At 48.9% G+C, this 115,343-nt stretch carries 101 protein-coding genes, 1 tRNA gene, 2 riboswitches and 1 other annotated feature (1 of these 105 cut by a window edge); of the genes, 35 read left to right on the top strand and 67 right to left on the bottom strand.

Annotated features, from left to right (window positions below):
• The 6 genes from mgtE to ehuA all read left to right on the top strand — a co-directional run.
• Positions 1-46: the end of a magnesium transporter gene (gene mgtE / locus ACFSUC_RS06825; protein WP_379928929.1), read on the top strand. 1,322 nt of this gene lie to the left of the window's left edge; the window shows 46 of its 1,368 coding nt (coding positions 1,323-1,368); the start codon falls outside the window, past its left edge; its stop codon occupies positions 44-46.
• A 328-nt stretch (positions 47-374) separates the two neighbouring features.
• Positions 375-1,313: a magnesium/cobalt transporter CorA gene (gene corA / locus ACFSUC_RS06820; protein ID WP_379928770.1), complete on the top strand. Its 939-nt coding sequence runs from the start codon at positions 375-377 to the stop codon at positions 1,311-1,313.
• A 1,292-nt stretch (positions 1,314-2,605) separates the two neighbouring features.
• Positions 2,606-3,490 (top strand): ectoine/hydroxyectoine ABC transporter substrate-binding protein EhuB, encoded by an 885-nt coding sequence (gene ehuB / locus ACFSUC_RS06815; RefSeq protein WP_379928769.1) that lies wholly within the window; start codon positions 2,606-2,608, stop codon positions 3,488-3,490.
• Between the two features lie 87 nt (positions 3,491-3,577).
• On the top strand, positions 3,578-4,252 hold the full coding sequence (gene ehuC / locus ACFSUC_RS06810; protein ID WP_379928768.1) for an ectoine/hydroxyectoine ABC transporter permease subunit EhuC: 675 nt from the start codon (positions 3,578-3,580) through the stop codon (positions 4,250-4,252).
• A 2-nt stretch (positions 4,253-4,254) separates the two neighbouring features.
• Positions 4,255-4,917 carry an ectoine/hydroxyectoine ABC transporter permease subunit EhuD gene (gene ehuD, locus ACFSUC_RS06805; RefSeq protein ID WP_379928767.1) on the top strand — a complete coding sequence of 221 codons (663 nt, stop codon included), beginning with the start codon at positions 4,255-4,257 and terminating at the stop codon, positions 4,915-4,917.
• A 324-nt stretch (positions 4,918-5,241) separates the two neighbouring features.
• A complete protein-coding gene (ehuA, locus tag ACFSUC_RS06800) occupies positions 5,242-6,039 on the top strand; it encodes an ectoine/hydroxyectoine ABC transporter ATP-binding protein EhuA (RefSeq protein WP_379928766.1) in 798 nt (265 codons plus the stop codon).
• Between the two features lie 107 nt (positions 6,040-6,146).
• Here ehuA and ACFSUC_RS06795 read toward each other — a convergent pair whose 3' ends face one another.
• Entirely contained in the window at positions 6,147-7,148 is a 1,002-nt protein-coding gene (locus ACFSUC_RS06795) for a ketoacyl-ACP synthase III (RefSeq protein ID WP_379928765.1), read from the bottom strand.
• A 125-nt stretch (positions 7,149-7,273) separates the two neighbouring features.
• On the opposite strand from ACFSUC_RS06795, the gene ACFSUC_RS06790 reads away from it, so the two are divergent.
• Both ACFSUC_RS06790 and ACFSUC_RS06785 read left to right on the top strand, forming a co-directional pair.
• Entirely contained in the window at positions 7,274-7,576 is a 303-nt protein-coding gene (locus ACFSUC_RS06790) for a DUF3055 domain-containing protein (RefSeq protein WP_379928764.1), read from the top strand.
• 313 nt (positions 7,577-7,889) lie between these two features.
• Positions 7,890-8,192, top strand: a complete 303-nt coding sequence (locus ACFSUC_RS06785; protein ID WP_379928763.1) for a hypothetical protein — start codon at positions 7,890-7,892, stop codon at positions 8,190-8,192.
• On the opposite strand, the gene ACFSUC_RS06780 is transcribed toward ACFSUC_RS06785, so the two are convergent.
• The 15 genes from ACFSUC_RS06780 to ACFSUC_RS06710 form a co-directional block, all read right to left on the bottom strand.
• Complete coding sequence (locus ACFSUC_RS06780) at positions 8,189-9,121, bottom strand: 5'-3' exonuclease (RefSeq protein WP_379928762.1); 933 nt, start codon at positions 9,119-9,121, stop codon at positions 8,189-8,191. The genes ACFSUC_RS06785 and ACFSUC_RS06780 overlap by 4 nt on opposite strands.
• A gap of 134 nt (positions 9,122-9,255) precedes the next feature.
• Complete coding sequence (locus ACFSUC_RS06775; RefSeq protein WP_379928761.1) at positions 9,256-10,503, bottom strand: ROK family protein; 1,248 nt, start codon at positions 10,501-10,503, stop codon at positions 9,256-9,258.
• Between the two features lie 88 nt (positions 10,504-10,591).
• Positions 10,592-11,788: an aminotransferase class I/II-fold pyridoxal phosphate-dependent enzyme gene (locus ACFSUC_RS06770; RefSeq protein ID WP_379928760.1), complete on the bottom strand. Its 1,197-nt coding sequence runs from the start codon at positions 11,786-11,788 to the stop codon at positions 10,592-10,594.
• Positions 11,789-11,855: 67 nt separating this feature from the next.
• Complete coding sequence (locus tag ACFSUC_RS06765) at positions 11,856-12,218, bottom strand: arsenate reductase family protein (RefSeq protein ID WP_379928759.1); 363 nt, start codon at positions 12,216-12,218, stop codon at positions 11,856-11,858.
• Positions 12,219-12,230: 12 nt separating this feature from the next.
• Positions 12,231-13,163 (bottom strand): RluA family pseudouridine synthase, encoded by a 933-nt coding sequence (locus ACFSUC_RS06760; RefSeq protein WP_379928758.1) that lies wholly within the window; start codon positions 13,161-13,163, stop codon positions 12,231-12,233.
• Positions 13,160-13,726 (bottom strand): cob(I)yrinic acid a,c-diamide adenosyltransferase, encoded by a 567-nt coding sequence (locus tag ACFSUC_RS06755; protein ID WP_379928756.1) that lies wholly within the window; start codon positions 13,724-13,726, stop codon positions 13,160-13,162. The genes ACFSUC_RS06760 and ACFSUC_RS06755 overlap by 4 nt, the downstream gene beginning before the upstream one ends.
• 2 nt (positions 13,727-13,728) lie before the next feature.
• Entirely contained in the window at positions 13,729-14,301 is a 573-nt protein-coding gene (locus ACFSUC_RS06750; protein ID WP_379928755.1) for a hypothetical protein, read from the bottom strand.
• 150 nt (positions 14,302-14,451) lie between these two features.
• Entirely contained in the window at positions 14,452-14,733 is a 282-nt protein-coding gene (locus ACFSUC_RS06745) for a Spo0E family sporulation regulatory protein-aspartic acid phosphatase (RefSeq protein WP_379928753.1), read from the bottom strand.
• Positions 14,734-14,934: 201 nt separating this feature from the next.
• Positions 14,935-16,134, bottom strand: a complete 1,200-nt coding sequence (locus ACFSUC_RS06740) for an aminotransferase class I/II-fold pyridoxal phosphate-dependent enzyme (RefSeq protein WP_379928752.1) — start codon at positions 16,132-16,134, stop codon at positions 14,935-14,937.
• A 14-nt stretch (positions 16,135-16,148) separates the two neighbouring features.
• Positions 16,149-16,640, bottom strand: a complete 492-nt coding sequence (locus ACFSUC_RS06735; RefSeq protein ID WP_379928751.1) for an Lrp/AsnC family transcriptional regulator — start codon at positions 16,638-16,640, stop codon at positions 16,149-16,151.
• A gap of 244 nt (positions 16,641-16,884) precedes the next feature.
• On the bottom strand, positions 16,885-17,160 hold the full coding sequence (locus tag ACFSUC_RS06730) for a hypothetical protein (protein WP_379928750.1): 276 nt from the start codon (positions 17,158-17,160) through the stop codon (positions 16,885-16,887).
• A 76-nt stretch (positions 17,161-17,236) separates the two neighbouring features.
• On the bottom strand, positions 17,237-18,544 hold the full coding sequence (locus ACFSUC_RS06725) for an MFS transporter (RefSeq protein WP_379928928.1): 1,308 nt from the start codon (positions 18,542-18,544) through the stop codon (positions 17,237-17,239).
• Positions 18,545-18,734: 190 nt separating this feature from the next.
• The gene (locus ACFSUC_RS06720; protein ID WP_379928749.1) at positions 18,735-19,253 is read right to left on the bottom strand and encodes a hypothetical protein; all 519 of its coding nucleotides are present in this window, start codon (positions 19,251-19,253) and stop codon (positions 18,735-18,737) included.
• A 127-nt stretch (positions 19,254-19,380) separates the two neighbouring features.
• A complete protein-coding gene (locus ACFSUC_RS06715) occupies positions 19,381-19,818 on the bottom strand; it encodes a DUF350 domain-containing protein (RefSeq protein ID WP_379928747.1) in 438 nt (145 codons plus the stop codon).
• A gap of 50 nt (positions 19,819-19,868) precedes the next feature.
• The gene (locus ACFSUC_RS06710) at positions 19,869-22,229 is read right to left on the bottom strand and encodes an endonuclease MutS2 (protein WP_379928746.1); all 2,361 of its coding nucleotides are present in this window, start codon (positions 22,227-22,229) and stop codon (positions 19,869-19,871) included.
• Between the two features lie 88 nt (positions 22,230-22,317).
• On the opposite strand from ACFSUC_RS06710, the gene ACFSUC_RS06705 reads away from it, so the two are divergent.
• Positions 22,318-22,683: a phage holin family protein gene (locus ACFSUC_RS06705; protein ID WP_379928745.1), complete on the top strand. Its 366-nt coding sequence runs from the start codon at positions 22,318-22,320 to the stop codon at positions 22,681-22,683.
• A 113-nt stretch (positions 22,684-22,796) separates the two neighbouring features.
• Here the strand turns inward: ACFSUC_RS06705 and ACFSUC_RS06700 are convergent, their stop codons facing one another.
• Positions 22,797-23,744 carry a hypothetical protein gene (locus ACFSUC_RS06700; RefSeq protein WP_379928744.1) on the bottom strand — a complete coding sequence of 316 codons (948 nt, stop codon included), beginning with the start codon at positions 23,742-23,744 and terminating at the stop codon, positions 22,797-22,799.
• 263 nt (positions 23,745-24,007) lie between these two features.
• Between ACFSUC_RS06700 and ACFSUC_RS06695 the strand changes: the two genes are divergently transcribed.
• Both ACFSUC_RS06695 and ACFSUC_RS06690 read left to right on the top strand, forming a co-directional pair.
• Positions 24,008-24,379: a cytochrome C oxidase subunit II gene (locus ACFSUC_RS06695; RefSeq protein ID WP_379928743.1), complete on the top strand. Its 372-nt coding sequence runs from the start codon at positions 24,008-24,010 to the stop codon at positions 24,377-24,379.
• A 308-nt stretch (positions 24,380-24,687) separates the two neighbouring features.
• Positions 24,688-25,365 carry an SDR family NAD(P)-dependent oxidoreductase gene (locus ACFSUC_RS06690; protein WP_379928742.1) on the top strand — a complete coding sequence of 226 codons (678 nt, stop codon included), beginning with the start codon at positions 24,688-24,690 and terminating at the stop codon, positions 25,363-25,365.
• A gap of 25 nt (positions 25,366-25,390) precedes the next feature.
• Here ACFSUC_RS06690 and ACFSUC_RS06685 read toward each other — a convergent pair whose 3' ends face one another.
• The 12 genes from ACFSUC_RS06685 to ACFSUC_RS06630 all read right to left on the bottom strand — a co-directional run bounded on the left by ACFSUC_RS06685 (position 25,391) and on the right by ACFSUC_RS06630 (position 40,801).
• Positions 25,391-26,809, bottom strand: a complete 1,419-nt coding sequence (locus ACFSUC_RS06685) for a hypothetical protein (RefSeq protein WP_379928741.1) — start codon at positions 26,807-26,809, stop codon at positions 25,391-25,393.
• 139 nt (positions 26,810-26,948) lie between these two features.
• Positions 26,949-29,393 carry a phenylalanine--tRNA ligase subunit beta gene (gene pheT, locus ACFSUC_RS06680; protein ID WP_379928740.1) on the bottom strand — a complete coding sequence of 815 codons (2,445 nt, stop codon included), beginning with the start codon at positions 29,391-29,393 and terminating at the stop codon, positions 26,949-26,951.
• 33 nt (positions 29,394-29,426) lie between these two features.
• On the bottom strand, positions 29,427-30,461 hold the full coding sequence (gene pheS, locus ACFSUC_RS06675; protein ID WP_379928739.1) for a phenylalanine--tRNA ligase subunit alpha: 1,035 nt from the start codon (positions 30,459-30,461) through the stop codon (positions 29,427-29,429).
• Positions 30,462-30,519: 58 nt separating this feature from the next.
• Positions 30,520-30,778, bottom strand: a binding site (T-box leader).
• Positions 30,779-30,980: 202 nt separating this feature from the next.
• Positions 30,981-31,514 (bottom strand): general stress protein, encoded by a 534-nt coding sequence (locus ACFSUC_RS06670; protein ID WP_379928738.1) that lies wholly within the window; start codon positions 31,512-31,514, stop codon positions 30,981-30,983.
• Positions 31,515-31,608: 94 nt separating this feature from the next.
• The gene (locus tag ACFSUC_RS06665) at positions 31,609-32,133 is read right to left on the bottom strand and encodes a hypothetical protein (RefSeq protein WP_379928737.1); all 525 of its coding nucleotides are present in this window, start codon (positions 32,131-32,133) and stop codon (positions 31,609-31,611) included.
• Positions 32,134-32,203: 70 nt separating this feature from the next.
• A complete protein-coding gene (locus ACFSUC_RS06660; RefSeq protein WP_379928736.1) occupies positions 32,204-33,568 on the bottom strand; it encodes a hypothetical protein in 1,365 nt (454 codons plus the stop codon).
• A 642-nt stretch (positions 33,569-34,210) separates the two neighbouring features.
• Positions 34,211-34,444, bottom strand: coding sequence for a group II intron maturase-specific domain-containing protein (locus ACFSUC_RS06655; protein ID WP_379928735.1), 234 nt, complete (start codon positions 34,442-34,444; stop codon positions 34,211-34,213).
• Positions 34,445-34,477: 33 nt separating this feature from the next.
• Positions 34,478-34,708 (bottom strand): reverse transcriptase domain-containing protein, encoded by a 231-nt coding sequence (locus ACFSUC_RS06650; RefSeq protein WP_379928734.1) that lies wholly within the window; start codon positions 34,706-34,708, stop codon positions 34,478-34,480.
• 571 nt (positions 34,709-35,279) lie between these two features.
• Positions 35,280-35,999: a hypothetical protein gene (locus ACFSUC_RS06645; RefSeq protein WP_379928733.1), complete on the bottom strand. Its 720-nt coding sequence runs from the start codon at positions 35,997-35,999 to the stop codon at positions 35,280-35,282.
• Between the two features lie 91 nt (positions 36,000-36,090).
• Positions 36,091-38,667, bottom strand: coding sequence for an Ig-like domain-containing protein (locus ACFSUC_RS06640; RefSeq protein ID WP_379928731.1), 2,577 nt, complete (start codon positions 38,665-38,667; stop codon positions 36,091-36,093).
• Between the two features lie 133 nt (positions 38,668-38,800).
• Positions 38,801-40,435, bottom strand: a complete 1,635-nt coding sequence (locus ACFSUC_RS06635) for a helix-turn-helix transcriptional regulator (RefSeq protein ID WP_379928729.1) — start codon at positions 40,433-40,435, stop codon at positions 38,801-38,803.
• Between the two features lie 295 nt (positions 40,436-40,730).
• A tRNA-Gly gene (locus ACFSUC_RS06630) sits at positions 40,731-40,801 on the bottom strand.
• 147 nt (positions 40,802-40,948) lie between these two features.
• Between ACFSUC_RS06630 and ACFSUC_RS06625 the strand changes: the two genes are divergently transcribed.
• Positions 40,949-41,899, top strand: coding sequence for an aldo/keto reductase (locus ACFSUC_RS06625; RefSeq protein ID WP_379928728.1), 951 nt, complete (start codon positions 40,949-40,951; stop codon positions 41,897-41,899).
• Between the two features lie 187 nt (positions 41,900-42,086).
• On the opposite strand, the gene ACFSUC_RS06620 is transcribed toward ACFSUC_RS06625, so the two are convergent.
• The 4 genes from ACFSUC_RS06620 to ACFSUC_RS06605 all read right to left on the bottom strand — a co-directional run bounded on the left by ACFSUC_RS06620 (position 42,087) and on the right by ACFSUC_RS06605 (position 45,911).
• Positions 42,087-42,614, bottom strand: a complete 528-nt coding sequence (locus ACFSUC_RS06620) for a hypothetical protein (protein ID WP_379928727.1) — start codon at positions 42,612-42,614, stop codon at positions 42,087-42,089.
• Between the two features lie 45 nt (positions 42,615-42,659).
• Entirely contained in the window at positions 42,660-44,438 is a 1,779-nt protein-coding gene (locus ACFSUC_RS06615) for a hypothetical protein (protein WP_379928726.1), read from the bottom strand.
• Positions 44,439-44,722: 284 nt separating this feature from the next.
• Positions 44,723-45,367 (bottom strand): DNA-3-methyladenine glycosylase I, encoded by a 645-nt coding sequence (locus tag ACFSUC_RS06610; protein ID WP_379928725.1) that lies wholly within the window; start codon positions 45,365-45,367, stop codon positions 44,723-44,725.
• Positions 45,368-45,509: 142 nt separating this feature from the next.
• A complete protein-coding gene (locus ACFSUC_RS06605) occupies positions 45,510-45,911 on the bottom strand; it encodes a DUF2203 domain-containing protein (RefSeq protein ID WP_379928724.1) in 402 nt (133 codons plus the stop codon).
• 173 nt (positions 45,912-46,084) lie between these two features.
• Positions 46,085-46,361, top strand: a riboswitch (cobalamin riboswitch).
• A gap of 131 nt (positions 46,362-46,492) precedes the next feature.
• On the opposite strand from ACFSUC_RS06605, the gene ACFSUC_RS06600 reads away from it, so the two are divergent.
• From ACFSUC_RS06600 to nrdG, 4 genes are all read left to right on the top strand, one after another.
• Positions 46,493-48,718 carry a ribonucleoside-diphosphate reductase subunit alpha gene (locus ACFSUC_RS06600; RefSeq protein ID WP_379928723.1) on the top strand — a complete coding sequence of 742 codons (2,226 nt, stop codon included), beginning with the start codon at positions 46,493-46,495 and terminating at the stop codon, positions 48,716-48,718.
• 127 nt (positions 48,719-48,845) lie between these two features.
• Positions 48,846-49,883: a ribonucleotide-diphosphate reductase subunit beta gene (locus ACFSUC_RS06595; RefSeq protein ID WP_379928722.1), complete on the top strand. Its 1,038-nt coding sequence runs from the start codon at positions 48,846-48,848 to the stop codon at positions 49,881-49,883.
• Between the two features lie 104 nt (positions 49,884-49,987).
• Positions 49,988-51,922 (top strand): anaerobic ribonucleoside triphosphate reductase, encoded by a 1,935-nt coding sequence (locus ACFSUC_RS06590; protein ID WP_379928927.1) that lies wholly within the window; start codon positions 49,988-49,990, stop codon positions 51,920-51,922.
• Complete coding sequence (nrdG, locus tag ACFSUC_RS06585) at positions 51,919-52,404, top strand: anaerobic ribonucleoside-triphosphate reductase activating protein (RefSeq protein ID WP_379928721.1); 486 nt, start codon at positions 51,919-51,921, stop codon at positions 52,402-52,404. The genes ACFSUC_RS06590 and nrdG overlap by 4 nt, the downstream gene beginning before the upstream one ends.
• 235 nt (positions 52,405-52,639) lie before the next feature.
• Here the strand turns inward: nrdG and ACFSUC_RS06580 are convergent, their stop codons facing one another.
• Positions 52,640-58,636, bottom strand: a complete 5,997-nt coding sequence (locus ACFSUC_RS06580; RefSeq protein WP_379928720.1) for a GH32 C-terminal domain-containing protein — start codon at positions 58,634-58,636, stop codon at positions 52,640-52,642.
• 201 nt (positions 58,637-58,837) lie between these two features.
• Positions 58,838-59,455, bottom strand: a complete 618-nt coding sequence (locus tag ACFSUC_RS06575) for a TetR/AcrR family transcriptional regulator (RefSeq protein WP_379928719.1) — start codon at positions 59,453-59,455, stop codon at positions 58,838-58,840.
• A gap of 393 nt (positions 59,456-59,848) precedes the next feature.
• Between ACFSUC_RS06575 and ACFSUC_RS06570 the strand changes: the two genes are divergently transcribed.
• Positions 59,849-61,492, top strand: coding sequence for a glycogen-binding domain-containing protein (locus ACFSUC_RS06570; RefSeq protein WP_379928717.1), 1,644 nt, complete (start codon positions 59,849-59,851; stop codon positions 61,490-61,492).
• Positions 61,493-61,684: 192 nt separating this feature from the next.
• Here ACFSUC_RS06570 and ACFSUC_RS06565 read toward each other — a convergent pair whose 3' ends face one another.
• Positions 61,685-62,185, bottom strand: coding sequence for a hypothetical protein (locus ACFSUC_RS06565; RefSeq protein WP_379928715.1), 501 nt, complete (start codon positions 62,183-62,185; stop codon positions 61,685-61,687).
• A 281-nt stretch (positions 62,186-62,466) separates the two neighbouring features.
• Here ACFSUC_RS06565 and ACFSUC_RS06560 point away from each other — a divergent pair, with 281 nt between their 5' ends.
• Both ACFSUC_RS06560 and ACFSUC_RS06555 read left to right on the top strand, forming a co-directional pair.
• Entirely contained in the window at positions 62,467-62,760 is a 294-nt protein-coding gene (locus tag ACFSUC_RS06560; RefSeq protein WP_379928714.1) for an IS66 family transposase, read from the top strand.
• Positions 62,750-62,905, top strand: coding sequence for a transposase domain-containing protein (locus ACFSUC_RS06555; RefSeq protein WP_379928713.1), 156 nt, complete (start codon positions 62,750-62,752; stop codon positions 62,903-62,905). The genes ACFSUC_RS06560 and ACFSUC_RS06555 overlap by 11 nt, the downstream gene beginning before the upstream one ends.
• Before the next feature lie 160 nt (positions 62,906-63,065).
• On the opposite strand, the gene ACFSUC_RS06550 is transcribed toward ACFSUC_RS06555, so the two are convergent.
• Positions 63,066-63,326 carry a CPCC family cysteine-rich protein gene (locus tag ACFSUC_RS06550; RefSeq protein ID WP_379928711.1) on the bottom strand — a complete coding sequence of 87 codons (261 nt, stop codon included), beginning with the start codon at positions 63,324-63,326 and terminating at the stop codon, positions 63,066-63,068.
• Positions 63,327-63,342: 16 nt separating this feature from the next.
• Positions 63,343-66,285, bottom strand: coding sequence for a pre-toxin TG domain-containing protein (locus ACFSUC_RS06545; protein WP_379928709.1), 2,943 nt, complete (start codon positions 66,283-66,285; stop codon positions 63,343-63,345).
• Between the two features lie 114 nt (positions 66,286-66,399).
• Here ACFSUC_RS06545 and ACFSUC_RS06540 point away from each other — a divergent pair, with 114 nt between their 5' ends.
• Positions 66,400-66,639, top strand: a complete 240-nt coding sequence (locus ACFSUC_RS06540; protein WP_379928707.1) for a hypothetical protein — start codon at positions 66,400-66,402, stop codon at positions 66,637-66,639.
• Entirely contained in the window at positions 66,626-67,798 is a 1,173-nt protein-coding gene (locus ACFSUC_RS06535) for a glycosyltransferase family 4 protein (RefSeq protein ID WP_379928706.1), read from the top strand. Before ACFSUC_RS06540 ends, ACFSUC_RS06535 begins: the two co-directional genes overlap by 14 nt.
• A gap of 20 nt (positions 67,799-67,818) precedes the next feature.
• Here the strand turns inward: ACFSUC_RS06535 and ACFSUC_RS06530 are convergent, their stop codons facing one another.
• The 4 genes from ACFSUC_RS06530 to ACFSUC_RS06515 form a co-directional block, all read right to left on the bottom strand.
• Positions 67,819-68,052, bottom strand: coding sequence for a hypothetical protein (locus ACFSUC_RS06530; RefSeq protein ID WP_379928705.1), 234 nt, complete (start codon positions 68,050-68,052; stop codon positions 67,819-67,821).
• Positions 68,053-68,123: 71 nt separating this feature from the next.
• The gene (locus ACFSUC_RS06525; RefSeq protein WP_379928704.1) at positions 68,124-68,798 is read right to left on the bottom strand and encodes an oxidoreductase; all 675 of its coding nucleotides are present in this window, start codon (positions 68,796-68,798) and stop codon (positions 68,124-68,126) included.
• 42 nt (positions 68,799-68,840) lie between these two features.
• The gene (locus tag ACFSUC_RS06520) at positions 68,841-69,407 is read right to left on the bottom strand and encodes a gamma-glutamylcyclotransferase family protein (RefSeq protein ID WP_379928702.1); all 567 of its coding nucleotides are present in this window, start codon (positions 69,405-69,407) and stop codon (positions 68,841-68,843) included.
• 3 nt (positions 69,408-69,410) lie between these two features.
• Positions 69,411-70,172, bottom strand: a complete 762-nt coding sequence (locus ACFSUC_RS06515) for a 5-oxoprolinase subunit PxpA (RefSeq protein WP_379928700.1) — start codon at positions 70,170-70,172, stop codon at positions 69,411-69,413.
• A gap of 309 nt (positions 70,173-70,481) precedes the next feature.
• Positions 70,482-70,588, top strand: a riboswitch (TPP riboswitch).
• 122 nt (positions 70,589-70,710) lie between these two features.
• On the opposite strand from ACFSUC_RS06515, the gene ACFSUC_RS06510 reads away from it, so the two are divergent.
• On the top strand, positions 70,711-71,502 hold the full coding sequence (locus tag ACFSUC_RS06510) for a thiazole synthase (RefSeq protein WP_379928698.1): 792 nt from the start codon (positions 70,711-70,713) through the stop codon (positions 71,500-71,502).
• A 7-nt stretch (positions 71,503-71,509) separates the two neighbouring features.
• A complete protein-coding gene (gene thiH, locus ACFSUC_RS06505; protein WP_379928696.1) occupies positions 71,510-72,631 on the top strand; it encodes a 2-iminoacetate synthase ThiH in 1,122 nt (373 codons plus the stop codon).
• Here the strand turns inward: thiH and ACFSUC_RS06500 are convergent.
• The 7 genes from ACFSUC_RS06500 to urtA form a co-directional block, all read right to left on the bottom strand.
• Positions 72,588-73,709 (bottom strand): 5-oxoprolinase subunit C family protein, encoded by a 1,122-nt coding sequence (locus tag ACFSUC_RS06500; RefSeq protein WP_379928694.1) that lies wholly within the window; start codon positions 73,707-73,709, stop codon positions 72,588-72,590. The genes thiH and ACFSUC_RS06500 overlap by 44 nt on opposite strands.
• A 65-nt stretch (positions 73,710-73,774) precedes the next feature.
• A complete protein-coding gene (gene pxpB, locus ACFSUC_RS06495; protein WP_379928693.1) occupies positions 73,775-74,509 on the bottom strand; it encodes a 5-oxoprolinase subunit PxpB in 735 nt (244 codons plus the stop codon).
• Between the two features lie 216 nt (positions 74,510-74,725).
• Positions 74,726-75,358, bottom strand: a complete 633-nt coding sequence (gene urtE / locus ACFSUC_RS06490; RefSeq protein ID WP_449288687.1) for an urea ABC transporter ATP-binding subunit UrtE — start codon at positions 75,356-75,358, stop codon at positions 74,726-74,728.
• 66 nt (positions 75,359-75,424) lie between these two features.
• Positions 75,425-76,192, bottom strand: coding sequence for an urea ABC transporter ATP-binding protein UrtD (gene urtD / locus ACFSUC_RS06485; RefSeq protein WP_379928689.1), 768 nt, complete (start codon positions 76,190-76,192; stop codon positions 75,425-75,427).
• Positions 76,143-77,252, bottom strand: a complete 1,110-nt coding sequence (gene urtC / locus ACFSUC_RS06480; protein WP_379928687.1) for an urea ABC transporter permease subunit UrtC — start codon at positions 77,250-77,252, stop codon at positions 76,143-76,145. The genes urtD and urtC overlap by 50 nt, the downstream gene beginning before the upstream one ends.
• Before the next feature lie 12 nt (positions 77,253-77,264).
• The gene (urtB, locus tag ACFSUC_RS06475) at positions 77,265-78,173 is read right to left on the bottom strand and encodes an urea ABC transporter permease subunit UrtB (protein ID WP_379928685.1); all 909 of its coding nucleotides are present in this window, start codon (positions 78,171-78,173) and stop codon (positions 77,265-77,267) included.
• A 109-nt stretch (positions 78,174-78,282) separates the two neighbouring features.
• Positions 78,283-79,506, bottom strand: a complete 1,224-nt coding sequence (gene urtA, locus ACFSUC_RS06470) for an urea ABC transporter substrate-binding protein (protein WP_379928926.1) — start codon at positions 79,504-79,506, stop codon at positions 78,283-78,285.
• A 548-nt stretch (positions 79,507-80,054) separates the two neighbouring features.
• On the opposite strand from urtA, the gene ACFSUC_RS06465 reads away from it, so the two are divergent.
• The 7 genes from ACFSUC_RS06465 (at position 80,055) to ACFSUC_RS06435 (ending at position 85,525) form a co-directional block, all read left to right on the top strand.
• Complete coding sequence (locus ACFSUC_RS06465) at positions 80,055-80,357, top strand: urease subunit gamma (RefSeq protein WP_379928683.1); 303 nt, start codon at positions 80,055-80,057, stop codon at positions 80,355-80,357.
• Positions 80,358-80,573: 216 nt separating this feature from the next.
• Positions 80,574-81,002 carry an urease subunit beta gene (locus ACFSUC_RS06460; protein ID WP_379928682.1) on the top strand — a complete coding sequence of 143 codons (429 nt, stop codon included), beginning with the start codon at positions 80,574-80,576 and terminating at the stop codon, positions 81,000-81,002.
• A complete protein-coding gene (gene ureC, locus ACFSUC_RS06455) occupies positions 80,999-82,732 on the top strand; it encodes an urease subunit alpha (RefSeq protein ID WP_379928681.1) in 1,734 nt (577 codons plus the stop codon). Before ACFSUC_RS06460 ends, ureC begins: the two co-directional genes overlap by 4 nt.
• 26 nt (positions 82,733-82,758) lie before the next feature.
• Positions 82,759-83,448 carry an urease accessory protein UreF gene (locus tag ACFSUC_RS06450; RefSeq protein ID WP_379928680.1) on the top strand — a complete coding sequence of 230 codons (690 nt, stop codon included), beginning with the start codon at positions 82,759-82,761 and terminating at the stop codon, positions 83,446-83,448.
• Between the two features lie 64 nt (positions 83,449-83,512).
• Positions 83,513-84,265, top strand: a complete 753-nt coding sequence (gene ureG, locus ACFSUC_RS06445; RefSeq protein WP_379928679.1) for an urease accessory protein UreG — start codon at positions 83,513-83,515, stop codon at positions 84,263-84,265.
• On the top strand, positions 84,180-85,076 hold the full coding sequence (locus tag ACFSUC_RS06440) for an urease accessory protein UreD (protein WP_379928678.1): 897 nt from the start codon (positions 84,180-84,182) through the stop codon (positions 85,074-85,076). The genes ureG and ACFSUC_RS06440 overlap by 86 nt, the downstream gene beginning before the upstream one ends.
• 221 nt (positions 85,077-85,297) lie before the next feature.
• The gene (locus ACFSUC_RS06435; RefSeq protein ID WP_379928677.1) at positions 85,298-85,525 is read left to right on the top strand and encodes a helix-turn-helix domain-containing protein; all 228 of its coding nucleotides are present in this window, start codon (positions 85,298-85,300) and stop codon (positions 85,523-85,525) included.
• 72 nt (positions 85,526-85,597) lie between these two features.
• Here ACFSUC_RS06435 and ACFSUC_RS06430 read toward each other — a convergent pair whose 3' ends face one another.
• Positions 85,598-85,936, bottom strand: coding sequence for a helix-turn-helix domain-containing protein (locus ACFSUC_RS06430; protein ID WP_379928676.1), 339 nt, complete (start codon positions 85,934-85,936; stop codon positions 85,598-85,600).
• A gap of 427 nt (positions 85,937-86,363) precedes the next feature.
• Between ACFSUC_RS06430 and ACFSUC_RS06425 the strand changes: the two genes are divergently transcribed.
• Positions 86,364-86,537: an anti-repressor SinI family protein gene (locus ACFSUC_RS06425; RefSeq protein ID WP_379928675.1), complete on the top strand. Its 174-nt coding sequence runs from the start codon at positions 86,364-86,366 to the stop codon at positions 86,535-86,537.
• A 136-nt stretch (positions 86,538-86,673) separates the two neighbouring features.
• Positions 86,674-87,507 (top strand): protein-glutamine gamma-glutamyltransferase, encoded by an 834-nt coding sequence (locus ACFSUC_RS06420; protein ID WP_379928674.1) that lies wholly within the window; start codon positions 86,674-86,676, stop codon positions 87,505-87,507.
• A 128-nt stretch (positions 87,508-87,635) separates the two neighbouring features.
• On the opposite strand, the gene ACFSUC_RS06415 is transcribed toward ACFSUC_RS06420, so the two are convergent.
• The 4 genes from ACFSUC_RS06415 to ACFSUC_RS06400 all read right to left on the bottom strand — a co-directional run bounded on the left by ACFSUC_RS06415 (position 87,636) and on the right by ACFSUC_RS06400 (position 95,021).
• A complete protein-coding gene (locus tag ACFSUC_RS06415; protein WP_379928673.1) occupies positions 87,636-89,120 on the bottom strand; it encodes a glutamate synthase subunit beta in 1,485 nt (494 codons plus the stop codon).
• Positions 89,121-89,144: 24 nt separating this feature from the next.
• Positions 89,145-93,737 carry a glutamate synthase large subunit gene (gene gltB / locus ACFSUC_RS06410; protein ID WP_379928672.1) on the bottom strand — a complete coding sequence of 1,531 codons (4,593 nt, stop codon included), beginning with the start codon at positions 93,735-93,737 and terminating at the stop codon, positions 89,145-89,147.
• A gap of 827 nt (positions 93,738-94,564) precedes the next feature.
• Positions 94,565-94,798, bottom strand: a complete 234-nt coding sequence (locus ACFSUC_RS06405; protein ID WP_379928671.1) for a hypothetical protein — start codon at positions 94,796-94,798, stop codon at positions 94,565-94,567.
• Position 94,799: 1 nt separating this feature from the next.
• Positions 94,800-95,021, bottom strand: coding sequence for a hypothetical protein (locus tag ACFSUC_RS06400; protein WP_379928925.1), 222 nt, complete (start codon positions 95,019-95,021; stop codon positions 94,800-94,802).
• A gap of 150 nt (positions 95,022-95,171) precedes the next feature.
• Between ACFSUC_RS06400 and ACFSUC_RS06395 the strand changes: the two genes are divergently transcribed.
• Positions 95,172-95,681 (top strand): Hsp20/alpha crystallin family protein, encoded by a 510-nt coding sequence (locus ACFSUC_RS06395; RefSeq protein WP_379928670.1) that lies wholly within the window; start codon positions 95,172-95,174, stop codon positions 95,679-95,681.
• Between the two features lie 21 nt (positions 95,682-95,702).
• A complete protein-coding gene (locus ACFSUC_RS06390; RefSeq protein WP_379928669.1) occupies positions 95,703-96,107 on the top strand; it encodes a hypothetical protein in 405 nt (134 codons plus the stop codon).
• A gap of 23 nt (positions 96,108-96,130) precedes the next feature.
• Here ACFSUC_RS06390 and ACFSUC_RS06385 read toward each other — a convergent pair whose 3' ends face one another.
• The 4 genes from ACFSUC_RS06385 to ACFSUC_RS06370 all read right to left on the bottom strand — a co-directional run bounded on the left by ACFSUC_RS06385 (position 96,131) and on the right by ACFSUC_RS06370 (position 100,938).
• Positions 96,131-97,699 carry a leucyl aminopeptidase gene (locus ACFSUC_RS06385; RefSeq protein WP_379928668.1) on the bottom strand — a complete coding sequence of 523 codons (1,569 nt, stop codon included), beginning with the start codon at positions 97,697-97,699 and terminating at the stop codon, positions 96,131-96,133.
• A 150-nt stretch (positions 97,700-97,849) separates the two neighbouring features.
• Positions 97,850-99,499 (bottom strand): anti-sigma factor domain-containing protein, encoded by a 1,650-nt coding sequence (locus ACFSUC_RS06380; protein WP_379928667.1) that lies wholly within the window; start codon positions 99,497-99,499, stop codon positions 97,850-97,852.
• A 25-nt stretch (positions 99,500-99,524) separates the two neighbouring features.
• Entirely contained in the window at positions 99,525-100,331 is an 807-nt protein-coding gene (sigI, locus tag ACFSUC_RS06375; protein ID WP_379928666.1) for an RNA polymerase sigma factor SigI, read from the bottom strand.
• A gap of 184 nt (positions 100,332-100,515) precedes the next feature.
• A complete protein-coding gene (locus tag ACFSUC_RS06370; protein ID WP_379928665.1) occupies positions 100,516-100,938 on the bottom strand; it encodes a hypothetical protein in 423 nt (140 codons plus the stop codon).
• 316 nt (positions 100,939-101,254) lie between these two features.
• Here ACFSUC_RS06370 and ACFSUC_RS06365 point away from each other — a divergent pair, with 316 nt between their 5' ends.
• Positions 101,255-103,237, top strand: a complete 1,983-nt coding sequence (locus ACFSUC_RS06365) for a glycoside hydrolase family 15 protein (protein WP_379928664.1) — start codon at positions 101,255-101,257, stop codon at positions 103,235-103,237.
• Between the two features lie 110 nt (positions 103,238-103,347).
• Here the strand turns inward: ACFSUC_RS06365 and ACFSUC_RS06360 are convergent, their stop codons facing one another.
• From ACFSUC_RS06360 to ACFSUC_RS06320, 9 genes are all read right to left on the bottom strand, one after another.
• On the bottom strand, positions 103,348-104,031 hold the full coding sequence (locus ACFSUC_RS06360; protein WP_379928663.1) for a dihydrofolate reductase family protein: 684 nt from the start codon (positions 104,029-104,031) through the stop codon (positions 103,348-103,350).
• Between the two features lie 276 nt (positions 104,032-104,307).
• Positions 104,308-105,438, bottom strand: a complete 1,131-nt coding sequence (locus ACFSUC_RS06355; RefSeq protein WP_379928662.1) for a sugar ABC transporter substrate-binding protein — start codon at positions 105,436-105,438, stop codon at positions 104,308-104,310.
• The gene (locus tag ACFSUC_RS06350; protein WP_379928661.1) at positions 105,410-107,416 is read right to left on the bottom strand and encodes an alpha-amylase; all 2,007 of its coding nucleotides are present in this window, start codon (positions 107,414-107,416) and stop codon (positions 105,410-105,412) included. Before ACFSUC_RS06350 ends, ACFSUC_RS06355 begins: the two co-directional genes overlap by 29 nt.
• 222 nt (positions 107,417-107,638) lie before the next feature.
• A complete protein-coding gene (locus tag ACFSUC_RS06345) occupies positions 107,639-108,679 on the bottom strand; it encodes a zinc-dependent alcohol dehydrogenase (protein ID WP_379928660.1) in 1,041 nt (346 codons plus the stop codon).
• Positions 108,680-108,891: 212 nt separating this feature from the next.
• Positions 108,892-110,865 (bottom strand): type I pullulanase, encoded by a 1,974-nt coding sequence (pulA, locus tag ACFSUC_RS06340; RefSeq protein ID WP_379928658.1) that lies wholly within the window; start codon positions 110,863-110,865, stop codon positions 108,892-108,894.
• 22 nt (positions 110,866-110,887) lie between these two features.
• Entirely contained in the window at positions 110,888-111,025 is a 138-nt protein-coding gene (locus ACFSUC_RS06335) for a hypothetical protein (protein WP_379928657.1), read from the bottom strand.
• Positions 111,026-111,059: 34 nt separating this feature from the next.
• A complete protein-coding gene (locus tag ACFSUC_RS06330) occupies positions 111,060-112,421 on the bottom strand; it encodes an MATE family efflux transporter (protein ID WP_379928656.1) in 1,362 nt (453 codons plus the stop codon).
• A gap of 6 nt (positions 112,422-112,427) precedes the next feature.
• Entirely contained in the window at positions 112,428-113,123 is a 696-nt protein-coding gene (locus ACFSUC_RS06325; protein WP_379928655.1) for an HAD family hydrolase, read from the bottom strand.
• Positions 113,124-113,428: 305 nt separating this feature from the next.
• Positions 113,429-115,267, bottom strand: a complete 1,839-nt coding sequence (locus ACFSUC_RS06320) for a monovalent cation:proton antiporter family protein (RefSeq protein ID WP_379928654.1) — start codon at positions 115,265-115,267, stop codon at positions 113,429-113,431.
• Positions 115,268-115,343 lie beyond the last annotated feature (76 nt).

The following is a 115,343-nucleotide window of genomic DNA, read 5'->3' as shown; positions in this document are numbered from 1 at the left end:
AGTTTATTTCGGACTCGCGACGCTGCTGATTGCGTCCCTGACGTAAGTCGGCATTCACGCCTCATGTCTGCAACCCGGCCTCATTTGGGAGCAGCATGAGGTTTTTGATGTCCGTGACGGTTTTCTCTTGATGGATCAACAACAGTCAAGGTATACTAATTGAGGAATTGTCGAATGTCGACATTTTTGTTAGCAATGACTTCATAATTCGAGGTGAATCAGCGTATGGACGGGGACCGACCGAGGGACAACGTGCCGGTATGCAAACAAATGAATAGAATGGAAAGCATAGGTACTCCGTGCATGAGCTTCGATCCACTTCGTTAGGTCAGCAAGGTCGTACCTTGTTTTCCTGCTGAAAGGGCGTGAAAACGATGAGGGTTCGACTGGTGCAAAACGGAATTTTCACAGAGCATGAACATGCATCTATGGCGGTGACGCCGCCTGAAGAGGGCTTCTACTGGATTGATGCCTCGATCGAAGACCTGGAAGAGCTCCAGGAGTTGTTCCATCTCCATGATCTGGCGGTGGAAGACTGCATGAACGAGGAAGAACAGCGGCCCAAGCTGGAAATGTATGACTCTGACCATTATTTTATTGTGATTAACAGCATTCGTTTCGATGACGAAGAAATATTCTTGCGTGCGCTGAATATCTTTCTTGGGAAACACTATATCATCACGGTTACCCAGCAAAAAATCAATGAGCTGCGGCTGATTAAACCTTTGCTGCTGGAAGAGAAAGTGAACCGCGCGGATTATCTGCTCTACCACCTGATTGATCTGGTCATCGACAATTACTTCACGGTCATTGACCGGATTGAAGTGAAAATCGATAACCTGGAGGAAGACATTCTGATTCGCACCCGCAGATCCCACCTGAATGAAATTGTCGGACTGCGCAGTGAGATTTTATGGCTAAAGAAAGCACTCGGCCCGCAGAAAGATCTGATTGCCGTCCTCAATCGCAAGGAATTGAAGCTGATTGACGATGAGCTGCAAAAATATTTCAGCGATATTTATGAAAATGCCGTAAAAATATCGGAAACCTTTGATACGTTCCGTGATTTGATGGGAAACCTGCGTGAGGCGTATCAGTCCAGTGTCGCGAACCGAGCCAATGAGATCATGCGCGTATTTACGGCCATTACGACGATCTTTATGCCGCTCACAGTGATCACCGGCATCTACGGAATGAATTTTGATCATATTCCCGAGCTTCATATGAACAACGGCTATTTTTTCGTGCTGGGGACGATGGTGGTCATTGGCACTTGCATGTTTTTATTGTTTAAGAAGAAAGATTGGTTGTAGGGAAGAAGGAAAAAGCAGAGAATCAACGGGCGCCTATTGCACAGAACGCAAATGTTGCCCTTTTGGTTCTCTGCTTTTTCCTTGGGGGGGAAGTGCGGGAGATAGGACGAAACAACGGGCGTCTATTGCACAAACCGCAAATGTTGCCCTTTTGTTTCTCTGCTTTTTCCTTGGGGGGAAGTGCGGGAGATAGGACGAAACAACGGGCGTCTATTGCACAAACCGCAAATGTTGCCCTTTTGTTTCTCTGCTTTTTCCTTGTGGGAAGTGCGGGAGATAGGACGAAACAACGGGCGCCTATTGCACAAACCGCAAATGTTGCCCTTTTGGTTCTCTGCTTTTTCCTTGGGGGGGAAGTGCGGGAGATAGGACGAAACAACGGGCGTCTATTGCACAAACCGCAAATGTTGCCCTTTTGTTTCTCTGCTTTTTCCCTGTGGGAAGTGCGGGAGAAAGGACGAAACAACGGACGTCTATTGCACAAACCGCAAATGTTGCCCTTTTGTTTCTCTGCTTTTTCCTTGTGGGAAGTGCGGGAGAAAGGACGAAACATCGGGCGCCTATTGCATAAACCGCAAATGTTGCCCTTTTGTTTCTCTGCTTTTTCCTTGTGGAACAAGAGCGGGCCAAAGGGCGAAACAGCGGGCGCCTATTGCACAAACCGCAAATGTTGCCCTTTTGTTTCTCTGCTTTTTCGTTGTGGAAGAAGTGCGGGAGAAAGGACGAAACAACGGGCGCCTGTTGCACAAACCGCAAATGGTGCCCTTTTGTTTCTCTGCTTTTTCCTTGGGGGAAAGTGCGGGAGAAAGGGCGAAATATCGGGCGCCTATTGCACATACCTTAGATGATCACCTTTTTGGCTTGCTATGATAAGCAGGCCTTTTTGTGTTTCTACTTTATGCCTTTTGTGATTCTCTGTTTCTACTCCCCCACCCTGTCTTTCACTTGCCTGAATGTGGAAAAAAAGAGGTCTGATTGGGGAATTATTCAGGATATCGGAGGATGTGACCCAAATCGGCTGTTTCAATCCTCTAATTACGGTTTACATAAATGTAAGGGGACTGACGGAATCTCATCCTTGTATATACAAGGTGATCCTAGGTCTCGTTTCATGTTAGCATTAGTAACTGTAAGCCGTGAAAAAATCTAGTTTTTGTAAAAAACCTACCATTTTGCATCTATTTATTTGAGAGTATGTGAGGTAGGTTTTCATACTGGTTCATGATGAATGTTTAGGGTTAGGCTACATTCATTTTGAAGCAGTAAAAACAAAGGGGGAAGTTTTAAGGATTATGAAAACAAAGTTGGTATTGTTCACGTTCATTGTCGCATTGGTCGTAGTCGGAACAGCTTGCAGCAAAGACGGAAAAAAGGTGGTTCGTGTAGATGACTTCACGCAGCCCGTCATTGAAGGCGAAGATGTAAGAGGCTATGGGGCAGCGGCCTTCAGACAAGAGGATGTCGCGCTAAGAGATGCCTTTAACGAGGAACTGGCCAAACTCAAGGAATCCGGCGAGCTGCTGGAATTGCTTGAAGAGAATGGATTTACCGAGCAAGAACTGCCAGGAGATAAAACGATGAAAGCCCTTTGCGGTGAAAATGAATCGACCGGCAGCGGCGGCGATACATTAGAGGAAGCCAAGGCTTCCGGCAAAATTGTGGTTGGATTCGCCAATGAAGTGCCGTACGCCTACAAGGATGAGGACGGCAAGCTCAAGGGTGAAGCCATCAGCATTGCAACCAAAGTATTCAACAATTTGGGCATTGAAGAGGTAGAAGGACAGCTGGTGGATTGGGATTCCCTCATTCCAGGTCTGCAATCTGACCGTTTTGATGTCATTACCGCAGGGATGTATATTACACCAGAGCGCTGTGGTCAGGTCATATTTGCTGAGCCGGAATACAGTGTCGGGGAAGCACTCGGCGTACTGGAAGGCAATCCGAAGGATCTGCACAGCTATGAAGATATCGCAGCCGATCCGGATGCGAAAATAGCAGTTATGCAGGGAGCCATCGAAATTGAATACTTGACCAAAGTAGGCGTGAAAGATGATCAAATTGTAAAAGTCCCGGATCAGGCTGCTGCACTGAGTGCAGTTGAATCGGGTCGTGCGGATGCCGTGACCATGACGGCGATGTCTCTCGAATCTATTCTTGAATCTGCAAATGGAAAGTAATCCATCGCATCGCTTGTGATGGAAGGTAAGATTGACCCTATGCTGGTCCAACGACCACATAGGGTCATTATTTCTAGTTGAGAGGAGTTGGACACCATTTCCATTGACAAGTATTTACCGGATATTTTGCGAGGAACCTGGGTGACCGTAGAAGTCACGATTCTGTCTGCGATTCTCGCATTCATTGTTGCCTTCGTTTTTGGACTTGGCAGACTTTCAAATGTTTCTATTATTCGCTGGATCAGCTATATCTGCGTCGAATTCATTCGCGGCACTTCATTGCTTGTTCAATTATTTTGGCTCTACTATGTGCTGCCGATCGTGCTCAAGCAATTCAATATTGATTTGCAACTTGACGCCCTTTTTACAGGTGTATTGGCAATCGGGCTGAATTACGGTGCGTATGGATCAGAGATCGTGCGGAGCTCCATCAAGGCGGTTCCCGGCGGACAGCGTGAGGCTGGCATTGCCCTCAATTTCTCTCCGCTTCAGATTATGATGCGCATTATCATTCCACAGGCGCTCATGCGGATGATTCCACCATTCGGCAACTTGCTTATAGAGCTGTTAAAAGGGACTTCACTCGTCTCCTTTATTACGTTGGCAGATCTGACCTATGAAGCGAAGAACCTGCGCAACTTCTATTATTCGGAGTCAGATTTCATATTCTTGATCTTGTTGGTGATTTATTTTGTCCTGGCCTATTCCATGACATTTGCCATTCGTAAGCTAGAACGTCGGATAACCGCGGGGAGGATGTAAACATGTGGAGTTGGGAACATGCATTTGAAGTATTTCCGGAAATTTTTTCGGCGCTCAAGATCACGGTCAGCGTCACATTCATTTCTTTCTTCCTGGCACTGGTATTCGGTTTGGTGCTTACGTTGCTCAGAAGAAGCAAGAGCAAGCTGATCTCGTATCCTACCGCCTTTTTTATTGAGTTCATACGCAGCACACCGCTGCTGGTTCAGGCCTTCTTTATCTTTTATGTTCTGCCTCTCTATGGCATCCGCCTGTCCCCTTTTGTAGCCGGTTTTGTCGCACTTGGACTCCACTACAGCACCTATTTGTCCGAGGTGTATCGTTCCGGGATTGAAGGCGTGTCGAAAGGACAATGGGAGGCGGCCAGAGCGCTGAATTTCTCCCCGATCCAAACCTGGATACGCATCATTTTGCCTCAGGCCGTTCCACCTATTATTCCGGTGCTCGGCAATTATCTGATCGTGATGTTCAAGGAAACACCGATACTGGCTGCCATTACCTTGCTGGAGATCTTCGGGACTGCCCGGGAAATCGCATCGGTAGACTGGCGTTTTCTGGAGCCGATTACGATCGTCGGTTTCCTGTTCCTGTTTATCAGCTATCCGGCTTCGCTGGCTGTAAGCTGGCTGGAGAAGAAATTCAACCGACAGGAAGGCAGAGCGTAAAGAGCTCTAATTTATGCAGGTTACGGTATTAAAGCGAAGCACCAGAATAACCTGCGTGCATATTCGAAAAGAAAAGATATAAACCGCTGTGAGAAGATTTTGAGAAATCATAAAGAATATTCAGCTGAAGAATTCACAGTGAACACCCAGATAGAGATCTCATAGTGAAAGATTTGCAGAATAGATTCGTGATAGAGACATTCATTTTAAGTATAGGGAGAACGCTGAAAAGCCGTGGATTAACAGATAAACTGGAATGACAAATACACTGCAACAACAGAAACACTGGAATGACAGAAAATAGCATGAGAAGGAAGTGATGAGATGAATGAAGCAGTCAAATCGGTCGTGGAATATCGGGAAATTAGCAAATCTTTCGGGGATCTGGAGGTTCTGCATTCGATTGATCTCGATATCAGGCCGGGCGAGAAAGTAGCGATCATTGGACCCAGTGGTTCAGGGAAAACCACGCTGGGACGTCTCTTGATGACCCTTGAAGAACCTACATCCGGCACCATCAAGGTAGACGGAGAATATTTGTGGCATAAGGAAGTCGGCGGCAAGCTGGTGCGAGCGGACGAGAAGCATTTGCACAAGGTACGGGGCAGTATCGGAATGGTTTTTCAGCATTTCAACCTGTTTCCGCATATGACGATTATGCGCAATGTAACGGAGGCGCCGATTCGAGTGCTGGGCAAATCGAAAAAAGAAGCCGAGCAGGAAGCAATGGCGATGCTGGAGAAGGTCGGGCTGTCCGATAAGGCCGACAACTACCCGTCACAGCTCTCAGGCGGTCAGAAACAGCGTGTGGCGATTGCAAGAGCATTGGTTATGCACCCGAAGGTGATGGTATTCGATGAAGTGACGTCTGCACTCGATCCTGAACTTGTCGGAGAGGTGCTGGAAGTCATCAAGGATATCGCTCGTGAAGGGGATATGGCGATGCTGCTCATTACCCATGAGATGGATTTCGCCTATGAAGTGGCGGACAAGGTCATCTTTACCGATGGCGGATATATCGTGGAACAAGGCCCGCCTCAGCAGATTTTCGAGAACCCGGAAAGCGATCGGCTTCAATCCTTTATCAGTCGTTTCCGCGAAGGAACGGGCGGCATCGGCTAGTCACCTGCCATCCAATATCAGCATGACAATCCGAATGAACCTCATTTCCACTCGCATGTCAAACAGGCAGCCGATCGATCAGACGGCTGCCTGTTTGAGTGGCTCTATCACGGTGAGGTTGGCGCAGGAACCGTCCATTTCAAAAGCTGTCCGGCATGCGTCAGTCCTCCGCCAAACCCGTACAACATGATTAAGTTGCCTTCCTTCAGCTTTCCTTCTCTGATCCCCTTATCGAGCGCAAGCGGGATCGAGGCTGCAGAGGTATTGCCCATCTCCACAAGACTGTACAAGGTCTGAGACATCTGCAATCCGGTCTGCTCACAGATCGCTTCAATCATGCGCAGATTGGCGCTATGAGGCACAAACCAGTCCAATTGCTCCGGACCGATTCCTTCCCTTTCCAGCATTTGCATGACCCCTGCGGACACGGTGCGCACCGCCCATTTGTACACCTCTCTTCCATTCTGCACCATATATCCACTCTCAGACAGCGAAGTACCGTTCATGGTCTTCGAAAGATTCGTCCGGTATAAATGTATGCCGCCATTCCCCTGCGTTCCTTGCATGGCAGACAAGAAGCTCTGTTCCCTGTCCGAAGCCTCTACCAGCACCGCCCCCGCACCATCGCCAAACAAAATGCAGGTCGATCGATCTGTATAATCAGTCACTTTGGATAACGTTTCTCCGGCAACAACCAGAACCTTGCGGTGCAGGCCGGAAGCAATCAGGGCATGAGCCAGATGAAGACCATAGACAAATCCTGCGCAGGTCGCATTCAAGTCCATTGCTGCAGTTGAAGTGATATGAAAGGTCTGTTGTAACATGCTGGCTACGCTAGGAAATGCATAATCCGGCGTTGTTGTCGCCACTAGTACCATATCTACATCATCGATGCGTTTGTCATACGACTCAGACAATTGCTGAACGGCCTGCACGCATAAATGCGAGGTATACATATTCTCTTCTGCAATGCGACGTTCCTTCATCCCTGTACGTTGCACAATCCATTCATCATTCGTTTCGACCAGCTTCTCCAGATCGGAATTCGTCATTTTTCTCTCTGGTACATATGTACCTATCGCCGTGATTTCAGCTCGTTGCTGTTTCATGTCAACACCTCCTTCACTGATTATATCACTTGATCCTAGTACCTGGTACTAAATTTTCTTTTGTTCCGAAACTTGGTTCCTCTCTTTCTCATCCGTTATAATAAAAGAACAATCTACGTGGAGGGATGAAATTGGCTCAATTTGATTTTTTATCAGACAGCACGGAAGATACTTCAACTCGTTTCGTTTGTTTTGTAGGGGAAGAAAGTTTGCACAGATTTGATCTGGCAATTACGACCACAAATCGATTTTACGGAAAAAAACTGGTGACGGACCTTCAATCAGGCCGAACGGCTATTATTGGCCCAGATGATCTGGAAGAAGAAGGATATCTGGAGCATGTGTACAAGATCAAGGAAGATGAAGCGGAAGAACTGGCAGCCTTTCTGGTTCAAATTGTCGGTCCGATCAACTTTACGGATATTTAATTCCCCTTCACCCCACTCCTTATTTTCTGCACCTTCTATCCATGCCATTCATAAAAAAAGACTGCACGTCAGCAGCGAGAGGTCAGGTTAGATCTCTCAACGGGCTGTTCGTGCAGTCTTCTTTTTCAATTTATCCGATGTGTATGTTCAAGCTTCAAGCCTGATTGTTTCCTAACCCACACTTTGTACATAATCTGACACATTCCGTACAAGCTATAAGCAATTCCCTCAGCGCAGCCTTTGCACGATCATGAGGTGTAAAAGCTCACTCCCCGCGCACATTCACGTTTAGCACAAGGAGGAATACACGAACATGGCAGATGGATTCGTAAGAGAAAGGCGAAGTTCCTATACCGATGTCGCGACAGTCGAATCACAGCGCAATGATACCATCCCGGAAGAATTTCCAGAAGGCCCTTATGCCTCCACCTTGCGAACAGAATCACTCGGAAAAAGCACGCCCTGGCGCGCAGACCAGCGTCCGCCTAACCGATTTGCCTATGAGAATCGACAATTGCATGCCGAGCTTCCGCGTCAGTACCCGCCCGGTCATCATACGCATACGAAGCAGGAAGAAACAGAGGATGAACACGTAGCCGACACCTCAGGCTCCTAAGCGATGCCTTTCATAATAGATCGGATAATGGATTTGAATTCAAATTCCTCGAGTTTCGGAATCAGCTTGTCCTGATTCCAGCTGTACTGGCACTGATCCAGCTCACACTGCAAAGGCACATCCGTCATAATGGAAGCCAGTTCATACGAGAGATAGACTTGTTCCCGATGTGCAATCAAGCGTTCCTTCAGCTTCCCTTTTATCTCGTCGATATGGGCATATACCTGATCCAATGAATCATATTCGGCAATAAGCTTGAGCGCGGTTTTCGGTCCCACACCCGGACAACCCGGGATATTGTCTGATGCATCCCCCATCAAAGCCTTCAGGTCAATAATCTGGGACGGTCGGCGTATGCCTCTGCTTTCCTCAAGGTTATGGAGATCAATGGTCTCATAGTTTCCAAATCCTCGTTTCATCAAGGACACACGGGTGTGCGCATTGATCAGTTGCAGCGTATCTCCATCCCCGGTCAAAATATTCACAGACGTTCCGCTGGCGGAATACTGCTTCGCCAAAGTGCCAATCACATCATCGGCTTCATATCCCTTCACACCGATGCAAGGGATATCAAATGCTTCGACCAGTTCCCACAGCTTGTCAAATTGGGGGATCAGCTCAGCAGGCGGCGCATCACGATTGGCCTTGTACGCTCCGTACATTTCATTGCGGAATGTGGAAGCCCCCATGTCAAACGCGCAGACAACATGGGTAGGACTGAACGTCTCGATCGCATGCAGCATGTACTTGGTGAATTGGTAGATACCATTTGTATATAGGCCGGATGAGGTTTTCATGTAATTTCCTGACATCGCCATCGCGTAGAATCCTCGAAATAACAGCGCAAAGCTGTCAATGATCAAGACAGACGGCTGATGATTTTCCGTTGCCATGACATGCTCGTCCTGCATCATCTCGATCTGTTTCATTGAAATCCTCCCTTTCCTCATTTAAGACTTTCGTACTGTTCATTACTGAATTCCCTATCGTTTCCTGTCCGACTCTCTAACTACCGTTCTTCTGTATTTTGTCCGAGTCTATAGTGGTTCACAAGCTGCGTATATCATAACATAGCCTGTTCCTCTTTGGTCTGGGGGTTTGCTGGAAGCTGTGTCAATCGATTCATCACGAGAATAGCAGCGCCTGTGGCCAGTGCTTCCTCTCCAAGCAATCCCCTTGTGAAATCCACCTGGTAATCAGGATGGTCATAACAGTGACGTTTGGCGCTCTCCACAGCCGTTTCAAAAAACAACGTGCTGCTGTTGCCAAGCGGGCCGCCTAGTATAATGCGCTCAGGATGCAAGATATGAATCAGATTGGCCAAACCAATCCCCAAATAGACCGCTGCCTGAACAAAGATTTCCTTGGTCATCTCGTCGTTTTTCTGGAGCGCTTGCAGCAAGTGCGCAAATTGAACTTGTTCAGGCCGCTTCACCCACTGACTGAGCACACTGGTACGCCCCTGCTTCAATCTTGCTCTGGCCTGCTGTTCAATCGCATAGACCGATACATAGGAATCAAGGCAGCCATAGTTTCCTTTCGGATCTCTCGGCGGCGGTCCATCGGTCTGAATGATCATCTGACCGACCGCCCCCTCCATGTCGACTGCGCCGTATACAATTTTCCCTTCCGATATCACGGAGCTCCTCAGTCCGGTTCCTACGTGAACGTACAGCATATGATCCAGCCTGCTCTCGCGATCGCACCAGTATTCAGCCAGGAGCGCCGTATTGGCCCCATTGTCGAGCAGCACGGGAAACGCAAGCTGTTCTTCCAGCGCTTCTGTAATCGCAACATGCTCCCAGCCCTCAGCTGGAAAATAGATCGGGTTCATCATGATTCCCTGATGACGGTCTACGGGGCCGACCCCGCCGATGCCAAGACCCAGAATCTGATCATGGCTAAGCTGGTGTTTCTCCATCATGACTTTAATTCTTCCCACAACTTCCCGGATGAGAATGTCTGGCGACGTGTCTGTGGTGACCGCCCATGTTTGCGTGTCATATTTGGTATAATGCAGGTCACACAAAACCAGTTTCGTATGAATCCGGGAAATATCCAGACCGAACGCATAGCATTGTTTGGCTGTACGCTGGTACAAAATAGGTCTTCTGCCACCTGTTGAATCCCCAAAACCGACTTCTTCAATCCAGCCGCTGCTGTGCAAATCCTCCAAAACTCGTGTCAGGGTGCTGACGGTCAGCGTGCTTTGTTCCAGCAGCTGCTGCTTGGATACGATATGCTGTTTGCGTAAAATTTCATAAATTTCCTTCGCCTTTTTATTTGCAATCCGCTCTTCAATCCGAATCACTGCTGCCGCCTCCTGACAAAAGAAAACAGCCGCCATGTCATGTCGTTACGCCCTAGCAGCTGTTTGGAAAAGATTCTGTCTTCTCACTCTATTGTAATCCGAAAAGGGAATTTGTTCCACCCTGCAAAAATGTGCCAATGCGTGCAGTCGCCTCATGCAATACCTCTTCAGGCTGAACGAGCGCGATGCGTACATAGCCTTCGCCCTGTTCGCCAAAGGCATCACCAGGGATGACCACGACACCGGTATGCAGCAAAATTTCCCGGGAAATCTGTCGAGATGTCCATCCTTTTGGAATTCTCGCCCATACAAACATCGTAGCTTTCGGCATTTCCAGGGAAAATCCGATCCGCCTCAATCCATCAACGAGTGCATTTCGCCTGCCCTCGTACAATCGTCCTACTGAAAATGGCTGCTTCATATCTGCTTCGAGTGCAGCAGCGGCCGCAATCTGAATCGGTTCAAACACCCCATAATCAATGTTCGATTTCACTACTTTCAACGCTTCTATCACAGGCTCACAACCCACCATAAAAGCAATTCGGCACCCGGCCATATTGAAGCTCTTCGACATGGAATGGAACTCTACCGCATGATCGTATGCATCATCCAGTTCAAAAATACTCATGGGGCGAAACCCGTCAAACGCCATCTCTGAATAGGCTGCATCATGCACGAGCAAAATCTCATGTTCCCTCGCAAATTGCAGGGCCTTTTCGTAAAATGCCCGATCTGCAGTCGCTGCAACCGGATTGCTCGGGAAATTAAGAATCATCATCTTGGCCCGTGAACGTATTGCATCCGGAATGGCATCGAAATCCGGCAAAAACTGATTGACTTCCTTCAACGGCATTCTGTACGCCTCCACGCCAGCCAAAACCAGACTTCCTTCATAAATGGGATACCCAGGATCGGGAACGAGGGCGACATCTCCTGGATCTGTGATAGATAGAGCCAGATGGGCCAGACCGTCCTGTGAGCCCATCAGCGTCACAATTTCCCGCTGCGCATCCATGTGAATACCGAAGCGATGCTGAAGCCATTGACAAGCCACTTCCCGGAACTTCAGACTCCCCTGGGAGGACGGGTATCCATAATGCCGCTCTTCCTGTACTGCTTCAGCCAATGTAAGCATGACTGCCTCAGACGGTGGCTGGTCAGGACTACCGATACCCAAATCGATGATATCATGTCCTCTCATCTTCGCCTGCTCTTTCCATGTCTCCATTTCGGCAAAGATCGCCGAGCCCATCTTGTCCAGTCGGCTTGAGCGCCATTTCTTCATCCTTATTCCTCTCCCGTCTCTTTGTCCTCTCTCTTTTACCTGTATCCTTCTGCACCTTGAGCAGGGTTTATCCCTTACCCCATACTTGCTCATATTGTGCTTCCTTAAAGCCAATGGTCGCCTGATGTCCATCGGTTACGAGCGGTCGCTTAATCAGCTTGCCATGCGAGGCCAGCAAGTCAAGCTGCTCATCTTCGGACAGATTCGGCAGCTTCTCCTTGATATTCAGTTCCCGGTAGCGCTGACCTGAGGTATTGAACAGTTTTTTCAGCTCCGTGCCTGCACCCAGCTGAATGGCTTGAAGCTGCTCCTTGGTCGGTGGCGAATCGACAATGTGAATCTTGTTTAATGGGTGGCCGTTCTCCTCCAGCCACTTGATCGCCTTGCGGCAGGTGCTGCAGGATGGGTAATGGTAAATGGTTAACGTCATACGGGTATCCTCCTAATCGGAAATGGTAAATGACAAACGATCTAACAGCTCCCTCATATCTGCCGGTAGCGGAGCCTGGAATAACAACGGTTCTTTCGTAACGGGATGCTCAAACCCAAGTTCTGCGGCATGCAGAGCCTGCCTGTCGATCTCGTAGCGAAGATTGAGATCGGGATCACCATAAAGGGGGTCCCCGATCAAGGGGTGCCCGAGATGGGCCATGTGAACCCGTATCTGATGGGTTCGTCCGGTTTCCAGCTGCAACTGCACCAGTGAGGCTTCTTCACTTGCCTGATGTACTTTATAGCGTGTCACTGCACGCGCCCCTTCGGCTATCACCATGCGGTAATGCGGATTTTCCGGGTCCCGTTCAATCGGCGCATCGATGGTACCGTGTGGACGAGGCAGTCTCCCCCTGACAACAGCCAGGTATTGTTTATGTACCGTAAAGGCATGCATCTGTTCCTGGATGGCCTGCTGCACATATGGATTTTTGGCGATACAGATGACCCCTGAGGTATCTTGATCCAGTCGATGCACCGGACGAAAGCGATAGCTTTCTCCTTTTTGCTGCCAATAATGAACGACCCCATTGGCCAGGGTGTCCTTGTAGTGCCCAAGTGTCGGATGGACGATGATGCCTGCCTGCTTGTTTACCATGAGCAGGGAATCATCCTCATAGAGGATATCCAGCGGGATGGGCTGGGGAAGAATATCGTCAGACTGCTCTTTTACCATCCGAATCTCAACGGTATCCCCTGCGGTTACCTTCGTATTGGTCCACACCCGCCGTCCATTTAATGTAATACCTTGTTCCGTATATTTAAGCCGTGAGACCAGCTTGCGCGACAGATTCATCTTGTGATGGAGGATGGCCTTTACACTCCAGCCTTCCTCCTGCTCACTGATCTGATAGACGATGGGGGGATAGTATCGGCTGTTCATGAGTCTCTTCTGAACACCTCTGCGCTACGCACATAGGAGACATCTTCTTCTCCTGCACGCAAGTTTGCGGCACGAGCCATCGCGAAGAACAGGTCTGACAACCGATTCAGATAGGCGCGCACTTCCGTATTGATCTCCTTCTCTGCTGCCAGCGCCACCACACTTCGTTCCGCTCTGCGGCATATGGTTCGGCACACATGCAGCCCAGCAGATACCGCTGTTCCACCCGGCAAAATAAACCGGGTAATCGGTGTATTTTCCGCTTCATAAGCATCAATCCATTGCTCGAGCTGCTGAGTCATCTCTGCATGCACCTTATAGCCCTTCGGGCCCGGTTTAACCGCTGCCAGATCTGCCCCGCAATCAAACAGCTCATGCTGAATGTCTATCAACTGCGGTTTCATGGAAATGACTTTCTCATCCAGTTGGCTGATGACTAGACCTACAAAGCTGTTCAGCTCATCAATCGTGCCGTAGGCTTCGACTCTTGCATCATTCTTGGCTACTCTTCCTCCGATGATGTGGGTTTGCCCTTCATCACCTGTCCGCGTATAGATTTTCATGTTCATTCCCCCTTCTCTGCGAGCAGTTTCAACGTTTCTTCGACCAGATCCATCGGATCAGCCTGCGGGACGATGAATGCATACCAGGGCTCGTCCCCTTCCTTGCCCGCCTCTATGATCAGCTTGCTCTCATGGACAGGCAAGCCATACAGATGCTTTTCGCCGGTTGGGATCATTTCAGTCTGTTCATTCATCTTGACTCTCTCCACAACGCCGTCGGGATAATCTTCTTGAGAAAACCAGTCTTCCAGCGGGAATCCATCTCCTGACTGCATAAATCGGGTCAGGTCCTCCTTGCTCACAATGAATAGATCGTGGTCACCTGCCGCGACCTCTACCATTAGCTTCACTTCATTATAAATACTCGGTCCGGCGACACGAAGCTCCCGACCTTGCAAATCCAACCGCTGTTCAAGCTGCTGTGCCAACCCATCCGCAAATCCTTCCGGAATACCTTGCTTCGGATACACAAAAACCGACAATTGCTCACTTTTATTCTCGCTGCTGCAGCCCGTCATCAGCCACATACTACCAAGCAGCACTACGCATGCTGTATACCACCACATTTTTCTCAAGCGCTGTTCTTCCTTTCCTGGTCCATAAACTCGTTTCTCTACGTCTCTATGATAGCAAAATTGAAGCATGAAAAAAACGCCATGCCATAGTTCGCACGACGTTTTCTCAAAAAACATGTATATGCAAGCTTAATCCGACGTTTTCCGTCATTAGCAAGGTTTTACTTTATGCTGTTTCTTGCATTTCATATATTCGTTTATTTTCACATCCAGCAGGCAGCTGATCTGGACGACCAAATCCGACGTGAAGGAATTCTCCTTCATGACGGCAAGCTCCATCTCTTTACGCAGCATCCGAATTTCTTCTTCCAGTGTCATCAACTTAGAAGGAGATGAGGTATCTTTCTTGGGATCATTGGTTTTTAAACGACTTCTTTCGGCAATCATCGTATCGAAATAGTGGTTCAGTCGATTATATTCCACGGCGATCATCTTACCCCTCCCTTTCATACGAAAATTCCACATGCCCCTTGCAAACACATTCACAGGCTATAATGTTAACATTTGTAAAGTAATATTTTCATTATAGGACAACTGCTTCCAATTGTCTAGAACAAGTTGCGTGGATGACTTTGGAAAATTTACACTATTACAGAATAAGGAATTCCATAACGTTCGTAAAGGGGGGTTTCACTAACGTAAAAATGGCTTGACAAATTCTCCAATTTTTTGTATAGCATCCTGAAGCTGCTGGGTGGAGGTCGCATATGAACAGCGAATAAATCCTTCTCCGCCAATGCCAAACACATGACCCGGTACAACTGCTACCTTCGCTTCTTTCAGGCACCGCTGCGCAAATTCCTCCGAGCTCAGTCCCGTGGCCTCGATCGATGGAAAGACATAGAACGCACCCTGGGGCTCATGGCAGGCCAGTCCAATATCACGGAAGCCCTTGACCACCAGACGTCTGCGCTGATTGTAGGAGGCGACCATCCGGTCCTTTTCCTCCAGACCGTTCTTCAATGCTTCCATTGCCGCCACTTGTCCCATCACCGGCGCACACATGACGGTATATTGATGAATTTTCAGCATGGCCTGAATCAGATCAGGATGACCGCAGGCATAGCCCATTCGCCAACCTGTCATCGCAAAGGCCTTGGAAAAGCCGCTTACCAGCACCGTTCGATCCTGCATGCCCGGCATGGCTGCAAAACTGACATGCCTCGTACCATACGTCAGCTCGGCATAAATCTCATCCGAAATGACAATCAGATCATGCTTCTCCACAAGCTTGGCAATCGGCAGCCAGTCCTCGTAGGTCATAATTCCTCCAGTTGGATTGCTCGGGTAACAGAGGATCAATACCTTGGACTTCGGGGTAATCTGTGCCTCCAGCGCTTCCGGTGTCAGCTTGAACTGATCACGGGCAAACGTTTCAATCGGCACGGGAACGCCTCCCCCGATCCGGCAAATCGGCGAGTAGGAGATATAGCTTGGCTCCGGAACCAGAATTTCATCTCCGGGACTGATCAGGGTCCGCAGCGCGAGATCGATGGCCTCACTGCCGCCGACCGTCACAAGCACTTCCTTCTCCGGATCATACTGGAGCTTGAACTGCTCCTGCAGATAGCTGGAGATCGTCTCTCTCAATTCCGGAATCCCGGCATTCGGCGTATAGGCGGTTCGGCCCTGCTCCAGCGAATAGACACTGGCCTCTCTGATGTGCCAGGGAGTAATGAAATCCGGCTCCCCCACACCTAACGAGATGACATCCTTGCTCCCGCTAACCAAATCAAAAAATCGTCGTATGCCCGATGGCGGAATATTGCGTACCAGCGGGTTCACATAGTCCTGCATGGAGGACTGCTTCTGCTCTTCGCGCTCCGTCTTCATTTCCAATCACACCTTTATGGACTGACCAGCATCCGATGATCATCCTGATGATCTTCAAAGATAATGCCGTCCTGTTTGTATTTTTTCAATATAAAATGCGTTTTGGTCGAGATCACAGATTCGAGGGTAGACAGCTTGTTCGAGACAAATGAAGCGACCTCGTGCAAGGATTTCCCCTCGATCTCCACTTGCAGGTCATACGAACCGGACATGAGATAGACCGCCTTCACTTCCGGGTACAGATAGATTCGCTCCGCCAGGGCGTCAAAGCCTCTGCCCCGCTCTGGTGTAATCTGAACTTCAATAAGTGCGGTTACCTTGTCGGAGGCCACCTTGCTCCAGTTTACAACGGTTGCATACTTCACAATGATGTTGTCCTTCTCCATATCCGCAATCGCCTGCTCGATTTCCTCTTCCGCTCGGTCCAGCATGGTCGCAATAACCGCTGCACTTTTCTTCGCGTCTTCTTTCAATATATCTAGAATTTCTGAATGTAATGGATTCATGAAAAGACACCTCCGCACCTGTTTGTTTTTTTGCATTATACTCCATATTACAATGAATTGTGAATGACCGCAAAAGGCTTTTCCGCAAATGCCACCTGCTGCTGTTCTCCGGCATGCTGCGCAGCTCCTGAAATCGGGTCCGCAAGGAGTGATGGATAGACGGTCACGGACAGACACAGCAAAAAACCTCAGCTCTAACGAATCGGCTGAGGTGGTGTGGCTGCTTGCAATTCTGTAACTGGCATTACTGTCCCTGGTATTCAATATGCCGGATTTGCTGCTGCTTGCACTCCGCTTCCAGCAAACGGTACATCGGACGCATGACATTCCGGTGCTTGTATAACTCTTCCTGCAGCGTCTTGCTCTGAATGATCGCATGATCGCCCTGCAAATTCAATGCACCGTAAGCAATCAAGGTCTCTCCATCGTATACACCCATGACGTAGTCCCCGGTCGGCATCGTCTCGCGCTGTTCCTGACTTACTTCCTGTATATTCAATCTCTCATATGAAAGCATCATCCGTCTGTTCATCCTTCCTTCATCGCAATCTGTGATACAAAATAAATATACATCAAAATGTATATTTATTCAACCTCTAATTTGCGGTATTTTTTCCCTGCTGCAAATAGCGGGAAAGTCGTCGAATGAAAAACCAGCTAAAAATGGGAGAGCTGCCTATCAACAACAGAAATACGATAAACGGAATATGCTTTTCGGTGCCGATCCAGACGACAAAGCCGATATACAGGATGGTCCCTGCTACCCGGCCTGCGTTCAATCCTGCCTCTCTAAGCACCACATACTCTACCCGATGCGCCACCGCCTGCTCGTCTCGACCAATGAGGTCGAACACGGAAGAAGTGATGGGGATGATATACATGGGGAAGAAGATAGCCGTTCCGATTCCGAATACGAGCAGCATGGCATAGTTCATTTCCACCCATAACGGAGTCATCACTAGACTGAGGGCCACCGTACCCAGGAGTAAATAGGTATTGCGAGAGACGGGCTTAATGAGCTTGCCGATTAACCAGAAGCTGCCCAGCGCGACTGCAGAAGTGATAAAAGAGTACGTGCCAAGTCGAAATTCATCCTTCGTCACGATATAGACCAGAAGACCGACCAGAAACATGAAGACGCCCTCCCGAATGCCTTGAAAAAAAAGCCCCATGAAGGCAGGTCTCCATGGTGATCTGGATGAAGAGAGCTGTCTGAACGCATAAAACCATTCATATTGCCCCTGTGCCTCGCGCTTCTTCAGAAAAAAACTGATCGCCACACCAAGGATAAAAATGGCGAGGGACGCAGAGAAGATAACAGTATAGCCTCGGTCTCCCAAACGACTGATCAATACACCTGACACCCAAGGCGCAATCATCCCCGCTGTAGAACCCAGGAGACCCGCCCAGCCGTTGAATCGGTCCCGGTTTCCCGGATTGGTAATCTCAAAATAGACCACATTGAAGGCTAGCCAAAAGAAACCAGCAGATATACCTTGCAGAGCTCCGATCAACAGCGCATAACGGGCCGCCTGCTGTCCGAGCAGCAAGATCGTGAGATACTGCAGGGCAGAAAGTGCAATGCCTGCACGCAGTACGTTCATCTTGTTCCATTGCTTCACCCATTTCCCAGCCAGAAAAAAGGTCAGCGTCCCGCACACATGCTGGGTCAGGGCAAACCAGCCGATGAGGGCATAGTTCTTGCTGATTTTCCATATAAACACATTCACAAACAAAATGGAAAGAGCCGTCGCTGCTGCATAGAGACCCTGGACAGTCAGCAGCAGAATCGCCTGCCTGTCAAAGGATTGCTCCGCTCGCTTGCTCGGCTCCTTCGCTTCCCCATGCGGGGCATGATGAACAAACAAAAATGGAAGCTGTTTCGGCTTGGAACCGGTTGACATCCGTTTCACCTTTTCCTCACGTTGAGAAGTTAACTTCCCATAAGCTTCCCCAAATCCCTGTTTTCATTCCTTGATTCCCTGCGCTCGCGCTTGCTTGTTAGCACTTGTCTAGCCTTGTGCAAGCTTGCCTATGCCTTAGAACGTATCCCTATTTACCCGTAATTGACTGGATTTTTGCAGTTGATGCTTGTTATGGCTTGTCTGTATGACGGGCAAGCTGCTGTAAACTTTTGAGACGATCCTCCCGGTTCATCACTTCCTTCAATTCGAAGCAATGCGGACAGAGATGAATATCCTTCCGAAAGGGTAGTGCAACCAGAGGGGTTCCATCCGCCATTTGACGCGGGTTGAACCGCTTAGCCTTGACCTCTTCGGTTCCCGCCCAGATCATCTCGCTTTGACAGCTGTTGCAGAGCAGCACTTCTTCCTGCTCCATCAGGAGCTGCTGAATACCTTCATCATACTGATCCACCGTTTCAGTCTGCTGATCCACTTCCAGCGATTCCAGCAGAGCCATCGTTTCCTCGTCCCATTGCTCTTCCTCTTCTGCCTTTTTTGCTGCAATCGTCTCTTCTTGCACTTCATCCGAGCTGAGACGAACGGTACGGTAATCTCTCAGATCATTTTCACAAAAAGGACAGACCTCTTCGGGTCCGATTTCCTCATCCCATACCAGCTCACTTTGACACCATGGACATACTTCACTCATGCCGGCCGTTCCTCCTTACGCATTTCTCACAAAATAAACAATGCCCACCACAATGAAAATCACGGCGATAGCAAACAAAGTTCCCCATAAATATTTCATAACCCATCACTCCACTATTGGGATTCCGTTAATGTATACTGGCTCCGATGACGTACGACAGGGCTACAGACAAGGTCAGGGAAATAAAGCCGACCGCCCGGTTGTCCTGTTCGAGCGCCTCATCCACCTTGAAGACCGGTGTCAGAAACTCAAAGATGTAATAGGCAGCGAGCAGGAGCACGAAGCCATAGGATGCCCAGCCAAACGCCACATACATCGAATCATTCTTCAGCTCAATGGCATAGCGAAACACATTGCAAATGCCAAATATTTTTCCGCTCACGGCCATGGCCACTGCGACATTCCCTGCCTTGATCTGGGTCCAGGTCGTATACCTGGTGACCATCTCAAACAAGGCCAAAAACAATATGAGCGCCAAAACCGCTACAGAAAAATAAGCGAGTGTTTCCATGAATGCATGTTGCAGCAATGCATCCAACTGATCCACGAGTATATCCCGATCCATGCCTTCCCCTCCTTGCTCCCATGCCCCTGCCTGTCCTGTCTGAATCCTTCTTACTTTAATTCTACCACGGTCACGCCGGTTCCGCCCTCTCCGTAATTACCCAGTCGGTAGCCTTTGACGTGACGATGCTTCTTGAGAAAATCCGAGATGCCGCTGCGCAGGACGCCCGTTCCTTTACCGTGAATAATGTAGACCTGATTCAAATTAGCCATCAGACTGTCATCGAGAAACTGATCCACTTCCACGATGGCCTCGTCCAGTGTGGTCCCTCTCAGATCACACTCACTTCTGACATGCTCGTCCTTGCTCCTCTTGACCATAGCCGAAGGTTGAGGTGGTCTGGATGACGAAGCTGGCGCACCTTTGATCTTCTCCAGATCCTTCAGCTTTACTTTCATCTTCATAATGCCGAGCTGGACATATGCTTCAGACTTCCCGCTAAGTTCGACGATATGACCCCGCTGCCCGAAGCTGTGTACATAAACTTCATCACCCGGTCCCACACGATCTGTATTCTTCCGCTTTTTGGCGGGAGCTGAGGCCAGCGCCGGTTCAGCCTGATTCAGCCTTGTCTTCGCTTCAATCAGCTTGTGTTCCTTGATGGAAGTACGCTCTTCCATCGCCAGCGTTCGCAGCTCGGAAATGATCTTCTCCGCTTCCTGTCTCGCCTTGGCAATGGTTTCTCTCGCTTCGAGCTGGGCTTTCTCCAGTACCTTGTGCTTTTCCTGTTCCAGCTTCTCCTGCTCGCGCTCCATCTGTTCCCTAAGCAGCTCCATCTCCCCGCGAAGCTGTTCAGCTGTCAGCCGTTCTGATTCTGCCGATATCCGATTTTCCTCCAGTGAGGCAATCATACTCTCCACCTGCTGGCTGTCTTCGTTCAGCTGTGAGCGTGCATGCTCGATAATGCCGTGGTCCAGTCCGAGTCGCTCTGCAATGGCAAACGCATTGCTTCGACCCGGGATACCTACGAGCAAACGATAGGTGGGACTGAGTGTATGGACATCGAATTCCATACTGGCATTGATGACCCCTTCCCGATTATAGGCATACGCCTTCAGCTCACTATAGTGGGTGGTCGCTATCAGTCGGCAGCCTGTACGATGAATGTATTCCAGAATGGAAATTGCCAGGGCCGACCCTTCCGTCGGATCGGTTCCTGCACCCACCTCATCGAGCAAGATCAGGCTGTTGGAGGTCATGTCCTTCAGCACACGAATGATGTTGGTCATATGGCTGGAGAAGGTACTCAAGCTCTGCTCAATGCTCTGCTCATCCCCGATATCGGCAAAAACCCCGTCGAAGACGGCAAGCTCACTGCCTTCTTCTGCCGGAATCAGTAGCCCCGACATCCCCATCAGTGTGAGTAAACCTACCGTTTTCAGGGAGACGGTTTTCCCCCCGGTATTCGGTCCTGTTACGATAATCGAGCTATAGCTTTCCCCAAGCTCCAGATGGAGCGGGACGACATCCTCTTTGCCAATAAGCGGGTGTCTGGCTCGCTTCAGCCGAATATAGCCCTCACTATTGACCTTCGGAATAGAGCCGCGCTCAGCCAGTCCGTAGGCAGCTTTGGCAAAGATAAAATCAAGCTGACGCATCATATCCTCATTCAGCTGGAGAAAATCTGCCTCTTCCGCCACTTGGGCTGTCAGTTGTCTGAGGATTTTCTCAATTTCCCGTTCCTCTTGCAGTTTCAACTCACGCAGCTTGTTGTTGAGGGTGACGACGACCTCAGGCTCAATAAATAACGTCGCCCCGGAGGCAGACTGATCATGGACAATGCCACCAAAGTCTCCGCGGTACTCCTGCTTGACGGGCAACACATAGCGGTCATTGCGAATCGTCACGATCCCGTCTTGCAGTTTCTTCAAGGTATTCGGGGATTTGATCATCTGATCCAGCTTTTCCCTGATTCTGCCTTCTCCGCCTCTTCGCTCTCTGCGAATGCGCTGAAGCTCAGGCGATGCCTGATCCATCACTTCACCGTGATCATCAATACAGCTTTTGATTAATTGCTCTAGTGCTTTCTCATCATTCACCTGCTCAGCCAGATGGACAAGGATCGGAATATCCTGTTCTTCCGTTGTTGCCATCAGGTGCTGCTTGCATCGTCTGGCTCCATAGATGGTTGTCGCGATGTCGATCAATTCTGTACTGTTCAGCATGCCGCCAATTCTCGCTCTTTTCAGGGAAGGCGACACGGTGGTGATCCCGCCAAACGGCGCGATGCCCTTCAATCGAATCACCTGCAACGCTTCATATACGGCTTGCAATCTATGCTGTACATCCTGAATATCCGTGGAGGGACGAAGCTGACTGGCTTCTTCCTTCCCTAAGGAGGTCGCTGCATAAGCTTGCAGACGCTCAAGGATTTGAGGAAAATCCAGTGTTTTTAATATTTTCTCATTCATGTAGAAGCCTCCTTGCTGCTTATATTATAGCGGAAAGAATAAATCAAGGAAAATCGGGAACGGTAAATAGTACAAGGAGGCGATGGTCATGCATATTATCGGTCATATCGTACGCTTTATTGTAGCCGCCATCATGTTGATGATTGTGGGCTGGCTCGTACCCGGATTCTCCACCGGCGGCTTCACCAGTGCCTTGCTGCTTGCCCTTGTCATCGCGGCACTCGGCTGGATCGTGGAAGGGGTGTTCGGGCAGAGGGTGACCCCGTTTGGCAGAGGGATTGTCGGCTTTTTGGTAAGTGCGCTGGTCATTTATGTGGCCCAGTTCATCGTTGGAGATGTTCGGGCAAGTATCATTGGAGCTTTGTTGGCCGCTCTCTTGATCGGAGTGATTGATTTATTTATTCCGGTTGCGACGCCATTCGATTATGGCAAACACGGAAGATCAAAAGACTAGCTTTCCTGAAAACACGATACTACCTCAACATCATGTACGAAAACCAAACAAGCAGCTACGCACCTTGGGGGAAAAGGGCAGCTGCTTGTTTTTTTGGTTTGGTCTTCTTTTCGTCAACCAAATGTTTCGTTCACTTCCCAGCCTTCTACGGTTTGATAGGCCATTTTCGGTTCATATCCCATGCCGATCAAATACGTAATCAGGGCGACTTCTGTCATGGCATGTGGATAACCGGTTTTTTTGGCTTCTTTCAGACCGTATTCTACCCAAGGCTTCACTTGTCTCAGCGCCTCCGATTTTGTGATGCCTGGATGCATCGGCACATTCGGTGCATTCGGTGTATGCGGTTGATGGTCCATCATCGGAGCCACATACTGCGGATGCATGGGATTTGGCATCATATGTGTATACATCGGGGCAGCCTGCTCCGACAGATTGGGTGCCTGTTGATAGGCAGGCATTGCATGGGCATGTGCATTTCCGTGGGCAGCAGGGCCGGTTGCGAGCGGCATATGCATGTTGGGCATTGGCATGTTGGGCATGTTAGACATATGCATGTTCGGCATGTTAGGCATATTCATATCGGACATCGGCATGTTTGGCATTGGCATGTTAGACATGTTTGGCATGTTAGACATGTGAGACATATGCATGTTTGGCATGTTGGACATGTTGGGCATGTTGGACATGTTTGGCATGTTAGACATCGGCATGTTCATGGCCATCGGATATTCCATATTGGGCATTGGGGGACAATGCATCCCGTGTATCCCGTGCATGGGCATCTCATAGGCGGGAGCCATCATCGTATTCGGCATCCCATTCATTGCATGCATGGGCATGTCATAAGATGGAGCGTTCACATTCGGCATCGCGTTCATTCCCTGCATCCCATGCAAGGGCATCTCATAAGTCGGGGGATTTGGATTTGGATTTGACATCGCCGCTTCGTTGCGATGCACCCCTGCTTGAGAATCGGAATGTTCCGCTGCTTTTTTCGTTCTATTCACTTCATTTACTTCATTTGAAACGGCAGCTTTTTTCACTGCTTTTTTTTCCATGAAATCAAACTCCTTTTCTCTCTTGATAGGCCTATGTATCCTATGCAAATGCCTATACGAAGGTGACAGTCGACAGAATGGACATTCAGCCCAGCCGGTTTCTGACGTAGAGCGTTCAACATTTGGACAAGAAGACTTCAAAATATAGCTACAGACAATAATGGCTGAACACGTTAAAATATAGAAAGCAACCAGCCATCATATGTGGACGATTAAACCCATTTATTTGATATTATATCTATGCCAGATGGAGGAGAAATTTCATGAAAAAATCGTTAATTTTTCTTTTTTTAATCACTGCGATGACCGTCCTGTCTGCATGCGGAGGAGGCTCTTCCCTTGCAAATTCTGTCGTGGAAACCAATGAGGCTGAACCTGAACAGCTTGTGATCACCGCTTCAGACTGGTCTTTTGACCAAGAAACCTATACGATTCAGAAAGACCAGCCCGTCCAGTTTATTCTGGAAAATGAACAAGGCTATCACGGGATTGGCATCAAAAAACTCGGCATTGAGTTTGAGCAAAAAACACAGCCGCAATACAAAATTACCGAAGCAGGTGAATACGAGATCACTTGCAGTGTGATGTGTGGAAGCGGACACCGCGACATGAAAGCCACCCTGATTGTCCAATAGCCCCAGCAACCCTTTCATGTCATCGTCCCACTTGAATGTCTGCTTCCTATTTGGATGTCATTGACGCAGAGATATACAAAATCAGTTCTCATGCCCTGAATCTCGACAAGACTCAGGGGGATGATCATAAACGAAAAAGAATGATAACAAAGGCTTTGCTTCATGATGATCCATGAGGCAAAGCCTTGTTTTATGATTCTATAAGCAATACTGAAACCATTCCTCAAAAATCCTTATAGCCATATCCCTTTTCAAATGAGCAAATTCCACGTATGATAAAGTTAAATCATACTTGGGAGGTCGGAATTATGGGCTCATTAACGAATAAAGTCGTCTTTATCACCGGTGGCGGAAGTGGACTCGGAAAGGCCGCAGCACTTGCGGCAGCCAAAGAAGGGGCGAAGGTCGCCGTCATGGGACGTCAGCCGCAGAAGCTGCAGGAAACAGTAGAAGCGATTCAGGCGTCAGGCGGGCAAGCCATCGCAGTACGCGGCGATGTGAGCCAATTGTCCGATATCAAGCAGGCGGTAGCGGAAGTCGCTGCAGCTTATGGCACGGTTCACGTCCTAGTAAACAATGCGGCTGTCTTTATTGCCAATTCCTTGGCAGATACCTCTCTGCCAGACTGGCAGCACCAGATGCAGGTGAATGTGACCGGTCCACTGCTGCTGACGCAAGCCCTGCTGCCACAGATGAGAGAGCAGCGTGAGGGGATCATTATCAACGTAACCTCCAGCATGGCAGATAACGGGTCAGGCGGCTATGCCGCTTACGGTGCCAGCAAAGCTGCTCTGGAAAGTATCACCCGAACGCTCGCAGAAGAGGAAGAGGAATATGGGATTCGGGCCCATCTGTTTAATCCGGGGCAAATCCGTACTGCCATGCATGCCACAGGAAAAGAGCCGGAACAAGTCGTATCCCAGCTCATTGAACTTGCCATCTGGCACAAACAGCAGCCAAACGGGCAACATATTCAAGTTTCCTGAAACTCTGCCTATTTCGTTAAGACACTCAAGATGAGGAACGGTTGGAGCTTGCAGCAGCCGCTTCATCCTGTTCGATCAGGCTAATCCATTCATTGTATTCAGACTGAAGTTTCTCATACTCAATCTTTAATTTCTGAAACTCCTTTTCAAAGGAGTTTTCTTTTTGTTCATTTTCCTGCCTGTCGATCACGTTCTGCTCAAGCTCCTGTCTGGACTTTTCATGCTCCACCTCAAGGCGGTCATATTTTCGCTGGAGTTCGGCAATTTTCTCAATCGTGTTCTGGTAGGCATGCTCCTGCGCCTCAATCCGTTCCAGAAACGACGTCCCTTCCAGTTTCAGTCTCTCGTTCTCCTGCGCCAGCTGCTTGTTCTTCTCTTCCGCATCCTTCAACTGGCGTGCGGATTTCTCCTGCTGCTCTGTGCGCTGGCGCAGCTGACCAGACAGGCTGTTCTTCGTTTCCTGCTGTTCCTTGTCCTTCTGGTTCAACTGCTCTTTCAGTTGGGCAAGCTCGCTTTCCAGCTGCTTGTTCTTCTCTTCTGTTTCCTTCAGCTGGCGTGCGGATTTCTCCTGCTGCTCTGTACGCTGGCGCAGCTGACCGGACAAGCTGTTCTTCGTTTCCTGCTGTTCCTTATCCTTCTGGTTCAACTGCGCTTTCAGCTGGGCAAGCTCGCTTTCCAACTGCTTGTTCTTCTCTTCTGTTTCCTTCAGCTGGCGTGCGGATTTCTCCTGCTGCTCTGTGCGCTGGCGCAGCTGACCAGACAGGCTGTTCTTCGTTTCCTGCTGTTCCTTGTCCTTCTGGTTCAACTGCGCTTTCAGCTGGGCAAGCTCGCTTTCCAACTGCTTGTTCTTCTCTTCTGTTTCCTTCAGCTGGCGTGCGGATTTCTCCTGCTGCTCTGTGCGCTGACGCAGCTGACCGGACAGGCTGTTCTTCGTTTCCTGTTGTTCCTTGTCCTTTTGATTCAACTGCGCTTTCAGCTGGGTAAGCTCGCTTTCCAGTTGCTTGTTCTTCTCTTCTGTTTCCTTCAGCTGGCGAGCGGTCATCTCTTCTGCTTCCTGAAATTGAGAACGGGAAGCCTGATGCTGCTCTTCCTGCTGCTGGAGCTGTTCAGTCAATGACACGTTCTGCTGCTTCAGCAGCGTGACTTTCTCCCGAAGCTCATTGAGTTCTTCGGATTGCAGCTGCTGATTTAAATGTTGCTTTTGCTGTACGGTTATCAGTTCATCTCTCGTCTGAATGGATTCATCAGCGACATTGACGGCAGACAAAACCGCAATGCGGGGCATGTCCAGCTTGGGATTGGCCTTGGCAATATGTCGCATTTGCTCATCGACCAGCCTGGCCACTTTCTCGATATGCTCTCTGGAAGTGCCGTCTTCTCCCCGGATCGTATAATGAGTGCCATATATTTCAACCGTTACGCGTGTTTTTGCATCGGAATTCATAAGCCGAGTCCTCCTAATTGCTCCAAACTTCCCAGGTTGCAATCGTTACAATCTCTACTATACAGTAAATCATGCACAGAAAAAACCACTCTCATCGGTATCCTGATACTTTCGATGAGAGTGGCGCTTATTCCTTCTCTTACTTGCGAAGTTCTGCCTCGTAAGTTTCTTCCATTTTGTTCAGAACCTGTCCGTGTGCCTGGGTTACTTCCTCATCGGTCAGTGTCCGCTCCGGATGGCGGTACACGAGGGAGAGCGCCACGCTTTTCTTGCCTTCGCCAACTTTGTCTCCGCGGAAGATATCAAATACGTCCACCGACTCCAGTAATTCACCGGCAGATTGGCGAATGTCCCGAATCACCTCTCCAACAGCAACGTCGTCGCTCACGACAATTGCCATATCCCGTGTCATCGCCGGGAACTTCGGAAGCATGCGGTAGTCCGGTCCGAAACTGGCATGGGTATACAGCGGCTCCAGCTTCATCTCCAACACATACGTATCTTCGAGATCATGCTCCTTCTGCAGTTCCGGATGAAGTTGACCCATACGACCGATTTCCATGCTTTCTCCCGCTGCGTCCAGCACGATCCGGGCCGTTCTGCCAGGATGCATCCCTTCCAGTTGAGTGGCCTCCAGTCGCACCGAAGCCTCGAGACCGAAAAAGGCCAAAAGCTGATCCAGAACACCCTTGAGGTCATAGAAATCAACATTTCGGGCTTTGCCGGACCAATGTGTTTGACGGGTATGCCCGGTCCACAGCATGGCAAGCATCGGCTGCTCCTGCGGCTGTTTGCTAATTTGCTGCTCCTGACTGATGAATACACTGCCGATTTCAAACACCGCTGTATGATAATTGCTGTGGTTGCGATTGTATTCAGCCGTTTCAATCAGATGAGGGATAAGACTTGTGCGAAGCACACTCCGCTCCTCGCTCATAGGCATGGCAAGTGGCACATCAATGCCATCCGCGAACATACCCGGCCAGGATTTTGACCATTCCGGATGCGTGAAGGAATAATTGATCGCCTCATGCAGTCCGCTTTCGGTTAGCTGATGACGAATCAGACGGCGAATCTTCTGATCTCTCGTCAAGGCTCCTGGTGTGGTTACACCGGATACCAGTGTCGTCGGAATCTGATCATAGCCATACAAACGAGCGATCTCTTCAATCAGATCCACATCACGGGTGATATCACCTTTACGAGTCGGAACGGTTATACGCAATTCGTTCTCTCCCGTTTGCTCATAATGAAACTGCAGTCGTTTAAAGATGTGCTCGATATCCGAAAGAGACAATGTTGTTCCAAGGTATCGATTGACACGATCCATCGTTAGCGTAAGCTGGAGCGGTTCGGATTTCGAAGCTTCTTGCTCCACCACTCCCTGCCATACCTGTCCGCCTGCAATATCCGCCATCAAGGCTGCCGCACGCTGAAGTGCCGGACGAACCGCTGCCGGGTCTACCTCTTTTTCGAATCGAAGACTGGCCTCAGAGCGCAGACCCAGTTTTCGAGATGTTTTACGTACCGATCCGCCGTCGAATTTCGCAGATTCCAGGATAATACGCGTCGTGGCTTCGCTGACCTCAGAGTTGGCTCCGCCCATCACCCCTGCGATGGCAATCGCTTTTTCAGCATCGGCAATGACCAGATCCTCAGGGGCAAGCGTGCGCTTCTGATCGTCCAGCGTCACGATCTGCTCTTCTTCCCTGGCCTGTCTGACGATTACCTGTCCATCCTTCACTTTATCGGCGTCAAAAGCATGTAGCGGCTGGCCATATTCCAGCATCACAAAGTTGGTGACGTCTACAATGTTGTTAATCGGTCGAATTCCTGCAGCCATCAAACGATTTTGCAGCCACAACGGAGAAGGCTGAACCTTGATCCCATCCACGACTGCCGCTGCGTAATGACTGCAAAGTGATGCTGCTTCAATTCGGACTTGAACGGCATCAGAAGCAGGCTGATGGCTCTCCTTGCCCGATTCGGTCTGCGGCAGGCTGATTTCCCGATCCAGAATGGCGCCCAGTTCATAAGCGGTGCCAAGCATACTCAGGCAATCCGCGCGATTGGGGGTCAGGTCAAGCTCCAGCACGTGATCATTCAGACCAAGAAGCTCGACGACATCCGTCCCCACCTCTACGTCTTCAGGAAGCACCATAATCCCTTCCTGCAGTTCCTTCGGAAGCAGCTTGTCATTGATGCCCAGTTCCTTCGCCGAACAGATCATGCCATGCGAGGCCACGCCGCGCAGCTTCGCTTTCTTGATTTTGAAGTCTCCTGGTAGCACCGCCCCGACCACAGCTACCGCAACCTTCTGCCCGGCATCTACATTTTTCGCGCCGCATACGATCTGCAGGTCTTCTTCGCCCCCGACATCCACCTGGGTCACATTCAGCTTGTCTGCATCAGGATGGCTTTCTTTCGATTTCACGTACCCGACGACGACCTTACTCACCCCTTGATTGCGGTTCTCCACGATATCGACTTCGATTCCGCTTCTGGTCATCTTTTCTGCCAGCTCCGCTGCAGTGAGATCCTGTACATCTATATATTGGGACAGCCATTGATAAGATACCTTCACGCTCATTCACTCCTTTATATTCCGCTCTATGGTTTAAGCTCGTACAAACTGATTCAGAAACCGGACATCATTGGTATAAAAATGACGAATGTCTTCGATGCCGTATTTCAGCATCGCTATCCGTTCAACACCCATGCCGAAGGCAAAGCCACTGTATTTTTTCGGATCATAGCCGGACATTTCCAGGACACGCGGATGAACCATCCCGCTTCCCAAAATCTCCAGCCATCCGGTTTGCTTGCATACCCGACATCCACTGCCCCGACAGATCATACAGGATACATCGACTTCCGCGCTAGGCTCGGTGAATGGGAAAAAGCTTGGACGCATGCGAATTTGAGTGTCCGCTCCAAACATTTCCTGAACAAATTGCAGCAAGGTTCCCTTCAGATCACTCATGCGGATATGTTCATCAATGACTAGCCCTTCAATCTGGGTAAACATGTGAGAATGTGTCGCATCGTCGTCATCCCGGCGATAGACACGACCCGGGCAAATAATCTTGACCGGCACTTCGCCCTGCATACGCTCCATCGTTCTGACCTGCACAGGCGAGGTATGGGTGCGCATCAGCAACTCTTCTGTCAAATAAAAGGAATCCTGCATATCCCGAGCTGGATGATTTTTTGGCAAATTCAATGCTTCAAAGTTGAAGTAATCCTGCTCTACCTCCGGTCCCTCCTCGATCTTGAAGCCCATGCCAAGGAATATTTCTTCGATGTCTTCCACGATTTTGCTAAGCGGATGAACCGCCCCTTTTTTGGGCTTTCTGCCAGGCAAGGTCACATCAATCGTTTCAGAACGAAGCCGCTTTTCCGTTTCAGCCCGTTCAAATTGTGCCTGCTTTTCCTGGATTCCGCTCTCGATCGCCCCTCTTACTTCATTTGCAACTTGTCCAATGATCGGTCTTTCTTCGGCACTAAGTGCACCCATCCCCCGTAAAATTTCCGTGAGCGGTCCTTTCTTGCCCAAATATTTGACTCGCAGATCATTCAGTGCAGCGAGCGAATCCACTTGCTGCAGCTGTTCGAGCGCTTCCTGCTTCAAAGCTTGCAGTTTCTCTTTCATGTTACTACCTCCTGAACTGGATTGATCTTTTCGAGAAATACAAAAAGCCCCCGGGTCCGCTAGGGACGCAGGAGCTCGTGGTACCACCCTAATTAGAATGTGCACCTTCCCCACATTCTCACTTCCAATCAGATAACGGTCTGTGGCCGGAGCCTCCTACTTGCACACAATGGCTACATGTACGCATGCGCTCATCGGGTTTCAAAGGTCTGCTCAGGAGCGAACTTCAGCGGTCTGGTTCCAAAAGCTGCTTCCAGTCTGCGGCAGCTATTCCCTGTATGGAAGTACGGCTTACTCTTCTCCTTCAATGCATTTGATCTGACTACTTTTTCCTAGCTATTATATGTAATAAATGCATCCAGTGCAAGTCATTTTGTCTGTTTATCCTGTGAAGTGTTTGCAAAGACAGCAGGGCAGAAACAGGAAAGAGCCTGGCTATTGAAACATCCGGGGGAAGATGATCCATAACTAGGCTCTTTCATGACTTTATTTATGGTGAAATGTGATGGGGTGGGATCGTTAGTTTTGCTGCTGTAAATGCTTCGGATCTTCTGGCGGAATACCTTTTCCAAGCACCTTCAGAATCTCGCTTTCCTGTTGCTGGCTTCCTTCCACTATGACCAGGTAATACCCTTTCTCTGCCAAACGAATATACATATCGGCTGTAATATCTGAGAAGCCGCGATCGCTTAATTTCTTTTTCAGAATATCACTGTCGAGTGCATCGTCCTGTTCTTCTACCGTCTCCGTTGCCATCGGACCTGTCATCATATAGCCGGGAATTCCGATACCCGGGGTCGCTGACGAAGCTGCTCCACGCATCGGCCAACCGATCCACATCATACCGAGCAAGCCTTCTGGTTTATCCTGCTTGACGGAACTGTCAGACTCCGCTCCGGTCTCCGTTTCAATGTAAGAGGCGTTCTCCTGATTTTTGGTCACAATGGAAATCTGGTCTTCATGAACACCACTGGCCTTCAAATCTTCAATGGCTACAATGGTCGCTTCATCTGACTGGAATACACCTATCCAAGATTGTGTTGGGTTACTCATTTTGTATCCCTCCTTGACCATGTATTACACACGAGCGGAAGGTTTGAAACGATCATGCCGAAAGTTTATTGACCATGAATTTTACACAATACAATTATTTACTCTGCACTGCATTGACTTTCTTCACTAGCTCATAATACTCGATTGCTAAAGTTATAGCATCAAAATCTCCTTGTTTGAACAAACCGGATTTAATATTTGAAATAAAAGATGCCCAATGTCCCTCAAGAGGAATTATTACCTCACTATGATTGATATGGGGGTCTAATAATACAGTGGGGGCTGCTCCATACAAACTAGCACCCGTTTGATCATATATTATTTCCTTACTTATAGATTGATGAATCTCATTATAATTTAGCTGTATCAGTGCATTTACAGTTTGTTCAAAAGAACGCAAGATAAAATATAGATTTCTATAGTGTTGCTCATCTTTATATGTATTTGCTAAATCAAACGCTGACTGTATGGATTCATATGGTTGAACATACATGAGCTGAATCTCCGCACCAATGGCCTGATCATTTAATTGGTTCCCTTTATTGTATGAACGAACTAATAAAATAAAGAGAGTGAAGATAAACACAGAAAGTATAATACCAAAAAATTTTCGCTTCATTCTCTTTCCTCCTGCATCAAAGAGATAACCCAAAGGATTCCCTTTAGGTTATCAAATTGAATATATACATTTATTTAAAATTAACATACATGGTATCTTTAATCAATAAAGTTGCATATAAACCATTATAGTAAAAACCACTGCTTTCAACATAATAATAAACTGCACTTTTTGCGAACATCCATCCATACCCGCTTAAATATTCTGAAAAATCAAAACTAGCTGTAACACCACCTTTATAAAGACCTACAGGAGGCTTAGCTGAGGCTGATGTTGAGTAATCCGGGGCTGTACTGTCTATATTTTTAAAACTTTTTTGCTTTACTTCTACTCGATTAGTTGCATAGTCCTTCGTAATCACGGAACTTTTAACACTAGGATTTGCATTTTCAATTGCCACATAACCTTGTGCGAGCAAATTCACTGCGGTTGATAAGCCAGGTATCTTTGAAGCAAAATTAAATTTAGATACGATTACATTCACATCGTCAGTTGGACCTGTATTCGTAATATTGATGCCACCATTTGGTTCGTTTGGTTCCAAGCCAAACTGAATATCTATCCATTTTACATTTGCAACAGGCTCAGAAGACCAACTGCTCTCTTTTGACTTAACGTACTGTTCAACTGCGGTTGTATTTGAAAACACTCTTACAATACCAGAACCACCCCCGTTCCCCTGCATGTCGGGTCCTCTCATGTGGGTATGCATGCCAATCACCCAATTTCCTGCAAGTTGATAATCTCCATGACTATCTTGATAAGCAGTAGAGTAGGTTTCCGAATCAAATTTATAATCAGATGATGCAGCTGCAATTATTGATGATCCAGAAGAGTTGGTTTTAGTATTATTTTCAAGGATATTACTATCTTCTAGTCTAAATGCATCTACAGTTTTCTTATAATTATCTGTTTGATTTCCGAAAGCTAAAAAAGCGGTCCCTTTTTCTAAATCAATATCACCAATTGTTATCATGGCTGTATGAGAGTCACTATTCGGGTCAATAAACAATCTCATTCCAATAAATGTGTCTTCATACTTCTTAGGTTTAGCACTACCGATTAAACTACCTAAGTATACTTTTTCACCATTTTCAAGAGTATATTCTGTCATCTCACCTTCATTATTGAAAGGAATTGTATAATTTTCAGTAATTATTACTCCTGAACCATTTGAAATTCCATCTTTCCCTATTTCGATATTATAGTTCAATTTATACTTTTTTGTCGTCTTGTTTGAGTAATCGGCGTAATTTTTATTACCTTTCTTAATTGAATCCACATTCTCATATAAATCCAATGCTTGATCTGATTCATCTAGATTTAAATGAACATTAAATTTATCTACTTCGTTATTATCTTGTTTTGCCAATGAAGCTGATTGTACAGATAATAGCAATATACAAATCAGTAATAAAGAAGTTATTTTTTTCAAATCAACCACTTCCTTTTGATATTATTTATTATCCAGGATTTTATATTTCCAACCTCCTTAACTAAAAATTCCCTGAATAACTACTAATAGTATAACTAGACGAACTAGAAAATGTTGTCGAATTTTGTTGTCGAATTTTGTTGTCGAATTTTAATTTTATTTAATTTTGTTACTAACCTAGAAGATACTTCAATTTCATGTATCTTGATATTTTAACTTATACTACTCTTTCTTATGATACTAATGACGAACTATGGACATTAGAGGTTTCAGCATAATACCATATTTTGTTGTCCTTAGAGCTAGAATCGAGTAGAAGGTTACCCATTAGTTGAGTAGCCGACCTCACACCACCGTACGTACCGTTCGGTATACGGCGGTTCAACCATTTAAGTGCAATTGTCGTAAACGCTCGTACTGAGCAGGGAAGTCATAGTACCCTACTTGTGCGAGCGTTTCGTTTGTATCAGAGCGGTGTAATATTGCGATTCCGGCGATTCGCCAGTAACCCAGGCGAGTGTTTCCCCATTAGTGAGCCTGCCACTCCGGTATGCCTAACTTTCGCAGGTTCTGCACCTTCGTTCTCGGCTTCTTCCATTGCTTCCAAATGTACATTCGCATCCTTCTTCTCATCCATTCATTTCAGCTTTGCAGGATTCTCTTCATGTCTGCTAAGTAGAAATAGTCGATCCAATCCCGAATGTAGTTCTTCACCTTCTCCATGACCTTCCGCCCATTCCTTCCTTGATTTCGGCTCGTTAACTCTTTCAGCTTCTTCTTGGCTTCAGCAAGGGATTGACAGTGTACGCGTATGTGTACGCCTTTTCCGTTCTTCCCCATCGCAAATCCGAGAAATTTGAAGTATTTCTGTGCCACGACGCTAACCACCTTGCTCTTCTGCGTGTTCATTTAGAGTTTTGGCTTCTGTTCCAAATACGTCCGGCTCGATTCCAGAAGCCGTACGGCTGCTCGCTTGCTCTTCACAAGCACCACGATGTCATCTGCATAACGGATGACCGTCACCCCTCGGCTTTTCATCTCCTGATCGTATTCGTTCAAGTAGATGTTCGCCAAAAGCTGGGACAACGATCCGTCTTGTAGCGAGGCTTCTTCTGTTGCCCGGCGTATGCCTTTTTCCATAGATTCCGCTTTTCACGTACTTCTTGATGAGGTCGATGACGCGCTAATCCTGAATTTGTTTGCGCAACAGATTCAAAAGCAATTTACGATTCAACGTGTCGAAGTATTGGGACAGTTCGATTTCGACAGCTTGACCGTATCCCTGCTCTATAGCTCTTGCATACTCTTCGCATTCCACTTTATCCCTTTGCAGGCAGCCCTTTCGGTATTCTGCTTTCGTCGCATCAATTCTCCTTTCGGTTGGTACTCAAGACACACGATTGTTCAGCCCTTCCGCTCATCTATCTGCCACATTTACATACTGGGGTTCGGGCAGTATTGGACTTTGCTTCGTTCAACAAGTTCGTCCGCCCCATCCTGCCTTCTATATGATTTCTATTCATCAGACCGAGGGTTTGCCTCCGTCTTCCTTTAGATTCCGCCTCGCGACGGACACCCTTGCCTTTGGCTAACAATTCCTACTGTCAAGCCTGTAGCGGACTTACATTGCCTAGTTATCGCCCATACCGGGCGCATCAAAAAAACTAATATTTATTTTATTACAATAATTGTTAAATTTGAAACAATATATTTATCGCTTATCAGTTGATCTTAGCTTCTGAATCGCCATCGCTTCCTGGTAAATGATTCGCATTCGCTGCACGGTTCGTTCTGCCTTGACTCTCGTCTGCATGATTCTCCTTGCCAAATCCAGCTGAACGAACTGGATCTTCTTGCGATACGATTCCACGACCACTCTGTCCATGGCCCGCTTCACTTCGATCTGCTCCAACTCCTTCAGCAGGTCTGTCAGCTTGTCAGGCGTATCCAGCTCAATATCCCTTCCTGCCTCTGCCATTTCCTCGACAAGCTGCAAGGCATGGGTAGACAGTTCCTGATACATTTCGACCGTCGTATTGTAATGCCGAATAAACGTTGGATCGTTCACGAGCAGCAGGGACATCATCATCTCTCCGGTATTCGCCCCTTCCCAAAGGGAATTCGGAATGTCTTCCGCATAGCGCATCGCTTCTTCCGCCGAACGGACATATGCATCCAGATTCCGCTCCACTTCTGTAAGCTGTTGATCTACTTTTTCCGCCTTTTTCAATGCGTACAGGGTCAGCATGAGGAATTGGACATGGGTTTTGTGATATTGACGAAACAGCTTGGCAGGCGCAGCTTTAGAGAAAAAGGTCAACACCTTGAGCAGTATCGAAGATTTTTTCAGTAAAAATTCGGTGAGATCAAACGCCGCCTTGGTGCTATTTTTCGTCGCAGCAGGCTCGGTCAGCCGTTCCTTATTTTTCAACGCCTTGTTTTCCAGTCCCTACACCTCCTTTTATCTGGAGCCTGGCTGTACAACGTAAATGATGACTGTCAGCAGTCTTATCCAGCATCGATTAGTTATTGCTGTCCTCTTCCTCTTCTTCTGCCTTCGGAACCGGCTGAAGTAGACTGTAAACGTGAGCGGCTTGCTCATCCTTTGATTTCAATATTTCATTCGCCTGCCGCTTCATGCGAATTTCCTCATACAATAGATCATTGCGCAAGTCTTTTTCGCGAATGGTTTCTTCCTGCAGTTTTTTCGAATAATCGTCCAGCGCTTCACCCTGTCCGAGTACCGCTTCCACGATGATACCGTCCGTTCGCAGCACATGACGATTAGCCGCCATAATAATGCCTGGCACTTTGATGCCGCTCTCTGCATCCGGATCGAGCTTGTATTCGGAATAGTAGTTTTTCTTGATCCTCAAATAGCTGGAGAAGGGAACAAGCGTGCCGTCTGCATCTTGGAATGCTTCCTCCTCGACAAAGCAGTGATGGCGATCCTGGTAATCAAATATATTGGCCAGCTGATGGAGAATGCTGTTTCGAACATCCTTTATCCGTTCCGGAACGATCGCTTCCTTCAGCAGTGAATCGAGCTGAGGCAACGTGACTTCTTTATACTTCGGTTCCTCTACACCATTTACGATATCGATGGTGAAATAGCCGATTCGCACATCCACCAGATGCAAGATCGAAATGTATTCCTGATTCATTTGACGGAACACAAAATTGAGCGTCCGGCTCATATTGATGTTTTCAATTTCTCGAACGGTAGAAACTTCTTCAGACTCCGTAGACTTGACCTCGTAATCTGATTTCACCTCCATATTACGGCGGGAGGATGCGGTTGCTACGTGTTTTTGTGTAGCGTTGGAGATATTCTTGGCAAATTCCTCTCGCGAAGCATTGGTTCCGCCACTTACGCTCGCCTCAACCGAAGCCTGACCCCAGCCCCAGCTTGCTCCCGCTTCTGCCGCAACCTTGTATTCAAAACTCTCGTCATAGTTGCGTTTGTCTGACTGCTCGTTACCTAGCATCGTTTCGAATGTATCGGCTATTTCGTCCGAAACGGAGTCAAGTATACAGGATGCACTCTTCGCCGTTTCTTCGTTTTGCTTGTAGGTTTTGATGCTGATTTTTGTCTTTTCTCCTGGAAGGAGCGAGAAGGTCTTGAATGTCATGCCTGCTCCGTAGTTGCCTGTAAAGGAAGAGAGTCGATAGGATTCGACGAGAATAAGACGCTTCAAACGACTCGTAATCTCTGGAATGATCTGAACCTGAACCGCAATGGTAGTTTCTACGACATTTTTGGCTACATCTGTACAGCGTGCAGTGATGAAATGCAGGCCCGGTTCTGTGATGACGACAGATCCCGTCCATTCTTTCCAATCCGGTGAAAGCGCGGTCGCCTCTACGAAAATGGGACGATGATCAACGGAAAGCTCCACCTTTTCGATGCCGTGCGCATCCATTGCTGTGCCGTTCACTTCAATCAGGGCTCCCTGGTTATAGGAACCGGAGACGTGTGCGCTGTTCACAGGTGACGTGATCGTGACCTGTGGCGGGGTGGCATCAATATGAACACTTATACTGGCGGAGCTTACGTTTCCGCTCATATCCGTACATCTCGCGTGAATCGCATGCAGGCCGGGGCTAACCGCAAGTGTTTTTTTCCAGCTGCTCCACCCGCTTACAGGATCTGCCTGTGTATATGCGCCTGCATCCAGTGCCAGTTCTACCTTTTGCACGCCTTTATTGTCTGAGGCCGTTCCTTCGACGGTAATGCTCGTCGTCGGCTTTCCTTTTGCAGAAAAAACGCTTCCGGCAACAGGAGCCGTAATCTTCAGAACAGGCAACGTCGTGTCCGGTTCTGCGAGCAGAGAAATATGTACGGTAATCGTATGATCGGCGGTCGTACCGTCTGAATGAGTCGCTCTGGCTGTAATGGCTATCGGTCCCGGTGTAGTGACAAGGTGGTTGTACAGCGCCCAGGTTCCGCCAGACAATGCAGCGTTCAGATAGCCTTTGCCTGCTCCGACCTGAACTTGAACCTTCGTGATGGTGCCCCCACCGCTATAGATTTGAACGGAGCCTGTTACATCCAACTTCGCCCCGGTATGGGGACCTGTCATCGAAGCATTGGCTGCCGGAGAACTGATATGGATGCCAATGGATGTCGGCTCTGGATCAGGGATTGGATCTGGGTCCTCATTATCACGCGGACGCATCGGATCGAACGGCGGCGTTTCATTATCTTCAATGACCCGCGCTGAGACGGCTGCAAAGGCAGGCTCTTCACCCAGCTTGGCCGCGTGATACGCATATTTCAGACCTCCGGCTACATTACGGTATACGTGGACTTTTTTACCTTCCGCAGACATTTGCTCCAAATGTTCAGAAGGGATCTGAATCCCTGCATCGGCCAGCAATCTCTCTGCGCTCCTCGATATGACCGGACCGGATAATGCAGGTGAAGCTTGGATGGAGGCGACTTGGTTTGCGCTTGACACATAATAGCTTGCCGGAAATTGCATATCGATGAAATTGCGCCCGCTGTAGGTGGTTGGCTCCGGCACGTTGTAGCTCAATATAGGAGCCGTGCCGCCTGGTTGCAGCTTGATCATCGGTTCCTGTGTTCGATCGGTCATCTTCATTTATTCCTCCCTGAAATTTATCCTTTTCGTAAAATCTCCTCGATAGTATAAAATAAGCCAAACAAAAAAGAATCTAACTAAAGTTATATGATTTAGTCAGATTCTTCCTGTGATTTTAACTTGCCTGTCAGCGATGATTCGCTCTGAAATCCAGTATACCGTTCTCTTTGGCTTGAATGAGCGCCTGTACTCTGCTTCGTACGCCGAGTTTTGCATAAATTCGATTCAAATGAATTTTCACGGTCCCGATTGAGATATGCATCTCATTCGCGATCTCACGGTTGGAAACCCCTGTGGCAAGCAGCATCAATATCTGTTGCTCTCTTCTGGTAAGCGGATCAATCAGTCGCGTATCCAATGAAGGGCACAGGCCAACCGGAACAGGTAACAGGTCAGGTTCTGTATTCATTATGCTATGCTCGCATCGTTCTGAAGCATCGGTTGTCACCGGTGCCAGTTCTTCTGTGTCTATCTCCGGTATAGGGGCGTATTCAGCGAGGCAATGCGGTTTGTTTCTCACACATATATACGTTCGTATCACATCGACTTTGTCAGCAGGCTCGCTGTAATTCACATCAGGCATAGTGGATTTTACTGGCTTGTAGACATACAGATCCGGATCACGGACATATTGAAACTGTTGCTGCGACTCTTCATGTAATCCTGTATCCTCGTACCACTGGCTAGCACGCACATACCATCCCGCATCTTCTCCACAGCAGGGCACCAGCTTCATCATGCTGTCCCGAATGTAAGGCTGCAACAGATATATACCTGGGTTGCCGTTTGGTACGGTTACAATTCCTCGGCTCATCATGGTCCGAATGAAGAAATTAAAATCATCACCCAGTACCGTCTCCAGCATGGCTGTAGGCAGCGACTTCTGCCTGACACAAAACAAGAGCATGTGTTGGTGGAGCTCAGATAGACTACGCCAAATTTCTTCCTCTATATACGCAGTTAATTTATCGCAACTTTCTGTTAATTTATGATTGGTTTGAGCCATTTGGGCAATGGCCAGTTTCAGGCCAGCTATCCAGCCGTCAAAGTAGACCAGCACTTGATTTTTTTCATCTTCATTCATAGTAGGCAGCCCTTTATTCCGCATAAGCGCATCCAATTCTTCTGCTGTTAAACGGAAATCGGAGGCTTCGAGAGAGGCCGCTCTCTCCTGCAGCTCCAGCTTGGCCAATGGCAGGCTCCCCTTCTCGCGAGTAAGCAAAATAAGCTGGACATGACCGGGGAGATAATCGATCAGATACCGCAAACTCTGCATAATCTCCGGATGATTCACTTCTTCCAACTCATCCAGCACAAGGGTTGCCTGTTCGCAAAGCATCTCCCACTCCGCTAAAAGCATACGTACAATGGACACCATCGACGGTTTAATAGGGTCAGAGAGCAACTGGAGCACCTTTTCACTCTTCATCCATTCCACCCGTTTGCAGGCCAATACCACGGATCTCCAAAAGCTCGAGGGCTCATTGTCAAATGCATCCAGCGTCAGCCAGGCATGCTTCCGCACAGGTACAGATTCCGCCACCCATTTGCTTACGGTGGTGGTTTTCCCATAGCCTGCTGGAGCCGTCACTACAATGCATGGAACCGTGGCAATTTTATTCAGCTTGCATACTACTTGACGGCGGTCTATCATATCTGTTGCTGTGCGAGGACGCTCATATTTGGTGATTCTATGTATGTACGTGTGTTCAGCGAGATGGAGGGCACTCGAATTCGAGTGGAAGACAGGCGGTTGCTTCAATCTTATTCCCCCAAACCTTTCGTTTTCCCTCATTGTACCATGACAATCAAAGATTGGGACGACCCAACAAAAAAAGAGCCAGACGGCTCTTTTTTCTAAAAGCGGGTGATGGGAATACTCCGTTCCTCCATGGAATAGAAGCTCGTTCGATGATGTATCCCTATCACTAGCGGTCGGAACGGACGCTCAGCCTACTCTGACTTTCCCTCGATGTCTTCACGGCTGGTCGAACCCGGCGTGGCTTCTCATCCGCTTCACCCAACAAAAAAAGAGCCAGACGGCTCTTTTTTCTAAAAGCGGGTGATGGGAATCGAACCCACGCTACCAGCTTGGAAGGCTGGAGTTCTACCATTGAACTACACCCGCATGAGGCTTGTGTTTTTTTGTAACGTTGAATAATATATCACGAATCGGAGGATCGTGCAAGCCCATGATGAGTTTGAGATTCACTTTCAGGTTCTTTATACTGAATGCAAGTTCCATGTTTATGTATATGCAAAGGAGGGGCATTTGATGAAATATCGGACGCTTGGAAAAACGGGGATGGACGTTTCGGTCATCGGAATCGGTACTTGGCAATTTGGCGGTGAATGGGGAGTGGATTATACAGCTGCAGAAGCAGCCGCCATTTTAGCGAAGGGGAAAGAGCTCGGAATTAACCTGATCGATACCGCTGAATGTTACGGAGATCATTTATCTGAACAGTTGATTGGCCAATACCTCAAACAGGATCGTCGTGAAGATTGGATCGTAGCCACTAAATTCGGACACTTTTTTCATGATCTGTATGACCGCACAGATGATTTTTCAGCTGAAGCCATGATCAAGCAGTTGGACGATTCATTAAAAGCGCTGCAAACCGACTATGTGGATCTCTATCAGTTTCACTCCGGCTCGGACGATGCCTTCGATAATGAGGCATTATGGACCGCGTTAAGCAAGCAAAAGGAAGCGGGAAAAATTAAGCACATTGGCATATCGCTCAATAAGCAGAACAGCATGCACCAGGTGAACGCAGCCGAGCAAGTCGGTGCTGAAGTCATTCAAATCGTCTACAATCGACTCGACCGTGGACCTGAAGACGAAGTGTTTCCTACCTGTATGGCGCAAAATCTCGGGGTACTGGCACGGGTTCCTCTCGCCAGCGGGTTGCTAAGCGGGAAATACAAGCCCGGGACGACTTTTGCTGCAAACGATGTGCGGTCTCATCGAGATCAGGCGCTTGTTCAGTCGCAAATTGAGCAGGCGCAGTCTATCCAGCAGTCAGAAGTGCCGGAGGGAATCAATATGGCGCAATGGGCGCTCGCCTGGTGCCTGAAGCATGATGCCGTCACCACCGTGATCCCTGGATGCAAAACGCCGGAGCAGGTAGCGGCCAATGTCGAAGCCCTGCAATATATCGGGGACGAGCATCCTCAGCAGACAAAGCCAAATTCGGATACAGATTCAGCATCTCACTCTTAAATCTCATCAGCCTACTTCGGCCATGGCACACCTATCTTCGCAACTGAACGGAGTACAGCGGAGCAGCTGCTCCTGTTCCACATAAAACGCCGAGATGCGGGTTCACTCTGCATCTCGGCGTTTGTCATACACCAGCTGTTTCATTTATAGTCATTTCTCATCATTTATCGTCCCTGTTCATGTCCACTCATGTAAAAGGGGTGCGTTCTCTCGCTTCTTCATAGCTGGCATTCCCTTCCCAGACATCGAGTATCACGTCCATAAACAGCTGGTGAATATGAAGGATGAGGCCATTTTGACGATCCATCATTTTGACATTTTGGGCTTGATCGACAGCGGTATCGATGATCGTATTTGCCTTGTAAAAGAGTACGCCTGCTTCCTCCATCCAGCCAAAAGCGCCAAGAGGCAAGTTCGTATTCAGGAGCTGAATGAAGCGGTGCATATCCGGTGATAGGGTCACGCCAGGTGCTTCACAAATCGAAACAAAGGTTTGCAGCAACTGTACGGGATCTTCATCTGACGACTGCAGACTCGGCAAAAAGCATATATCCAGTTGAATATTTCGTTCCTGCTCTCCGATTCCGTCAAAGGCCACCAGCAACGAGGCATAAGGAAATTGCTCATCCGCTTCCACCACTTTGACCGGGATCCCCGCTTCCCCGTACAAGGCCTGACAACCCTGTAAAATACGTTCCATTTCCGTTCCTGTCATCCTTCCACTCCTTTCACGTCTTGTTCACTGAATATGGTTCATCTGCTACGTATGCAGCTTTTTGGCGATCATCTCCGGTTTCGGCTGTTGCTGCTCCGCATTTCTTTCCAAACCTATATTCTCGATCAGCGACATGTATTCTGCATCATCACCACGTACACCCTTTTCATAAATCGCATGGGCCAGATCGGTCACAATATGATTATAGCATTGGGCTACACTGTTGAAGCCGTTTTGTTGCATCAATGATTCACGAACCTGCTTGCGCTGCTCTTTGTTCTTGTCATCCAGTCCCTGCTGCTGCATATGATTCTCTACATCCAAATACCTTTCCACCACACCCTCTTTGCGGGAGCGTTTCTTCCAGAACTTGTACACCGCTGCGGCTCCGCCTACCACGCCGGCGGCACCGAGAAGAATCCAGCCGATCGGACCAGAGCCTGCCAGCAGCAAAGCCCCTCCTACAATCATCCCTGCACCCTTCACGGCTGTCGCCGCACTCTTGTTGCGGTTTAGCGTCTGCGTATCCGCACCCAGACGCGCGGCAGTTTCCAGTTGCCCATCACTTCCCGCCCGCTCCGCTATGCCTTCCAACGCCTGTTTGCGTCCATGATGGATAGCCGTACCCGCTACACCGTCCGCTAAATAATATGCACCGCCCACAACACCCGCTACTCCCGCTACGGTGGTTGCAGCAGAAGCAGCCGTTTTGCCCGCGAGCGCACGTCCAGTTTCTACGGATTGCGCGGTAGAACGAGTCATATCTGCCAGACCTGCATCTATTTCCGCCACTTGATGCATGGTGTCATAGGAACCCACACCTTCCTCCATTACCCCACGAACTCCGTTGGCTACTTGAAGACCGGAAGCAACCGCGCCCAGGGCAGCAGCCCCTGGTGCAACATGGGAGACAAAAGACGTCGCACCGCTGTCTCCTGCCTGACCGATCGCATTGGCCGTTCCCTTGGCCGCAGCTGCACCGGCAGAGGCGCCCACTCCAGCATAATAGGCTTGATCCATGTAGCCGTCTTCGTTGTAATTTTCTGTCCGCATGCTCTTCGCTTTACGGCAATCCTCGGAGAACTTGTCCCAATTCACGCGTTTAACCAGCTTCGAACGTGTAGACATGTTATCCGTAAACTTGCTGAAATCCGGTGCATCCGAACCTGCCATCAACTTGATCGCTTCTACCTGCTCGGCAGGTGACAGCTTGTCGAAAAAACTGAACAAGTCCGTTTTCTCCTGTTTATTCGCCTTATATTTCAGCCAATCATAGTAAGCGCCGAACCCCAGCTCATGCAGAACCGTCCTATTGGAAGGGGGCGCGTCTTCCCGTTCTGCGGCTGCAGCCAAATTACGCTCGGCAGGTCCATCCTCTGGCAGCTCATCACCCGATCCTCTTGCTTCTCTCGCAGCCGCTGCAGCCAAATTAACTTCCGCTGGCCCATCTTCGGGCAGCCCCTCATCTGCTTCCTCCCTTGCAGCTGCAGCGTACAGATTCGCTTCTCCTACCTCATCCTCCGGTAAAACAGCGTCTGTATCATCCGCAGTGCGTTCATTCGGCTGTCTCTGTACAACGGAACGAAGCGACACATGCGGGTGAGTGTGAGCTGATGTGCGGAGCATGTGCTGAATCGCCTGATTGCCAACCGCACGTTGCATAGAGAGGACATTCGCCTTAGCTGCATGCATCCCGAGAGCAGGAGCAGCTACGGCAGACATCTCCTGATCGTGATGCCCGCCTGTGCGGCTGTGATGGAGACCCTGCTTGCCTGCCTGAGACACGACAGAAGCCTTGTGTTCCGGTTGCTTATGTATGGACATGTTCTTCATCCTCGAATCAGATTTATTCCCTACTTTTTCGGTATAGTCACGCTTCACCCTCCTAAAATTAAGTTAAAGATTGCACATGTGTATGAACAAATCCTCTTACTATAATTTTCATATAAACCTTGTTATATGATTTTAATAATTTGAACTAACGTATTAATTTATATGATAATAGCGGTCAGACATAGCGGGTTTCAGATATACAAGTATCCTGCAAAATGAAACAGACACAAACAGAAATCCATATGGAAACAACCTATAAAGGGACCTTGCCCCATTCAGCGGCTCAGATCCCTTACTTTCTCATATCGACAACAGTGAACCAGATGGTCATTAACCATCCCCACAGCCTGCATAAACGAATAACAGATGGTGGAGCCTACAAATTTGAAGCCAGCTTTCTTGAGAGCCTTGCTCATGGCGTCAGATTGGGGTGTGGTCACCGGCACCTCGGACATCGAGGACCAACTGTTCTGAATCGGTTTCCCGCCTGTGAACGACCACAAATAGTCCGTCAAACTGCCGTGCTTGTCTTGAATAGCGAGGCATGCCTGAGCGTTCGTCACCGCCGCCTGAATTTTCAGCCGATTCCGCACGATACCGCGATCTTGCAGCAGCGCTTCCAGTTTGTCTGATCCATATGCTGCCACCTTGTGCGGGTCAAACTGATCAAAAACGTGGCGATAGTGCGCCCGCTTTTGCAGGATGGTCCACCAGCTAAGCCCAGCCTGAGCTCCCTCCAGGATGATCATTTCGAACAATTTCTGATCATCATAAACCGGAACGCCCCACTCCTCATCATGGTACCGGATATACAGCGGTTCCTTCGTCACCCAGTCACATCGCCGCTGATCGACGGCAAGATCGCTTGTTCCCGCTTGCACTTCCTCTTTTCCCACTTGCAATTTCTCATTTTCTTTCATGCCTATCCTGCTTTCATCCCGACATCGCTCTTCCAATTCTTTTTACATCTCTTTCTTGCATCTCTTTTTTGCATTTTTCCTCTGCAACCTACTTTTAGACAGGTCCGCATCTCTACGCATTTTTACGCACCTCTACGCATCTTTACGAGGAGAAGTCCTGATCCTTCTCAATCGGGATGCGGCCCATAAATCCGCTGTCAATGGCGTGATAATAGCGAATCTCGTCCTCCCCTTGCTTCCAGCAAAGCAGCACCTCTTCACCATCGAGCATAGAAGGAAAATCAAGCAATCCGAATTCGACACTCTTCAGCCAGACACCCTGGCGATGAATATTTTGAATATGCAGCTTCGCCTGCAGCTGAATAAATTCCAGTTCACTTTCCGTCTGGAATATCGCTCCATCCTCTGCTTGCTGATCTTTAAGTTCATGTAAATATTCTGCTTTTTCCTTTAAGCTTTGCTGCAGTTGCTGAAGAGAATGAATTTCCTTTTTCAGGAGTGGCAGCAATTGTTCTGCTTCCTGAAGCGTAAAATACTTGTCCATGTTCTTCCCCTCTCTATTCAGCTGAAAGTCGGTTCATGTTTACGTGATTTCCTTATTCTTATTGTATGGGATTCTGCTCATTATTTCATCCCTTACCCGAATTCAAATGTGACGAATCTTTGCAATTACACATTGACAACCCCTATATATTGTTATATCTTTACATACAACAACTATATATTGTGGGAACAGGTGCTACAGCGACACGATCTTTACGCAACTTTATTCTTTGTCGCTGCCGCATAATAGGGAAGCTGGTGCAATTCCAGCACGGTCCCGCCACTGTAACAGCTGAGTGAAAAGACAATCGGCCACTAGTCCAATCCATTTCTGCATGACTGGGAAGGCGTCTTTTCAAGTTTATTCCATTTCGAGCCGGAATAGACGGATCACGAACGATTCTGGTGATCCAGCTGAAGTCAGGAGACCTGCCTGTTCTGTCAACACTGATATACCTACGGGAGATAGGGAGGTGTTTTGCAAGGACACCGGATCTGTTCCCTGTAAAGCATTTTTACGTTTTTCGTAAAAATGCTTTTTTTTATGCCTGAAATAACCTTAAACAGCAAAGGAGCATCCGCATGAAACTATTAAAACGAGATGGTACGACGGAAGAACTAACCTTTTCCAAACTGAAAAACGTCATTGACTTTGCCTGCGAGCCTTATTCCGCTTGTGATCCGATTGAACTGGAGACGGCGATTTTGCCGTATTTCCGCAATGAAATGAAAACAGCCGAGCTTCAAAAAATTCTGATCCGACTTGCCGTTGAGAAGACATCCATCGAAACGCCAGACTGGCAGTACGTGGCAGCTAGACTGCTCGTCTATGACCTGTACAGAGATGCGGCTTTACGTAGGAGATATGAGCATCTCGGCTATGGCTCGCTCTATGACCTCATTGTTGAACTGACCGAAGCCGGCCTGTACGGAGGCTATATCCTGCAGCACTATACGAGAAAAGAAATCGAAGAGCTGGGCAGCTATGTGAAACCGGAACGTGACTACCTGTTCAATTATATCGGACTGAAGACACTAAGTGACCGTTACCTGATCCGCAGCTATGATGGCGAAGTTTGGGAGCTTCCACAGGAGATGTTTATGGGCGTGGCCATGCATCTGGCTATGAAGGAAACGGATCGCGTGTATTGGGCGAAGCAATTTTATGACGTGATGAGCCAACTGGAAATGACCGTCGCCACTCCTACCCTTGCGAATAGCCGCAAGCCGTTCCATCAATTGTCCAGCTGCTTTATCGATACGGTACCGGATGATCTGTGGGGCATTTACCATACGGACTCCAGCTTTGCCCAGGTGTCCAAACTGGGCGGCGGTATGGGCATTTATATGGGCAAAGTGCGGAGCCGAGGCTCATCCATCCGCGGCTTCAAGCATGCAGCCGGCGGTGTAATTCCGTGGATCAAGAATTTCAACAATACTGCAGTAGCGGTGGATCAGCTGGGTGTTCGTTCGGGTGCCGTAGCTGTGTATCTCGATGTGTGGCATAAAGATATTTTTGATTTTCTCAATCTGAAAACCAACAACGGCGATGACCGCATGAAAGCGCATGATATCTTCCCAGGCGTCTGCATCCCGGATTTGTTCATGAAAAAAGTCGAGGCCAGAGAAGACTGGCACTTGTTCGATCCGCATGAGATACGGGAAATAAAAGGCTATAGCATCGAGGACAGTTGGGGAGCGCAATGGGAACAGCGTTACGAGGAATGCGTGCAGGACCCGACGATTAGCAGGGAGACTGTGCCAGCGATAGATATTATGAAACGCATCCTCACCAGCTCGTTCGAGACGGGAACCCCTTTCCTGTTCTTCCGGGATACGGTGAACCGACTCAATCCCAACAAGCATGAAGGCATGATCTATTGCTCCAACCTGTGTACAGAAATCTGTCAGAACATGAGTCCCTCCGAGCTGGTATCCACGCAGCATGAAAATGGCATGATCACGACGTCCATCAAAGGGGGCGATTTCGTTGTCTGCAATCTGTCTTCCCTGAATCTGGGGAAGATGAAGACGAAAGCAGACATCGAGCGGGTTGTCACCATTCAGATGCGGATGATGGACAACGTAATCGATCTGAATCAATATCCGGTACCTCAGGCTGAAATGACCAACCAGAAATATCGGGCGGTCGGACTCGGAACAAGCGGCTATCATCAATGGCTCGCCCAGCATCGCATTTCCTGGGAAAGCGAGCAGCACCTGAATGAAGTGGACGAGCTGTATGAATGGATCAACTACTGTGCAGTCAAGGCATCCGTCCAATTGGCCAGGGAGAAGGGTGCCTATTCGGTCTGTGAGGGCAGCGACTGGAAGACAGGAGCCTATTTTTCGGATCGCGGCTATACCGATTTGAAATGGAAAGAACTAAGCAGCGAAGCGGCCCAGTACGGGGTGCGCAATGCCTGGATGTTCGCGATTGCCCCGACAGCTTCCACTTCACTGATCGCCGGTTCCACAGCGGGCATCGACCCCATTTTCCAGAAGTTCTTCATTGAAGAAAAGAAGAAAGCGGTCATCCCGCAAACGGCTCCGAATCTGTCTGCGGAAACGATGTGGTATTACAAAGAAGCCCATCATATTGACCAACAATGGAGCATTGCCGCTGCGGGGCGCAGACAGCGACATATTGATCAGGCGCAATCCTTCAATCTCTATATTACGCCCGAGCTGAGTGCGAAGCAGTTTCTGGAGCTGTACCTGGCTGCATGGAAGCAAGGCTTGAAGACGGTGTACTACTGCCGTAACAAATCGCTGGAAGTCGAGGACTGTGAAAGCTGCTCATCGTGATCCACGCATTCATCTGTACGGAAGCCTTCATCTTTATGCATTGATTGACCGATTGACTGAATGATCAATTGACTGATTGACCAACTATATCTATTTGTAAACCATCTGATCTGAAGGAGCGATTGTTGTGGAACTGCACAAGAAAAAACTGTTCAACGAACACGGAGAACGAGACTGGGGCAAGCGAAGAATCATTGGCGGCAACACAACCAATCTGATTGAGCTGAACAATGTGAAGTATGACTGGGCTACGAAGATGTACCGCACCATGATGAACAACTTCTGGATTCCAGAAGAGATTCCACTGGCCCAGGATGCGAAGGACTACAAACAGTTGTCGGATGTCGAGAGACAGAGTTTTGACAAAATTATTAGCTTTCTGATCTTTCTCGATTCTCTGCAAACCGCCAACCTGCCCAATATCAATGAATATATCACGGCACCCGAAGTTAATCTCATTCTGACGGTGCATACGTTCCAGGAGGCGGTTCACAGCCAGAGCTATTCCTACATTCTGGACAGTGTGTGCTCCGCTGAAGTTCGAGACCGCATCTACAACGAATGGCGCAATGACAAGCATCTGCTGCTGCGTAACCGTTTCATCACCGATCTGTATGAACGTTTTATCGCCGAGCCGAACAGCCAGAATCTGCTGAGAACGATTATGGCCAATTATATTCTGGAGGGCATCTATTTCTACAGCGGCTTCAGCTTTTTCTACGCGCTTGGCCGTCAGGGAAAAATGCTCGGCACGGTGTCGGAAATCAAATATATCCAGCGTGATGAACTGACCCATCTGGCCTTGTTCCAGCATATTTTCCGGGAGGTGCGCCGTGAAAATCCGGAGCTCTTCACCCCTGCCATGATCGAAGATCTGCGACAAATGATGAAAACAGCCGTAGAGCATGAAATTGCCTGGGGCCAGTACATTACAAATAATCAGATTGCCGGCATCACCAATGACGTACTGGCGCAATACATTCAGTACCTGGCCAATGAACGGTTGAAAAAGCTGGACCTGGACATTTTATATCCTGAGGTCACCGAGCATCCCATGAAATGGGTCGAGCACTTCAGTAATATGAATGCGATGAAGACCGACTTCTTTGAGCAAAAGGTGACCAACTATGCCAAGTCCTCCAATCTGAACTGGGATGAGCTGTAGGAGAGAACAGACAATCGTAAAGTATACAGTTATACAGCTATACAGTTAAACAGTCATTCATTCGTACAGAAGTTACCGTGAATAGAAAGGAGATCTGATCCATGATGCATCCACCTATCTCCGCAGCACAACAGGTGTCACCTGTTGAGAAGGAGGCGGTTTCGCAGCTTCATTACGCCTTTCATCAGGTCATCCAGTCCAAGGACCAGGAGCTGCTGCAGGAAAATGCCAATATGGATGGCCGAAGTCCTTGCGGGATGATGAGCAAGCTTGCAGGGGAGAGTGCGAAATATTATGCCCGCCAATATTTGCTCCGTGAAGAAGCTCGGCAGGCAATGGCAGATAATTTGATTCATCTTCACGACCTGGATTACTATGCGAGCGGCACCACCACGTGCTGCCAGATTCCACTGGGCAAGCTACTCCAGCACGGCTTCAATACCGGTCACGGTCATATGCGAACACCGGGAGACATTACCAGTGCGATGGCACTCGCTACGATCCTTTTCCAGTCCAACCAGAACATGCAGCATGGCGGACAGTCCTTTGCCGCCTTCGATCATGATCTGGCGCCTTACATTCGCAAAACGTATAAAACATGGATTTCACGACTGTCTGCCTATCCCGTTTCATGGACAGAGGAAACACTAGCCGAACAAGCCTGGAAAGAAACCGATCGCACCACGTATCAGGCATGTGAGGCATTTATTCATAATCTGAACAGTATGCACAGTCGAGGGGGAGGTCAAATCCCCTTCACTTCCATCAATTACGGCACAGACACCTCTGCTGAAGGACGCCTGCTCACACGAAATTTGCTGCTAGCCACCCAGGCAGGTCTTGGACATGGAGAAACACCTGTTTTCCCCATTCAGATATTCAAGATGAAGAAAGGCGTAAACTTTGAAGCGAGCGATCCCAATTACGACTTGTATGAGCTTGCGCTGGAAACGACGGCGCGACGGCTGTTTCCGAACTTTTCCTTTCTCGATGCCAGCTTTAATCGTTCCTACTATGAGATGGACCAGCCCTATTCGGAGGTAAGTTACATGGGTTGCCGCACGCGAGTGATGGGCAATCGCCACGGAACAGCGAACAGTATCGGCAGGGGAAACCTATCATTTACCAGTGTGAATCTCGTCAAACTGGCTCTGCTGTCCGCCAATCCCAACCACTTCTTCCATCAGCTCGACCAGTTAACGGATGTCGTCGTACGGCAACTTCTTGAACGTTACGATTATCAGGCCAGGAAATGTGCCGGAGATTTCTCTTTTCTCTACAGCCAGGGCGTATGGACTGGCGGAGAACAGCTTAAACCGACCGATCCACTGGCAGAGATACTGAAGCAAGGCACGCTGTCTCTTGGTTTTATTGGACTGGCGGAATGCCTGAAGGCACTGACCGGCAGCCATCACGGGGAAAGCGAGTCATCCTGGAAACTGGGCAACTCCATCGTTTCATTTATGCGTCACAAAATGGATCAAGCCAGTGAACGCCATGATCTCAATTTTACGCTGATCGCCACGCCAGCCGAAGGGTTAAGCGGTACCTTCACCAGGCATGACCAAATCACGTTTGGACGCTTGGAGGGCATTACGGATCGGGACTATTATACGAATTCCTTTCATATCCCTGTTCACTTCCCGGTCAAAGCCATCGACAAGATCCGGCTGGAGGGACCGTTTCATTCCCTATGCAATGCTGGACATATTACGTATATTGAACTGGACGGAGAGGCAAGGAAGAACATCGAGGCACTGGACACGCTAGTCAAGTGCATGGCCGAGCATGACATCGGCTATGGCAGTATTAATCATCCCGTAGATCGTTGCCAATGTTGCGGTTATGAAGGGATCATCGAACAGGCATGTCCCCGTTGTCTAATCTCTGAGGAGGATCGAATCAGCCGAATCCGCAGAATCACAGGCTATCTCGTCGGTGACCTGGACAAATGGAATGCTGCCAAGCGGAGCGAAGAGCGTCAGCGTGTACGCCACGGATTACCTTCACGCGAGGCAGCGATCAGGGGACAAGCATGAGCAGGCTTCCCGTTGGCCATCTCGATACGGAAACGTGTAAAGTGCTGGATATCGTGCACGATTCTGTGGTAGACGGAGAGGGCTTGCGAACCGTTATCTTTTTTGCAGGCTGTCCACACCGTTGTGACGGTTGTCATAACCCGTACAGTTGGAACATGGACAACGGATCGGATATGACCGTGGATGAATTGTTCGAGGAAACGTTCAATCCGCTCACCAACATTACTTTTAGCGGCGGGGAGCCCTTTGCCCAGGCCAGGCAAATCAAGCCTCTCGCCAAAAGACTCAAGGCTTCCGGCAGGCACATTTGGATCTATTCAGGTTATACGCTCGAGCAACTACGAGAAAGGAATGATCCCGACGAGATAGAACTGCTTGCCAGCTGTGATGTGCTGGTAGACGGACCCTTCATTCTCTCTGAGCGAGATCTCACGCTTTCCTTCAGGGGAAGTCGCAACCAGCGCATTCACTTCCTCACCTAGTAGTCATGCGCACCTGCTTATACGTCGTACATGTCTTAAATGTCGTACTTGTTATGAACGGAATCAATAGCAGGACATGCCAAGAAACCGCTCACTGTATAGAATGGAAGTGTCAAAAACGACCATCTACCAAGGAGCGGTTTCTTATTTGTGTTTTAGCGCCAAGTATTTCTATTTATCATGATTCCACGGTTCTACTTGATCTGCGAATGAATCGGATAGCAACACGACTTGCCTACATCGCAAACCAGTCCAATTGGTCCAACTGAATCTGACCGTCTTTCGTATACACTTCCAGCTGATCGCTTGTCAGTCGGGGAAAGATTTGTTCCGTAAACAGCACTTCTCCATCTTGACCGAACACTTCTACAGACGAACGGTCAATGAGAATGCGAATGCGGATTTTTCCATTTTGAGGGACCATGGTCGCTTCATGCCGGGCAGAGAAGGCAGCGCTGAAATGATCTTCTCCAGACTGTGTTCGATCAACAAACAGCTTCTGATTGACCACATCATAACCAATGATAGTCTCTTCACTGGCACCCTTGCGAACCTTGAAACCAAATTCCGTGGCAGCCGTCCCGGTAACATCAAACTGGGCCATGATCTCGCCCACAGTTCCATTCACCCCACTCAGCAAGTTATTCCCGACCGCAAGTGACTGCGGACTCCAGCTCTGACCTGCACCTCTGTAGCTTTCTACTTCCGAGACCCGGGATTGAACGAGACGAATCCCATTGTCGGTGGTCTGCAAGGTTAGTTCACGTGGCAAAGACATCGCACTTCTGAAAATGGTTGCCGGAATCGCCTGCCCATAGCTCCAATTGTTCATCCAACCGATTTGAATCCGACGATTATCCGTCACCGGCATATCGCTAAAGGTAATGGCGGCGTAAAAATCCGATCCGTACTCCGAATAAAGTGCTGTGGAAGGCGGATTGGCATTGGTAAAGGTGATCCCATCGAAATCACCGATGAAATATTGCATGCCTGAACCTCCGGCAGGTGCCCCCGAGCTTAAACTGACTTGCATGACCCATTTGGTTTGATTCGGATTGCCATCGACGGGCAGTTCAAACAAATCCGGTACTTCCCAGACTCCGTTATGATTACCGTCTGTCAGACCAAAGTCGCTGGCGAATGTCCAGGATTTCATATCGCTGGAATGGAAAATGCGAATAAATTGTCCGCCCGATTTATTTTCAGCCGCAATCACCATAACCCATCGATTCGTCTCCTCATGCCAGAAAACTTTGGGATCACGGAATACCCCTAAATCAGCGGGCATTGGTATGACTGGATTGCCCGCATACTTCGTCCAAGTGCGTCCTTTGTCCAAACTGTAGGCGAGGCTTTGCGTCTGCACGCCTGCCTTTTCACTCGTGTACATCGCTACCATCGGGGGCTCTTTGCCTTCCTGGAAGCCCGTCGTATTGTTCCAGTCTATGACCACTGAACCTGACCAGGCGAATCCGTTTTGATCAGGTTCCAGGGCGATTGGCAGTTCTGTCCAGGAGATGAGGTCTGTACTGACCGCATGTCCCCAGTACATCGGGCCCCACGTATTTCCAGTCGGGTTATGCTGATAGAACAGATGATATTCGCCATCATAATAGACCAGCCCGTTCGGATCATTCAGCCAATGTTTCTCCGCGGTATAACGGTGTGCGGGACGGTACATCTGATATCGATCCTCTGTCACAATTGCAGATGTCGAATTGAATACGTGAAAATCATCCACATTCAAATGTCCCCAGCCACCTGTTGCAGTATCAACGATCTTCACATACAGTTCTTCACCCACATAAGCGGATGCGTCCCAGAAAACCCTTCGGTAGGCTTCATCCTGATGTCCCGTCGCTTTCATCAGTTCGGTGCCATCTGCTGCACGAACGAGAGCCACATACAGCTGATTCAGATCTTCTCCGCCACCAATCAGGAAATCAATCCAGCCCGAGCCATGCAAGGTAAAGGGGGTGGATTGAAGCGTGCCCACCTGGGTATCGGCTCCATCCTTGAACCCCCAGAGATGATAAGTTCCTTCATGATGGAAGGGGCCTCCCCAGCCCCAACCTGTATCCGAAGTCACGTCCGCGACCGTAAACGCATCGCCTGTCACTGTCCAGCCCGCAAGATCCCCTGTCTCAAAACCGGGGTTAGTAAGGGTGGAATTGACAGGGGGTTCAACCGGCACGTTGACATCGTCCACGTTCAGATGTCCCCAAGCGCCTGTTTCACGATCGACGATTTTGATGTAGAGTTGCTGTCCGATATAGTCAGAGGCGTCCCAGTATATGCGGGTATAGCTTTCTTTGTTCCCGCCACTCGCTTTCATCAGTTCTTTCCCGTCTGAAGCGCGAACCAGGGAAACATAGAGATCATAAATATCATTGCCTCCGCCTACAAGGAAATCGATCTGACCGTTTCCACCCAACGTAAAGGTCTGTGAGGTTAATACACCTGTCTGAGCATCCGAACCATCCTTCACTCCCCAAAGATGGCGATTGCCGTTCTGATTAAAAGGACCACCCCAGCCCCAGTCATCGGCAACAGTCACATCCAGTGCACCAAAGGCATCGCCGCTCACAACAGTCCAGCCCGTCAAACCATCCTCAAAATCATGGTTGAGCAATCCATCATGGGCAGGCTCCGCCGTAACCGTAATGGCAGCGGTTGCCGTATGCAGACCGGTTCTCGTCTTTGCCGTGATCGTCGCCGTGCCCGGCATCTGACCTGTTACGTTGCCATTGACAACGGTAGCGACAGCCGGGTTGCTGGATGTCCAAATGACGTCCTTGTTCGTCGCTTGAGCCGGTGCAATCGTCGGCGTCAACCGCTCTGTATCTCCTTCAATCAAGGTCATACTGGCAGGACTAAGGCTAATCCCTGTCGGATTCACCGGCGTGTAGGCCGAGTTCATTTCCCAGATTTGCAGGGACTTCACCACGACCGTGTTTGGCTGTTCATTCGCCCATAGCTGCACGCCTGTGGCATCATTCCTGGTTGGGTAGGTACGCGTCGTCAATCCCTTCAAGCCATTCAGGTATGTCTCGATCTGGGAACGATCCACGTACATGTGCATCTGAATCGACTCCGTCCCGATATCGACTACACCACCTTGGAACCATTTGTCAGTGTCTTCATTGAGACTGGCTTTTGTCCGGTTGACGAAGAACTCCTTGGAACTCTTCTTGTAGTACACAATTGTCTCTTCTTCTCCATTAGGGGAACGGCGAACACTGAGACCTGCCTCATTGGCCAGCCCGCTGTCCAGTTCCAACTGAATTTCCAGCATATCTCCGCTCACACTGGACAAAATCTGATTGGCATTGGCAAATGAAGTGTCAGATGTGATATTGACAAGTTGCTGTCCTCTGAGCGAATCCAGTTCGGAAATGGGTTCAACACCGAGACGACCATCGGGCCGCAGCGATACACTGACTGGAAGACCATAGTTATGGGCATACCCTGCATCATAGTCCTGTGTCGCTGTTCTACGTCCCTGCGTGATGCTGTGAATGATGGTTCTTCCATCCGGTGTCACCATCCCGGCAGGCCCAGTAAAATGCTGACCCACATCAAACATTTGCGGTTCTGGATCGTCCGGCGTAAAGCGAGCAGTCGCAGCATCCCATGTCCCGATCCAGTAGAACGTATATCGGGATTGATCCTCATTGCGATCCACCTTAGCCGGGTTAATCAGAAAGATGTGCTTGCCGGAATTGCCTAGCGGCAGCAAAATCGGAAGCTCCCATACTCTGCCCGTCAATGGATAGGAGTTGAAATCACCAACATAGAGTTCACCTCGGAACGTCCAGTCGGATTCAAAGCTGGAATCCGTGGTCGAATACACCAATGCCGTTCCGCCTACCGATTGACCTTGTCCATCCTGAATCCCTGAAGTCACCAGCATAAACCACTCGTTTCCGTCCTTGAATACAAACGGATCTCGGAATTCCCCTGGTATACCTTCACCCGGCTCTTGCGTCACAATCAGTTCCGGGGATTTCTCCCAGCGATTCAGATCATTGTCACCATCCATTGGATAGGTGCTTCTTGCAATATTGATATTTTGATTAGAGCCGAGAGTGGCACGCAAACGATCATCTCCGGCCGTATAGAAAATAACCGGCACATTCTGGTCATCGACGACAGAGGTTCCCGCCCAGGCCCCTTCCGGATCTACATTCTGATAGCCGGGAATCACCGCGTCATCTACATCTCTCCAATGAACCATGTCGTCACTGACGAGATGTCCGAAGCGAATATGATTCCAGAACGGTCCCCTCGGATTGCTCTGATAGAACAAGTGATATTGTCCATTGAAATAGATCGGTCCACCGGGCTCATTTCCCCAGGCCGTTGGCGGGGAAGCATGGAATTGCGGACGGTGCTTGTCTGCGGCAAGCAGGCTTCGGTCGATTGTACGATCAACCGTTGGAAGATTGCCCCCCAGGGCCTGAATGTCCAGATCATACGCCTGTTTCACCTGAGCAGCCGTACGTGCCTCGTTATAAATTTTCACTTCATCAAGCAGCCCGCTGAACATGTTCATGGTGTAGCCGTACAGCCACATGCCATCATTGTTTTTCCCGATAAGCAAGTCATTGACACTTGGGGTGATTTCCTCTCCTGCCGGGAAATCTGCAGAGGCTACCTTCTCACCGTTCTGATACAGGACAGCTTCCCCTGTCAGACTGTCATACGTAGCGGTAATATGTGTCCATTCGTTTAATGGAAGGAGAGAATCGGTCATGATCTCCCGCCAGTTTCCATCTGCACCGAATTGCAACCCCCATGTCCCGTGACGGAAGTGACCAAGTATATATCCTTCCTTTGCTTCTCGGTCATGTTGGTTGATGATCGCGGACAAGCGATTTTCATCTCCGTGCTCGAAATTCCGCGGGGCTACCCATGCCTCCAGCGTGATGGCACGCTTTGGAGCCGGAATCTCGTCCGGGGTACGCGTGATCCAGGTCGAATAGCCATCAAACAACAGGGCATGGCTGCGAATGCCGTCCGATTTCCACATCGGGTCTTGCGCAGGCTGGTACACGCCGGTATTCAAATGATAATCGATCGGATCGGATGTACCCGTCACCGTTTCCATAGCCTGGGTTCCTGTTCCCTCGTTCAAGGACCATTCGCCAAGCAGGCCCCCGGCAAACACGGAGTTGAGCACATGGAAATCATCTACGTTAATATGACCCCATCCTCCGGTCTGGTTGTCAACAATCTGGATATAGACGTCCTGTCCCACATAAGCCGACGCATTCCAGAACACCCGTTGGTAAGCTTCGGAATTTCGACCTGTTTCTCTGAATAATTCGGCACCGTCAGAGGCACGCACCAGGGCGACGTACAGATTGTCGATATCCTGTCCCCCGCTGATGAGAAAATCAATGCCCCCATTCCCTCCAAGGGTAAAGGTCGTGGATCGCAGTTCTCCTACTTGTCCGTCCCCACCGTCCTTAAAGCTCCATAGATGGTAGGAATCAGCATGTCGGAAAGCACCTCCTTCACTGTACAGCTCCTGATGCGTCAAGCTGGACGGTGCAAAGGCGTCCCCGCTTACCTGATTCCATCCGCGAATGACGAACGGAACAAGCTCGGTATATTCAAAATCATGATTATATATCGCCGGCTCCGTATGATTGTGCAACGACGGAGTCGGCGGCACGTTCACATCATCGAGATTGATATGCCCGGTCGTGGATTGATCGACCACGCGGATCTTTACCACGGTTCCTGTATACGCTGATGCGTCCCAGTTTACAGTCGAATACGCATCGCTGCCTGTTCCTGTTGCTTTCATCAGGATTGCATCATCCGATTCTCTCACAAGGGCAATATACAACTGATTCAGATCCTGGTCCCCACCGACCTGAAAATCAATCTGACCATCGCCACCAAGGGTGAAAGTTTCGGATTCCAATACGCCCACTTTTGCGTTATCACCGGCACCTCCCCAGATGTGCCAAAAGTTGTGCTGTCCGAAGGCTTGCTTGTTCCAGAACGTGGTCTCATCGGTTACATCAGCCTGAGAGAAAGCTTGGCCATGGACGACCGTCCAGCCTGTCAAATCCCCCGTTTCAAACCCTGGATTGACAATCGTATTGGTTGCTGCATAGCTCTTGTTAGCCGGAATAGCCAGTACAACCGTCGAAACAAACATTAGAATACTGCTGAATAACGAAATGATTTGCTTGCCTTTCCATGTAGCGCCCTTCATGTATGACCCTCCATTCGTTTTATTAAACGATTACGTAATCGTTTATATAACACGGAATAAAAAGAAAATCATTGCGCGTAATGTGTACGTGTGTCTGTACGTTTACGTAAACGATTTCTTTTCACTCTAGCTTTATTATATAAAAGCGCTTTCATACCGTCAAGCTTGAATCGACAACTTTCATTTCGTCATCATGGTTCATCACTTTTCGGTTTCCCCGATGATGGACATGGCCGTTTCTTTCAACGTAGTCACGACGTCCGTCGAGAGATTCATTGAATACGCCACCGTTCCTCCTTCATGCAGAATCAGCAGCTTTTCACTCTTCGCTTCTGCCTCTTCTACGCCTGCTTGGGTCAACCAATCAGCAAATAATTGCTTCAGCCATTTCTTTTCTTCAAATATCAGCATTCTACCTGGATGGGATTCATCCGTAAGCTCTGCCAGGGCATTGATGAACGCACAACCTCGCTGATGATTCATGGCCAGCCAGCTTCCCAATGCATCGAATATACGGAGAATTTTATGCAAGGGCTCATTTGCAGGTACGTTAGCTAAACTTTGATGAAGATGCGTTTTCCATTGCTCATCCCGATGGGCGAGGTAAGCGACGATCAACTGGTCTTTCGAACCAAACCGATCATACAGCGTCTTCTTGGTTACCCCGGCCTCACTGGCAATCGTCTCCACCCCTACCGCGTTAATCCCTTTCCAGTAGAACAAGTGAGAGGCTGTCTCCAGTATTTTCACCGCAGCCGGCGTCATTTTAATTCCACCATGTCCTCTCTCAGATCCATGTATCATCTTTGTTTTATCCATTTCTATCTCCCCTTTCTGATCGGCACGAGGCTATGCTAGCAAACTGATTTCCGCTCTACATCATGACCCGATCTCCTGTCAGGTTCACTTTTCATCCGTCCCCCATCTGGCACCAATAAAACCTGAGCTCCACAAGATCACAAACCCGATGGCAGCAAGGAGCTGTTTCTGGTTGCTTGTCATGATGATTCATCCTCCTTATTTGATGCGATAGAGTATACCGATCAGTATACTTCCTTGTTGCAAGTATATAACCATACCGGTCGGTATACTGTCAAGTCGTCTTTGCAAACTAGGAGCTTGGGGTTATAGGTAATAAAAATATGTATTTACTAATATCTTGCAACATGTAAAATAGTAGAGAACCTACTAATATTTCAAGGAGTGTCCGACATGAAAAAAACACACTGGATGAGCCTTGCTCTCACCATCGCCGTTATGGTGACTATCCTCACCACATTCTCATCCTCCACATCCACGGCTCATGCTGCCAAGGACTCCAGCACAGCGGCACAAAAAGCAGAACTGCTAAACACACTAGGCATCTTTACCGGAAGTCCATACGGATTTGAGCTGGACAGAGCCTCCACCCGTCTTGAAGGCGCAGTGATGCTTGTCCGCTTGCTGGGCAAAGAAACAGAAGCACAAAACAAAAAATACACTCATCCGTTCCAGGATGTTCCGGTGTGGGCGAGCCCTTATGTCGGTTATCTCTATCACCATGACCTGACCAGCGGTATGAGTGCGACCACCTTTGGCAGCGGCAAAATGAATGCCCTTCAATATGTCACATTTATATTGCGAGTGCTGGGCTACGATGACAGTCGGGGCGACTTCCTCTATACAGAAGCATTTGAGAAAGCAGAGGAAATCGGTCTCTTGTCTGCCTCCACCTCTTCTCAACTGGCCAATTCGCCATTTCTAAGAGCGTCCATTGCAACCCTTACCTATGAGGCATTAACCACTCATTTGAAGAAGGATAACAAGACATTGCTGGAGCATCTCGTTGAGTTGGGTGCCTTTACTCAAGAACAAGTAACCCAGACGAACCATGAAGCATTCATCCAGTTGCTTGGCATTGAATTTACCGATGTTACCTTCTATTTCTATAGCAGTCAGGCGAAGAACGTATATCTGAGCGGTTCCTTCAACGGCTGGTCCGAAACCGAGACTCCGATGAAGAAAAATGGGAATGAATTTACCGTAACCGTCCCTCTCGCCCATACCACTACATACAAGTTCATAGCAGACGGATCCTATCATTATGACCCATTCAATCCGAATATGAACGGTATCAATTACGATGCCATTATTGAACCGGATGCCAAAACCAATAAATTGCATTCAGACATGAAGTATTTCTCCAGTAAACATTTTGACTACTTTACGGTAGAAGATATGGATTACACCGAACATCTGGAAATCTTCTACAGAGGCGCTACCGGTCTGATTGATTACTTGCCTGTCACAGCTGGGAAAATACGCATTTATGCGGCTGAGTATACGCATGATGAGGAAGGAAGCATCTATCAGGAAGGGGGCTATTCGCTCTATATTGAAAACACGAAAGAATTATTTAACCAAAATAATAATTTGGATACCGCCTTTCTCATTCGTATCTTGTTTCCGTTGGATCATCACGCCTTTGAAATAGCCATGGGATATGCGTACGAACTGAAAGGAAATTTGGCGGACAAACATTACAATCGAAACTTATCTGCCCGAGATTTCCTCCAGGTCAGCAATGGTACTTCCGGACTCATGGACATGCTGGCCCAGTCCGATCATTCCAAAATCAACTTTTATTTGCTCACATCGTTCATTTATTATCATGTGAACATCCTTGAGGAAAAAGACAAGTTTGGCACGTTTTTGCTTTCCCTATCGGAAAAAGATTCTCTGGAAACGATCCAAAACAAATATGCCAAGGCTTTTGGCGAGGATTTGGCAAAGACAATCCGCGAATGGGAAAGCTGGCTCCCTACCATCAATGAACATCAGTCCAGCATCTATATGGATTGGGAGTCTTACAGATAAGAATTGACTGTGGGATGATTGACACACTCTTCGGAGTTGTGATCCGGTGATGGCCTACGAAGAGTTTAGTCCGTGCTCGAAGCTGCTTTTTATGACAAATAGCCCGAACAGTGTGGAATAACAAACTGTTCGGGCTATTTTTCTCTATAATTCTTCATGCACATGATTTATAGAGGAGGTACTCATCTCCACCTAGTTTGTGAAGATCGTCAACGGTTTAATCGATTTCCAGTTATCTGAACCTACTCTGTGCAGAATCTCTTCTTTTGTCTTTTCATTATAGGTGTCATACAGATAGTCACTTGTCATGACAAATGGTTTTATATAGTAATTGCCATCATTATCCCATAGCAACATTTCATGATCAGACTCAGAAGTAATCGAGTCACTCTCATATACATAGTCCAGAATGTAAATACGCTTGATTTGATTCCATGCAGGCAGAATAACCGACTGAGGCTCAGACCCAGCTTCCTCAACCTCCATGAGCGTGGTTAGTAATTGACTTGATTCATATTCAACGTCAATGAGTTCTGGCTGTGGTTTGATTGATTGAGGATGATAGTAAAGGATGTGGATATTCGTTAATTTAGCTTTCGACTGTTTTTCTTGACTGGAAGGATCATGATTCGAACAAGATGGAAGCAGTACCATCAACAACACAAACTGAAATAAAATCCCGACCTTTTTCATGGCGATTCTCCTGTCCTTCCAGTTATACAAACCAATTCTTATTATTTCAGGTTCTCTCTCAATTCGCTGACAAGCTTTTAGATCGGATACACTAAGTTGAACAGAAAAAATAAGGGCTTGTAGAATAGATCTATCATGCTAAGGAGCGGTTCTCTACAATGTCAAAAAAACAACGACGCACATTTACAACCGAATTCAAAAAGCAACTGGTACAGCTCTATGAGAATGAAAAGCTGGAGTATTGCAACCGGTTATTTTCGATTGAGTGAGGCATCGAAGATATGCCAAGCGAAGAACGTTTGCGTATACGTACAGAGGAAAGTCGCCCTGTGGTCGATGACTTTTTCGCACGGATTCGTAAGCAACGCCCCAAAGTATTGCCCGAAAAATTACTCGGTAAAGCCATGATCTACTGCTTGAACCAACAAGAAAAGCCAGAAGCCTTCCTGCAAGACGGCAGATTGGAGCTGGACAATAACCGGTGCGAAAGATCGATAAAGCCCTTTGTTATTGAGAAAAAATTTTCTCTTCAGCAATACACCACGGAATGCCCACGCCAGCGCAATGATCAATAGTATCATCGAGACAGCGAAAGAAAATGGCTTGAATCCTATGCCTTACCTAGCGTATTTGTTTGAATCGTTGCCGCAACTAACAGATCTAAACGATCCAGAAGCTTTCTGCCTTGGTCCAAAGGGATTCCAGACCACTGTCGTATGAAACAAACTTAGCATAACACAGAGATCCTCGCTTATTGAATAGGTGGGGACTTTTTGACGCCTACTTATTGGTTGAATGATGGGGTCATCCGACACTTGGTAGCCCCCACTAAGAAATAAACCTTGAAAGGCATGAAGCCGCTCAAGGTTTATATCAATCTCTATTCTAAGTTATTCTTTGGTAGTTCTTCTTCTAACGGCTTTCTGACCATATCTTTGTACTGAGGCTTGCAAACACCAAATTGCTTGTAATTCTCAATTGCTTGATTTAATGAAATGTGGTTTGCTCCTATGATTTTATCAGGCTTTGCATGAGCCACAACATCAAACTGCCAAAAACATACATCACAAATATCTACAACAATCTCATCTTCACTTTCTATTGTGAAATTGTTGCAACAAGGACATTGAATTCTTTTCATATTTTGACTTCCCTTCTCACTTAGGAGCATATAAACTAATTTGTTCCTGCCAATATTTTAGTCCGTCTGTTGGTTTATAATAAGTTGATATACCACCATATTGGTTTATTATCCCAAATTCATTAGTAGCTGTATCATATCTAAAATAGGTACCTCCATCTGAAACAAAAGATTGTGTTGTTGAAGTGGGAGACTTCTCAAGAAAGTTTTTTGCACCATTTAGATATTCGGTTTCGGTCGTATAACCAAAGTCATCTTTATGGTCGTTAAAATGTTTTTGCAAAGTACTTTTACCATTAGCTCTTGTAAAGTCTAATTCTGGGTTTCGCGTTCCACTAAAAGCCTTACCAGTATAACCCGCTCCCTCAGCCGCCTTACCCGACTTCACGAAAAACTTGTCATAGTACTTGTTTAACTCTGCTTTCACTTCAGCGGTGATGGGGATTGTCTTCTGGCCTACCTTGTAGGTGCCTACGGCCACATTGTCAATAAATCCGCTTCCGGCGAGAATCGATACGGCATTGAGGGCTTTTTCCAGGTTGCTTAGTTCTTCACCTGTGAAAATGTTTTTGCCTCTTACCAATTCGACAATGCCCTTCACACTTCCTACAACAGGCGCAAAATCCAGTGTAATACTTGCCAGTTCTCCTAATACTTTTCGTCCTGGGCTGGCATAGTATCCTTCATAAATTCCTGCTTCGTATTGCTTCTGCTCCAGATAGGACTGGGTACTTTGCTGAGCCTGCTGTCCCACTTGCTGGAAGGTACGAGGGTCATATCCTTTGGAAGCCGCATAGGCCAGAAAATCGACTACCTTACCGCTATGAAGGTGGCTTTGATGGAACACATCCCCTTTAGACAGGGAGTATCCGCCTGGGGACAGCTTGTATTCGTTCAGCAATTTTTCCAAATTGGTTTCATTCACAGTAAGTCGCTTGCCTTCATCGGTTACGAATACATGGCTCCCGTTCGACGTTTCGTCATAATGACTGGTGAGCTTGATACTGGAAGTGGAACCTTTTGATGAGGCTGGAATGGACATATCGGAAATGATTCCAAGTCGGCGAAGCTCCTCCATACCGGAATAACTGCCATTTCCTGCTGTACCACTGGCATGAGAAGAAGGAGTACGACTGGAATAAGAATGAGTTGGAGTAGCATGTTGCTGTGTTGAAGCCGTAGTATGGCTCTGTTTTCCATTCATTTCATCCAGTTGGGATTGCGCCCATTTTCTCTGACCGGAAGTCCCGTTTTCGATCATATCCTGCAAGTATTCCATTTGATTTTCTCTCTTCAATTTATCCAGCTCGGATTGCGCCCATTTTTGTTGTCCGGCATTGCCGGTTTGATTCAGTCCATTCAAGTATTCGATCTGGTTTAAGCGCTTTTCTTTCTCATTTATTTCATCCAGCTCATTTTGAGCCCATTTCTTCTGTCCGCTGCTGCCGTTTTTCGCCATATCCTGTAAATATGCTAGTTGATTGATTTTATCCAGCTCGGATTGCGCCCACTTTTTCTGTCCTGCATTCCCGGTTTGAGCCGTATCGCTTAGGTATGCTTTCTGATTCTGGAGCTCCTCTTCCTTCGTTAATTCTTCCAGCTCAATCTTCGCCCAGCTTCGCTGACCACTGCTGCCATTCCTCAACATATCTTGAAGATAGGCTTGCTGATTGATTTTGTCCAGTCTGTTTCTGGCCCACGCTTTCTCTCCAGCATTACCGGTGGACAACATGTTATTCAAATAAGTCTTCTCATTTTCCAAGTCCATATTCTGGTTGGACGTTCCCTTTACCACGCTCGGTGGAGCAGGCTGGACATTATGACTGCCTGAGGCAGCAGGGGACGAGGAAGTGGAGGATTGGCTTGGCGTATGGCTTGGCGTGTAGCTTGTACTGTATGCTCGGCCCAGTTGATCGGCAGCCCACTTCTGCTGACCTTCGTTCCCCGTATTCAGCATGTTCTGTAAATACGCTTTTTGATTGGCACTGATCGTCGCCGAAGCATGTACATTTGTATTCATTTTGTTCAGTTCTGCCTGAGCCCATTTTTGCTGGCCCTCATTCCCCGTTTGAAGCAAACTCTGCAAATAGGCTTGCTGGTTCGCATTTGCCGTACTGGAGGAACTTCCAGTTGTGCCAGAAGCGACTGACGCAGTTTGTGAGGCTGATCCAGTACGAGAAGCTGTATAAGAGGCAGAATAAGCCGGAGTTCCAGAGCTGGTGCGCGTATAGGCAGCCGTACCGGAGGAACTTCTGGCCGTTTGACTCGCGTTTGACACTAGTTGGGAAGCCGCCCATTTTTGCTCTCCCGCATTACCGGTTTTCAATAAATTTTGCAAATAAGCCTGTTGATTCGAGCTCATGCTTGAAGATGGACTGACTTTAGAAGTAGAAGCATACACTGCTGCCGACGATGCGGTATTCGTTGAAGTAGACGACAATGAGGAAACCGTGCTCGATTTGGTCGCAGGAGAGGAACTGGATGAGGACTGACTTTGACCACTATGTACCGGTGCGTTTGCAGCAAGCTGATTTTGTGCCCATTTCTTTTGCCCTTCATTGCCGGTTTGAATCAGATTGTTCAGATATTGGTTCTGATTCATTTTGCTGAGTTCAGCTTCTGCCCATTTCTTCTGTCCTTCGTTTCCGGTCTTCGTGAGATTTTCCAGATACTTCTTCTGATTCGAATCGGAACTGCTGGAAGAGGACGAACTTTTCGAAGTATGGGTGGCAGAACTGGACGACTGAGTTTGGTAGGTCGATCGAGCCGTACTAGAAATCGTCAGTCTGTCTGATGAGGAGCTACTTCGAGATGGTATCGTTTGCAAGTGGGGCAAATAAGATTTTGATGTTATCCCATTGACGGGCGTACTGGTTGTACTTGCCCAAGCCCCCTGTCTGCTGCTCCCTTGAGAACTACGGCCAAACTGAGAAAATGCGGAGCCGGAGTAAGGAATCATATGTGGCTTTCCTCCTATGTATATTGATTGATATGGTTCTAATATCTTATAATATTACATAATTAGTCATTTGAATAGCTATTTTTTAACACATACTAGAAAGAAGGAATCAATTTGAAACCAATCACATTAACGGAAGAATGGATATATCAGGACCATATCCTTATTCTCCCTCATGCCGTCACGCTACACCCTGAACAGAAGCACTATTTTGTCATTGATTTTTCCAGAAAGTTCACCGAACCTGATTTGCGCAAATTGCCTGCGATGGTGATGTCGGCTCGAACCAAGCAGGAAAAGTATATTATACATAAATATAATGTTGTGTTAGGAGAAGTGAATGGGGATGTTTAAACTGGCTTTCAAACCTCACTATGAAGCCCTTCATTTTACAAATGAATTCGGTCATTATCTCTATGGCGGCATGGGCACCTTTATGAATCATTATTTCCCTCATCGCAGCGAGTCAACTGGTTTCGCCTTTATTTACCGCGAAGAGGAGTATCCAGATATTGAGTCTTCGCTTTTTCCGGGGCAGCAGGATATCGTAGCCTTTTCCTATGCCGAATCCGGGAGGGCGGGGGACCTATCTTTTGATATTGCGGTATGTCATTTCTATGAGTTTCAGTTCATGACTGAACCATCCTTTCTGCAAGGACGCAAACTCGTTTATGTCATTCATTCCATACCCACTCCTGAGCCCTATTATCCAGAAAATCCATTCGGAGAACACGATGAGCTTAGAGCAAAGTTTGAAAACCTGTGTTACGCAGCCGATTCACTCGTATGTGTCTCTCATGCTGAAAAACAAAAGCTGTGCGCCATATATCCGGATCTGGAAAGCAAGGCGGTCGTGATCCATAACGGGATGAATTTCAAAGAAATCTCACACTCGACCCATGCAAGTGAAACAAGAGAATTAAGTGAGGCAAGTCAATTAGGAGAACTAAGAGAAGTAAGAGAGGAAAGAACTATTTTCGGATTTTTAGGTCGCCTGGACTACCGAAAAGGATTACTAGAAGCGCTCAAGGAGCTAAAAGGATTAAACTTCGAGCTGCACATCGCCTGCGGGGGAGAAGACCCGGAACATTTGTCTGCGGTGTTGCAATATATCGAAGCGGCGAACCTGCAATCGCAGGTCCGGTTCATGGGGTGGTGTAGCGGAACCAGAAGGGACGCTTTCTTGCAGTCGCTGGATGCCTTGATCGTGCCTTCTCTGTATGAACCGTTCGGCTATGTCATATTAGAAGCCATCGATGAAGGCATTACCCTGATTTCTTCTAACGGCGGTGGGATTCAGGAGATTGTCGGAGATTATAAATATCAGTTCGATCCATACCAGCCAGGAGAAATGCGCGACGCTATATGTCAGTTTCAAAGAGATGAGGCCAGTATGATTCAGGTCGAACTGGAAAAGCTGCAAACTCAAAAAGTATACTTTACCGCAGAACGGATGGTACGCAACTACGAACAGCTCTTTCGTACACTCCTGTCTTCTCCAGCTTCTCCCTGACCCGGACCAGGCCGTACTGGCTAATCATTCAGCCGAATCAGCAGGGAACCGTCCTTGTTCCTTCCCAACTTCACCTCGCACTTGGGACAATTCGCCACGTCCCTGGGCACCGATATCATCTGTTCACAGGCCGGACAAGCTTCAATGCCTTGTTTGGCCTGCTTCATATAGGATCGAACGCTTTTAACCACCGAGTACGCGCCAATCACGAGCAAAACCACCAATCCTGCCATGATCAATCTGACCAACAGCATTCGAGTCACCTCTTCCCCGTAGATTATTCGTTTTCCTGTCAACCTTACTACAAAGGGGACTGAATGACCAGTCAGACAAGCTCTCGACCTGTTTTTCCCAACTTCTCAATCTCATCCGATTCATACGCGCGCATCCCCATCGATTCGGTTGTAGCTACATTGTACATCGCACAGGCGACAGTCATGGCCTGAATCGGTCTGTATCGTCTCAGTTTGCCAGTCATGGCAAAGGAAATGCCCTTACCGATGACGGCACCCGCACGCTCACCCAGTCGGAATTCCTTTCGGTCTCCAAGAAGCAGAGAAGGTCTGAAAATATGCAGCGAACGAAGCTTCATCTGCTGAAGAGCTTTCTCCAGCTCGCCTTTCACCCGATTGTAAAACACACCGGAGCTGGCATTTGCGCCCAGTGCCGTAATGATGAGAAATTGACTGGCTTCCTCTTCCTTCGCTTTTTGAGCTAGCGCGTAGGGGTACACATAATCTACCTGGCGAAATGCATCCTGAGACCCTGCTTTCTTGATCGTTGTGCCAAGCGTACAGTAAACATCAGCCTGTGCGAAGGATATCTCCAGCTCATGAAGCTTTTCAAAATCCACCTTTCGCTGGACCAGCTTCGAATGTTGCAGGGGTAGCTCTCTTCTTCCAAGCAATACAACTTCATCATAACGATTGTCAGCCAGCATCAGTTCCAGCAAATGTCCGCCTACCAAACCACTCGCTCCGGCCAGAATCGCTCTCTTCATAACCATCCCTCTTTCTTTTCTTATTTATCAATCGCTGCACAATCAGGAATGGGCTGTCGATCGCCTGCGCCATGACCCGCTTGGAATCAACGGAGCATGTCTATGCGCTCTCCACACATACACCCAGCCCTCCCTTGCACGGCTGACATCCTGAATCCAGACACGGTCGTATTCATTATCTGGATGCGCTGGCCCAAAATAGTCCTCCAATGCATCCAGCACAGACAACGCTTCTTTATTTAACGTCAACCATTCACCATGCACAATCCCTTTGGCTGACGAAGCGTGTAAGGTCCGCGCTTTTTGTAAGGTCGGCGTCTGCTGGGAGATCCGCCTTGCTTGCGAATTCTGAGCCGTCTGAGCCGCCAGAGAAGTCTCCTGAGAGGTCTGCTTGAACTCAGAGACCTTGGCTGCCTGCCGCGATTGCATAACCTTCTCCTCGTCCAACAGCAACAGACCGGGATAGGGACCGAGATGCACGAGCGTACCGTATATCTGTCCTGCTTCCAACGCCCGTAGATGAGTATTGACCAGGTGATGATTGCATTCGCCCTGAAGGAGCGTTCCATATACGAAAACCGATACGACGGAATCTTGCCAAGTAGCCACAGTCTACTTCTCCCCTTTAACCAGCAATCCCGCTTCTGTCAAGCCTTGGTGCAGTCCCTGCACAAAGACCAATGCCTGCTCATTATCTCCATGCACACAGACTGTATCCGCTTCAAGTGGCACCACAAGGCCTCTTCTGCTCATGACTTCCTTCCGTTCCAGAATGGACATCACCTGTGAAATGGCCTGCTGGGCATCATGAATCACGGCCCCCGGCAGCGATCTTGGCGTCAAGGCGCCATCGTCTTCATACATGCGATCTGCGAATATTTCGCGAGCTACCCGCAGACCCCGCTTCCTTCCCTGTTCGATCAACTCACTACCGGCCAGTCCATACAGCACAAGTTCCCGATCCACATCATAGACAGCCGCTGCCACCGCCGCTGCTAGCTCCGGCTGTCTGGCTGCCATATTGTAGAGCGCCCCGTGCGGCTTCACATGATGAAGGCGCGCCCCTTCAATCTGCACAAACGCCCGCAAGGCCCCGACTTGATACACGATCATGTCATAGACTTCCTCTGCCGTAACCTGCATTTCCCGCCGTCCGAAGCCTTGCAGATCAGGCAGGCCGGGATGCGCACCGATATGAATCTCATGCTGGACACACGCTTTCACCGTGCGCTTCATCACAGAAGGATCACCGGCATGAAAGGCACAGGCGATATTCGCGGACGTGATCCACGGCAATATGTCTGCATCCTGACCCATCTGATAAACGCCAAAACTCTCGCCCAAATCGCAGTTCAGATCGATGTTCAATCGCATGAATCCTCCTCCTCCTTTTCTTTCCTCTCTGGATAATCGTCATACATGACATCGACTTGATTCTTTAACCGTTTCGATTATTCCTTTCTATCCCCATCTGTCCCTTTCTGTCCCTTTCAGTCTCTGTCTATTACCCTCTCTCTCCTGATCTGTCCCGATTTATATCCACTTATCCTCGTTTCTTCCCATCTATCCCCGTTTATCCTCATTGTGATCCCGTTCTCACTTACCTCTGACAGTTTGTCAACAACTCGCAAATGATCTTGCTTCCCACTGTCTGGCATAGTACGATTGCGTTACATATGACAACGATACAGCTAGGGGTGCCCGGCGCTTTGCCGACGGCTGAGAGGAAGTATCCAACCCTTGTACCTGATCTGGTTCGTACCAGCGTAGGAAAGCTGTCCCGATCTGTTTCACTCCGTTCATCGTGACGTGCTGTCTGTTCGTCCGAGACCCGACCGTGACCGCTCCCAGCTTGCCCGCGCCGGTAAGCTGTTTTTTGTGTCCCATTTTCCTTGGAAAGGATGAAAATACCATGATGGATACGCGCGATACCCTACTCATCGGCGACACACCGATCACGAATCGTCTATGGCTTGGCACCGGCAAATACGGCCATATGCAAACGATGAAAGACACCTTGCAGGCTGCGCAATCACAGGTCATCACCGTCGCCGTGCGACGAGCCGAATGGTCAGAAACGGAGGATTCGATCCTGCATCATCTGCCGGATAACACCATCTTGCTGCCCAACACCTCCGGTGCCCGAAATGCGGAAGAAGCCGTTCGCATAGCCAGACTGGCACAGGCAGCCGGGATGGGCAACTGGGTCAAAATCGAGGTGATTCGTGATCAGAAATATTTGCTCCCGGACAATCTGGAAACGATTCGGGCTTCAGAAAGATTAGTGAAGGAAGGCTTCATTGTGCTTCCCTATATGTCGCCCGATCTGATGGCAGCGAGGCAACTGGAAGAGGCAGGGGCCGCAGCTGTAATGCCGCTCGGCGCTCCGATCGGTTCCAATCGGGGCTTGCAAATGAAAGAACTGATTCAGATCATGATCATGGAGGCTCGCCTTCCCGTTATTGTCGATGCAGGCATCGGAAGACCGTCTGATGCTGGACTGGCAATGGAAATGGGAGCAGCAGCGGTACTGGTCAATACTGCCATTGCCACCGCCCGGCATCCCGTCCTCATGGCAGAGGCTTTTCATCTCGCCGTACAGGCCGGACGCAAAGCCCATCTCGCCGGGCTCGGTCCGGTATCCGCATCTGCTCAAGCCCAAGCTTCTTCTCCCCTGACAGGATTTCTAGGTGAAAGGAGCTGATTCATCCATGGGCTTCTATGAAACCTGCACTGCCCTCCAGTCCAGGCCACTCAGCACGATCATGGCTAACATGCATGCACGCGATGTCGAGAAAGCGCTGCTGAAGTCCCATCTGGACGAGCAGGACTATCTGGCTCTGCTCTCTCCAGCCGCAGAGCCTTACCTGGAGCCGATGGCCCAAAAGGCGCACCAGCTGACGATTCAGCACTTTGGTCGCGCCATCTTGCTATATGCTCCACTCTATGTGTCCGATCATTGTGTCAATCATTGTACGTATTGCAGTTTCAGTGTCGTCCATGATTTCCCCAGAAAACAACTGGAGCCGCAACAGCTCGAAAAAGAAGCCGCTTTGTTGCATCAGGCCGGATTGCGCCATGTTCTGCTGCTGAGCGGTGAGTCTCCCTTGCAGGCTTCTGCCGCCTACTTCCAGCGCTGTGTGCGCGCATTGTCCACCTGGTTCCCTTCCGTCTCCCTGGAGGTACAGCCGCTGCAAACCGCTGAATATGAAGCATTGGCAAAATGCGGGGTCGAGGGCTTGACCGTGTATCAGGAGGTATATGATCCACACCTCTATGCCAAGCTGCACCTGAAAGGGCCCAAGCGACACTATCGCACGCGAATCGATACACCGGAAAGAGCGTGTTCCGCAGGCATCCCTTCGGTCACCATCGGTGCCCTTCTCGGTTTGGGTGATGCACGAACCGAAGCCTTTACAGCCGGCCTGCATGCCCGGACGCTGCAGTCTCGTTATTTAGAAACGGCCATACAGATGGCTTTTCCTAGAATTCGCCCTCACCTCGGCTCTTTTCAACCTGCCCATCCTGTTGATGATCGCCTGCTCACCCAGATCATGCTCGCTTATCGACTCTTCATGCCTGCCTCTGGCATCACCCTCTCCACCAGGGAACGGGCAGCGCTTCGCGATCAGTTGCTGCCACTTGGTGTCACGAAAATGTCTGCCGCCTCTTCCACCGCTGTTGGGGGTTATGCGCTGGCTTCAGAAACACCGGGGCAATTTGAAATCTCCGATACCCGAACGGTGGCCCAGGTTTGCAGAGCGATTAAGGAGAAAGGCTATCAGCCAGTCAGAAAAGACGGCTGCAATCTTTATCCCCAAGCCTCCCCTTGAGCGCCAAGGCTCGGGTGAGTGCTTCCAGTTCTGCTTCCCTTTGCAGCCATAACTGCTCCGCCTCTGTGACCGAGACCCAGGCAAAACGAATGGATGTGCCTGGGGGCAGCTGCGCCAAAACCGGCACATCCACCGAGGCCACCTGGGCGATGCGCGGATACCCGCCAGTCGCCTGACCGTCCGCCATCAAAATGACAGGCTGCCCGTTTGGCGGCACCTGAACCGTCCCGACTGTCACCGGTTCTGTCTTCATCTGAAACGAAGCCAACGGGTGTAGCGGACTGCCCTCTAGCCGGTAGCCCATCCGATCCGACTGCGGCAAAATTCGAAAGTCGGTTGACTTCAGCTTCTCTCTGCTGCGCTTGGGAAATGAATCGATCTCCCGTCCCTCCATGACCCGAATGACCGGTTCAGGCTCCTTCCAATCCAGAATGGGGACGCGCCATGACGGACGGTACAGCCTATCCGTTCGGATTGCTCGTCTCCCGATGCATGGCGGGTTCTGCGGCTGCTCTGCGTTCAAGGCAGCCGACGGGCGGATGACCAGTTCATCTCCTGCCCGTAGCGTTCTGCCCCCGATCCCACCGAATCCTCCGCGTACATACGTACTGCGACTGCCCAGCACAATCTCGGCTTCGAACCCACCCTGTACCGCCAGATAGGCCCTGCATCCTTTTCTGAAACTGCCGATGCTCAGTACCGTGCCGGCCGGGAGATAGACAGGTCGCCACATGGGAATTTCCTGTTGATTGGCCTGAACCGAACAGGCACCTCCGCAAATACTGATCCACATCCCTTGCTGAATGTCGAGCGTGGGACCGACCCAGGTCATCTCCAGCACGGCTGCCTCATCTTCATTGCCCAGCAATCGATTAGCGACTCGGCTCGACCAGCGATCCATCACACCGCTGACCGGCACACCCAGATGCCGGTGTCCGATTCGTCCCTGATCCTGCAAGGTCGTATAGACTCCGGGCTTCTTCACTTTCATTCCAATACGCTGACTGACCTCTTCTTCACGGTCCGTCCCGTTCTGACGGACAGGCTCAACTGGTTCCCTTCCCCCTTGCTGTTCCACAGGGCATCACCTCCTTGTTCGCCATTTCCTGCAACCGTCAAACAGGGCCGTCTGGGCAGACGTCCCTATTCACGATAACGCTCATAATCCACTTTCGAGATCGGTTCGAACCTGACGCGATCCCCCGGTTGCAGATAGGAAGGCTGATCGCGATGAGGATCGAAGAGCGACATGGGGGTTCGCCCAATCAGTTGCCATCCGCCTGGAAGGGTGAGTGGATACACACCTGTCTGGACGCCGCCAATGCCCACACTTCCCTTCTCCACCTGAATACGAGGCTCGGCGCGTCTGGGAACTGCGATCCGTTCGTCCATTCCCTGCAAATAAGGGAATCCGGGCGCAAACCCGATCAGGCTGACGACATATTCCCGCTCCGAATGCAGACGGATCACCTCGGACGTATCCATTTGAAGATGGTTCGCTGTCACATCCAAATCCGGTCCGTACTGACCACCGTAGCAAACCGGGATGATTTTGAGACTGCCAGCCCCTTTTTCGGATATCCGCTCCTGCATACGAAAAAGCTGATGCCGCTCGTGAATCTGCATTTTCATCCAATGTGACACGGACGAAAGGGCAAGCGACGAGCGATGCAGTCGCTGCACGACTGCAGGATCATAATAAACCGTCAACACTTCATCCGTCGCGATACATTCAACCATGCCTGAAATGGGCCGAACCCGCAGTTCCTTCAGAAATGCTTGAATATAGGGGAATAACGGAATCGAGGTGCTGGAATAGAACTGAACGGTAATGGCTTGTTCCGAGATCGGAATCATATCAAGGGTAATCGGGTTCATAACGGTTCCACCTCCCATCAAGGTTGTGGACTTGCTCGGCTTCCTCCGATCGTCAAACAGATACAAGCCGCTCGCCTGAGCCGTTTGAGCCGTTCGTCATGAGGAAGAAAAAAAGCGGCTCTCCGCCGCCATTCTCCAAGCATTCCCTTCTGTCCGGTCCCTCTATTATAACGCATGGCAATGATTTCCGTACAGCGCCATTACAGGTCAGCAATGCTACACCACCAGATAGTGCTTCACCTGCTCGTCGTCCAAAATAGACACATCCCCGGAAGCAACAACGGTCCCTTTTTGAATGACATAGACGTAGTCTGCCACACTCTTCACAAACTCCAGACTTTGCTCCACGAGCAAAATCGCAGTATCGTGCTGCTCCTTGATGTCTCGAATCACCTGCTGGATATCCTGTACGATCGAGGGCTGAATCCCTTCCGTCGGCTCATCCAGAATGAGCAGCTCCGGCTCAGACGCGAGCGCTCTGGCGAATGCCAGCTGCTGTTGCTGCCCTCCGCTCAGGTCTCCGCCCTTGCGGGCAAAAAACTCTTTCAGAATGGGAAACTTCTCGATAGCAGCAGGTGGAATCTCCTTCTTGCGAGGCTTCGTCCCCTCCAGTCCCATCCAGATGTTCTCGTAGACGGTCAATTGACCGAATATCTCTCTGCCCTGCGGCACATAGCCAATGCCTGATTTCGCCCGCAGGTGAGGAGAAGCGGTATGCAGCTTGTGATCTTTATAAGTGATGGAACCTTTACTGCTTTTCAAAATACCCATGATCGCCTTCACAAGCGTCGTCTTGCCGACTCCGTTTCGCCCCATGAGACATACGACCTTGCCCGGCTCCACCTGCATGGTTACATCGCGAATGACCGTGCTCTCACCGTAGCCAACTTCCATATTCTTCACTGCTAGCATGACTCATCCCGCCTTTTTTCCCAAGTAGACTTCCGCGACCCGATCATCGCTCTGTATATCGCTCATCGTGCCTTCCTTCAGCAATTGACCTTCATGCATGACCGTGACCAGAGACGAGTAGTTGCGCACAAACTCCATATCATGCTCCACCACGACTACAGCGCGCTCTCTCGTAATCTCCTTCAGCAATTCGCCTGTTTTCTCTGTTTCCGCATCGGTCATCCCGGCTACCGGTTCATCCAGCAACAGGACACGGGGGTCTTGCAGGAGCATCATGCCAATCTCCAGCCATTGCTTCTCCCCGTGCGATAACCCTCCGGCTCGAAATCCCGACTTGTCGGAAAGACCAATCATCTCCAGCTGGCCTTGAATACGGTCTCTCATCTCACGCTTTACACCGGTCGTCATCGCAGCCAGAATCCCCTTCTTCTTCTGAACGGAAAGCTCCAGATTCTCAAAGACCGTCAAATCCGTGAAGATCGACGGCGCCTGAAATTTGCGGGCAATCCCGAGCGAGGCAATCTGATGCTCTTTTCTTCGGGTGAGCGGCACCTCCGAGCCCGACGACTGTGCACGGTACAGAACCTGCCCATTCTTCGGTCTCACCTTGCCGCAGATGACGTCCAGGAAGGTTGTTTTGCCTGCTCCATTGGGGCCGATCAGGAAGCGAAGCTCCCGGTCCGCCAATTCAAAGCTCATTTCTCTCACCGCTACGAAGCCGTCAAACTCCACGGTCACTTTTTCCGAGCGCAAAATAGGTTCTCTTTTCATGCTGGCTCACCTTCCTTTTCACATATCTGTAGCCGTCTTGCAGTAATCCCATGATGCCTCTTGGCAAGAATATGACGACGATGACGAATAGTCCACCGAGGAAAAACAGCCAGCCATCCGGGTAAGCCTCACTAAAGCCCGTTTTGGCGTAATTGATCAGTAAAGTGCCAATCACTGCTCCCAAGAGTGTTCCACGGCCGCCAATCGCTACCCACAGCACCATTTCAATCGATGGCACAATGCCCATCATCGATGGGGAGATAATGCCGACATGCAGGACGAACAGCGCACCCGCAATACCTGCCAGACCTGCGGAGAGCATAAAGACAAAGGTCTTGTAGTAGGTAGGGTCATAGCCAAGAAAGCGTACGCGATTTTCCCCCTCGCTCACAGCACGCAGCACGCGACTGAACCGGGTTTTGGTCAGCCATCTGGCGAAGAAAAACACGCCGATTAGTACAGCCGCTGTAATCCAGTACAAAGTCTGCTTCACAGTTGGATCACTCATCGAAAAACCCAGAATCGTGCGATAGCCCGTAATCCCGTTCGTTCCGCCCGTATAGGCCTGTTGACCAACAAACAGGGTGACGGCGATGATTACCAGCGCTTGCGTAAGGATGGTGAAATAAACCCCGCGAATCCGGTTTTTAAATGTGAAAAATCCGAGCAGACCAGCCAGTGCCATCGGCACCAATACGATCATGAGCAACGTAAACCAGAAGGACTGGAAAGGAACCCAGAACCAGGGCAAGGCCTCCAGCCCGCTCCAGGACATGAAATCTGGTAGTTTACCTCCAGAAGACTCCAGCTTCAGATACATCGCCATACAATAGCCGCCAAGGCCGAAGAAAACACCCTGACCCAAACTCAATATGCCGGTATAGCCCCAGATCAGATCCAGCCCAATCGCCAAAATCGCAAAGGCCAGAAATTTGGCCAGCAAATTCAATCGAAAATCAGAAAGCATATAAGGAGCTAAAAACAGGGAAACGGATGACAGCATATAAACGCCGAACAAGAGCCACTTCCTTGTCGTATTCGTGTGTAGTCGTTCCATCATGGTCGTCACCTCCTAGGAATCTAATGAACGAGTTTTCATCGCAACGAAGCCCTTCGGCTTCCACTGCAGGAATACGATGATGCACAGGAATACCAGCACTTTGGCGATCGAGGCAGAGAGCCAGGATTCGAACATCGTATTGGCTACCCCGATGCTAAGCGCACCCGCTACCGTGCCAATCAGCTTACCAACTCCGCCGAGTACCACGACCATAAAGGCATCGACAATGTAATACGTGCCGAGAGATGGTCCAATCGGACCCATCAGCGACAGGGCACAACCTGCGATACCGGCAATCCCGGAGCCAATCGCAAAGGTAACCGCATCTACTCTGCGTGTCGAAACCCCCAAACAAGCTGCCATTTCCCGGTTCTGCATGACCGCACGCATCCGTCTTCCTGACGCACTGCGATAAATATACAGATACATGGCTATCAGACAAACAGCGACAAGCGCAATGATAAACAACCGTTTATACGGCAAGGTCAATCCGCTGGAGACGACCAGTCCGCCATCCAGCCAGGTAGGACTCGTTACCGCTACGTTTGGCGCACCGAAAATGTTGCGTGCCAGCTGCTGCAAGACCATACCTACGCCCCATGTCGCCAGCAAACTGTCCAGCGGTCGGCCATACAGGAAGCGCACGAGCGTGACCTCCATCAACAGACCGAATACAGCTGCCACTAGGAAGGATATCGGGATCGACAACAGAAAGTACCAGTTGAACAGCGCTTCCGGCGCATATTTAGAAAAGGCCAGCTGGGTAACGTATACCGAATAAGCACCAATCATAATGAATTCCCCATGTGCCATATTGATGACATTCATCAGACCGAATGTGATCGCAAGCCCCAACGCGACAAGCAGCAGAATGGAGCTTAAGCTGATGCCATTGAATAATTGTGAAAGATACAGCTCCATGCCATTTCTCTCCTTTCCGATTTGGGAGACTGTGCATCCAGGAACATAGAAGGACAGAAGGAGGCGAGGCCTCCTTCAATCCTATTATGCCTTTCAGCGATGAAGAGGTTTAGTTTCCGAGTCCTTCCGCCCAGTCATAGCCCTCCAGGAATGGATCTGGCTTTACCGGTTCCGGTGTGCTGTAGATTTCCTTAAACTGACCATCTGCCTGCACTTCGCCGATCAAGACCTTCTTGTAGATATGCTGGTTGTCGCCATCGATGGTAACCAGTCCTTCAGGACCCTGGAATTCAATGCCCTTTGCTGCTTCTCGAACCTGATCCACATCCGTGGTACCCGCTTTCTCTACTGCAGCCGCCCACAGGTATACCGCGAGATATCCAGCTTCGATCGGATCAGCTGTCACCCGGTCGCTGCCGTACTGTGCCTGATAATTTTTCACGAAGGTGGCATTTTCCGGTGTATCCGTCGTCTGGAAGTAGTTCCATGCAGCCAGGTGACCTTCCAGTACGTCAGCCCCGATTCCGCGAATTTCTTCTTCCGCTACACTAACGGACAATACCGTGATGTCATCAGAGGAAATGCCTGCATCCTTCAACTGCTTGAAGAAAGCTACGTTCGAGTCCCCATTGAGGGTATTGTAGATCACATCCGGTTTAGCGGAGTTGATTTTACTAATAATGGTGCTGTATTCCGTATGTCCAAGCGGGGTATATTCCTCCCCAACCAGCTCTCCGCCTTCTGCTTCCAGCTGAGCTTTGATGATTTTGTTTGCCGTACGTGGGAACACATAGTCAGATCCGAGCAGGAAGAAACTGCTTCCCCGGTTTTCCAGCAACCAGCTCACAGACGGCACGATTTGCTGATTCGTCGTCGCTCCGGTATAGAAAATATTCGGAGATGATTCCAGTCCCTCATACTGAACCGGATACCAGAGCAATCCGTTCAATTCTTCAAATACAGGAAGCATCGCCTTGCGGCTTGCAGATGTCCAGCCTCCGAACACGGTAGCCACCTCATCCTGAGAGATCAGCTTGCGGGCTTTCTCTGCAAAGGTCGGCCAATCCGATGCGCCATCCTCCACGACCGGGATGATTTGCTTGCCGAGTACACCGCCGTTCGCGTTGATCTCTTGAATCGCCATCATCTCTGAATCCTTCACAGATACTTCACTGATTGCCATCGTTCCGGACAATGAATGTAAGATTCCAACCTTGATTCCTTCTTCCGCGCTTCCACTTCCATTGGCTTGGGTACCTTCTCCGGAGTTGCTGGCTCCATTGGATGCCGTGTTCTCCCCACAGGCGGCCAGCAGCATGGATACACTCAACATCAGCGTCAGCAATGCCAGCAGGCTTCTCTTTGTTTTTCTCTGCGGCGTGTGTCGTTGTGATTCTCTCTTCATTTCTCTCTTGGTTTCTCTCATGTCTTTGTTTTTTCTCATGCTTCTCTCTCCCTCTCCACCCCTATTTTTCCGAACAATCAATGGAAAGTGTTCCCTGTCGTTCGTATTTCCCATTATAGAGAATAAATAAGCTTCGTGTCAATATATCTTACATAAAAAATTATTTTACTTGCCAATCACCGAATTTTTTATGATTTTGGTGGCGATATCAGGAATTTGTGTTATAATACCTTACATAAGTAATCGATAGTAACGAAATTTGCTTACAATCAAACGCGTTATCTCACATGAAAGATAAATGAATAGCGTCACCCTTCGATCCTGAGATGCAAGTCATGGGGTTTGATCATCTCTGATCCTTCCATGAAGAGATGGTTGAGAAGACATGCCTCATTGAACTGAAATGTTAAATAGAAGACGGGTGAGCTGAAAAATGTGAAATCGAAAGATGTTGAATAGAAAGAAGAGGGATGTTCATGCACTTAACATTAAGAGAAAGAGATTTATTACTCATCTATGTCGCCTCTGACCTGGCACGCAAACGAAGAGCAAAAGGATTGAAGCTGAATCATCCGGAAGCGGTCGCTTTGCTGACATCAGAATTGCTGGAAGGAGCCAGGGAAGGGAAAAGTGTTGCGCAGCTCATGCAAGAGGGCGCCCACATTCTAAGCCGGAGCGATGTGATGGAAGGGGTGCCGGAGATGATTCCCGAGGTACAGGTTGAAGCCACCTTCCCGGATGGCACCAAGCTAATTACGGTTCATGAACCGATCCGTTAGCGAAAGAAGAAATCCAGTGATCTTTACAGATAAAGGTACGGAGGTCTATAGAAATGCAGAAACAGAAATGCAGGACAATAGAGAAATAAAAATATGCCGATACAGAGATACAAGATGCAGAGATACGGAGAGATAGGAAATAGCAAATCAGAGAGATAGGGAAATAGGAATATAGGGATATGGAAATATCACAATTCTCGAAGGAGGCATGGACAAATGATACCTGGCGAATATCGATTACGAAGAGAGCCCATCGTCATTAACAAGCACCGCAAAACCGAAAAGATGATTGTCACCAACGCCGGAGATCGACCGATCCAGGTAGGCTCCCATTTTCATTTTTATGAGGTCAATAAATCGTTGCAATTTGATCGAAAACAGGCATACGGCATGCGACTGCATATTCCCGCCGGCCTTGCTATTCGTTTTGAGCCTGGTGAAGAAAAACCCGTCACCCTCGTCCGTATTGGCGGGGAAAGAAGTATCTATGGACTGAATGGATGGGTAAATGGCCCGCTCGATGAAACCGAGCCGCAAGCACATCTGCAAATACACAAAAACAGCCGGAGCAACGGTCTGGGAAACAACCAGACAAACAGCCTACTAAATGGTCTGAAACAAGGGACGGAGGAATCAGAAGCATGAGCACACATGACGAACATCATATGGATCGAAACCAGTATGCCTCGATCTTCGGACCGACAACCGGTGATGCGATCAGACTGGCTGATACCGATCTGTGGGCAGTCGTAGAAAAGGATTACACCGTATATGGGGATGAATGCAAATTTGGTGGAGGCAAGGTAATCAGGGAAGGTATGGGTCAGTCCTCCACTGCTACACGTGCAGAGGGCACCATCGACCTTGTACTGACCAATGCCCTGATCATCGACCATTGGGGCATTGTAAAGGCCGATATCGGAGTAAGGGACGGCCGGATCGTGGGCGTCGGCAAAGCCGGCAACCCGCATACGATGGATGGCGTTCACCCCGATCTCGTCGTGGGTGCGTCTACGGAAGTCATCGCCGCAGAAGGCTGCATTGTGACGGCAGGCGGCGTAGACAGCCACATTCATTTTATATGTCCGCAGCAGATTGAGACAGCACTTGCATCCGGGGTTACAACCATGATCGGTGGCGGTACCGGACCTGCAACAGGCAGCAATGCCACCACCTGCACGCCTGGAGCCTGGAACATTCACCGGATGCTGGAATCCGCAGAGGCCTTTCCGATGAATATGGGCTTTCTGGGCAAGGGGAATGTCTCCACCCATGCCCCAATACGTGAACAAGTAGAAGCTGGAGCCATTGGCCTGAAGCTGCATGAGGATTGGGGAACCACATCCGCCGCAATTGATGCCTGTCTGACAGTAGCAGATGAAATGGACGTACAGGTAGCCATTCACACCGATACACTGAATGAAGCCGGTTATCTGGAGGATACGCTGGCGGCCATCAATGGCAGAACCATCCATACGTATCATACCGAAGGGGCTGGCGGTGGACATGCGCCGGACATTATCCGTGCTGCCGGAGAGCTGAATATTATTCCGTCCTCGACGAATCCGACCCGTCCGTTTACCGTCAATACGATCGAAGAACATTTGGATATGCTCATGGTCTGCCATCATCTGGACAGCTCGATCCCGGAAGATGTCGCTTTCGCCGATTCCCGCATTCGTCCTGAAACGATTGCGGCCGAGGATGTCCTGCATGACAGGGGCGTATTCAGTATTATCAGTTCGGACTCCCAGGCGATGGGGCGAGTTGGCGAAGTCATTATCCGCACCTGGCAAACCGCAGACAAGATGAAACAGCAGTTCGGCGCCTTTCAGGAAGATGAATCTACGAATGGCGACAATACCCGCATCAAGCGGTACGTAGCCAAATACACCATCAATCCAGCTATTACCCATGGCATCTCACATGTGGTCGGATCGATAGAGCCAGGCAAATGGGCAGACCTGGTGCTGTGGAAGCCAGCTTTCTTCGGAGTCAAGCCGGAGCTGATCGTCAAGGGGGGCATGATTGCCTTCGCCCAAATGGGAGATCCGAATGCCTCGATCCCGACGCCCCAGCCCTCTTACGGCAGACCGATGTTCGGTGCGTATGGCAAAAGCACGCAGTCCCGTTCGATCACCTTCCTGTCTCAGGCCGGATATGAACAGGGTGTTCATCAGAAGCTGGGTTTGCAAAAACAGATCGAGGTGGTCAGTCAGTGCCGCAGCATCAGCAAAAAAAGCATGATTCACAACGATGCCACACCGGATATTGAAGTGAATCCCGAAACCTATGAAGTCAAGGTGGACGGTCAGGTTCTGACCTGTGCCCCTGCTGAACTTGTGCCCATGGCACAGCGATATTTCTTGTTTTAATGAGGATGGAAATGGAGGTCAGGGATGTGAAGCCAGACAACAAATTGCTGTACTATGTGCAGATGCTGGACTCCGCGCTGCCAATCGGGTCCTTTTCCCACAGTTTCGGCCTGGAAACCTATGTCCAGAAGGGGGTCATTCGCAACTTGGATGACTTGGAAAAGTATATCGCGGCTACGCTTCATGCCAGTCTGGCCCCCTTTGAAGGTCTGGCTATGAAAGGCATGTATACCGCGCTCGAACAAAAAGACTGGAAGACATACGTCCATTACGACGAACTCATCTTCACACAGCGCACAGCGAGAGAATCCAGAGAAGCCATACACAAGATGGGCAAGCGATTGCTGAAGCTAGTGAAGACCCTGTACCCGTGGATGCAGCTCGCTCAGCTGGAAGAAGCCTTGAGCAAACAAGGGTATGGCACCTTGCCAGCCATCCATACGTATACCGCCCATCAATTGGGAATCGGCCTGCACGAAACGATTACCGGCTATCTGTACACGAGTGTATCCATGATGGTCAACAGTGCGCTTCGGTTGATGTCCATGGGACAAACACAAGGGCAACAGCTCATTCAACAATCGATACCGCAGATCGAACAGGCATGGAAAGAGGTCTCTGCGCTTCCTCCTGAGGAGCTTCATGCACATGCGTGGCTCCAGGAAATCTACGAAATGAATCATGAAACGTTGTATTCAAGACTATTCATGTCCTGAATCACACCTGTCATCCAAATCTAAACACACCATAACCGTTTACAACCACAAGGGAGGAATTACAATGTGTCAAGGTCAAGGTCATCATCATCGCCAATGGGAATCCCCTGCTGTACCCGCTAATCGCCCCATTCGAATCGGAATCGGGGGGCCTGTCGGTTCAGGCAAAACCGCTCTGGTAGAAAAGCTGTCCAAAAGATTGCGTGATCGCTACAGTTTGGCTGTCATCACGAATGATATTTATACAAAAGAAGATGCGGCGATTCTCAACCGTCAGGATGCATTGCCGTCAGAACGAATTATCGGCGTGGAAACAGGCGGCTGTCCGCATACCGCCATACGGGAAGACGCCTCTATGAACTTTGAAGCAGTCGAAGAACTGGAAGCGCGGTTTGACGATTTGCAAATGATCTTCATTGAGAGCGGCGGAGATAATCTTGCGGCAGCCTTCAGTCCAGAACTGGTAGATCGATTCATTTATATTATTGATGTCGCCCAAGGCGAAAAGATTCCGCGAAAAGGCGGCCCGGGCATCATGCGTTCCGATCTGCTGCTGATCAACAAAACAGACCTTGCTCCCCATGTAGGTGCCAGTCTCGAAGTTATGAGAGCAGACACAGATCGCATGCGCGGGGATCTGCCCTATGTATTCAGCAATTTGATGAACGGGGAAGGACTTGATGAAATCATCGCATGGCTGGAACAGCAGCTGCCGACAGGAGTGAATGCCCTTGACCACCCACACCATGAACACTCAGCTCACACAGAAGGAGAACATATCCCTCATACAGAAGGAGGACACAACCAGGCTGGTTAACAGCCGTCTGTATGGTCAATTTAGCAACCGTCAGGGCCGGACAACGCTGGTGGATCGCTATGTCGAAGCGCCGATGAAGATATCCAAAACCCACCGGATGAACGACGACGAAACCTTATACGTTTGTATGATGGATGCTTCTCCCGGTCTGCTGGATGGAGATGAATATGATATCCGGCTCACGCTTCAGGAGGACAGTAAAGTTTATTTTACCAATCAATCATCTACCAAGGTTCACCCAGCCAGACAAAGAGGGTCCAGGTTAATCCAGCGCCTGGATCTGGCGCCTCGCGCCAGACTGGAACTCATGCCTGAACCGACGATACCTTATGCAGACAGTTCCCTCCACGCTGCGACGACTGTACACTTGAGCGAGGGTTGTCAATTTGCGTATGCCGACATTGTCGCGCCGGGAAGAAGCAGTTTTGGGGAGCAATTCGATTTTCACTCTTACAAAAGCACACTGGATATATACTGGGAGTCCAGGCGGGTTGCTTGTGAACGCATTGCTTTTTCACCGCTGATTCATCCGCCAAACGCCCTGTCCAGTCTGCATCGTTTCAGTCATTACGGCACCATGTGGCTGATGTCCGAGGATGATTATGCCCCTTTCATCGAGCAGTTGCGAAGCGAGGAATCGCATGAACCCCTGCAGGATATGGAAGCAGGCATGAGTCTTCTGGCCGAAAAAGGTATGATCATCCGGGCAGTGGCGATGAACAGCTGGCGCCTCCAGCAATTCTTCCACAGCATCTGGACAGCATGGAGGAAAGAGATTTGCGGCAATACCGCACCGCCCGTCCGCAAATAATGGAAGAACCCTGCGCTGCTCTCTCCTTTTTTTCAAGCGCTAATTTTAAGGTTGAGCCGAATAAAGACAAGATAAAATGAAGGATTCAGCTTCAAACATGTGAAAAACCTGACGGGTGAGCCATCCATCAGGTTTTATTTTGTTAGATTGTTCTTTATTAAGAACGATATTTTCGTTATAATGGTATAACTGGGAAAGTTGAAAGAAAGGGGTCGTATCCGATGATCGGAAAAAGAATCCAGCAATTACGCGTTTCCCATGGATTAACGCTGTCCGAGCTCGCCTCAGAGGCCAAAGTATCCAAATCATACCTGAGCAACATTGAACGAGATGTACAAACAAATCCATCCATTCATTTTTTGGAGAAAATTTCAGTCGTCCTGCAAGTAGATGTGCAGCAATTGCTTTCCAGCAATCAGACAGAATCCATTAAGGACGCCTCCATCTGATGACTGAACAGAGAGGGGGTGATGACCATAAAAAAGAGGAGCCTCTATGCACCATAGAGACTCCTTGCGGGTTCAAGATTCTGTATCCTGATTTTGCTGCTTGCGCCATTTGTTAAACTCCAGAAATTCCCGAAATTGCTCCTTGGTTACACCTGAAGACATGGCATCCTTCACCAGGAGTGTCCATTCCTGATCCAAATGCTCTCGCTCCCGTGTATCCTCGAGCAACAGTTCTTCTACCGTTGTATGTAAGACTGCACTGACCTTTTCAAGAAATTGAATTGACGGGTTCGTCTGGATATTGCGTTCAATCGAGCTGAGGTAAGATTTTGCAACACCTGCCCGTTCCGCTAGTTCCGTAAGTGACATTCGACGTTGTTTGCGGAGTTCCTGCACTCTTTTACCAATCATGATCCTGTCTCCCTTAGCAATATGACTACCCTTGCCATTCATTATAACATAGCTGTGTTCGCTCATATATAAAAAGTTTATTATAACGAACACTTTCTGCGACCAGGTCATAAAAACGATTACAAAAAATGATTAAGTGCTGTACAACCGCTTTTTCTACTAGTATATGCGAACATACCTCCTTTTAGACCGGTGAAATTGTTCGTTTTAACAGACAGCATCATTCTTTTACAATCTTTTTTCATTTTTCTTTTGTCCGACAGCAAGAAGTGACAGACTTCTTTTCACCAATACGATAAGATCATGATAGAAGCAGAGACCGATCGGGACCATTTGTTTGGATGTATAGTCGATACAACGGACACTGATCGCCCGTTGCGAACGATACGGATCAATGCTGCGAATCTGAGGAAGGAGTAATTGGAGCATGGTTTTGAATGTAAATGACATCGAAGAATTAGACTCAGAGTGGTGCGCGTTAATTCTGGAAGCGAAGAAACAAGGACTTACAATTGAGGAAATTCGAGATTTTTTTCTACATGCGGAATTCAATCAATTGCAAACGATTTACCTACCCAAAATTCTGATTGAATCCCGATAGCTCCAACACTTCTACATAGCCGACGTCCAAGCCTTCCTTGTCATGAGGAAGGCTTTATTCGTGTTGAAAATCGTCCGAACCATAGGCTCCTCACCCTCATATGGTATAGAAGCATGAAACAAAAGGAGTAGGTTGCATGATCAAAATCTATGGGAATCCAAGTCCGCTTTCCCATTCTGATATTTCTTATACACCCGGTATCTCTCCGCTCCAAAGACATATCCTGGAGACCATGATCACCCATCCTGAAGTGGCGGTTTACCGCAATCTCAATGAGCTGCGGTTCGATCTGGCTATGCGTGAGTCAATTATTCAATCCGCCTATGCGTTAAACCAAAGCGGAGCGTCCTTTGCTGTCTTCAGCCGAGCCTACTGCAATCCGATGTACTGGATTCGCACTTCAAACGGGGGGTTCCAGCTTCGGCCAGATCGCAGACCTTCCGATGCCATCCGCAATATCTTTCAGCAGGGAGATCTGTACGGGTTTGAATGTGCGACGGCAATTATCATTGTCTTTTACCATGCAGTCTTGCAAATACTCGGCGATCAGACCTTCAATGAATTGTTCCAGGGTCTGTACATCCGGGACTGGCAGCATGATCAGGATCTGCATGTCATCACCCGAAAGTATCGTATGTATATCCCCGGTGATGTCCGGTATTTCAAGAATCCGGATCATGACCCCATGAGGCCCGAATGGCAAGGTGAAAATGTTGTGGATGTCGGATACGGCCTGTACTACGGTCACGGGATCGGTATTCGGAGCGGAGCCGAAATTATCGCATTCTTGAACGGCCTCCGTTATCCAATGGCTCAACGATCTGCCTACCTGCTCGACCAGGCCACACGCATCCGTTCCTCTCAACTCTACCCCTATTACAGTCATGACGGGCGCGCGCTCGACACCCTGTATCGAGAATCCGTCCACTATGCCTCTGCCAGAATTGGATCGTCTCTAATGCTTGCCTAGCTGCTAGTACGCAAAAAAAGCTGTTGAAGCACCTGGCTTCAACAGCTTTTTGACGATGATCTGCACTTCCCTTTAAGGCTTACCTTTAAGGCTTACCTTTAAGACTGACTTTCCTTTATGGCTTATCCTTAAGGTAATTCTGAATGCCCCATCAAATATTTATCTACTTCTCTTGCAGCCTCGCGGCCTTCGTTAATGGCCCATACGACAAGGCTCGCGCCACGGCGCATATCCCCAGCGGCGTAGATGCCTTCTACATTCGTTTTGTAGTCGCCGTATTTGGCTTTCGCACCTGTCCAGCGATCACGCTCAACACCAAGCTGATCGATGACATCCCCTTCCGGACCCACGAATCCAAGTGCTAGGAAAACAAGATCGGCTTTCCATACTTTTTCTGTTCCTTCAATCACCTGGTTGTGACGGTTTCCGTTTTCGTCTTTCGTACGAATGACTTCAACCGTATGCACTTCCTTCAGGTTGCCTTCCGCATCGCCTACAAATTTGGTCGTCAGGATTTTATAGGCTCGCGGATCTTGTCCGTAATACGCCTTGGCTTCCTCTTGACCATAGTCCAGCTTGTACACGTTCGGATATTCCGGCCATGGATTGTTGGCAGGTCGCTCGTTCGGTGCTTCCGGATAAATAACGAACTGGGTGACGCTGTTGCACTTTTGACGAAGTGCAGTACCCACACAATCCGTACCCGTATCTCCACCGCCGATAACGATAACATCTTTGCCTTCTGCATTGATGAACTGACCATCCTGATGATTGGAATCGAGCAAGCTCTTCTGGTTCAGGTGAAGATATTCCATCGCGAAATGGACACCTTTCAGATCACGGCCTTCCACTTCCACGTCGCGGCCCTTCAAGGCACCACCGCACAGAATAACGGCATCAAACTCAGATTTCAGTTTGTCTGCTGGATAATCCTTGCCGACTTCACAGCTGGTGACAAATTCAATTCCTTCTTCACGAAGCTGATTCACGCGACGCTCGACCACTTTCTTGTCGAGCTTCATGTTCGGAATTCCATACATCAGCAAGCCGCCGACACGATCCGATTTCTCGAACACGGTGACGGAATGTCCGACTGAATTGAGCTGCTGCGCAGCCGCTAATCCAGCAGGACCGGAACCGACAATCGCCACGCGCTTGCCTGTGCGTTCAGAAGGCGGGTTTGCTACGACCCAGCCTTCATCAAAGCCTTTATCAATAATGGCTTGTTCAATGTTTTTAATGGTAACGGGGTCTCCATGCAGGCCCACCGTACAGGAGCCTTCACACGGAGCCGGACATACACGACCTGTAAATTCCGGGAAGTTGTTCGTCTTGTGCAGGCGATCCAGTGCTTCCTTCCACTTCCCTCTGTAAACCAGACTGTTCCATTCCGGAATCAGGTTGTTTACGGGACAGCCAGAAGTGGTTCCACTGAGCTCCACGCCTGTATGGCAAAATGGAATCCCGCAATCCATGCAGCGTGCACCCTGGAATTTCAGTTTTTCTTCTGAAAAATGAAGATGGAATTCTTCCCAATCTTTGATTCGCTCAAGCGGGTTTCGGTCGGCAGGAAGTTCTCGACGAAATTCCATAAACCCTGTAGGTGTAGACATTCCTTGTTCCTCCTATCCTGCTTCTTAGTTCCCGCCAGCACGGGTGACATCTCTTGTATTTTCCAAGAAAGCCGCCATGATGGCCTCATCATTATCTAAACCGTTTTTCTTGCCTCGTTCAATCGCATCAAACATGCGCTTGTAGTCTTTCGGAATGATCTTCACAAATTTGTACTGATTCTCATCCCAATGATTCAAGATATCGCTTCCCACCGTACTTCCGGTGAATTTCACATGATTTCGAATCATATTTTTCACTTCATTGACTTCATATTCTTCATCCAGTTGTTCCTGCAGGACCATTTCCGGATTCACCTGATCCTTGAATGTTCCGTGCTTATCAAAGACGTAGGCGATACCACCTGACATACCCGCGCCGAAGTTACGTCCCGTTTCGCCGAGAATCACTACACGACCACCTGTCATATACTCACAACCATGATCACCTACACCTTCAACGACCGCACGCACACCGCTGTTGCGCACACAGAAACGTTCGCCTGCGATTCCTCGGATATAGGCTTCGCCGCTGGTTGCGCCGTACAGCGCCACGTTTCCGATAATGACGTTGTCTTCAGGTACAAACGGAGATCTGGAATCCGGGAATACAATCAGTTTTCCGCCGGACAATCCTTTGCCGACATAGTCATTGCCGTCTCCTTCGAGGGAAAGGGTCATGCCCTTCGGTATGAATGCCCCGAAGCTCTGGCCAGCAGATCCGTTGAAATGAAGGCGAATGGTGTCATTCGGAAGTCCTTCCGCACCATAGCGCTTGGTGATTTCTCCTCCAACGATCGTTCCGACTACACGGTTTGTATTCTTGATAGGCAATGCGACATGCACATGCTCCTTGTTCTCGATAGCAGGCTTGCAGATGTCCAGCAGCTGCTGCATGTCGAGTGACTCATCCAGTTTATGATTTTGCTGAATTTGGTTGTAGCGGCCTACTTCTTCTGTCACTTGAGGCTGATAGAGAAGTGGACTCAAATCCAGGTTCTTCAGCTTGAAATGTTCATAGGCAGCTTTCATTTCCAGCACTTCGGTATGACCGATCATTTCGTTGATGCTGCGGAATCCAAGCTCAGCCATGATCTCACGCGCATGCTGGGCAATGAAGCGCAGATAGTTGACCAAGTGGTCCGGATCTCCCGTGAACTTCTCACGCAGGGCAGGGTTTTGTGTCGCTACCCCTACCGGACAGGTATCCAGATGACATACTCTCATCATGACGCAACCGAGCACGACCATTGGAGAGGTGGAGAATCCGTATTCTTCTGCACCCAAAAGCGCTGCAACGACAATGTCTTTTCCGGTCAGCATCTTGCCGTCTGTTTCCAGTACGACACGATCGCGAAGATTATTCATCACAAGGGTCTGATGTGTTTCTGCCAGTCCCAGCTCCCAAGGCAAGCCTGCATGCTGAAGGCTCGTTCTTGGCGATGCGCCGGTTCCTCCGTCAAATCCGCTGATCAGAATCACATCAGCGCGGCCTTTGGCTACCCCGGCTGCGATGGTTCCTACACCCACCTCAGACACTAGCTTCACGTTGATGCGAGCTCTCGGATTCGCATTCTTCAAGTCGTGGATCAGCTCAGCCAAATCCTCGATGGAATAAATATCATGATGCGGAGGCGGAGAAATCAAGCCGACCCCGGCTGTAGTACCGCGCACTTCTGCAATCCATGGATATACTTTTTTGCCTGGAAGCTGTCCGCCTTCACCAGGCTTCGCTCCCTGCGCCATTTTGATCTGAATCTCATCCGCATTGACCAGGTAGTGAGCTGTAACACCGAAGCGTCCGGAAGCCACCTGCTTGATCGCACTGCGTCGAAGATCGCCATTCTCATCTGCCGTGAAACGGTTCGGATCCTCCCCGCCTTCACCGGTATTGCTCTTGCCGCCGATGCGATTCATGGCAATGGCCATCGCCTCATGCGTTTCCTTGCTGATCGCACCGAATGAAATGGCACCTGTCTTAAATCGTTTGCAGATGGCCTCGACAGATTCCACTTCCTCAATCGGGATCGGCTTGCGATCCTGCTTGAACTGAAGCAGGCTCCGCAGCGTAATGTGCTGCTTGGTCTGTTGGTCAATCAACTGTGCGTACTTCTTGTACTGCTTATAGTTGTTCGTACGGGTGGACTGCTGGAGAGAATGAATGGTCTCCGGAGAAAACAGATGCTCTTCGCCATCTTTTCTCCACTGGTGCTCTCCGCCCGCATCCAGCGTATCATACGCCTGGTCAGCAAACGCATGCTGATGCTTGCTCAGCAGCTCTTGCGCGATCTCTTCCAGACCGATTCCGCCAATTCGGGATGGTGTCCACGTGAAATATTTGTCGATCACATCTTGTGCGATCCCGATCGCTTCAAATATTTGGGCCCCCCGATAGCTCTGTATGGTTGAAATCCCCATCTTGGAGAGGATTTTGATAACCCCTTTTGTTGCCGCTTTAATATAGTTCTTTTGTGCTTCTTCAAAACTGATGTTCAACAAGCCTTGATCCATCATATCCTTCAAGGTCTCATAGGCCAGATACGGGTTGATGGCATCTGCACCATATCCGAGAAGCACACCAAAATGATGAACCTCTCTCACTTCACCAGACTCCACAAGCAGGCTGACTTTCGTGCGGCTGCCTTTGCGAATCAGATGATGCTGCAGACCGGCAGTAGCCAGCAATGCAGGAACCGCTGCATACTCCTTGTTGACACCACGGTCAGACAGGATAATCAGAGATGTTCCGTTTTCAATCGCCTGATCGGCTTCCGCAAATACGCGGTTCAGAGCGATTTCGAGTGCTTTTGGCCCTTCTGCGGCTTTGAACAGCAGAGAAATCGTCACAGATTTGAAATGCGCATCCTGCTCACCATAAGCTCGAATCTTGGCCAGATCTTCATTTTTCAGCACTGGCGTTTCCAGCTTGATCTGCTTGCAGCTCTGGGCATCAGGTGCAATCAGATTGCCCTCTCTGCCAATATTGGTAAAGGTAGAGGTCACAATCTCTTCCCGAATGGCATCAATCGGCGGATTGGTTACCTGAGCAAACAGTTGCTTAAAGTAGTTGTACAGCATCTGAGGACGCTTGGACAATACAGCAAGCGGCACATCGACACCCATCGAAGCGGTCGGCTCCATGGCGTTCAGCGCCATGGGCTGAATGATTTTGGTGAGATGCTCGAAGGTATAACCAAAGGCCATCTGCGTGCGCAGCACTTCCTCCATCTTCTGTTCCGACTGGTCAGCCGGTTCAGGCAGCTCGTTCAATGGTCGAAGGTTCTCCTTCAGCCATTCACCGTAAGGTTGCTCGTGAATGATCTCGTCCTTGACTTCCTCATCACTGATAATCTTGCCTTGCTTCGTATCGACCAGGAGCATGCGCCCCGGACGAAGACGTTCTTTCAAAATGACTTTCTCCGCAGGCACGTCAACTACGCCAACCTCGGAGGAAAGAATGACCAGGTCATCGCTCGTCACATAATAGCGAGCCGGTCTCAGACCATTCCGATCAAGCAGAGCGCTGATGACAGAGCCATCTGTGATACAGACCGCAGCCGGTCCGTCCCACGGTTCCATCAGCGAGCTGTGATATTCATAGAACGCCCGCTTGTCTTTCTCCATGCTGTCATGCTTTTGCCAAGGCTCCGGAATCATCATCATTGCCGCATGCGGCAATGAACGTCCCGACAGCATCAGGAATTCCAGCGTATTGTCGAAAATCTGGGAGTCACTTCCGCTTTCATCGACGATCGGCATGATCTTGGACAGATCATCTCCAAACACATCGGTTTCACATACGGCTTGACGCGCCTTCATCCAGTTCACGTTGCCGCGAAGCGTATTGATCTCTCCATTATGAATCATATAGCGGTACGGATGTGCTCTTTCCCAGCTTGGGAACGTATTCGTACTGAAACGCGAATGAACTAGGGCAATCGCGGTTTCCATCTCAGGGTCCTGTAATTCCTTGTAGAACGTATCTACCTGTTCCGGTGTCAGCATGCCTTTATATACAATCGTACGGCTGGAAAAGCTCGCGAAATAAAACGCGGTGCTGCCAACCTCCGCAATTTCTTTGGCTTGTTGTTCTGCAATCTTGCGAATGACATACAATTTCCGTTCAAACGCAAGTCCTTGCTCTACGCCTGCTCGCTCGATAAATACCTGGCGAACAAATGGTTGACTTGCAATGGCCGATTTGCCGAGTGTTCCGTTTTCCGTGTCCAGCGTTCTCCAGCCGATCAGCTTTTGACCCGTTTCCTCGATCGCTGTTTCAATCGCTGCCTCACTTTTTCTTCTCAGTCCCTCGTCCTGCGGCAAGAATACCATTCCTACGCCATAGTCGCCTGCCTGCGGAAGCTCAAAGCCTTCTGCAGCCATCTGCTTCTGGAAATAGGTATGCGGGATCTGCATCAATATCCCTGCACCATCACCTGTATTGCTCTCAGCACCTTGACCACCACGATGGTCGATGTTGATCAGTACAGTGAGGGCCTGCTTGATGATTTCATGGGAAGGCTTCCCTTTTAAGTTCGCAACAAAACCAATTCCGCAAGCATCATGCTCAAAACGGGGATCATAAAGTCCCTGCTTAGGTGGCAAACCATTATGTTTCATCCTGTATTCACCTTTCATGTTAAATTTGTAGCATCCGGTCCTATCAACCTATGGAAAATGTACTCATTATCCAAATATTTTATCACCTGCGATCACAGCCAGAAAATGCATTATGATGTCGATATTTTGTACTTTCATACAAGCGAAAATGGCACATGGATCAAGATCACAAAGCGTGAAACAGCCTTGTAAGCCTTGTCATGCTCTTTATTTCCAGCATCCAGCTGCTCGCGTTCACTTTGTACAGAAAGACATCTCCTCATGCATAATTATTCATTTTATCTATCTGCGCATACCCGTAGGATGAAGAGTACATCCGAATGAAAAACCTTTGGCGGACAAAAGCGATCTTCGTCCAATAAATTCACGTTCACCGCATCGTTACCCGCCTATTATACTACATTTTCTCAGAAAATCCGAATAATCCGACAGAATCGGGATACTAACATTCATATTTCTTATTATACCGCAAAATCTACTTTCGGTCTAAGGGCCATTTCTTTCTAACTTCAAATTATAAGCGCAAGCCACACCCCCACCCAGCGGAAGCCACATCCCTAAGCCCGACATTTGTGCGCGAAGCACAAGAAGAGGGTGTGGGATGTGGCTGGAGCCCAAGAAGAGGGCGTGGGGTGCGGCTGGAGCCCCAAATCCCCCACCTGCGGAAGCCACATCCCTAAGCCCGACATTTGTGCGAAGCACAAGAAGAGGGCGTGGGATGTGGCTGGAGCCTAAAAAACAGACCTGCGCCGAGGCACAGGTCTGTGATCCTTGCTATTTACTTGTAAGCCCTCTGCAAATCGAGGCCGTTCTCATGCATACCCCATTCAGATAACACTGTTCTTGATCGAATTGGAATCTGCAACATCCGAATCCAGCACCATGCTCAGGGGAAACCAGGCTTGACTGAGGTCGCCGTTAATCGCACCGAAGCCCTGATTGCGCTTGGTGGAAACAAACACATCCGCAGCCAGGACCGGCCCCAGACTGACGACCGAAGATTTCTCGACGGCATTGACCTTGAAGCCTAACAAATTGACTACCATGGGGGAAAAGTTCATGTTATCCTCCTTTGTTTGACAAGGCCGGCTTATGTTCAAATGAAGAAGGGGAATCCACCTGATCCCGATCATCGACCTGATTCCGATTACCCATAAAACCGGATTCATCTCCGTAGCTTTGACCAAAGCCCTGATTTTTCTTGTCAGCATTCTGCCAGTCTGCCAGCACGTTTTGTCCGATATTTACCGCAGATGCATTTTCAAAGGAATTTATCTTCACCATAAAAATATTAATATTAATAGATGGTGTTCCCAAACTCACTCCTCCTTTACATTCTGGTTGCTCATCTTGCTCTTCTCATGCTGCAGCTGTCATTCTTCATATATATGCACAGTCATAAAGGGAATATGAAAACGTTCGGAGGGATGCAATGTGGATGTAGAGAAGCTCAAGCAGTGGATTCAGTTCGCCCAAAATATTCAGGGAGGCGATTTCTGGAATCAAATTTTCGACGAGGAACAGACTCGCTCCTTCATGAACGGCGGTGCGGGTCAGGGCATCCCGTTCACCATGAATCCGATGAAGGATGGGACAGGAAAAAGTTCACAAGCTGAATCGCCTGTACCAACCCCTTTTCCGAGAATCGATGTGTACAAGAGTCATCAATATGTATACGTGCTGGTCGAATTGCCCGGCATAGCCAAACAGGATATTGAACTTTCCTTGCAGGGAGGGCAGCTGATGCTGAGAGGGCAGGTTTCCGCCCATTATCAGGATGTGACCATTGTACAGCAGGAGCGCTATCAGGGGCACTTCGAACGCACAGTCCGGCTGCCAGAGTCTGTCGATATCGAGCAGCTAGCTGCGTCATTTGAAAATGGCGTTCTGGAGATTACCATACCGCGTCAGAAAGAACCCGCCCAATCCATCCACATCGATTAACGAAACAGGGAGTGTCGAGCTATGTTCTCATTTATGCGCAAACGCCATCCACATCGCCACCATGATGCAGCCCATGATCGTAAGGCCGCCCCTGACAGCAAACAGTCACGATCGATGCAGCAACGGATCGAAGCCCTGGAAGCCCAGCTCAGCGCGCTCAAAAAGGACACCGTTGCCGGAACCGTCCAGGTGGACTACATTCATGTAGAACGGCTTGTCATTGATCAGCCCCAGTTCAACCATCATTTCGGACAGCTGGGTATTAAAGAACTGAGCGGAAAGCTGAATATTGGCGCTACCAGTTACGGCAATCTCGATGCCTGGCTGCAAGACGACAAGAAGGAAAAAAAGCCAAAAAATCCTGAAAAAGGCCCCCGGAAAGCACAGGGACCTGACGTACATATTCGGGCGAAACCTGGCAAGTGAGGACGGGATAGCCGGTCAACCCGCTATCTCTGTACCTCACGCTCCACAAAATGAGCAATCGATCGAACCATACTTCCCGTTCCTCCGATCGGATCCACTTCCTGTTCATTCCACAACCAGGCCGTGCCTCCGGTATCCAGATGAATCCAAGGTGTATCTTCCGCAAATGCGCCGATAAACAAACCGGCCGTTATGGTTGCCGCCCATTTGCCCGGACTATTTGTCAGATCGGCCACATCACTCTTCAGCATATCCCAGTATTCAGGGTAGTTCGGCAGTGCCCAGATTCGTTCACCCGCCGGGGAAGCAGCCTGCAGAAACTGCTCAAGGAATGCATCCTCATTCGTCAGCGCCGCGGTCGTCACATCACCCAGAGCAATGAGTGAAGCACCCGTAAGCGTCGACACTTCTACAATACGGGTTGCACCAAGCTCTCTCGCATAGGTGACTGCGTCCCCCAAAATGATGCGTCCTTCCGCATCGGTATTCAATACCTCAATCGTTTTGCCGCTATAACTCCGGATAATATCCCCCGGTTTGTAGGCCCGACCTGACGGCATATTTTCCGCGATGGGAACGACAGCAACAGCATTCAGTGGCAGTTGCAGTTCAGCCATGAGCTTCATGACCGCCATGACAACGGCCGCACCGCCCATGTCACTGATCATCTCCTCCATTCCTTCCGCCTTCTTCAGCGAGATACCGCCCGTATCGAACGTCACGCCCTTCCCAACGAAAGCCAGTGTGTCATCGCTCTGATCAGCTCCGTTGTACTGGATCACCGCGAGACATGGCGGATGCACACTACCTTTTCCAACGTACAGCAATCCATTCATCTTTTTTTGCTGCAGCCACGCTTCATCATGAATATTCACTTCGATACCGGGCAGATTGGCAAGCAATCTGGCTTCATCTGCCAGCACCTGTGGGGTCTGAAAATTAGCCGGCTCATTGGTCAGGTCTCGCGCGTAATTCGTGGCCATAGCGTAATATTTGCCTCTTTTCATTGCGCGTTGCATCTCTGGCTGGAGGGAAATCCCTTTCGGAAGAACGAGTATGACGGTTTGCAGGCCCTCTTTCTGCCCGTTCCTGTGCTCGTTCCTTTGCTCTATATTGTGATGGTAGGTTTTTCGTTTGTATGTACCCAGTTGGAGACCTTCTGTCCATGCATAAATCTGGTCAAGCAGCGTCAGTTGCGTGAGTTCGTCATCTCCCATCAACAAAATGGTGCAGGAGGAGCAGGCTCCATCCGCAAGATTGCGGGCGGCATATACAGCTGCTGTTCTCAGTTGATGCAAGGTCAACGCATTGGCGCCCAGACCCATCCAGGCTTGATCCGTATAGGTCGGATGATCGAATAACGGATAGCGGACCCACTCTTTCCGTTTTCCTGTCAGGACACCGCGCTCTGTCAAAGCCTGAAAGGTAGATGCCCGGGTTGAATCTGAAATCGATGCAGATGAGCTTTGCTTGCACATTTGCTCTGTCACAGCTGCTACATGGACATGTCCCCCCTTGAACGCTGGCATTTGTATATGTGATTGCTCTTCGTACGGAATCAACTGAAAATGGATGCCTTTCTCTGGCTTCATATTGTTCCTCCATTCTTTTTTACGAGCATTTTAGCATTCTCTCCAACCCGCCGACAACCGGCATAAACCGGTATGAAGCAAAAAAAGACTGCCCCGGCATGCAGTTCGTTCCTGTTCTGCATTCCCTGGCAGCCCCACACGGAGCTTTTTTCATGAGGCCTCTGACAGCCATTGTTGTAGCCACTTTAGCGTCTCATCTCTTTTTTCCTGGTTTTGCTGCTCCCGTTCGGAATCTGACTTCAAGAGCGACTTCGCTTCATTCAGAAGAGGATCCTCTTCCAAGGCTCGTTTAATCTCACGTTCCACGCTTGATTCAAGATCCTGACGTTCCTCTTTTTTATCTTCTTTATCTTCTCTATCTTCATCATTTTCCTTGTCTTCTTTATCTTCCTTATCTTTCTTGCTGTTGTGACGGTTTTTCTCGTTATTTTTCTGATGATCGTCCGTCTTCTTATCGTTTCTCTCCTTATCATCCTTGTCCTTCTGTAGCTTTAACGGATCTTGATCTTTGTTCTGATGACGCTCACTTGATTCTGAAGAATCCCGTTTCTCCTGTTCTTTGCGATCTTCCCGTTGCTGTTGTTGAGACTTTTTCTTTGCCTCTTCCTGAAGCTTGGCCTGCTGTTTGCGATGCTCAATCGATTCCTTGAGCTCGTTCACCCTTTGTTCTATCGATGAATTTCGTTCGTTCAGTTGCAGGTATCGCTGCAATTCTGCAAATGGCAACAGGTCATCTTCGGGGATGACCTTTTGAACAGACGAATCGAGATAAGGACGGATCTGCTCGATATCAAGCACTTTTTCCAATTCCTTTTCCAGTTCGTTTTCCATATGTTTTTTAGCTTTTTCCTGAATCTCTGTATATGCGCCCTTCCTGGCTCGTCCATCATCCAGCAAATCTGCATCCTGCTCCGTAGAAGAAGAATCATCCCTTACAAAAAGGTCGTCATTTTGTTTGTGCTGTTCTTTCTTCTTCTCCTCATCCAGCAAGTTCTTCAGCACTTGCTTGGAATCTTGCACATGGGTCTTCAGCACCTGGCTCAAGCCCTCGATTTCTCTCGACATCTGCTGAATGGACTTTTCCTCCAGTTGCTCGGTCGTGATATCAATGCCTTCTTGTTTGGCCAGTAGCTGTACAGCAAGTTTGCCACTTGATACACCCGCATTTTGTGCCGATTGGCGCAACTCTTTTGGCGCGGAGAGTACCGTCACATTAAGCTGCGTCTCATGGCGAGCGAAACGCTCTGCAAGATTGACATGCATCATCTCTGTCATTTCCTGCATGAAGCGATGTTCTTCCTGTTCATATTCCAGCTTGATCACCATGGAGGTCAGCACAATATCTCCCGCTCCATCTTCACTCATATACCGTTCCAATATCGGCGACGCTTCTTCCATCACCACATTGGCTGCTTCTCTGAGCAACAAACCCTCTACCTCAATTTCCTTAAGCAGCTTTATCCCTTCGGGGTTCAAACCCGTCGCTTCAACCACCACGTCCTCATCATCAATGCCAAGTTCAATACTCGGATTGATATCCATGGTGACATAAGCCGCGACAACCGATTTGCCGAACAGGTTAAATCCACTGAAGAGGGCAACGATCATAAGCATGGCAGCGGTGCAGACAGCCGCCAAAGAATACATACGAGTCGGGAAACGGAACGAACGAGCCGGAAACAGGATTTCCTCCCCCAGGTCGCAAACTCGACTGCCTCGAGGGATCTGCATAAATTCCCCATCGCGAGTCATGACGACAAGGGATTTTTTTTGAATTTCCATGACTAGACCTTTCTTCATCTTTCCCCACCCTAATCTATTTTACTTATTGTCCGTTTTGTAGATAATCCTGCAAGTATGGATAATCACCGGCATGCACCAAGCTGATTGCAATCAAATATTTACGGTTGCGTTCCAGCGTCTTTCTCGATACACCTGCCCATTCCAGCACTTCCTTGATCGGCAGCATCTTCTTATCCTGAAGCTTTTTCATCAGCTCCGGTTTTTCGGCCAATTGTCTGGCGATCGCAATCAAAGTTTTGCGTGAATCCGAGTGCTTGGGAGAGATATCCACGAGTTCCTGAAAGGTGATCTCATACTTCATGAGCTCCCGGTTATACGCGATCATCTCTTCTTTCCTCGCCTCGGCCTCCTGGGCTTCATCATACGCCTCAACGGCTTTGGCCACTTCAACCGGATTCATCAAATTGTCTTCTTCGTCTTCTATATCAAATGCACTGTACGGCACTTGTTTCGTATGTCTTTCTTCCTTGCGAACATAATCAATCAGTCTGCGTGTCATGACTGTTTTTGCAAAGCCTAAAAAAGAATTACCTGAATCAACGGAATACTGATTAATCGCCTCATTAAACGCAGCAAGTGCGATGCTGAATTCATCATCCCTTGAAGGATCGATGTATCGTTTGCTGAATTTACTAGTTACTTTGGCAATGAAAGGCTGATAATCGGTAATGAGCTGATTGCGTAATTTAATGTCACCATCTTGGATTTGTCTGATTAATTCCTCCAGGGTCTGTTCAGGTGCTTCGTCCGCTAATGCGATTTCTCTACGACCGAGGAATTTTTTGAATAATACGAGCAGCAAGCGATCCACCTCACACAATATACTCATTCGGATTTTTTTCCGATTTAGGGGGGGTATGTCTTTCAAAGAAAAGAGATGTTCATTCTTTACCCCGCATCCATTTGTTAGAAACAAGCTTGAGGGGAATCACCAGGGCCAGAACCTATGCAAGGTCACACTTGCAGCATAGCAAAAAGAACTCCCTGCGGAGTTCTTCTTTGCCAAAGCCGAATTAGCTTGCAGGCTTCGTGCTCTGGATGAGATTCGTTTTTTTCTTGCCTAAGGCTTTCAATCTATGATGCAGCTGGTTCACCCAGGTATCATCGTTAATCTTTTTTGCAAAGGACAGCAGATCCAGGGCAATATCGATCTGGTTGGTAATCAGGTCCAAAGGTGATTCCTTTTCGGTATTCACACAGTTTTCATAGAACTGATCCCGATCCTTCAGTGGAACATAATCTTCAAAGTCTACTTCCTGCGCCCCGTCAGCATGCGCATATTCAGCCAAAATCTCGTACTCTGTCTCTACCTCGTGATGAACCTCCACACGATGACAGACGGGACAATACATCAAGGGGACATTATGAATATGAGAACGCAAATGCTTCAAAGTACCTCTCGTACCGATCATACTTGCTCCACAACAAAAACTCATGGATGGTTCCCCCTCTCCACAGATATGAGATTGATATAACGTATTCGATAAAGAACTGAAAAATTCCTCTATGACTCGCACACGTTCACATACGTTCGGACATGGGAATAAAAACAAGGATACGATGAAAAACTACAACTCGGGCTACAGCACGGACTCCAACTCCGGCTCAGCGCAGACGCCAACACGGTCTCTGCTACACAGATCTGTGCACGAGTCATGCTGTCGTGAGTCGTGCTGTCGTACCTCTTACTTTATTCGGTTTAGCGGCAGTCCGCAAACGTAATTGTTGGCACGATTGGAAGGGGATGATGGCTTGACTCGACATTTCGCGCTCGGTAATGGCAAGATGCTGGTCAATCTCGACGACAGAGGGATGATACGAGATGTGTACTATCCGTATGTTGGACAATGGAACCATGTAGGCGGTTACCCGTTTCGAATTGGCATCTGGACAGACGGCCAGTTTTCCTGGTTAACCGAAAGTGTGTGGGAAGTGAATCGCTGCCGTTATGTGACGCATTCGCTCGTGACTGACATTTCCCTGAAGCATGAGGTCTGGCAGCTGGAAATAGAGATGCAGGCCGGCGTGCACCAGCGTGACTGTATCTTTCTGAATGGTTTGAAGCTGATCAATCATGGGAGCAAGCAACGGAATATCCGTTTGTATTTCCATCAAGACCTGTCTATTGACGAATCAGAAGTTGGCGATACCGCCGCTTACTATCCGGATCTTCATTCCCTGTTTCATTACAAGAAAAACCGCTACTTCATGTTTAATGGGAACCAAAGCGGACTTGGCATGAACGAGTATTCGACCGGGATCAAGCGATTTCATCAAGCGGAAGGAACATGGCGTGATGCGGAAAACGGGAAGCTCTCTTGCAATCCGATCGCCCAGGGCTCCGTCGACAGTGCGATTGCCTTTCATGTGGAGGTGGAGGCAGGTCAATCTGCACAGGTACATTACTGGTTTTCGGCAGGCAGTCAGCTTGATGAGGTGGTCGCGCTGGATCAATATGTGCGAGAGAATAGACCTGGCGCCCTGCTGGATCGGATTCGAATCTATTGGCAGAAATGGTCCAGCAAATGTGAGATGGATGCTGGGGATCTGGAGCCTTCTCTCCTGCGATTGTATCGACAAAGCCTGCTGCTCGTTCGGACACAGATCAATACAAACGGGGCGATTGTGGCGGCCAATGATTCAGAAATTCTGGCGTACAATCGGGATCATTACAGCTATATGTGGCCCAGAGACGGTGCCTTGATCGCACATGCGATGTCCCAGGCCGGATACCATGGCACAATTGTACCCTTTTTCCATTTCTGCGCCAGGCACATGCATCCTTCCGGTTATCTGCACCATAAATACAATCCCGACGGCACGATTGGCTCAAGTTGGCATCCCTATATTCAGAATGGAGAGAAGCAACTTCCGATCCAGGAGGATGAGACCGCGCTGGTGCTGCATGTTCTATGGAAAGACTACGAAAGACACAAGGTCATTGAGCTGCCGCAGTCGCTTTATAAAATATTGATTCGTAAGGCTGCTGCTTTTTTGGAGACGTACTGGCTAAAAGATTTGTCTCTTCCTTATCCAAGCTATGACCTGTGGGAGGAACGTTACGGCATCCATACGTTCACCTGTGCTGCGGTGTATGCCGGGCTGCTCGCCGCCTCTAATTTTTGCAATCTGTTCGGGGACCTGCCAAGCAGTGAGCAGTTTCGGGAAAGGGCCGAAGAGGTTCAAAACGGAATCATCAAACATCTGTGGAATGAGCGCGAGCAGCGTTTTGCCAGAGGACTCATCCAGATAGAAGGTACGTGGAAACAGGACCTCACACCGGAAAGCAGCATCATCGGCCTTTATTTGTTCGAGGTGCTGCCCGTGAACGATTCGCGTCTCATCCAAACCATTGATCAATTGAGATCCCAGCTGCAAGTGAATACGGACATCGGGGGAATCGCCCGTTACTCAGGTGACAGCTATTTCCTCTCAGGTGACCTGTCAGATCGCGTCCCCGGCAATCCATGGATCATCTGTACATTATGGTTTGCCATGTGGGACATGGAGGTTGCCGATTCACTGGAGTCTCTGAGACAAACCAAAGAACATCTGCATTGGACGGTCCGGCATGCACTCTCCAGCGATGTGCTTCCTGAACAATTGCACCCATATGAAGGCACCCCGCTCTCTGTCGCCCCGTTGACCTGGTCCCACGCCACCTATTTGATGGCCGTGCATACTTATATTCGTCGTTATCAGGAACTGAGCAGCTCCATCACAGAGGACATCTGATTTCATATAAAAAAGGGAGCCCGATTCCGGCTCCCCAACTTTCATCTATTCATCTATTTATCTATTCATCTATTCATCTATTCATCTACAAGGCCTTCCACGATCAACGACTATACGGCTTCGGTCTGCATGTTTGCCTGTAGCTTTACAAAACGCATCAGCGTATAATTTTCCTTCTGATCCAATTCGACGACTTTATATTGCTTGGTCAAGGCCAGCTCCGTGTAGCCATCTCCGTCTACCAGCGTTACATTGTCATGACCACCAATGATAATCGGGAGCTGCATCAATATAATGTCATTCGCCAAATCTTCATTAAATATGTGCCAGTTCAATTGACCCCCGCCTTCCACCATCACCCGCTTCATGCCGTATTGTTCCTCCAATTGAAGAAACAATTGCCTGAAGTTGACCTGATCTTCTCCGCAGACGATGCATTCCTTGCCTCTTTCTCTCAGAATTTGCGCTTTTTCCTCCTGATAGCCTTGCTCTGTCGTCACCACAATGGTGCGGCCATCATCGGTCAGCACATTGGCATCCATCGGTAGATCAAATGTTTTCGTCGGAATAATTCGTACGGGATTTTTGTTTTCTTCCACACGGTTTGTCAAGAAAGGGTTGTCAGTCAGAATGGTATTTTTGCCCACCATGATCGCGTCTACAGCGCCACGGAATTTATGAATATACGTAATATCGGATTGGTTGAAAAACGAAAACAACGGCTTACTGGATTTACCTGCTCCCATCGTGAGCTTACCATCAATCGAGATTTGACTGAAAATTGTAATATGCATGTTTTTTCCTCCTATAATGGTATCCGAATTTTTGTTTTTTTCTCTCTTTTCTAAGCCTGATTCTCTCAAAAAACATGTCTTGGGTTTCATCATCTCATCGTTTTCAACGTTTTTTCCGTGAACGCAATCTTCCAGTTTCGCAGTTTCTGCTTCTCTCTTGTTCTTTCTTTTCATTCATTCTCATGCTTTCACTCTTGTTTCTCTCTTGTGTTTCTCTCTTGTGTTTCTCTCTTGTGTTTCTCTCTTGTGTTTCTCTCTTGTGTTTCTCTCTTGTGTCTACACAGCCGGAACCTTGGTTGACTTCTCAAAGGCCTGCACCATCACCGCAATCGCTTCTTCCTCTGAAAGCTGTCTCTCTATAAAGGCTTCCAGTCCGAGGCACATCGCTTCCCAAATATGCATCATAATCGGATCACACGACATTGGCCTGCAGTCTTTCATCAGTTCGGAGACTTTGCGTTTGTTCTCAGTCACAATCGGTTCAAGCAACTCGCCAAGATCATTTCTTGCCGGTGTTCGAAGGACTTCGGATTCCCATCTGACTTGTACAGTTGGCTCCAGCATATATTGTACAAATCGGATAATATCTTCGCGCTTCGCCGATTGAAGAGATTGATTCGGAAAGACCAGTCCGACCGAGGACGTCATGGAAATGGCTTTTCCACCTTCAATGACAGGTAATTCGGTTACTCCCAGCCTGTCTCCCATATGCTGACTGACATAATTGAAAATCCATTCCCCGCAAATGATGGCGCCAATATCACCTGCAAAAAACTTCTCCAATAACGAAGTCGAACCATTTTCATTGCCCAGCATCCCTTGGGAAAGCTTTGTTTTGACGAAACGAAGCGCATTTTTACATTCCGGTGTATCGAAATTTGCGCTCCCTTCCTTCATTGGCCATCCATGGAAGGCTGTCAAAAACGGGATAAAGAAAAATCCCTGAACCAGATCCGTAGCCAACGGTACAAAGGAAGGATGTGCCTGCTCCGCCACCCGCTCATAATCCTGCCAGGTCACAGGAGCTTCTGGATACCATTCCTTGTTGTAAAAAACGACGAGATGGTTGCCTGAAACGATCGGGATGCCGTACTGCTTGTCCTGGAGCCTCATCGTCTGCAATACCGCCTCATCCATTATGCCACTCCAAAGACGCTCTGGAACCTCGGTATAATCGGCCAGAGCCGCATAACCCGTCATGTCTGAAGGTACAAAGGCAATGTCCGGTTTGTGTGACTGCTCCTTCAGCTTCGTGAGCCGTTCAACCAGCACTGTAATGTTCATCACTTCCGGCTTCACGACAATGCCGGACTCTGCTTCGAAATCTCGGCAAATGCCTTCCAGCACCTCAATCGACGTATCGCCCGGACCGTCAAACTCATGCCACAGGATCAATTCTTTTTTCATCGCCTTCACGCTCCTTTTCCATTTTGTTCGGATCGCTCACTAGTACGACCGCCTGTCCAGGCTTCCATCTCATCCGACCTGACACGATCTCCAGGTCCCTGCCTGATTGCACACTTTCCATACTGTCAACCAGCTTCAGATAGGGGAATACAGGCTGTCCTTCATCCGCCAAATCCACCAGACGAGCTTCCTCCATGTTCAGATTGATTCCCACGAGCATGGTCAGACCTTCACGCTCATACGTATAAATGACCACATCGTCCGGTGTCTGCCCCCATACCTGACAGTCCTGTGTGCGGAACTTTGTCTGGTATCGACGCTTGCAGGCCTGCAGTTGCTTCAACAGGTCCATCATCGAGCCATCGTGCTCCCAGTCAATTTTCATCTTGTTGAAAAAGGCACGCGGGATATCTGCACCGTTCGTATTGTCAGCCAGGCCGCAGTTCAGAGGCTGCTTCTCATTGACTTCCAGTCCCGTGGTAATGAATGGCGTCCCGTGAGGGAGGAAATGATTGAATACCGTAATGGCACGGGCTAGCTGAACCCCACCCGGTCTCGATGTAATGCGGGGCGTATCCGGTGTCTCTGCACAGGCAAAGGCTTGGAGTGACAATTCCTTCAATTCCTCGACATAATGAGTCAAAACCGGTTTCGTCAGTTCTGACATCACCTGCCATCCGCTTCCCAGCATCATGTTGTAACCGGAAGCCGCAGCCTGCCGATGGTTTCGGTTAAACAGATCTTCACTGATCAAGATCGCGTGTGGATTCAGTTCACGAATCACCTTGAACAAGTGATCCAGCAGCGGTACAGGTAGGGTGTGGCCGATATCTACCCGAAATCCATCAAGTCCATAAGAGCTCATATAGAAGCGTACAGCCTGCTCGAGATAGTCCCACAGTTCCTGATTGGGTTCCTCACCCGGGTACAGGTTGCATTTGATCGTATCAAAGAGCACGTAGGGAGGCTTATTCTCGCTCACATATGGGAGAACCTGCGGACACGTATCCTTATACAGTCGATAGAAGGTAATGTCCGTCCAGATCGGCTGAACATCGTTGATCCAGTCTGAGTGTGCAGGTGACGTGGTAATGCCCATATGTTCTTCGACCAAACGCAGCAGATTGGCCCCCGTCTGCTGGGATATCCGTTTCACTTGTTCCCAGAGAACCGGATTGAGTTGATCAGGGGAAGGACTGAATTTTTGCAAAAACGTGTGCGTTTCCTCCGAGCGGTATACCGTTTCCAGCTTGTCCGGTGTACATTCCTCGAAAAAAGACAGCTCCGGAATGTGAGGCGGCTTGAATCCCTCCAGTTCCTCCAGCCTGATCCAGTACACCCAATCGGGATGCTCGGCCAGAAAAGCGGCATCCTTCGCTGTCACACGTGGAATAAAATCATGCACGACCTTGATATTTAACAGATGGCAGCCTTCAACCAGCGCTCGCAGTTCATCATGAAGACTCCCATTTTCCATGTGATCCAGCAACGGGTCATGCAATTGAGGGTCCAGTTCAAACATATTCTGGACGGCGTATGGTGAACCGATGTCGCCTTTCATGTTGATCTCACTGTATTTGCTGACAGGCAACAGATAGAGCACATTCACACCCATTTGCTTCAGCATCGGAAGCAACACCATGAATCTCAAAAAAGTGCCGCTCTCGATCTCACCGTCATGGTTGACATCCCAGGCTGTCGAGTAACGAATCAGACTCGTGTACATCACACTCTGCTCCAGGGAGAAAGCCTCGTGGTCCTCCGTGCTGGCAGTCTCTAACAGATGGTCGATGACATGAAGCAGATACGAATGGGCTTCCACCCTGATTTCTCTTCCCCGCTCTTCCAGAACTTCCGTATAATCAGTGGTATTCCACAAAGCCGGAATCCACAAATCCTGTTGCTGCGTTGATTGACGTTCCTTCAGATATTGATAAATGCGGTCGAGGTGCTCGGTCTCTCTATTCAGCAGCTTCATCTCTCTCCTCCTATCTCTGTCTGACAATCTTTCTCGTCTGACAATCCCTCTCCGTCTATTTCTCTCTGTCTATCTCTGTTTATCTGCATTTAGCTATGTTGTATAATGACCTCTCTGTCTTTGACTACGCAATGTGATCGTATCTGTCTCTCTCTGTCTGCCTATATCTGTCTGTCTCTCTTGTCTGTCTGATTCACGTTGCCTGACAAGCTAATGAGCAGATTAAAAGCGAAAAGCGGTTTTCAACGTGCGATTGGGTACACGCTCCTTCGTTTCCAGATCGTACCCCATACATTCACTTACCGCTTCCCTGAATTGACTCAGGTCAGCCTGCCGGGTTACCAGTTGTCCCAGTTCGGGCATGGAGGCAGCAAATTGAATAGCCTGCTCGAACAGCATATGATACTCGCCTGCCCCGATGATCTGAATGCCATTCATCAAATAATGGGTTGGAGAGAAGGTGTACGTGTATGACGAGTGAATTCCGAATAAAACGATCCGCCCTCCTTTCTTGATATGCGCTTCTGCCGTTTCCAACTGATTGCCTACCGTGTCAATGACGACATCAAACCGTTCTCTCTCCGAATGCTTGTTCATCACCTCCTTATAAAGTTCCTCAGGCGAATAAGCTGCATCACTGTATCGCCTGGCGGCTTCCAGCCGGAAAGGGTTCATCTCTGTCGCGACCGTTCTGCCTGCCAGTCTGCGACTAACCATCTGAGCAATCAACCCCATCGGTCCTGATCCTAGCACCAGCACTGAATCATACGGTTTAACCCGGGCGACCTGGAAGTTATGGAGCACACAGGCCAATGGCTCTATGAGCATGGCCGTTTCCAGGCTCATGGCCTCCGGCACGGCAAACACATACCTTTCATCACAGACGAAATAGGGGGCAAACGTACCGTCAAGCTGAATACCTGCAATTTGCAATCCCTTGCCTGCTATCCCTTCACAGAGATGGGTATGTCCCCTTCGGCAAGGCAGACAGAGGCCACAATATTGATTGGGATCGATGACCACTCGATCTCCCACCGCACAGGTGGATACACCGGCGCCAATTTCCACCACGGTACCTACCGCTTCGTGGCCTCTTGTCACATCGGGAATACCCGCTTCCTTGCCCATAAATACCGATAAATCCGTCCCGCAGATTCCCGTCAAGGCGATCTGAATCTTCACCTCTGTCGGGGACGCAATCTGAGGTTCCCGTATGTCTGTTAATTCCAGTCTTTCACGGCTTGTCCATTTTAGAGCCTGCATCTGTCCATCCCCTTTTTCATAATATTTTGACAATTAAGGATATACGTAATTCGCCGAGTTCCAAACGTTTGCATTTATTATATATGATAGCTTTTGTCTAATTGTGTAGAACCTTGGCGGTCATGCATCTTTTTTTTCATATTCATGTTGGGAGTCGGCTCGTCAGCGACAATCGGGCACTGACGAGCCAACTCCCAGTGAATTGCATCCATTCAACAACCGAGCACGATCGCTTCGATCGCCGGAACCGTAACCGATCCATCTGTCTGGATCTCAAGCGACTTGGTATCAAAGCTGCTCTTCAGCAGCTTCCACTCACCGAGCGAAGGAATCTGGAGTTTTATCTGATCGTGATTGGCGTTATATATGACGCACAGGTGGCGACAGTCATCACCATTGGCATGATCTCGCAAAGTAAAGACGACCGTTCCCGCAGGACTTTCTTCAATGTGGAGGTGCTGACGAATGTCTTCAGCTGTCCGCAGGCGAAAGGCCGCATGATCTCTTCTCAACCTGATCCATTGCTTCACAAAGGAAACATCCTCCTGGAACTGATCACAGCGATCCCAGTCCATCTGATTGATGGCATCTGGTGACCTGAAACTGTTCTCTACCCCATTCTTGGTACGCATAAATTCCTGTCCGGCATGCAGGAACGCCAAGCCCTGACTGGTCAGGATGATACTTGAAGCGAGTCGGTGCATACGTCTAAGCACGATCTCGCTTTCCTCGGGATGAGTCAGACACAGCTTATCCCACAGCGTATGATTGTCATGACACTCGACATAATTGAGATTCTGGTCCGGTTCACTGGCAAACGTGCGGAGGTCATCCCGATAGGCAATCCCGCCGACTACGCCCATCTTGATTCTGGTTTCCAGATCAGGCTGTCCATTGACAAAACCCTTCTCGTCTTCATAAAAGATACTCCCTTTGATCGCGTTGCGAATGTCATCATTAAACTGAGCAATACGGGGCATCTGACGTGCGTTCATCTGATTGGCCTTCGCTTCCGCCGGCAAATTCGTATCCAGATTCCAGCCTTCCCCTGTCATTAGCAGGCTGGTATCGATCTCATCGAGTCTTCTGCGTATCTCATTCATCGTCTCCACATCATGCAGACCCATCAGATCGAACCGGAATCCGTCAATCTGATATTCCCTGGCCCAGTAAACGATGGAATCCACCATCAGCTTGCGCATCATTTTCCGTTCAGAGGCTGTGTCATTGCCACACCCGGAACCATTGGCGAACACCTCGCCAAAGGCATCTTTCTCATAACGGAAATAATAGCCCGGCACCAGCTTCATCAAATTGGCCCGATAGCCGTCATAGAGATGATTGTACACGACGTCCATGATGACACGCATACCGCGATGATGAATCGCCTGGATCATCTCTTTCATCTCTTTGATACGGCAGACAGGATCATATGGGTCTGTTGCATATGATCCTTCCGGAACGTTATAGTTTTTGGGATCATAGCCCCAATTGTAACGCTCCCATGGTCTGGTCTCATCCACACTTTCTGTACTGTAATCATAGCTCGGCATCAGCTGCACATGGGTCACCCCCAAATCCGCAATATGATCGAGTCCGGTCAGATGTCCTGCAGCCGATCTGGTGCCTGGCTCAGAGAATCCCTTGAATGTCCCTTTATGTACCGCTCCACTATGGGGATGAATGGTCAGATCGCGTACGTGCACCTCATAGATCACGGCATCCACAGGGTGGACAAAGGCAGGCTTAGCCGCTTCTGTTTCCCAATGCTCAGGGTTCGTCTTGCCCATATCCACGATAGCCGCACGATCCCCATTGACCGCGACAGCCTTTGCATAGGGGTCAACCGCTTCATTGACATCTGTACCCACCCATACCTTGTATGTATACAGCCAGCCTTCCAGATCGCCCTGTACTTCCGTACGCCATACCCCTTTTTCCGTGCGGTTCATGGCAATTTCCTTGATCGCTTTCCCGTCCCATGTCCGATAGAGCACCACCACTGCCTTACTGGCGGTCGGGGCCCATACGTGAAAGCGAGAGGCCTCGGGCGAATATTGCAGACCCAGATCATCTCCATCATACGTCCAGTTTTCCTCAAATTCGGTTGAATGGATCGCGGCCCCATTCACGAACTCCGCATCGCCAAACGAAATCTCAAAATCCAGTTCTCTTTGTACAGCCATCGCGTATCCTCCCCTTCACTTTTCACTCTCGCATCTCTTTTCTTATCTCTTTTCTTATCTCTTTTCTTATCTCTTTTCTTATCTCTTTTCTTATCTCTTTTCTTATCTCTTTTCTTATCTCTTTACTTATCTCGTTTCGCTTACTTGATCCTGTTTTCAAATCCTTCTCCATTCTATGCAGCGGGGATCTGGACTCATGCTTGTGCAGATACGTCATGAACTAGATTACGCACCCATTTCCGCGATCTGATTCGGCCAAAACCAACCATCAGACGAACGACTTCCTCCATCGAAAGGATGAAATAAACCCAGTAAATCGGCAAATCCAGCACAAAGGCGGCGATAAAAGCGGATGGTACACCAACCACCCAAGTGGCCAACGACTCCATGACAAACACAAACTTGCTGTCTCCCCCGCTATTCAGAATACCTCCGGCGATAATCATATTGGATACCTTCACCCAGAAGAAAAGAGAGAACATGAGAATAATCCATATCGAAACCCGGCTGACATCTTCCGTGACGTTGTAGGCTGATACGTACAGAGAAGAAGAAGCGGCGATCAGCCCTCCCAGCACAATGGTGGACACAATACCGAGGCGAATAAACTTGTGGGCATAATCCATCGCTTCATCCATCTGATCCGCCCCCAGCTTGTTCCCGACCATGACCCCGGCTGCACTGGCCAGACCCGTCAAGAGACCGATACTGAGGCCCTGCAAGGGAAACGAAATGGTCATCGCGGTCATTTCCTCTGTGCCCATACGGCCATAGACGACCGCATATCCTGTTTCACCCAGCACCCACAACAGCTCTGTCAGAAACAATGGAATGCTCGTACTGAGGAAACGTTTGACAAGCGGCATCTGAATGCCCATCATGCGATGCAGGCCGACAGCGCCCGGATACTTTCTGACATACATGTAGCTGATCAGGAACACCATTTCAAAAATCCTGGCGGCGACAGTGGCAATGGCCGCCCCTTTCAGACCGTACTCCGGGAAGCCCATCTTACCGAATATGAGAAGATAATTCAGCCCGATATTCAGGACCGCGGTAGCCATGCTTACATACATAGGCAGCTTCACATGGGTTGTACTTCTCGCAACGGCAGAATAAATCATCGTCAGCATCGTAGGAAAATAGGAAAAAGCAATAATCATCGGATAAATGCTTCCCTCTTCCAGCACCTTGGGATCATTCGTAAAAATTTGCAGGCATCGCTCGGGAAAGAAGATGACGAGCAAGGAAAATAACAGCGTAAATACGGAACCGATCGCCAGCGCAAACCCGAGCAGCCTGGCAATATTCGCCGTATCCTTCTTCCCCCAAAACTGGGCGGTATAGATGGACACCCCTGTTGCCAGGCTTGCCAGGACGACTGCCACGATCGCATACAGCTTGGTAGACATCCCTACCGTCGCAATCGCGGTATCACCGACTTGTCCGACCATCAGCTGGTCAATCATGCCGAGCGATGCCATAATAATGCTTTGCAATGTAACCGGAATTGCAATCGATATGACATTTTGATAAAAGGTTTTCTCTCCACTCACTTCACTTCACGCTCTCTTTCTCTCTATTTGCTTGATTATTTCCTGAAAATTCTGAAATTTATAGTCAGCTTGCTGGATATTCTGGTTGCCGGAGTTCGGATTGAGATAAGCCAGACAAGTCATGCCCGCAGATTTGGCTGCCTGGACCCCGTGTGCAGAATCTTCAATGACACAGCACCGGGAAGGTTGAGCATCCAGCAATTCCGCTGCCCGGAGAAAAATATCCGGTGCCGGCTTGCCTTGATCCACATCTTGTCCGCTTACAATCACTTGAAAAAAAGGACGGAGTGCGGACTTTTCCAGTATCCGATTAATCAGCGCTCTAGAGGAAGATGAGGCAAGCCCTATCTTGTAGCCCCCCTGCTGAAGTCGCTCGAGCAATTCCCTGATCTGTGGCGTAATCGGCAGACTTTCTCTGGCTGCGATCATATCCAGCACATGCTGCTCATGCTCCTGAACCAACTCGGCAACAGATGGGCGCAATTGATAATCTCGCCTGAGCTTCGTCCACATATCCCTTAAGGTCACCCCTACGAATGCATGCTGATCCTGATCGGCCAACTGAATGCCATATCGCCTGCAGGACTGTGCCTCGATCTCAAAATACAAAGGCTCACTGTCTACGATAACGCCGTCCATATCGAACAGGAACGTATCCACCTGCCTGGACCACCATGGCTGGTGTTCCTCTTTCATCGTCATGATCGCCTCCTCACCTCTGTCTCTAGGATTGCATTTTTCGGCTTGCACGTGATCGCAATCGTTTGCACAACTTATAAAAAAAAGAGAAAATTTTGTATATGGAAAAAATTATATAGTCTTCTGCTCCCTTACTTCAATATAGAATTGTGGTATTTGTTTATGGTATTTTGGTATGAGGTGAAAAAAAACACAAAAAAGCGCTTTACGGAAGTGATCCGTGAAGCGCTTCTTGTTCTCTTTTATTCAAGATATTTCGTCCGTTTATCAGCGTGCTGCTTTGCGATCTAGCATGATAGAAGCCCGACCTATTCCAGCATACGTCTCATTTCATGAATGTAATTGGCTTCCCCGCTCACAAGCAGGCGATCTCCAAATTTGATCTCGGTGGTGCCATGCGGAATGATGAAGGAATCTCCGCGATAAATACGAAGAATCAGTGTATCGCCGAGGAAAGGCAGGTCCTTGAGCAGCATATTGTGCAGAGAACCGTTATTCATCTTCACTTCTTGAATGGAGTCATCATGCTGGGTAATGAGCTTGACGGCGCTAGGATATTCAATGACCGCCTTCAGCAAAGTACGGGATGCGTAAAGGGTGGACATCACCGTCATGCGTGCATCCTGTGTAATGTGGCTGTGTTTCTCGGGATCTTCGACCCGAACGACAACCTGCTCGATGCCCGCTTCTTCCACCGCATACGTAGCCAGACAAATATTGACTTCATCATCCATCGTAGCAAAGACGGTAATATCGGCTTCGAATGTACCGGCTTTCCTGAGTTCCTCCACTTCCAGCGAGGCCACTTCGATAACCGGAAAACGACTGTACTTCTCGTCCTTCGTTTCCTTCGCCGGAGGCTGAGAGGTATACAACTCCACCTCGTACCCTTCTTTCAGTAAATCCTGGGATACCGGCAATGTGATGTGATTGGCCCCTACGATGGCGATCACTTTCTTCTCGTGCTTTCTCTCCGGGAAGAAGTAATTGAAGCCAATTGGCGCCAGCAAGCACGACAATACCGCTACCAAAATCAGTGCACCCTTCATCGTCTCCGTAATGATGCCGACTTCAGCGGCGACCGTTGCGGCGGCGATGACGAGACTGAGTGTGGAGCTGAGCAAGATCCCGGAACCGATCACCTCATTCCAGGAGAACCACTTCTTCAGAATCAAGGCTGGAACCAGCTTGGATATGAGCAGCACAATGAGCAGCAAAGGAATAAAGATCAGAATTTTAGGAGATTTGAAGAGCTCCCAGATGTCCAGATTCACCCCAATCATCACGAAGAAGATCGGGATCAGAAAACCATAACCGAAGGAATCGAGTTGATGGACAAATTCCTTGTTGGGCGCAAGCAATGAGACAATCACCCCTGCCAGAAAAGCACCCAGAATAATTTCCACTTCCAGGGTTTCCGACAGCACCACGAACATAATGATCAGGGCAAATACAGCCCTCGTCCCCAACTGAACCGTGCCGGCCTTGAGCACTTCAAATGCCTTACCGCCTCTGAAGGTGCGAATAAAGAAGTACGTAGCAATGACCACGGCAAAGAACAAGAGCAGATACAGCATTTGTTCAACTTTGCCGGAAGAGATACTAATATAGACGGCCAGCAAGATCATCGTGATCAAGTCTGACACGACCGTTACCATCAGAATCGTCTGTCCAAGCGGGGTTTCCGTAAGCCGCTTTTCCTTCAACACGGGCACGACCACACCCAACGAAATCGTGGCAATGATGATAGTCATCAGATAAGGGTCCTTGACAATCCCCATGAGAACGAACAAATTGGACAATCCAAACGAAATGGTCAGGATGCCCAGGAAAATAAATAGTGAAACCCATAAGGGATGCGGTCCCTTCTGTGGTTTATTGCTCTGTTTGGATTGAAAAGATGAAAAATCAATCTCCAGACCACTTAGGAACATCAAATAGATAAATCCGAACAAAGAAAGCAGTTCCAGCCATTGATCCGAAGACACCAGATTAAACCCGCTGGTCCCTAATATAAGTCCTGCAACGATCTCCGCCACCACGACCGGGATCATCTTCAACCGGAAACGGTGAAGCAGGATCGGTACAATAAAGGCGATGGAAACGACAATCATCAATGACTCTAAAGAGGTACCGTGCTCTTCCAAAACTTACCTTCCTCCTATCTGACCACCCAACTGTATAATAAACAAATCACGCCGAGAAAACCTGGTGCTTTCCCGG

Source organism: Marinicrinis sediminis, from assembly GCF_042685085.1.
In the GTDB taxonomy this organism is placed as follows: Bacteria; Bacillota; Bacilli; order Paenibacillales; family KCTC-33676; genus Marinicrinis; species Marinicrinis sediminis.
Note: the sequence above shows the minus strand (reverse complement) of the source record. Positions and strands in the feature narration are given on the sequence as shown.

Excerpts from the sequence above, each read along its gene's own strand:
- corA (WP_379928770.1), top strand. The coding sequence starts at position 375 with ATGAGGGTTCGACTGGTGCAAAACGGAATTTTCACAGAGCATGAACAT.
- ehuB (WP_379928769.1), top strand. The coding sequence starts at position 2,606 with ATGAAAACAAAGTTGGTATTGTTCACGTTCATTGTCGCATTGGTCGTA.
- ehuD (WP_379928767.1), top strand. The coding sequence starts at position 4,255 with ATGTGGAGTTGGGAACATGCATTTGAAGTATTTCCGGAAATTTTTTCG.
- ehuA (WP_379928766.1), top strand. The coding sequence starts at position 5,242 with ATGAATGAAGCAGTCAAATCGGTCGTGGAATATCGGGAAATTAGCAAA.
- ACFSUC_RS06795 (WP_379928765.1), bottom strand. The coding sequence starts at position 7,148 with ATGAAACAGCAACGAGCTGAAATCACGGCGATAGGTACATATGTACCA.
- ACFSUC_RS06790 (WP_379928764.1), top strand. The coding sequence starts at position 7,274 with ATGAAATTGGCTCAATTTGATTTTTTATCAGACAGCACGGAAGATACT.
- ACFSUC_RS06785 (WP_379928763.1), top strand. The coding sequence starts at position 7,890 with ATGGCAGATGGATTCGTAAGAGAAAGGCGAAGTTCCTATACCGATGTC.
- ACFSUC_RS06780 (WP_379928762.1), bottom strand. The coding sequence starts at position 9,121 with ATGAAACAGATCGAGATGATGCAGGACGAGCATGTCATGGCAACGGAA.
- ACFSUC_RS06770 (WP_379928760.1), bottom strand. The coding sequence starts at position 11,788 with ATGAAGAAATGGCGCTCAAGCCGACTGGACAAGATGGGCTCGGCGATC.
- ACFSUC_RS06765 (WP_379928759.1), bottom strand. The coding sequence starts at position 12,218 with ATGACGTTAACCATTTACCATTACCCATCCTGCAGCACCTGCCGCAAG.
- ACFSUC_RS06760 (WP_379928758.1), bottom strand. The coding sequence starts at position 13,163 with ATGAACAGCCGATACTATCCCCCCATCGTCTATCAGATCAGTGAGCAG.
- ACFSUC_RS06755 (WP_379928756.1), bottom strand. The coding sequence starts at position 13,726 with ATGAAAATCTATACGCGGACAGGTGATGAAGGGCAAACCCACATCATC.
- ACFSUC_RS06745 (WP_379928753.1), bottom strand. The coding sequence starts at position 14,733 with ATGATCGCCGTGGAATATAATCGACTGAACCACTATTTCGATACGATG.
- ACFSUC_RS06740 (WP_379928752.1), bottom strand. The coding sequence starts at position 16,134 with ATGAAGACGGAGCGCGAAGAGCAGAAGCAGTCCTCCATGCAGGACTAT.
- ACFSUC_RS06735 (WP_379928751.1), bottom strand. The coding sequence starts at position 16,640 with ATGAATCCATTACATTCAGAAATTCTAGATATATTGAAAGAAGACGCG.
- ACFSUC_RS06730 (WP_379928750.1), bottom strand. The coding sequence starts at position 17,160 with ATGATGCTTTCATATGAGAGATTGAATATACAGGAAGTAAGTCAGGAA.
- ACFSUC_RS06725 (WP_379928928.1), bottom strand. The coding sequence starts at position 18,544 with ATGTCAACCGGTTCCAAGCCGAAACAGCTTCCATTTTTGTTTGTTCAT.
- ACFSUC_RS06720 (WP_379928749.1), bottom strand. The coding sequence starts at position 19,253 with ATGAGTGAAGTATGTCCATGGTGTCAAAGTGAGCTGGTATGGGATGAG.
- ACFSUC_RS06715 (WP_379928747.1), bottom strand. The coding sequence starts at position 19,818 with ATGGATCGGGATATACTCGTGGATCAGTTGGATGCATTGCTGCAACAT.
- ACFSUC_RS06710 (WP_379928746.1), bottom strand. The coding sequence starts at position 22,229 with ATGAATGAGAAAATATTAAAAACACTGGATTTTCCTCAAATCCTTGAG.
- ACFSUC_RS06705 (WP_379928745.1), top strand. The coding sequence starts at position 22,318 with ATGCATATTATCGGTCATATCGTACGCTTTATTGTAGCCGCCATCATG.
- ACFSUC_RS06700 (WP_379928744.1), bottom strand. The coding sequence starts at position 23,744 with ATGGAAAAAAAAGCAGTGAAAAAAGCTGCCGTTTCAAATGAAGTAAAT.
- ACFSUC_RS06695 (WP_379928743.1), top strand. The coding sequence starts at position 24,008 with ATGAAAAAATCGTTAATTTTTCTTTTTTTAATCACTGCGATGACCGTC.
- ACFSUC_RS06690 (WP_379928742.1), top strand. The coding sequence starts at position 24,688 with ATGGGCTCATTAACGAATAAAGTCGTCTTTATCACCGGTGGCGGAAGT.
- ACFSUC_RS06685 (WP_379928741.1), bottom strand. The coding sequence starts at position 26,809 with ATGAATTCCGATGCAAAAACACGCGTAACGGTTGAAATATATGGCACT.
- pheS (WP_379928739.1), bottom strand. The coding sequence starts at position 30,461 with ATGAAAGAGAAACTGCAAGCTTTGAAGCAGGAAGCGCTCGAACAGCTG.
- ACFSUC_RS06670 (WP_379928738.1), bottom strand. The coding sequence starts at position 31,514 with ATGAGTAACCCAACACAATCTTGGATAGGTGTATTCCAGTCAGATGAA.
- ACFSUC_RS06665 (WP_379928737.1), bottom strand. The coding sequence starts at position 32,133 with ATGAAGCGAAAATTTTTTGGTATTATACTTTCTGTGTTTATCTTCACT.
- ACFSUC_RS06650 (WP_379928734.1), bottom strand. The coding sequence starts at position 34,708 with ATGGAAAAAGGCATACGCCGGGCAACAGAAGAAGCCTCGCTACAAGAC.
- ACFSUC_RS06640 (WP_379928731.1), bottom strand. The coding sequence starts at position 38,667 with ATGACCGATCGAACACAGGAACCGATGATCAAGCTGCAACCAGGCGGC.
- ACFSUC_RS06625 (WP_379928728.1), top strand. The coding sequence starts at position 40,949 with ATGAAATATCGGACGCTTGGAAAAACGGGGATGGACGTTTCGGTCATC.
- ACFSUC_RS06620 (WP_379928727.1), bottom strand. The coding sequence starts at position 42,614 with ATGACAGGAACGGAAATGGAACGTATTTTACAGGGTTGTCAGGCCTTG.
- ACFSUC_RS06615 (WP_379928726.1), bottom strand. The coding sequence starts at position 44,438 with ATGTCCATACATAAGCAACCGGAACACAAGGCTTCTGTCGTGTCTCAG.
- ACFSUC_RS06610 (WP_379928725.1), bottom strand. The coding sequence starts at position 45,367 with ATGAAAGAAAATGAGAAATTGCAAGTGGGAAAAGAGGAAGTGCAAGCG.
- ACFSUC_RS06605 (WP_379928724.1), bottom strand. The coding sequence starts at position 45,911 with ATGGACAAGTATTTTACGCTTCAGGAAGCAGAACAATTGCTGCCACTC.
- ACFSUC_RS06600 (WP_379928723.1), top strand. The coding sequence starts at position 46,493 with ATGAAACTATTAAAACGAGATGGTACGACGGAAGAACTAACCTTTTCC.
- ACFSUC_RS06590 (WP_379928927.1), top strand. The coding sequence starts at position 49,988 with ATGCATCCACCTATCTCCGCAGCACAACAGGTGTCACCTGTTGAGAAG.
- nrdG (WP_379928721.1), top strand. The coding sequence starts at position 51,919 with ATGAGCAGGCTTCCCGTTGGCCATCTCGATACGGAAACGTGTAAAGTG.
- ACFSUC_RS06580 (WP_379928720.1), bottom strand. The coding sequence starts at position 58,636 with ATGAAGGGCGCTACATGGAAAGGCAAGCAAATCATTTCGTTATTCAGC.
- ACFSUC_RS06575 (WP_379928719.1), bottom strand. The coding sequence starts at position 59,455 with ATGGATAAAACAAAGATGATACATGGATCTGAGAGAGGACATGGTGGA.
- ACFSUC_RS06570 (WP_379928717.1), top strand. The coding sequence starts at position 59,849 with ATGAAAAAAACACACTGGATGAGCCTTGCTCTCACCATCGCCGTTATG.
- ACFSUC_RS06565 (WP_379928715.1), bottom strand. The coding sequence starts at position 62,185 with ATGAAAAAGGTCGGGATTTTATTTCAGTTTGTGTTGTTGATGGTACTG.
- ACFSUC_RS06560 (WP_379928714.1), top strand. The coding sequence starts at position 62,467 with ATGCCAAGCGAAGAACGTTTGCGTATACGTACAGAGGAAAGTCGCCCT.
- ACFSUC_RS06555 (WP_379928713.1), top strand. The coding sequence starts at position 62,750 with ATGATCAATAGTATCATCGAGACAGCGAAAGAAAATGGCTTGAATCCT.
- ACFSUC_RS06550 (WP_379928711.1), bottom strand. The coding sequence starts at position 63,326 with ATGAAAAGAATTCAATGTCCTTGTTGCAACAATTTCACAATAGAAAGT.
- ACFSUC_RS06545 (WP_379928709.1), bottom strand. The coding sequence starts at position 66,285 with ATGATTCCTTACTCCGGCTCCGCATTTTCTCAGTTTGGCCGTAGTTCT.
- ACFSUC_RS06535 (WP_379928706.1), top strand. The coding sequence starts at position 66,626 with ATGGGGATGTTTAAACTGGCTTTCAAACCTCACTATGAAGCCCTTCAT.
- ACFSUC_RS06530 (WP_379928705.1), bottom strand. The coding sequence starts at position 68,052 with ATGCTGTTGGTCAGATTGATCATGGCAGGATTGGTGGTTTTGCTCGTG.
- ACFSUC_RS06525 (WP_379928704.1), bottom strand. The coding sequence starts at position 68,798 with ATGAAGAGAGCGATTCTGGCCGGAGCGAGTGGTTTGGTAGGCGGACAT.
- ACFSUC_RS06515 (WP_379928700.1), bottom strand. The coding sequence starts at position 70,172 with ATGCGATTGAACATCGATCTGAACTGCGATTTGGGCGAGAGTTTTGGC.
- ACFSUC_RS06510 (WP_379928698.1), top strand. The coding sequence starts at position 70,711 with ATGATGGATACGCGCGATACCCTACTCATCGGCGACACACCGATCACG.
- thiH (WP_379928696.1), top strand. The coding sequence starts at position 71,510 with ATGGGCTTCTATGAAACCTGCACTGCCCTCCAGTCCAGGCCACTCAGC.
- pxpB (WP_379928693.1), bottom strand. The coding sequence starts at position 74,509 with ATGAACCCGATTACCCTTGATATGATTCCGATCTCGGAACAAGCCATT.
- urtE (WP_449288687.1), bottom strand. The coding sequence starts at position 75,358 with ATGCAGGTGGAGCCGGGCAAGGTCGTATGTCTCATGGGGCGAAACGGA.
- urtD (WP_379928689.1), bottom strand. The coding sequence starts at position 76,192 with ATGAAAAGAGAACCTATTTTGCGCTCGGAAAAAGTGACCGTGGAGTTT.
- urtC (WP_379928687.1), bottom strand. The coding sequence starts at position 77,252 with ATGATGGAACGACTACACACGAATACGACAAGGAAGTGGCTCTTGTTC.
- urtB (WP_379928685.1), bottom strand. The coding sequence starts at position 78,173 with ATGGAGCTGTATCTTTCACAATTATTCAATGGCATCAGCTTAAGCTCC.
- urtA (WP_379928926.1), bottom strand. The coding sequence starts at position 79,506 with ATGTTGAGTGTATCCATGCTGCTGGCCGCCTGTGGGGAGAACACGGCA.
- ACFSUC_RS06465 (WP_379928683.1), top strand. The coding sequence starts at position 80,055 with ATGCACTTAACATTAAGAGAAAGAGATTTATTACTCATCTATGTCGCC.
- ACFSUC_RS06460 (WP_379928682.1), top strand. The coding sequence starts at position 80,574 with ATGATACCTGGCGAATATCGATTACGAAGAGAGCCCATCGTCATTAAC.
- ureC (WP_379928681.1), top strand. The coding sequence starts at position 80,999 with ATGAGCACACATGACGAACATCATATGGATCGAAACCAGTATGCCTCG.
- ureG (WP_379928679.1), top strand. The coding sequence starts at position 83,513 with ATGTGTCAAGGTCAAGGTCATCATCATCGCCAATGGGAATCCCCTGCT.
- ACFSUC_RS06435 (WP_379928677.1), top strand. The coding sequence starts at position 85,298 with ATGATCGGAAAAAGAATCCAGCAATTACGCGTTTCCCATGGATTAACG.
- ACFSUC_RS06430 (WP_379928676.1), bottom strand. The coding sequence starts at position 85,936 with ATGATTGGTAAAAGAGTGCAGGAACTCCGCAAACAACGTCGAATGTCA.
- ACFSUC_RS06425 (WP_379928675.1), top strand. The coding sequence starts at position 86,364 with ATGGTTTTGAATGTAAATGACATCGAAGAATTAGACTCAGAGTGGTGC.
- ACFSUC_RS06420 (WP_379928674.1), top strand. The coding sequence starts at position 86,674 with ATGATCAAAATCTATGGGAATCCAAGTCCGCTTTCCCATTCTGATATT.
- ACFSUC_RS06415 (WP_379928673.1), bottom strand. The coding sequence starts at position 89,120 with ATGTCTACACCTACAGGGTTTATGGAATTTCGTCGAGAACTTCCTGCC.
- gltB (WP_379928672.1), bottom strand. The coding sequence starts at position 93,737 with ATGAAACATAATGGTTTGCCACCTAAGCAGGGACTTTATGATCCCCGT.
- ACFSUC_RS06405 (WP_379928671.1), bottom strand. The coding sequence starts at position 94,798 with ATGAACTTTTCCCCCATGGTAGTCAATTTGTTAGGCTTCAAGGTCAAT.
- ACFSUC_RS06400 (WP_379928925.1), bottom strand. The coding sequence starts at position 95,021 with ATGGTGAAGATAAATTCCTTTGAAAATGCATCTGCGGTAAATATCGGA.
- ACFSUC_RS06390 (WP_379928669.1), top strand. The coding sequence starts at position 95,703 with ATGTTCTCATTTATGCGCAAACGCCATCCACATCGCCACCATGATGCA.
- ACFSUC_RS06385 (WP_379928668.1), bottom strand. The coding sequence starts at position 97,699 with ATGAAGCCAGAGAAAGGCATCCATTTTCAGTTGATTCCGTACGAAGAG.
- ACFSUC_RS06380 (WP_379928667.1), bottom strand. The coding sequence starts at position 99,499 with ATGAAGAAAGGTCTAGTCATGGAAATTCAAAAAAAATCCCTTGTCGTC.
- sigI (WP_379928666.1), bottom strand. The coding sequence starts at position 100,331 with ATGAGTATATTGTGTGAGGTGGATCGCTTGCTGCTCGTATTATTCAAA.
- ACFSUC_RS06370 (WP_379928665.1), bottom strand. The coding sequence starts at position 100,938 with ATGAGTTTTTGTTGTGGAGCAAGTATGATCGGTACGAGAGGTACTTTG.
- ACFSUC_RS06360 (WP_379928663.1), bottom strand. The coding sequence starts at position 104,031 with ATGCATATTACAATTTTCAGTCAAATCTCGATTGATGGTAAGCTCACG.
- ACFSUC_RS06355 (WP_379928662.1), bottom strand. The coding sequence starts at position 105,438 with ATGAAAAAAGAATTGATCCTGTGGCATGAGTTTGACGGTCCGGGCGAT.
- ACFSUC_RS06350 (WP_379928661.1), bottom strand. The coding sequence starts at position 107,416 with ATGAAGCTGCTGAATAGAGAGACCGAGCACCTCGACCGCATTTATCAA.
- ACFSUC_RS06345 (WP_379928660.1), bottom strand. The coding sequence starts at position 108,679 with ATGCAGGCTCTAAAATGGACAAGCCGTGAAAGACTGGAATTAACAGAC.
- pulA (WP_379928658.1), bottom strand. The coding sequence starts at position 110,865 with ATGGCTGTACAAAGAGAACTGGATTTTGAGATTTCGTTTGGCGATGCG.
- ACFSUC_RS06325 (WP_379928655.1), bottom strand. The coding sequence starts at position 113,123 with ATGACGATGAAAGAGGAACACCAGCCATGGTGGTCCAGGCAGGTGGAT.